This window comes from Pontibacter sp. HSC-36F09 (assembly GCF_024171605.1).
Classification (GTDB): domain Bacteria; phylum Bacteroidota; class Bacteroidia; order Cytophagales; family Hymenobacteraceae; genus Pontibacter.
In genome coordinates, this window is the sequence record NZ_JALKAA010000007.1 from 57,672 (window position 1) to 156,150 (window position 98,479).

General features: G+C 49.8%; 90 protein-coding genes (1 of these 90 running past the window's edge). 35 read left to right on the forward strand and 55 right to left on the reverse strand.

Annotated features, from left to right (window positions below):
* The 12 genes from L1278_RS17285 to cphA form a co-directional block, all read right to left on the reverse strand.
* Nucleotides 1–586, reverse strand: the 5' portion of a protein-coding gene (locus L1278_RS17285) for a cation diffusion facilitator family transporter (RefSeq protein ID WP_253406278.1). It extends 362 nt beyond the left edge of the window; only the first 586 of its 948 coding nucleotides appear in the window; its start codon is at nt 584–586; its stop codon lies beyond the left edge, outside the window.
* A 469-nt stretch (nt 587–1,055) separates the two neighbouring features.
* Complete coding sequence (locus L1278_RS17290) at nt 1,056–1,379, reverse strand: 2Fe-2S iron-sulfur cluster-binding protein (RefSeq protein ID WP_253406279.1); 324 nt, start codon at nt 1,377–1,379, stop codon at nt 1,056–1,058.
* Entirely contained in the window at nt 1,379–2,392 is a 1,014-nt protein-coding gene (locus L1278_RS17295) for an NAD(P)/FAD-dependent oxidoreductase (RefSeq protein ID WP_253406280.1), read from the reverse strand. The genes L1278_RS17290 and L1278_RS17295 overlap by 1 nt, the downstream gene beginning before the upstream one ends.
* Before the next feature lie 141 nt (nt 2,393–2,533).
* Complete coding sequence (locus L1278_RS17300) at nt 2,534–2,812, reverse strand: hypothetical protein (RefSeq protein ID WP_253406281.1); 279 nt, start codon at nt 2,810–2,812, stop codon at nt 2,534–2,536.
* A gap of 11 nt (nt 2,813–2,823) precedes the next feature.
* Entirely contained in the window at nt 2,824–3,114 is a 291-nt protein-coding gene (locus L1278_RS17305; protein ID WP_253406282.1) for a hypothetical protein, read from the reverse strand.
* 50 nt (nt 3,115–3,164) lie between these two features.
* Nucleotides 3,165–3,452, reverse strand: a complete 288-nt coding sequence (locus L1278_RS17310) for a hypothetical protein (protein ID WP_253406283.1) — start codon at nt 3,450–3,452, stop codon at nt 3,165–3,167.
* A gap of 43 nt (nt 3,453–3,495) precedes the next feature.
* On the reverse strand, nt 3,496–4,737 hold the full coding sequence (locus tag L1278_RS17315; protein ID WP_253406284.1) for a DUF4153 domain-containing protein: 1,242 nt from the start codon (nt 4,735–4,737) through the stop codon (nt 3,496–3,498).
* Between the two features lie 49 nt (nt 4,738–4,786).
* Nucleotides 4,787–5,125 (reverse strand): potassium transporter KefB, encoded by a 339-nt coding sequence (locus L1278_RS17320; protein WP_253406285.1) that lies wholly within the window; start codon nt 5,123–5,125, stop codon nt 4,787–4,789.
* Nucleotides 5,126–5,205: 80 nt separating this feature from the next.
* Nucleotides 5,206–5,514 (reverse strand): transcriptional regulator, encoded by a 309-nt coding sequence (locus L1278_RS17325; RefSeq protein ID WP_116544321.1) that lies wholly within the window; start codon nt 5,512–5,514, stop codon nt 5,206–5,208.
* Nucleotides 5,515–5,521: 7 nt separating this feature from the next.
* Nucleotides 5,522–6,145, reverse strand: coding sequence for a hypothetical protein (locus L1278_RS17330; protein ID WP_253406286.1), 624 nt, complete (start codon nt 6,143–6,145; stop codon nt 5,522–5,524).
* Between the two features lie 638 nt (nt 6,146–6,783).
* Entirely contained in the window at nt 6,784–7,749 is a 966-nt protein-coding gene (locus L1278_RS17335; protein WP_253406287.1) for an isoaspartyl peptidase/L-asparaginase family protein, read from the reverse strand.
* 127 nt (nt 7,750–7,876) lie between these two features.
* A complete protein-coding gene (cphA, locus tag L1278_RS17340) occupies nt 7,877–10,519 on the reverse strand; it encodes a cyanophycin synthetase (protein WP_253406288.1) in 2,643 nt (880 codons plus the stop codon).
* A gap of 339 nt (nt 10,520–10,858) precedes the next feature.
* On the opposite strand from cphA, the gene L1278_RS17345 reads away from it, so the two are divergent.
* A complete protein-coding gene (locus L1278_RS17345) occupies nt 10,859–11,746 on the forward strand; it encodes a hypothetical protein (RefSeq protein WP_253406289.1) in 888 nt (295 codons plus the stop codon).
* A gap of 50 nt (nt 11,747–11,796) precedes the next feature.
* Here the strand turns inward: L1278_RS17345 and L1278_RS17350 are convergent, their stop codons facing one another.
* Complete coding sequence (locus L1278_RS17350) at nt 11,797–12,144, reverse strand: STAS domain-containing protein (protein ID WP_253406290.1); 348 nt, start codon at nt 12,142–12,144, stop codon at nt 11,797–11,799.
* 485 nt (nt 12,145–12,629) lie between these two features.
* Here L1278_RS17350 and L1278_RS17355 point away from each other — a divergent pair, with 485 nt between their 5' ends.
* The 3 genes from L1278_RS17355 to glgP all read left to right on the forward strand — a co-directional run bounded on the left by L1278_RS17355 (nt 12,630) and on the right by glgP (nt 16,401).
* Nucleotides 12,630–13,286, forward strand: a complete 657-nt coding sequence (locus tag L1278_RS17355; RefSeq protein ID WP_253406291.1) for a response regulator transcription factor — start codon at nt 12,630–12,632, stop codon at nt 13,284–13,286.
* 152 nt (nt 13,287–13,438) lie between these two features.
* Nucleotides 13,439–14,308 (forward strand): pirin family protein, encoded by an 870-nt coding sequence (locus tag L1278_RS17360; RefSeq protein WP_253406292.1) that lies wholly within the window; start codon nt 13,439–13,441, stop codon nt 14,306–14,308.
* Nucleotides 14,309–14,754: 446 nt separating this feature from the next.
* Nucleotides 14,755–16,401 carry an alpha-glucan family phosphorylase gene (glgP, locus tag L1278_RS17365; RefSeq protein WP_253406293.1) on the forward strand — a complete coding sequence of 549 codons (1,647 nt, stop codon included), beginning with the start codon at nt 14,755–14,757 and terminating at the stop codon, nt 16,399–16,401.
* 100 nt (nt 16,402–16,501) lie between these two features.
* On the opposite strand, the gene L1278_RS17370 is transcribed toward glgP, so the two are convergent.
* The 5 genes from L1278_RS17370 to L1278_RS17385 all read right to left on the reverse strand — a co-directional run bounded on the left by L1278_RS17370 (nt 16,502) and on the right by L1278_RS17385 (nt 21,967).
* On the reverse strand, nt 16,502–18,154 hold the full coding sequence (locus L1278_RS17370; RefSeq protein ID WP_253406294.1) for a M28 family metallopeptidase: 1,653 nt from the start codon (nt 18,152–18,154) through the stop codon (nt 16,502–16,504).
* Nucleotides 18,155–18,235: 81 nt separating this feature from the next.
* Nucleotides 18,236–18,367: a hypothetical protein gene (locus L1278_RS19580; protein ID WP_256488707.1), complete on the reverse strand. Its 132-nt coding sequence runs from the start codon at nt 18,365–18,367 to the stop codon at nt 18,236–18,238.
* 16 nt (nt 18,368–18,383) lie between these two features.
* Nucleotides 18,384–19,016 (reverse strand): hypothetical protein, encoded by a 633-nt coding sequence (locus tag L1278_RS17375; protein ID WP_253406295.1) that lies wholly within the window; start codon nt 19,014–19,016, stop codon nt 18,384–18,386.
* Nucleotides 19,017–19,448: 432 nt separating this feature from the next.
* The gene (locus tag L1278_RS17380; protein ID WP_253406296.1) at nt 19,449–21,749 is read right to left on the reverse strand and encodes a nitric-oxide reductase large subunit; all 2,301 of its coding nucleotides are present in this window, start codon (nt 21,747–21,749) and stop codon (nt 19,449–19,451) included.
* A gap of 38 nt (nt 21,750–21,787) precedes the next feature.
* On the reverse strand, nt 21,788–21,967 hold the full coding sequence (locus tag L1278_RS17385; protein WP_253406297.1) for a hypothetical protein: 180 nt from the start codon (nt 21,965–21,967) through the stop codon (nt 21,788–21,790).
* Between the two features lie 175 nt (nt 21,968–22,142).
* On the opposite strand from L1278_RS17385, the gene L1278_RS17390 reads away from it, so the two are divergent.
* From L1278_RS17390 to L1278_RS17460, 15 genes are all read left to right on the forward strand, one after another.
* The gene (locus tag L1278_RS17390; protein WP_253406298.1) at nt 22,143–22,544 is read left to right on the forward strand and encodes a cupin domain-containing protein; all 402 of its coding nucleotides are present in this window, start codon (nt 22,143–22,145) and stop codon (nt 22,542–22,544) included.
* Between the two features lie 268 nt (nt 22,545–22,812).
* Nucleotides 22,813–23,295 carry a cytochrome c gene (locus L1278_RS17395; RefSeq protein ID WP_253406299.1) on the forward strand — a complete coding sequence of 161 codons (483 nt, stop codon included), beginning with the start codon at nt 22,813–22,815 and terminating at the stop codon, nt 23,293–23,295.
* Nucleotides 23,296–23,325: 30 nt separating this feature from the next.
* On the forward strand, nt 23,326–25,344 hold the full coding sequence (nosZ, locus tag L1278_RS17400; RefSeq protein ID WP_253406300.1) for a Sec-dependent nitrous-oxide reductase: 2,019 nt from the start codon (nt 23,326–23,328) through the stop codon (nt 25,342–25,344).
* Between the two features lie 90 nt (nt 25,345–25,434).
* Nucleotides 25,435–26,037, forward strand: a complete 603-nt coding sequence (locus tag L1278_RS17405; protein WP_253406301.1) for a hypothetical protein — start codon at nt 25,435–25,437, stop codon at nt 26,035–26,037.
* Nucleotides 26,034–26,501, forward strand: a complete 468-nt coding sequence (locus L1278_RS17410; protein WP_253406302.1) for a nitrous oxide reductase accessory protein NosL — start codon at nt 26,034–26,036, stop codon at nt 26,499–26,501. Before L1278_RS17405 ends, L1278_RS17410 begins: the two co-directional genes overlap by 4 nt.
* Entirely contained in the window at nt 26,485–27,783 is a 1,299-nt protein-coding gene (locus tag L1278_RS17415; protein WP_253406303.1) for a nitrous oxide reductase family maturation protein NosD, read from the forward strand. Before L1278_RS17410 ends, L1278_RS17415 begins: the two co-directional genes overlap by 17 nt.
* Nucleotides 27,746–28,453, forward strand: a complete 708-nt coding sequence (locus L1278_RS17420) for an ABC transporter ATP-binding protein (protein ID WP_253406304.1) — start codon at nt 27,746–27,748, stop codon at nt 28,451–28,453. The genes L1278_RS17415 and L1278_RS17420 overlap by 38 nt, the downstream gene beginning before the upstream one ends.
* 3 nt (nt 28,454–28,456) lie before the next feature.
* Nucleotides 28,457–29,224 carry an ABC transporter permease subunit gene (locus L1278_RS17425; RefSeq protein WP_253406305.1) on the forward strand — a complete coding sequence of 256 codons (768 nt, stop codon included), beginning with the start codon at nt 28,457–28,459 and terminating at the stop codon, nt 29,222–29,224.
* A gap of 296 nt (nt 29,225–29,520) precedes the next feature.
* A complete protein-coding gene (locus L1278_RS17430) occupies nt 29,521–30,066 on the forward strand; it encodes a cytochrome c (protein WP_253406306.1) in 546 nt (181 codons plus the stop codon).
* Between the two features lie 16 nt (nt 30,067–30,082).
* Nucleotides 30,083–32,125, forward strand: coding sequence for a Sec-dependent nitrous-oxide reductase (gene nosZ / locus L1278_RS17435; protein ID WP_253406307.1), 2,043 nt, complete (start codon nt 30,083–30,085; stop codon nt 32,123–32,125).
* Nucleotides 32,126–32,207: 82 nt separating this feature from the next.
* The gene (locus tag L1278_RS17440; protein ID WP_253406308.1) at nt 32,208–32,789 is read left to right on the forward strand and encodes a hypothetical protein; all 582 of its coding nucleotides are present in this window, start codon (nt 32,208–32,210) and stop codon (nt 32,787–32,789) included.
* 16 nt (nt 32,790–32,805) lie between these two features.
* Nucleotides 32,806–33,273, forward strand: coding sequence for a nitrous oxide reductase accessory protein NosL (locus L1278_RS17445; protein ID WP_253406309.1), 468 nt, complete (start codon nt 32,806–32,808; stop codon nt 33,271–33,273).
* Nucleotides 33,257–34,585, forward strand: a complete 1,329-nt coding sequence (locus L1278_RS17450) for a nitrous oxide reductase family maturation protein NosD (protein ID WP_253406310.1) — start codon at nt 33,257–33,259, stop codon at nt 34,583–34,585. The genes L1278_RS17445 and L1278_RS17450 overlap by 17 nt, the downstream gene beginning before the upstream one ends.
* Nucleotides 34,518–35,231, forward strand: coding sequence for an ABC transporter ATP-binding protein (locus L1278_RS17455; RefSeq protein WP_253406311.1), 714 nt, complete (start codon nt 34,518–34,520; stop codon nt 35,229–35,231). The genes L1278_RS17450 and L1278_RS17455 overlap by 68 nt, the downstream gene beginning before the upstream one ends.
* A 3-nt stretch (nt 35,232–35,234) precedes the next feature.
* Entirely contained in the window at nt 35,235–36,002 is a 768-nt protein-coding gene (locus L1278_RS17460) for an ABC transporter permease subunit (protein WP_253406312.1), read from the forward strand.
* Between the two features lie 84 nt (nt 36,003–36,086).
* On the opposite strand, the gene L1278_RS17465 is transcribed toward L1278_RS17460, so the two are convergent.
* The 4 genes from L1278_RS17465 to L1278_RS17480 form a co-directional block, all read right to left on the reverse strand.
* On the reverse strand, nt 36,087–36,317 hold the full coding sequence (locus tag L1278_RS17465) for a hypothetical protein (protein WP_253406313.1): 231 nt from the start codon (nt 36,315–36,317) through the stop codon (nt 36,087–36,089).
* A gap of 165 nt (nt 36,318–36,482) precedes the next feature.
* The gene (locus L1278_RS17470) at nt 36,483–36,932 is read right to left on the reverse strand and encodes a 6-carboxytetrahydropterin synthase (protein ID WP_253406314.1); all 450 of its coding nucleotides are present in this window, start codon (nt 36,930–36,932) and stop codon (nt 36,483–36,485) included.
* Between the two features lie 6 nt (nt 36,933–36,938).
* Nucleotides 36,939–38,744 carry a hypothetical protein gene (locus L1278_RS17475; RefSeq protein ID WP_253406315.1) on the reverse strand — a complete coding sequence of 602 codons (1,806 nt, stop codon included), beginning with the start codon at nt 38,742–38,744 and terminating at the stop codon, nt 36,939–36,941.
* 68 nt (nt 38,745–38,812) lie between these two features.
* Nucleotides 38,813–40,006, reverse strand: coding sequence for a proline dehydrogenase family protein (locus tag L1278_RS17480; protein WP_253406316.1), 1,194 nt, complete (start codon nt 40,004–40,006; stop codon nt 38,813–38,815).
* A gap of 375 nt (nt 40,007–40,381) precedes the next feature.
* Here L1278_RS17480 and L1278_RS17485 point away from each other — a divergent pair, with 375 nt between their 5' ends.
* From L1278_RS17485 to L1278_RS17495, 3 genes are all read left to right on the forward strand, one after another.
* Complete coding sequence (locus L1278_RS17485) at nt 40,382–41,029, forward strand: thioredoxin family protein (protein WP_253406317.1); 648 nt, start codon at nt 40,382–40,384, stop codon at nt 41,027–41,029.
* A 101-nt stretch (nt 41,030–41,130) separates the two neighbouring features.
* A complete protein-coding gene (locus L1278_RS17490; protein WP_253406318.1) occupies nt 41,131–41,571 on the forward strand; it encodes a hypothetical protein in 441 nt (146 codons plus the stop codon).
* A 3-nt stretch (nt 41,572–41,574) separates the two neighbouring features.
* Nucleotides 41,575–42,888, forward strand: a complete 1,314-nt coding sequence (locus L1278_RS17495; protein WP_253406319.1) for a hypothetical protein — start codon at nt 41,575–41,577, stop codon at nt 42,886–42,888.
* 114 nt (nt 42,889–43,002) lie between these two features.
* On the opposite strand, the gene L1278_RS17500 is transcribed toward L1278_RS17495, so the two are convergent.
* From L1278_RS17500 to L1278_RS17510, 3 genes are all read right to left on the reverse strand, one after another.
* A complete protein-coding gene (locus L1278_RS17500; RefSeq protein WP_253406320.1) occupies nt 43,003–44,421 on the reverse strand; it encodes a hypothetical protein in 1,419 nt (472 codons plus the stop codon).
* A gap of 79 nt (nt 44,422–44,500) precedes the next feature.
* Complete coding sequence (locus L1278_RS17505) at nt 44,501–45,547, reverse strand: hypothetical protein (RefSeq protein ID WP_253406321.1); 1,047 nt, start codon at nt 45,545–45,547, stop codon at nt 44,501–44,503.
* A gap of 252 nt (nt 45,548–45,799) precedes the next feature.
* The gene (locus L1278_RS17510) at nt 45,800–49,099 is read right to left on the reverse strand and encodes a vitamin B12-dependent ribonucleotide reductase (protein WP_253406322.1); all 3,300 of its coding nucleotides are present in this window, start codon (nt 49,097–49,099) and stop codon (nt 45,800–45,802) included.
* A 192-nt stretch (nt 49,100–49,291) separates the two neighbouring features.
* Here L1278_RS17510 and ric point away from each other — a divergent pair, with 192 nt between their 5' ends.
* From ric to hemA, 13 genes are all read left to right on the forward strand, one after another.
* Entirely contained in the window at nt 49,292–50,248 is a 957-nt protein-coding gene (gene ric, locus L1278_RS17515) for an iron-sulfur cluster repair di-iron protein (protein WP_253406323.1), read from the forward strand.
* Between the two features lie 157 nt (nt 50,249–50,405).
* Nucleotides 50,406–50,909 carry a hemerythrin domain-containing protein gene (locus L1278_RS17520; protein WP_253406324.1) on the forward strand — a complete coding sequence of 168 codons (504 nt, stop codon included), beginning with the start codon at nt 50,406–50,408 and terminating at the stop codon, nt 50,907–50,909.
* 2 nt (nt 50,910–50,911) lie between these two features.
* Nucleotides 50,912–51,730: a DUF2249 domain-containing protein gene (locus L1278_RS17525; protein WP_253406325.1), complete on the forward strand. Its 819-nt coding sequence runs from the start codon at nt 50,912–50,914 to the stop codon at nt 51,728–51,730.
* Between the two features lie 177 nt (nt 51,731–51,907).
* Entirely contained in the window at nt 51,908–53,236 is a 1,329-nt protein-coding gene (locus L1278_RS17530; RefSeq protein ID WP_253406326.1) for a hypothetical protein, read from the forward strand.
* A complete protein-coding gene (locus L1278_RS17535) occupies nt 53,196–53,516 on the forward strand; it encodes a metal-sulfur cluster assembly factor (RefSeq protein ID WP_253406327.1) in 321 nt (106 codons plus the stop codon). The genes L1278_RS17530 and L1278_RS17535 overlap by 41 nt, the downstream gene beginning before the upstream one ends.
* A gap of 30 nt (nt 53,517–53,546) precedes the next feature.
* Complete coding sequence (locus tag L1278_RS17540; RefSeq protein WP_253406328.1) at nt 53,547–54,020, forward strand: Rrf2 family transcriptional regulator; 474 nt, start codon at nt 53,547–53,549, stop codon at nt 54,018–54,020.
* A gap of 18 nt (nt 54,021–54,038) precedes the next feature.
* A complete protein-coding gene (nadA, locus tag L1278_RS17545) occupies nt 54,039–55,082 on the forward strand; it encodes a quinolinate synthase NadA (protein ID WP_253406329.1) in 1,044 nt (347 codons plus the stop codon).
* A gap of 6 nt (nt 55,083–55,088) precedes the next feature.
* Complete coding sequence (gene nadB, locus L1278_RS17550) at nt 55,089–56,699, forward strand: L-aspartate oxidase (protein ID WP_253406330.1); 1,611 nt, start codon at nt 55,089–55,091, stop codon at nt 56,697–56,699.
* A gap of 41 nt (nt 56,700–56,740) precedes the next feature.
* The gene (locus L1278_RS17555; RefSeq protein WP_253406331.1) at nt 56,741–58,285 is read left to right on the forward strand and encodes a PAS domain S-box protein; all 1,545 of its coding nucleotides are present in this window, start codon (nt 56,741–56,743) and stop codon (nt 58,283–58,285) included.
* Between the two features lie 6 nt (nt 58,286–58,291).
* Nucleotides 58,292–58,738 (forward strand): response regulator, encoded by a 447-nt coding sequence (locus L1278_RS17560; protein ID WP_253406332.1) that lies wholly within the window; start codon nt 58,292–58,294, stop codon nt 58,736–58,738.
* Nucleotides 58,739–58,858: 120 nt separating this feature from the next.
* Complete coding sequence (locus L1278_RS17565) at nt 58,859–60,091, forward strand: ATP-binding protein (protein ID WP_253406333.1); 1,233 nt, start codon at nt 58,859–58,861, stop codon at nt 60,089–60,091.
* Nucleotides 60,088–61,149 carry a response regulator gene (locus tag L1278_RS17570; protein ID WP_253406334.1) on the forward strand — a complete coding sequence of 354 codons (1,062 nt, stop codon included), beginning with the start codon at nt 60,088–60,090 and terminating at the stop codon, nt 61,147–61,149. Before L1278_RS17565 ends, L1278_RS17570 begins: the two co-directional genes overlap by 4 nt.
* 95 nt (nt 61,150–61,244) lie before the next feature.
* Entirely contained in the window at nt 61,245–62,507 is a 1,263-nt protein-coding gene (gene hemA / locus L1278_RS17575) for a glutamyl-tRNA reductase (protein ID WP_253406335.1), read from the forward strand.
* Nucleotides 62,508–62,721: 214 nt separating this feature from the next.
* Here hemA and L1278_RS17580 read toward each other — a convergent pair whose 3' ends face one another.
* The 30 genes from L1278_RS17580 to L1278_RS17730 all read right to left on the reverse strand — a co-directional run bounded on the left by L1278_RS17580 (nt 62,722) and on the right by L1278_RS17730 (nt 97,556).
* Nucleotides 62,722–63,336: a carboxypeptidase-like regulatory domain-containing protein gene (locus L1278_RS17580; protein WP_253406336.1), complete on the reverse strand. Its 615-nt coding sequence runs from the start codon at nt 63,334–63,336 to the stop codon at nt 62,722–62,724.
* A gap of 24 nt (nt 63,337–63,360) precedes the next feature.
* Nucleotides 63,361–64,206: a carboxypeptidase-like regulatory domain-containing protein gene (locus tag L1278_RS17585; protein WP_253406337.1), complete on the reverse strand. Its 846-nt coding sequence runs from the start codon at nt 64,204–64,206 to the stop codon at nt 63,361–63,363.
* 180 nt (nt 64,207–64,386) lie between these two features.
* Nucleotides 64,387–64,908 (reverse strand): GNAT family N-acetyltransferase, encoded by a 522-nt coding sequence (locus tag L1278_RS17590; protein WP_253406363.1) that lies wholly within the window; start codon nt 64,906–64,908, stop codon nt 64,387–64,389.
* A gap of 90 nt (nt 64,909–64,998) precedes the next feature.
* Nucleotides 64,999–65,802, reverse strand: coding sequence for an SMI1/KNR4 family protein (locus L1278_RS17595; RefSeq protein WP_253406338.1), 804 nt, complete (start codon nt 65,800–65,802; stop codon nt 64,999–65,001).
* 65 nt (nt 65,803–65,867) lie between these two features.
* Nucleotides 65,868–66,464: an SMI1/KNR4 family protein gene (locus L1278_RS17600; protein ID WP_253406339.1), complete on the reverse strand. Its 597-nt coding sequence runs from the start codon at nt 66,462–66,464 to the stop codon at nt 65,868–65,870.
* A gap of 75 nt (nt 66,465–66,539) precedes the next feature.
* A complete protein-coding gene (locus L1278_RS17605) occupies nt 66,540–66,851 on the reverse strand; it encodes a putative quinol monooxygenase (RefSeq protein ID WP_253406340.1) in 312 nt (103 codons plus the stop codon).
* A 303-nt stretch (nt 66,852–67,154) separates the two neighbouring features.
* Nucleotides 67,155–68,573 carry a SusD/RagB family nutrient-binding outer membrane lipoprotein gene (locus tag L1278_RS17610; protein WP_253406341.1) on the reverse strand — a complete coding sequence of 473 codons (1,419 nt, stop codon included), beginning with the start codon at nt 68,571–68,573 and terminating at the stop codon, nt 67,155–67,157.
* A 15-nt stretch (nt 68,574–68,588) separates the two neighbouring features.
* The gene (locus L1278_RS17615) at nt 68,589–71,711 is read right to left on the reverse strand and encodes a SusC/RagA family TonB-linked outer membrane protein (protein WP_253406342.1); all 3,123 of its coding nucleotides are present in this window, start codon (nt 71,709–71,711) and stop codon (nt 68,589–68,591) included.
* A gap of 673 nt (nt 71,712–72,384) precedes the next feature.
* Entirely contained in the window at nt 72,385–73,068 is a 684-nt protein-coding gene (locus tag L1278_RS17620) for a hypothetical protein (protein ID WP_253406343.1), read from the reverse strand.
* Nucleotides 73,069–73,335: 267 nt separating this feature from the next.
* Nucleotides 73,336–73,707, reverse strand: coding sequence for a hypothetical protein (locus tag L1278_RS17625; protein ID WP_253406344.1), 372 nt, complete (start codon nt 73,705–73,707; stop codon nt 73,336–73,338).
* A 108-nt stretch (nt 73,708–73,815) separates the two neighbouring features.
* Nucleotides 73,816–74,685 carry a hypothetical protein gene (locus L1278_RS17630; RefSeq protein ID WP_253406345.1) on the reverse strand — a complete coding sequence of 290 codons (870 nt, stop codon included), beginning with the start codon at nt 74,683–74,685 and terminating at the stop codon, nt 73,816–73,818.
* Between the two features lie 105 nt (nt 74,686–74,790).
* Nucleotides 74,791–75,012, reverse strand: a complete 222-nt coding sequence (locus L1278_RS17635) for a hypothetical protein (protein WP_253406346.1) — start codon at nt 75,010–75,012, stop codon at nt 74,791–74,793.
* A 9-nt stretch (nt 75,013–75,021) separates the two neighbouring features.
* Nucleotides 75,022–75,456 (reverse strand): ABC transporter substrate-binding protein, encoded by a 435-nt coding sequence (locus L1278_RS17640; RefSeq protein ID WP_253406347.1) that lies wholly within the window; start codon nt 75,454–75,456, stop codon nt 75,022–75,024.
* A gap of 102 nt (nt 75,457–75,558) precedes the next feature.
* The gene (locus tag L1278_RS17645; RefSeq protein ID WP_253406348.1) at nt 75,559–75,921 is read right to left on the reverse strand and encodes a DUF1622 domain-containing protein; all 363 of its coding nucleotides are present in this window, start codon (nt 75,919–75,921) and stop codon (nt 75,559–75,561) included.
* 8 nt (nt 75,922–75,929) lie between these two features.
* Nucleotides 75,930–76,703 carry an MBL fold metallo-hydrolase gene (locus tag L1278_RS17650; protein ID WP_253406349.1) on the reverse strand — a complete coding sequence of 258 codons (774 nt, stop codon included), beginning with the start codon at nt 76,701–76,703 and terminating at the stop codon, nt 75,930–75,932.
* Between the two features lie 83 nt (nt 76,704–76,786).
* Complete coding sequence (locus L1278_RS17655) at nt 76,787–78,157, reverse strand: amidohydrolase family protein (protein WP_253406350.1); 1,371 nt, start codon at nt 78,155–78,157, stop codon at nt 76,787–76,789.
* Nucleotides 78,158–78,339: 182 nt separating this feature from the next.
* Nucleotides 78,340–79,035 carry an ABC transporter ATP-binding protein gene (locus tag L1278_RS17660; protein WP_253406364.1) on the reverse strand — a complete coding sequence of 232 codons (696 nt, stop codon included), beginning with the start codon at nt 79,033–79,035 and terminating at the stop codon, nt 78,340–78,342.
* A gap of 57 nt (nt 79,036–79,092) precedes the next feature.
* Nucleotides 79,093–80,568, reverse strand: a complete 1,476-nt coding sequence (locus L1278_RS17665) for a DUF5687 family protein (protein WP_253406351.1) — start codon at nt 80,566–80,568, stop codon at nt 79,093–79,095.
* Nucleotides 80,569–80,648: 80 nt separating this feature from the next.
* The gene (locus tag L1278_RS17670) at nt 80,649–82,154 is read right to left on the reverse strand and encodes a protein kinase (protein ID WP_253406352.1); all 1,506 of its coding nucleotides are present in this window, start codon (nt 82,152–82,154) and stop codon (nt 80,649–80,651) included.
* Between the two features lie 198 nt (nt 82,155–82,352).
* Entirely contained in the window at nt 82,353–84,974 is a 2,622-nt protein-coding gene (locus L1278_RS17675; protein WP_253406353.1) for a T9SS type A sorting domain-containing protein, read from the reverse strand.
* A 605-nt stretch (nt 84,975–85,579) separates the two neighbouring features.
* Nucleotides 85,580–87,070, reverse strand: coding sequence for a T9SS type A sorting domain-containing protein (locus L1278_RS17680; protein ID WP_253406354.1), 1,491 nt, complete (start codon nt 87,068–87,070; stop codon nt 85,580–85,582).
* A 297-nt stretch (nt 87,071–87,367) separates the two neighbouring features.
* On the reverse strand, nt 87,368–88,432 hold the full coding sequence (locus tag L1278_RS17685; RefSeq protein WP_253406355.1) for a glycosyltransferase: 1,065 nt from the start codon (nt 88,430–88,432) through the stop codon (nt 87,368–87,370).
* Nucleotides 88,429–89,334, reverse strand: coding sequence for a glycosyltransferase (locus tag L1278_RS17690; RefSeq protein WP_253406356.1), 906 nt, complete (start codon nt 89,332–89,334; stop codon nt 88,429–88,431). Before L1278_RS17690 ends, L1278_RS17685 begins: the two co-directional genes overlap by 4 nt.
* Before the next feature lie 163 nt (nt 89,335–89,497).
* Entirely contained in the window at nt 89,498–90,562 is a 1,065-nt protein-coding gene (locus tag L1278_RS17695; protein WP_253406357.1) for a glycosyltransferase, read from the reverse strand.
* The gene (locus L1278_RS17700) at nt 90,559–91,485 is read right to left on the reverse strand and encodes a glycosyltransferase family 2 protein (RefSeq protein ID WP_253406358.1); all 927 of its coding nucleotides are present in this window, start codon (nt 91,483–91,485) and stop codon (nt 90,559–90,561) included. Before L1278_RS17700 ends, L1278_RS17695 begins: the two co-directional genes overlap by 4 nt.
* A gap of 7 nt (nt 91,486–91,492) precedes the next feature.
* A complete protein-coding gene (locus tag L1278_RS17705; protein ID WP_371927369.1) occupies nt 91,493–92,500 on the reverse strand; it encodes a polysaccharide deacetylase family protein in 1,008 nt (335 codons plus the stop codon).
* A 5-nt stretch (nt 92,501–92,505) separates the two neighbouring features.
* Nucleotides 92,506–94,125, reverse strand: coding sequence for a glycosyltransferase (locus L1278_RS19615; protein ID WP_305884445.1), 1,620 nt, complete (start codon nt 94,123–94,125; stop codon nt 92,506–92,508).
* Nucleotides 94,122–95,387, reverse strand: coding sequence for a glycosyltransferase family 2 protein (locus L1278_RS17720; protein WP_253406360.1), 1,266 nt, complete (start codon nt 95,385–95,387; stop codon nt 94,122–94,124). The genes L1278_RS19615 and L1278_RS17720 overlap by 4 nt, the downstream gene beginning before the upstream one ends.
* A gap of 10 nt (nt 95,388–95,397) precedes the next feature.
* The gene (locus L1278_RS17725) at nt 95,398–96,690 is read right to left on the reverse strand and encodes an ABC transporter ATP-binding protein (protein ID WP_253406361.1); all 1,293 of its coding nucleotides are present in this window, start codon (nt 96,688–96,690) and stop codon (nt 95,398–95,400) included.
* A gap of 11 nt (nt 96,691–96,701) precedes the next feature.
* Nucleotides 96,702–97,556, reverse strand: coding sequence for an ABC transporter permease (locus L1278_RS17730; RefSeq protein WP_253406362.1), 855 nt, complete (start codon nt 97,554–97,556; stop codon nt 96,702–96,704).
* Nucleotides 97,557–98,479: the final 923 nt, after the last annotated feature.

Here is a 98,479-nt window from a genome sequence, read left to right on the forward strand (position 1 = left end):
ATACCAATAAGGAAACAATGACACTAGCCAAAGGGTCTGCCCATGCCCAACCAAAAAACATAATGAGCAGAGCTGCTACGATGGCACCAACCGACCCAAGCATATCACTGATGACGTGCAGGTAAGCTCCCCGCATATTCAGATTGTCTTTCACATCGCTGCCGCGCATCATAATCCAGGCGACAAGCGCATTTACCATCAAGCCTATGAACGCAATGATGAGCATACCACCCGACGCAATTTCCGTTGGGTTTTGAAACCTTTCGATGGCTTCATAAATGATATACCCTGAAATCAGTATCAGTGTCGCTCCGTTAATAACGGCAGCTAAGATTTCGAAGCGTTTATAACCATAGGTTTTGCTATAGTCAGCTACCCTGCTACTGAATTTAAAAGCCATCAGCGCGATGAACAATGATGCCGCATCACTTAGCATATGTCCGGCATCTGCTAACAGAGCAAGGCTGTTGGTAAGCAATCCGCCAATAACCTCTATTACCATATAAGCCGAGATAATGACCAGGCTAATGGTTAAGGTCTTTTTATTGGCGCTATGCGAATGGCTATGTCCGTGGTCGTGTCCCATACTATTTCCTTTTAAATTGATGTCACAAATTTAGCCCAGGGGAGAGTGCAATTCTATTGCAAACTTTTTCCTTGAAGGCGAGTATCAGAGGCGCTATTACCACCATTATTTGATCGGCTTATCGGGTTAAGCAAGTAACCTGTCTCGGAAAGGTATGACGAAATTATCGTCTTCTGGGCAACCTCCTTTGCTTTACTTACATCGGCTGGTGTCAATGAGGTACTATCATAGATTCCGTCCCCAACCCCTGTAACGGTTTTTACTTGCTGTTTGAGTCCTTTTCAATATCAGCACTGCGCTGTGGCAATACTTCTGCTTTGAGTGTTTGATGCCCGTTTGTAGGGCAGTAGCTTATGCGGCGGCTTCGTAAATGCAAGTGCTAAGGTATAGCCAAACAAAAAGCCATACCCTTTACAGGTATGGCTTTCCGGTTTTTCAGGTATAAGGTATAGCGCTTAAGGTATAGCAGTTAGGCTTCCGGCATCAGGCGCACTACCAGGCCATCGAGTTCTGGGTTGACGCGCAGCTGGCAGGAGAGGCGGCTGGTTGCCGTGGCGTGGGGCAGCGTTTCAAGCATATAAGCCTCGTCATCGCCGGGCTCAGGCAGTTCGCCGCTTTTGAGCACTTCCACGTGGCAGGTAGCGCAGATGGCCATACCGCCGCAAATGGCAGGCACGTTCAGTTCGTTGGCCTTCATCACTTCCATCACCGAAAGTCCCATGTCCGTCGGAGCTTCCAGCGTCACGCGGCTGCCGTCCGGCAACTCTACGTGAATGTTGATCAGATCCTCCATTAGCTTAGCTCCTGTATGCCGTTTACAGTGGTATACTTTAGCACAAACTTCTTATCCGGGTAAATGATGTTGTAAGCACTCTGCGCCATCAATGCCGACTCGTGAAAACCGCACAAGATCAGCTTGAGTTTGCCCGGATAGGTGTTGATGTCGCCGATGGCGTATACGCCCGGTATATTGGTAGAGTAGTCTACGGTGTTTACCACAATGGCGCCCTTTTCCAGGTCCAGTCCCCAGTTCTCGAGCGGCCCCAGTTTTGGCACCAGTCCGAAAAGCGGAATGAAGTAGTCGGTCTCGATCTGATACTCGGTCTGGTTATCGATGAGCACAGTTACACCGTCCAGTTTGCCATTACCCTGCACTTGCGTCACGTTCGATTTCAGCAGCAATTTAATTTGTCCTTCCTCAGCCAGGGTCAGCACTTTCTCAGCCGATTCCGGCGCTCCCCTGAAGGTAGAGCCACGGTGTACGAGTGTAAGCTCTTCAGCCACACCAGCCAGGTAGATGGCCCAGTCCAGGGCAGAGTCGCCGCCGCCGGCTAGCACCACTTTCTTGCTGCGGAATAGCTCTGGGTCGCGCACCATGTACGTCACGCCTTTGCCTTCAAAGCTTTCAAGGCTATCGATGGCTGGTTTGCGGGGCTCAAATGAACCCAGTCCGCCGGCAATCGCCACTACTTTGCAGGCAATCTCGGTGCCCTCGGAAGTGCGCACAATGAATGAGCCGTCTTCCTGCTTGTCTAATTCCTCCACGCGCTCTCCCAACGTGAAGGTAGGGTGGAAAGGCTCAATCTGTTTCATCAGGTTGTCAACCAGCTCACCGGCCAGTATCGACGGGAAGCCAGGTATATCATAGATTGGTTTTTTAGGGTAGATCTCGGCCAACTGGCCACCTACCACCGGCAGGGCATCTATTACGTGGCAGCGCATTTTCAGTAGGCCTGCCTCAAACACTGCGAACAGTCCCACAGGTCCTGCGCCCACAATGCATATATCGGTTGTTATTCTGTCCATTTAAAATTGTCTTTTGATCAATCAATTTTCTACCGTAAAGATACGGCCATGTGTCAAGCATCCATAGCAATTTCTGTTATAAAATGGGGCGGCTCACAGCATCTGCCATAAACCGCCCCATTTCTAATACGCCAGATGTTATTACATAAGCGCTTTATCCAGCATATCACCGAGGTCGCTCACGCCTAGTGTGAACATAAACAAGACGATGGCCAGCATAATTTTAACCACCACAGGTATAGAGAAGTTCAGATGCCGCTTGAGGTAGTCATTCGTCGGAGGGAGATAGACAAGCGAAAGGAACAGGTATACGAGCCCGGGAACAGGGTGTACCAGCACCAGGTTCAGGACACCAACGGCTGCGACTACCAGGCCGAAAAACCAGCCGAGTAGGGGAAAAGTTAAGGTATGAGTTTTCATGATGCGACTGTTTAACTACCTGCAAACGGGGTTCCGAAAATACCGACAGCCAGCTCTGCCCAGATAAGGAATAAGACCAGCAGAATGATGCCAATGATGACGAGCCGGGATTCAGTGTTTTTGACTTTCCGAATCACCAGTTCCGCCATAAGTCCCGTGCCGAGCAGCAATATACCCATGACTACAAAGTCAAGCAGGTCCCAGTCTACCTCGTTTGTGAACTGCATGGCGATGAGGGGGATAAGCAGCAGGCCAACTACTGTGAGCACTATGCCGAAAAGTCTTTTGTTTTGCGTTACCATATCTGTTTTGTTTATGATGAAAATACTTTGTTTTTCTGAATTTTGAAATGTTAAAAGTCCATCAGCATCAGGTCGATCTTATCAAACAATTCAGCCACACCCAGTGCCGACCAGATGATAAAGATTCCCAGGATGACTTTAGCTGCCCATGGAATAGAGAAGCCTGTTGCCTCCCGCAGAATAGCGGTCATGGGAGGGAAGAAAGCGAACGACAGCAGGATAACGAACAGGCCATAGCCGGCGTCGTTGCCCCAGAAAGTATTGATGAACCCGATCGCCAGAAAGAGGAAGCCAAACAGCCAGCTGACCACACTCCCGATTTGCAATGTTTTTTCCATGATGTGTTTTTAGTTTTATGATGAAGAGAGATTTTACTACTTATTATTCGAACCCGAAAATCAGGGGAAAGAGGAATACGACCACAACGGTCCAGACGAAGTAGACCGGAATGTAGAGCACAATGGAACGCCCCACTTCTGTGATGGCAGCCTTTCGGTTAGCCGCTTTGAAGAGCATCACCGTCACGATGAGTAGGTGTACCAGCATGAGCACATTGCCGCCCATCACAGCCACTCTGTTTGGCGTGATACCCCACTCCGAAATGCGGAACGAAATAGCCGACAGTGCAATGCCATTCACGACCACTGTGATCACTGAGAGCATGAGCAAAACCCACACACCCGAAGCATTTCCCGACTTGTTAGAGCTCTCAGCCACCGAGAAGAAAATCAGCGCCATCACCCCGATCAGGAGTACGTTAAACAGCAGCAGGAATTCGCGGTCGTTGTAGGGGTCCTTGCCCGAGTAAATGATGGCCCCCAGGTAGATGATCAGCATCACCAGCACCAGCGGACTGAAGATTTTGGCAATAACCGGCGACACCTTGTTCACCAGTTGCGGGTTGTTCTGAGTCAAGTAGGCTGCGACGATGGGAACTGCCGGCAAACCAAAGGCCACAATGTATTCAAAGTAAAACTCCTCGATCCGAAGCCCGATCAGCGCGAATAAGCCAATCGTTATACCTGTCATCATGCCTCCGGCTATCACCAGCAGCGCCGACATCACAGCTAGGTCGCCGTTGAAGCGCAGGTAGCTAAGGCGCTTGTCGGCCAGGTGAAGTTCGTTGCCGGTATATGATACCCCCAGCAGCACCCATAGCAAAAGGGGCAAATGAATGCAGGCCAGCACCAGGGTGTCGCTCTGGTTATCAGGTAGTAGGTTGATGTAAACCAGGCAGACTGCTGTGATGCCGGCGATAAAAGCGATTCTGTTTGCCGGCAGGTTGTTTCGCCAGGCGAAGTAGGCCATCAGGGGCGGCAGCACAAAAAAGCTGAGGTTGCGCGGGTAGTAAAAGTCCTCGCTGATCGGGAAAATGGCGGGCAACTTAACGAGTATACCTGCCACCAGCGCAGCGATCACCACAAACAAAAATTCCCGGTTGAAGCGCCAGAAAACATCCTCCGCTTCGTAGTTCAGTCGTTCGTGCCAGAAGTCAGCCAGCGCAGTGTCATGTACCTGCGGGTAAATGCCGCTGAACTCCTGTTTGAAGCCTGCCTTGTTGGACCGGTACAGCTTCTCCAACTGCCCGGGATTGTCAAGATGCGATAGTATTTGCTCTTTCATGGGTCTATACTTGTAATGTTTTTTATCGGAATAAATGCAGTGAAATGGCCTAGTGCCACAGCGTGCCGGCCAAACCCAGCACAGAGCCAAGCCAAAGACCTACCACATAAATCAGCGCACTTAGCACCACCGCGATGCCCTTGTGTAGGCCAAGACTGCGGTGATAATGGAGGAGCATGCAGTTAATAAAGCCGCCGAGTGCACCGGCCATCGGCACGATGAGGAGTGGTCTCAGCATCCACAGCTTGCCCCAGGCCGGATCAGGATGCTGCACACCCGCCAGAAAGAGTGCGATCAGGGCTAATCCGAAGGCGGCGCCTGTCAGGGCGCGTCTGCCAGCCGCGGCAGGCTGCACAGGTTGGTTTTGATATTCGTTTTGCTGTACCATGTTATTGCTGTGTTATAGTTAGTAAGTGTTTTATTTGTTAATAAAGTACTTTGAGGTTCAAAGTGAAGAGACAAAAAAAATTAATCGCTCTGTCTGTTATTCAAAATCAGTTGCTCCAAGGCATCCAGGTGGCTTTTAAAAGCTTCCCGACCGGCATCCGTGGCCTGATAAGTGGTGTTGGGTTTACGGCCAACAAACTGTTTTTCTACTTGCAGGTACTTGGCTTCCTCCAGCGCCCGCAGGTGACTGGCCAGGTTGCCATCGGTCAGTTGCAGGGTTTCTTTCAGGGTATTGAAGTCCACCCTGTCGTCCACCAGCAGCACCGACATAATGCCCAGCCGTGCCTTGCTTTCGAAGGCTTTGTTTATATTTTCCAGATACTCTTTCACCGGTCTGCTAGCGTTCGTATTTAAAGTACACCAGCGCGCCATACACTATGTGCAACATACCAAAACCCACGGTCCAGAGCATCAATCCATAGCTGACAAACACACTGGCTACCAGGCCAAGAATAATTTCAATGATGCCCAGATAACGGATATCGCCTAAGGTATACTTGCTGCCATTGAGTAGTGCCAAACCATAAAAAACCAGCATGGCCGGTGCTACCAGGTATAAGATGCCATGGTAAAGCAGGACGCCACAGAACACACCACCAGCAGCCAAAGGTATAGCCAGGTTCAGGAGCAGACGCTTCGATTGGTTATCCCAGGTGCGCTGGTTCTTCTTGCGGGCATTGCGCGCCGTAAAGTAGGTGGCGGTGCTAAAAGCCAGTGCTAATACCCCAACCGCTACCACCAGCATAAAAAGAACGTTTTCACGACTGAAATTACTGGCCAGATCATCGTAATAATTGATGTTGTGCTGACTGAAGTACCATTTCACCACGGCCGCTCCCACCAGTGCCGACAAACCTGCAAATACGCCCGACAAACCACTTAGGGAGATAAAGCGGGAAGATCGATCCATAATGTTGCGGATCTCGTGCAGGGCTTCTAACTGGTCTTGCTGCTGGTTCATTTTAAAGTACTTTGAGTTTCAAAGTTAATACAGGTTTACGTAAAGTCAAGACATGAGGATAAATAAATTTGAAGAATTTAAAGAGAGTATGGAATTAGCCTAAACTTAGGAAAGAGCTTTCAGGTTTGAGAAAGCGAACTGCTAATACGAGCCTGCAGCTCTTTATGCTCTTCGGGACATCTATGTCCCGAAGTTTTCTGTTGGGGATGTACACATCCCCGTATGTAGGTTAAGGTTTGCAGGTATACGGGGAATAGGAAATCCCCTGCCGTTTGCTTTCGGATAGATAAATCCAAAAGAGCCCGTTGCCTGTTCTCTGTGTGCAGGTATACAGGGGCAAGGATGTCCCCGGCAAAAATGCTTCCGGACATAGATGTCCGGAAGAGCGTAATTTTATTAACTCTATGCGCGGGTCTGGAGACACGCAACAGTTGGGGGTAGGGGCCCTCAATTACGATTCGGATTGATAAATCCGATTCAGCTATACCTGCGAGAATCGGTTATACCTGAATTATTTTATACCTACTTAAAGCAGCTGAACCTAACCGAATCAGCTATACCTATCCCGAAACTAAAAAGCATTGGCCATATCCCAGGTATACAGCTAATGCCATGCAGGTATAGCCCGTCGTTCCAGACTATTTTTCCATCTCCTTTAGCTTAACAGGCTTCCTGAGTTTTTCAGACTCCCACAAGGCCACAAAGGGCTCTTCATCAGCGGCCCAGTAACCTCGCTTCATAAAGCCGGTGTTGAACCCAAAGGCTGCTTTACCGGTACTATCCATCGCCAGAATTCCGCGGTCACCCTCCAACTTATCGGCATGCAACTCGATGGCTTTGTCGGTAGCCGACTGCAACGAGTTGCCGGCATACTTCATCATGGCATATACCTCGTGCGCGAGCACACCGCGCATGATCGCTTCGCCCTCGCCGGTGCAGCTTACGGCGCATACTTCGTTGTTGGCGAAGGTACCCCCTCCGATGATCGGTGTATCCCCGACGCGGCCTTTCATCTGGTCAGTCAGGCCACCAGTGGAAGTAGCGGCTGCCAGGTTGCCGTTGATGTCCAGAGCAACAGCGCCTACTGTATCAGACATGGAGCCGGGCATTCTTTTCTTCTCGGCCTTTTCTTGCTGCTTGTCAAGCCAGGCCTCTCTTTTCTCAGGCGTCACGAAGTACTCCGGCCCTTTGAGTGGCAGGTTGTTGGCGAGGGCAAATTCCTCGGCGCCGGTACCTACCAATAGGCAGTGCTTGCATTTCTGAAGAATCACCTTCGCCAGACTGATCGGGTGCTGCACATAGCGCACACCGCCCACAGCCCCGACCCGAAGGGTATTGCCGTCCATAATAGCGGCGTCAAACTCCGTCTCTCCCCGTTGTGTCAGGCTTGCGCCCCGTGCGGCATTGAACACCGGGTTCTGCTCCATGCTGTTGACTGCCGCTTCCACAGCATCCAAGGCGCTGCCGCCTTTTTCCAGCACGTTGTACCCTTCTTTCAGAGCGTCTGCCAAACCTTCTCTGTATGCTTCTTCCTTTTCCTTGTCAAGCTCGCTGGGCTTCACTGTCTCCGCCCCGCCATGAATTGCAATCGCAAATTTTTTCATAGTTGTTCTTTTTAATTGGATCTCTGGTAATGTGAGGCGCTCTTTTCTGGTTTTATTTGTTCGTACTACAATGCTTCAGCGGCTGCCATCTGGTTCTAGAGGCAGCCGCTGAAGGGGAGAAACTGATTTAGAATGAATCCTGCTCGAGCGAGGAAATATGCCGGTGCTGAATGATGCGGAAACTCTCCACCATTTTTACAGAATCCGGAATGTCTTCCGAGAACAGGGCGATGAAGGAGCCCTCCGGGGCATATTCCATGGCATGGGCCAGGGCACGGCTTTCCTGGTTAATCTCCGTCAGTTTCATATCAGGCTTCACCGACATGATGCCCTGCTTGAGCAAGCCGTTGATCTCATCTCCGGTTCTACCGCGCAGGTCCTTGTCCTGCCGGATGATGATCTCATCGAAGGTTTCGGCTGCAATCCGTCCGATCTCGATGGTGTCCTCTTCCAGACGATCTCCCACACCCGCTATGATGCCAATCTTGTAGGAAGCGTGCACATTGTCGATAAAGTCAGCGATGGCCTCCATGCTCGCAATGTTGTGGGCATAGTCGATGAGCACTTCGTAACGGGGCAGCTGGAAGAGGTTCATGCGGCCTGGCGTGGTCTCCGCGGAAGGTATAAACGTGCGCAGGGCTGTTTTGAGCTCGGCTATCTCGAAGTGGTTGATATACCCGGTCAGCGCAGCTGCCAGCACGTTCTGGATGTTAAAGCGGGCCCGGCCCCCAAAGGTCAGCGGGATGTCGGCAACGCGGTCTACCCGTATCTTATAAGTGTTCTTGAAGATGGAAATATACCCGTTTTCGAGCACAGCGGCCAGTCCGCCTTTGCTAATGTGCTGCAGAATGCGTGGATTATTTTCATCCAGACTGAAGAAGGCCACCTTACAGGAAAGTCCGGTCGCCATTTCAAACACCAGGTCATCGTCCGCATTGAGCACGGCATAGCCATTCTGGCACACTGTGCGCGGGATCACCGCCTTCACCTCGGCCATTTCCTCTACCGTATTGATGTCCCCCAGACCCAGGTGGTCTGCCGACACGTTAGTGACGATACCGATGTCACACTGCCGGAAGGCCAGGCCTGAACGCAGCATGCCGCCCCGGGCACACTCCAGCACAGCATAGTTCACAGTTGGGTCCTTGAGCACAAACTCGCTGCTGTAAGATCCGGTGGTGTCGCCTTTGATGATCTTTTTATCCTGTATGTAGATGCCGTCGGTAGTAGTATACCCAACCTGGAAGCCTTTGAACTTGAGCATATGCGCTACCAGGCGGGTGGTGGTGGTTTTACCGTTGGTACCCGTAATAGCCACAATAGGTATACGGGTTGGGCTGCCGTGCGGGAAAAGCATGTTGATGATCGGCTCGGCCACGTTGCGGGGCAAACCTTCGGTCGGGGAGATGTGCATGCGCAGGCCGGGAGCGGCATTCACCTCGATTACAGAACCTCTTGTCTCGGGCAGCGGAATGGCGATGTCGGTCGTCATCACATCTATGCCGCACACGTCGAGTCCGATGATGCCGGCGATGCGCTCTGCCATGAGCACATTGTAAGGGTGTACAATATCTGTCACGTCAGTGGCCGTACCACCGGTGCTCAGGTTAGCCGTGCTTTTCAGGTATAACACTTCGCCGGCTGGCAACACCGATTGCAGCGTCAGTCCTTTGTCCTTGATCAGATTGCGGGTATGCTTGTCGACTTTGATGTGCGTGAGCGCCTTTTCATGTCCTATACCTCTTCTGGGGTCCTTGTTCACTTCCTTCACCAGCTGCTGTATGGTCGAGATGCCGTCGCCGGTAACCATAGCGGGCGTGCGTCTGGCGGCAGCAGTGAATTTGCCATTGATGACCAGCAGGCGGTAATCGTCGCCGGTGATGAACTGCTCCACCATCACTTTTTTGGAGTAACGCTGTGCCTCAATCAGGGCACGCATAGCTTCTTTCCAGGTATGGATGTTGATGGTAGCGCCCTTTCCCTGGTTTCCGTCCAGCGGTTTTATGACCACCGGGTAACCCAGTTCATCTATTGCGGTCTCCATTTCATCGGCGTCGATCACAATGCTGCCGTGCGGCACTGGTATACCTGCCTCCTCCAGTATCAGCTTGGTAGCGTTTTTGTTGCCGGCGTTCTCTACCGCAAAAAAGGAGGTTCGGGAAGTCATGGCCGCCTGTATGTGTTTTTGGTGGACGCCGTACCCCAACTGGATAAGCCCGCTGCGATGGTTGTTGATATACGGTATACCTCTGCTCACGGCTTCAGACACAATCGCCTCTGTGGTCGGACCAAAGTACTCGTCTTCTCTGATCTGGTGCAGTTTAACGATGTCCTGCAGGATACTGGGCTTTTTGCCCTTGGCCATCAGTTCGGCAATGCGCACTGCGGCATGGGCCGCATACTCACCGGCACGTTCCTGCTGATAGGAAAAAAGCACATAGTCCACGCCGGGTGCGGGACCGGCATAGCGCCTTCCGTAACCACTGTCCATGCCGGCCAGCGTCTGTAGCTCGAGTGCGATGTGCTGCACCACCTTGCTAAATGTAGTGCCTTCGCGCACGAGCTTGAAAAAGCCACCGGGTGTTCCTTTGGTAGAGCGATGCTCATACATACCCGGGAAAAGCTTTTCCAGCCGCTCCGGGAATTGAGGTACTTCATTGGTGAGAATATCCTGCAGGCTTTCCAGGTCAAGCTTCAGGACAATAATTTTAGGATGCTTGATGGACCAGTAGTTTGGTCCACGCATGATCCTCATTTCAAGTATTTTCATTGCTTTCAAGCTTCAGGTTAGAGCCTGTAAAAAACAGGTCGCAGGCCGCTAGGGCTATGCTTAAGATTTGTACGGATAAGGCAGCGATTGGGAGAACGTTAATGCAGCAAATAGAGCCTGATATACTTTAAAATGAGTAGTTCAGTCAGGAATGAGTAGTTCGCCAAAATAAAAGGTGGTTAGTACAGGCTCGCCTTCCGTATTTGTACGCCTTTTAGTAAAACGCCTAACCTAAGCCTGCCAATTTAAAAACCCCTGCCTCCTTGGATCGTTTAATAAGTGCATGTTTTGTATAAATCAATATTTAATAAATCATATAATACTATTTAATACAACGCTATGGCAAGAGATTATCAGGATGACTATGGTGGGGAAGGTTACCCGTCTCACCAGGAGAACCAGGGTTTTTTTGACCGGGTAGGCGATAAAATCAGCAGTGCCTGGGAGCGTATAAGGCGCGATGATGACGACCAGAGTCACAGCCGCAGTGCACATTACCCTTACTCAGGAGAAAGTGATCGCGGAGGCTACCGCTCTTCTGCTTACGGTTTGCGGGATTCCGGAAGCCATGAGCAGGACAGGGGTTATGGGCAATCCCAGCTGGGCAGGTATAGTCCGCAGCGTTCTGAAGGCAGCAATTATGGGGATACTTCCCGATCCGGACAGGGCTGGGCCAGCAGCGGTTACAGTGGCCGTATGTCTGATTACGGAAGCTCTTCGCAGCAGCGCGGGCAGTCACAGGACTATGGTTTTGCATCCTCGCAGGGGAGCGGTTATGGACGAAGCGGTTCCCCTTACGGAGCTGGCTCCAGCGGGGGTGAGTATGGTGCTTCGGGGCAGGCAGACTATGGCAGCACACAGCGCGGCTACGGCAGCTCGTCTGGCTACGGGGATTCATCAGCAGGCTACGGCAGAAGCTCTATGGGCTTTCCACGTGGTTCCGACTACGGAAGTGGCGGCTCGGGCTCTATGGGAGGCGGCTATTTCGGAAGCGGGGCAGGACCCTGGAGCGGTGGACCTTACGGCGACACTGGCACCGCAGGCTACAGAGCGGGCAGTGGCTCGCAGCGCAACGTGGGCGGCAGCTCGGGGTCGGGAACACAGGACAGTAGCAGCTCCATGGGTAGCACAGGTGGCTACAGTAGCTCTGACTATGATTATTCCCGCAGGGAGCAGCTGCGCCGGGGCCAGCCTGAACAAAGCTACGGCAGTGACTGGGATAGATAACACTCTTCAAATAAAAAATAAAAAAGGGATCGCTTGCAGCGGTCCCTTTTTTATTTGGCAATCATTTGCCTGGCGTCTTCTACAGTTTCTGCCGACTTGATCAGGCGGTCGAGGCCCAGGATCTCAAATACGTTCCGGATTTTAGGCGGCATGTTCACCATCACCAGATCCATCTCCTTTAAGTTGCAGGCCTGAAAGGCAGCCAGCAGCACACCAAGTCCGGCCGAAGAAATATAAGTCAGCTCACTGCATTCGATCAGCACAAAGCCCGACGAGGCAGCAATTGCCTCTTCCAATGCATTGTCGGCGTATACAGACGAACTGGCGTCAAGCTCTCCCTTGAATCGAAGCAATGCCCCTTTGCCAATCGTATCTGTCGTCACGCTAAAAGTTTTCATCTATCGTTGTTTTCTTCTCTTGATCAATCGCCGGCTTTTTGGGCCGTTCATATCCGCTCTATGAAGCGATCAGTTTGTGTTATTGCCTTTCATACGCAAAAATGCAACTCAGGCTGTCTCGCTTCAGGTGAGCATGCTTTCAAAGGTATAAGAAAAATCTTCCTTTCAATGCTATTCTTACCAGTCTGTGACCACTTGATGTTTAATTCCGATTATAATCGTAGTAAATACGTATACGATTCCGTAGTAAATACTGAATTTTTGCTATTGCATCTGTTTTAAGTGTCATGTAGGGCAGGCGCAATTGTACATTCAGTTATTTATGATGAAAATTGTTGGCAAAAGGGTAGTCTGGTTGAATAACCTTTAGGCCGGCTGCCTTCTATTCGATCTTCTTCATAGCATGCCCGGCTTTTTCTACTTTTCTTGACCATAAAACTGCTGGACGAAGAGGTTACTTGTGACCTTTGATTCAAACTTGAAAAATGATAAACCTTATAATCACGGATGACCACAAAATAGTACGCGATGGCTTGAAAGCACTGTTGAAAGACCATGGTGCAGTGCGTGTGGTTGGTGAAGCTGCCAGTGGTAGCGAATTGCTCGATCTGTTGCCTGAAGTAGAAGCTGATATTGTGCTGATGGACCTCAGTATGCCAGGAATGGACGGTTTTGATACGGCAACCCAAATCTTTGACCGGTACCCAGATCTGAAAGTGGTGGTGCTCTCGATGCTAAGCCACGAAAAATACGTGAACCAGATGATGGAGCTCGGTGCTTCAGGCTACATTCTGAAAAATGCGGGTAAAGACGAATTGCACTGTGCCCTTCAACTCATTGCGCAGGGTTGCCGCTACATCAGTCCGGAAGTGACGCTGGAACTGCTTCGTAAAATAAAGCAGCTGCCAATCGAGCGGCCCGCATCAAACGGAAATGAGGAGGAACACCGCGAGCTCTCTAAGCGTGAACTGGAGGTTCTTTCCCTGATCGGAGAGGGCTTTACTAATGCCGAGATTGCCGATAAGTTGTTTACAAGCAAACGTACTGTCGAAACCCACCGGCAAAACCTGCTCGACAAAACCAAAGCCCGTAATACGGCGGCGCTTATCAAATACGCCCTGCAGCGCAGGCTGATTTCCTGAGATTGAAAAAATTTCTGATGTAGCCTAAGCACTTCTTATCCTGGCGCTTTTGTCGGAAGGCGTGGCGTTTCGCAGCTAACTTCTGGGTATGGCAAAGTCCCCTGGCTTTGGTATCTTCGTATTTTGAAATGAAAATATTGCCCCAGAGCGCTATGCAACAGAATCGAACCGTCGCACGACTACTTTTCGCTGAAGAAACAGACATGGGCGACCTGCCGCTGCGACAGCCACTGCCCACCCGTCAGGTAGAGCAGTACGATCCTTTTCTGCTGTTGCACCATCTTACCACCACCATCCAACAGTCGGATTATCCCTATAAGCTTGGGGTAGATCCGCATCCACACCGTGGTTTTTCGCCAGTCACGTTTGTGTACCAGGGAGGCGTGCACCACCGCGACTCGCGTGGCAACGACAGTGTGGTGTGGGCCGGTGGCACGCAGTGGATGAATGCCGGACGGGGTATTATGCACAGCGAACGCCCTCCGCGTGAAATGCAGGAGCAGGGGGGAGTGCAGGAGATCGTGCAGCTGTGGGTGAATACCCCGGGCATGCTTAAGATGGAGCAGCCTGCTTATTTCGCCCTGCAATCCGAAGATACCCCTACGATCTCTGAAGACGAAGGGCGCGTACAGATTGCAGTGGTGGCAGGAGAATACAGCGGCACAAGAGGACCCGTCAAAACGCCGAGCCCTGTGATGGTGCTGCGTCTTACCTTACAGTCCGGTGGGCGTTGCTCTATACCTATACCTGCCTATCACAACGCCATGCTATACCTGCTGGATGGTCAGGTAACACTGGAAGGCTTTGGCCTGATTGAAGGCCTGCACCTGGCGCTCCTGAACCGAGATGGCGAAACCTGCACCATAACTGCCCGCCAAGACACGCGTCTGTTATTGCTTTCCGGAGAACCGCTGGACGAGCCACTGGCTATGCACGGGCCTTTTGTGATGAACACCCAAACCGAAGTGATGCAGGCCATGCGCGATTACCAGATGGGAAAGATGGGCATGTTGTTCGAATAAACGGAGATGAGTAAAGTTTACCAAAGAATTTTCACTGTCAGCTATATAACGGAACTCATCTGCCCGGAATATTGAACAGCGTGGCTTAAGAAAATGATGTTGGCAAAATAAACATGTATAACGCAGCCACAAAAAAGGCTCTCCTGATTGGGAGGGCCTTTTTTGTGGGGTAGATTTTGCTCCTGAGAAATAAACTGTATCACTTTGGCTGTGTTATAAGTATATTGTACTTAAGCTTTTTCGGGCATAAGGTCGGTTGCGACTCTTTTGATGATGCTGCATCACAGCGGCAATCGCTCGAAAACGGCATACAAGCAGTAGAATAGGTAATATTTTCAAATTTTGATGTATTATGCTGTTCGCTGCTTTCATTTTAGTACATAGCAGAGCCAGGGGCAAGTGCCACAGCAAATCTTTGTAGAAAAATAAACAAGTAGCATTTAATTATGACAGTATACAACAAGTGGTATCATCCTTACGAGATCAACGAGAAGTATCAGAAGCGCGTGGCCTACTTCAGCATGGAGTTCGGCATTCACCAGGCACTTAAGACCTATTCCGGGGGGTTGGGTTTCCTGGCTGGTTCGCACATGCGCAGTGCGCACGACCTGCGCCAGAACATGATCGGCATTGGTATACTCTGGAAATACGGCTACTACGACCAGACCCGCAACGACGACCAGACCATGCGGGTTCAGTTTCAGAAAAAGTACTATGCCTACCTGGAAGACTCCGGCATTATGGTGACGGTGAACGTGAACGGCCACCCCGTAAAAGTGAAAGCCCTGGTGCTGCGCCCCGAAGTATTTGGCACAGTGCCCATGTATTTTCTGACCACCAACATCCCCGAGAACGATCACCTGGCACGTACCATCACCTTTCATCTCTATGACAGGGAACCCTCGACCCGTATTGCACAGAGCATTGTGCTGGGTATAGCCGGTGCAAAAGTAGTAGAGGAACTGGGTGGTGCTGACATCTACCACATGAATGAGGGGCATGCCCTGCCGCTGGCTTTTTACCTGAACGAGAAATTCAGGAACGCAGACGATATGCGAAAACGCATCGTGTTTACGACCCACACTCCCGAGAAAGCCGGAAACGAAGTGCACGATATTCACCTGCTCAACAAAATGTCTTTCTTCAACAACACCTCACTGGAAGAGGCACGCCGCATGACAGGGATGCACGGCAATTTCTTTGACTATACCCTGGCTGCCTTACGGATTGCCAGAATTGCCAATGGCGTATCGCAACTGCATGGCCAGGTGGCGCGCGACATGTGGTACGAGAATGAAAATGTGTGCGAGATCAAGGCTATCACCAATGCACAGAACGCCCGTTTCTGGATGGACAACACCATGAGGCAGGCGCTGGAGCGCGACGATACCCAGGCCCTGGTGCAACGAAAGGCGGACATGAAACAGGACTTGTTCGAAATTGTGGCTGACCAGACCGGCAAACTTTTCCGGAAGGATGTGCTCACGGTGGTATGGGCCCGTCGCTTTGCCGCCTACAAGCGGGCTGACTTGCTGGTGCACGACATCGAGCGGTTTTTTGAGATGATTTCAAATAAGTCACAGCCTGTTCAAGTGATCTGGGCCGGTAAACCTTACCCATTCGACGAGGGCGCTGTGAGTGTGTTCAACAGCCTGGTCAACCTCTCTTACCAACAAAAAAACTTCGCTGTGCTGACTGGATATGAGATTGGCTTGTCCCGTAAACTGAAGCAGGGGGCTGACATTTGGCTGAACACACCGCGCCGTCCGCGCGAAGCCTCAGGAACCAGTGGCATGACAGCCGCCATGAACGGGGCCGTAAACCTTTCGGTGTTGGATGGGTGGTTGCCGGAGTTTGCCCGACACGGTGAAAACAGCTTTGTGCTGCCGGTAGTAGATACCAGTTTGGCTGATTCGATGCAGGATGAGATTGACCACAAGAACCTGATGCGCATACTGGAGAATGAGGTGATTCCGACGTACTACAACGACCGGGGTAAGTGGATGAATGTCGTGAAGCAGAGCATGCGCGATGTAATGCCTTTCTTTGACTCAGACCGCATGGCGCACCAGTACTACGAGCAGATGTATTAATGCGAATGATTTTCCTGACAAAGGAAATTATAACAAAAGCACAAACAAGAAGCGCTGTCCCTTCACAGGAACAGCGCTTCTTGTTTAGGTATGGCCTTGTTTAGTTGGCTTGTCTGCCGAAGCGGCTTCCGAAGAAATCGCCTTGCTTCCAGCTTGGCCGCTCAGTTGTATTCGCTACCTGGTAGCTGATCAGGAAATTGAGCTGTACATACTTTTTGCCGGCATCAAAATCGAAGGTGCTGGTGACTTCGTCCTGTGGCAGGTGGTAGTGCACCTTGCGCCACTGCTCCACCTGCTTGTTGAGGTTGTTCAGTCCGTCTTTAGTTTTGTTGCCATACTTGATGTGCAAGGCAGGTATACCCTGCATCACAAAGCTGTACTGGTCGCTTCGGATAAAGCGCATTTGCTCCGGCTCCGGGTCTTCCTCCACCGTCATACCCAGATGTCGCGCGGCATTGGCCACTTCATTTTCCAGCGTCGAGTGGTTCGCGCCCAGTCCCACCACCGACAAAAGAGGCGCGATGATGGTCGGCATATCGGTGTTGATGTTAGCTACGATCTGCTCTACCGGAACTGTTGGGTAGCGGGCGAAGTAGGCGGAGCCCAGCAGGCCCATTTCCTCGGCAGTTACCATCACGAGCAGCACGGAACGCTTCGGTTTTTCTTTCAGTCTGGAGTAGATCTTTCCGATCTCGAGCACACTGGCCACACCCGAGGCGTTGTCGTGCGCACCGTTGTAGATGGAGTCACCGTTTACGGGGCGGCCTATACCTACGTGGTCGAGGTGGGCGCTGTGTACCACATATTCGTCTTTCAACTGTGGGTCAGACCCGGTTATTTTGCCGATCACGTTGTGGCTTTCAAAGTCGTTGTAGTTGGAGGTATAGCTAGCGCGCAGGGTATGGTTGAGTGGGGTAGAAGCAGGCTTGCCTTGCTTCAGTTGCTCGCCGAGTTTGGCCATTTCTATACCTGTTCCTTTCAGAAGCTGTTCAAAAGTAGCGGCGTTGATGTTGGCCAAAACGCCGATCTTGTCAGACACATAGTTACGCGACACAGCTACTTTTCCGTTCGGATCCATGACGCTATACGTACCGCGCGCCAGGTTGGCAACGCCCGCCTTCGGGTTATCTGTAGCCACAATTACGCCTACGGCACCTTTTTCGGCAGCGATCTTCAGTACCGTCATCATGTCGCGGCTGTAGGCCGAAACGGTAGAAGGAAAGCTGGCAGGCGCACCACGCATCACCACCACGATCTTGCCGTTCACATCTATACCTGCATAGTCGTCGTAGCCCAGGTCAGGCGCGCTGATGCCGTAGCCGGCGAATACCAGCGGAGCTTCTATGCTCACCTTAGGCTCTTCAGCATGTGGGTATACCGAGAAGTCCTTGTTGTAGGTCAATTGTATTTCTGAGCCCATCGAGTCGGCTAGGCTCATGCTGGCCTCTTTGCCCGGAAATGACTGGCGCAGGCGTACGAGTTGCAAATAGGTGCCATTCTCGCCGCCGGGTTCTATACCTGCTTTTTGGTAATGCTCCACCACATAGTCCACCGCCATCTGGTAGCCTTCGGTGCCGGGCTTGCGACCCAGCAGACGATCATCAGCCAGGTATTGGATGTGGGCTTTAATATCGTTTGGCTTTACTTTTTTAAGCGATTTTTCAACCGGTTTGTCAAGCGCCAGCTTCTGGGCGGAGGCACTCCCTTGCAGCAAAAGACCACAGGAAAGGGCTAGAAAGAGAAAGCGTTTCATTCAGATTAGTTTGGTTTACTCACCAAATATAAGAGAAATGTAGGTATAGCGCCTAACCTATACCTCTTGCTCAGGTATAGGTTAGGCGCTGAGAACTATTTTTTGCGTGATTTCCTTCGCTCTGCCCACCGCAGGTATAAGGTCAGCGTTGTCAGCAAAGACAGGAAGAGCAGCAGGCTCAGGATTTTCATACCGCAGGATTTGCTGTTTCAAAGAAGGTATACGGTTCTTATCCGGCTTTCGCTCCTTTCTGATGCGCCAGGTAACTGGTTAATTTGTCCCACTGCAGCCCCTGAAATCCGGCCCAACCGCCTTCCGCGATCAGGGTGTTCAGCACGGAGCGTGCACCGGATTCCTCGCCCTGGTTGTTGATGTATTCATTCCTGCCAATTTCGGAGGCAATCAGTCTTGTGCCCTGCAGCTCCACCCGAAACGTACTGCTGGCTTCTTTGGTGAAAAAGTGCTTGGTAACTGCCTCCTCCTCAGCCGGCGGATTGGGCTTTTCGCTGGGATGCACCGCGAACTCCGCCAGGTTGTCCTCCTGACGGATACTGGAAACATTCACCCAGTTCTCTACATTGGAGGCAGGTAGCGTGATCTTCACGAAGTACCCGATCTGCGGTGTATCCGCCATCGTTTTCCGCCCTCTGTCATCGTACAGCTCGAAGGTAGAATTGATGCCTTCCAGCTTTGACCACAAATTTACGTTGAACAGCTTTCTCTTCGACTCTTCAAAAGCTGCCCGCGCACTGGCTACATCCGGGTAATCCTGTTCGTTCCGGTACTGCTTGTCCTTCGATTCCTCTCCCTTCAGGACCTTTACTTCTTCTTTTACTTTATCGACTATTTTCTTGATGCCCATGGTATTTAATTGAATGATTGAACTACGACACCTCCTCCACGTGCGGGGACGAAAGTGAGGGTAGGGACAAGGCCTCTTCTGCTCAGTCGGATTTATCAATCCGGTAGCCAACTGTCGGGTCTTCAGTCACACGTGCGCCTTTAACAGGTATACGAGGATTGGAAAATCACCTGCCGCTTACCTCAGGATTGATGAAACCCTCAGGGCCATTTTGTGTCACTACTCTTTAACTAAACCTGCCTATACCTTACGCACAAACGCGACCTACGGTATAGGCTATTCCTGCACTAATTGCCCTGTTTTATTCGAAGCCACAGGTATAGGTGACAAAAAACAAGCCCTTCCACCAAAGGCAGAAGGGCTTGCAGGGTAAGGGTTTAGGTATAATATGAGATGCTCGGAACGCTACCTTCAGGTATAGCGGAATGTAGTTTAAGATCGAGCTTGTTTCGCCGGAGTTTCCTTTTCAATCAGCGGTGTCACATCCTCGTCTTCTTCCAGAGACCAGCCGGTTTTCAGGCCGATGATGAACCAGGCCAAAGCCAGCACACCACCCGCAAAAATCGTGTCACCGATCACACGCAGCCAGCGCAGGACGTTCATCGTGTCGGTTTGCATGAACTCCATAGAGCGGGCATACCACAGGCCGTGCTCCACACTCGCCCAGGTCTGCATCAGACCGATTGGCAGCACACTTATCAGCACCATCAGGGCAAGGCCGATGTTGATAGACCAGAAAGCAAAGCTGATCACCCCGTCTTTCCAGCGACGTCGTTTCGAAAGTCCTTTGAGCACGAACAGCATCAGGCCAATGCCCAGCATACCGTATACCCCGAACAGCGCGGTGTGGGCGTGAACCGGAGTCGTGTTCAGCCCTTGCATATAGTAGAGCGCAATTGGCGGGTTAATAACGAAACCGAACACACCGGCGCCTATCAGGTTCCAGAAAGCCACCGCCACGAAAGAGTAGATCGGCCATTTGTAGGCTTTGATCCAGAGCGTGAGCTTGCTGATTTGCAGGTTGTGGTAAGCCTCGAAACCGATGAGTACCAGTGGCACCACTTCGAGTGCACTAAAGGTCGCACCCAAGGCCATTACTGCAGTAGGCGTGCCGCTGAAGTACAAGTGGTGGAACGTACCGATGATACCGCCGAACAGGAAGATAATGGTGGAGAATAGCACCGTAGACGTTGCCATTTTGGTATCAAGCAAGCCCATGCGCACGAACAGGAAGGCGATCACTACGGTGGCGAACACTTCGAAGAAACCTTCTACCCACAGGTGCACCACCCACCAGCGCCAGTACTCGGCAATAGCCAGATTGGTATGCTGCCCCCACATCAGGCCAGAGGCGTAGAAGATGGCAATGGCAGCAGATGAGATCAGGAACATACCCAGCAGGTGGCGTCCCTCTACATCGTTACGGAAGGCAGGCAGAATGGCACGTACCATCAGGCCCAACCACAGGAACAAGCCCACCAGCAGGAAGATCTGCCAGAAGCGGCCCAGGTCCACATATTCATAGCCTTGGTGACCGAACCAGAAGTTCTCAGCATAGCCCAGTTTCTGCATGATGCCATACCACTGACCAGCCAGCGAACCAGCCACAATGATGAGCAGGCAAACGAACAGGAAATTAACACCCAGCTTCTGGAATTTAGGTTCGTGACCCGACACGGCAGGAGCGATGTACAGACCAGTAGCCAGCCAGGAAGTAGCGATCCAGAAGATGGCCAGCTGCACGTGCCAGGTACGGGTGATGGAGTAGGGGAGGTACTCCGCCAGCGGGAAGCCATAGAGCGCTTGGCCTTCGACACCATAGTGCGCCGAGACAACACCGAGCGTCACCTGCACCAGAATCAAAGCAGTTACGATCCAGAAGTATTTCAGCGTCGCTTTCATGGAAGGCGTGGCCGTCAAGCCCAACAGGGGATCCTGCTTCGGCAGTTTGGAGTGGTCGATCTCCTCTTCGCGGTTAGAAGCATAGTAGTAAGCCAGCATCCCCACCCCCGCAATCAGGATGATAACCGAGAAACCGGTCCAGATGATGAGGTCGGAGCTGGGCTCGTTGGCCACCAGTTTCTCGGCAGGCCAGTTGTTGGTATAGGTGATCTTTTTGCCCGGACGCTCCGTTACGCAGGCCCATGAAGTCCAGAAGAAGAACGTGTTGAGCTTCTCCATACGCACCGGGTCTTCCACGGTGTTATCCTTCATGGCATAGGCGTCGCGGCGCTTGGCCAGCGCCGGATCGTTCATGAACAGGCCGGTGTAATGCTTGCCCACTTCTGCAATCGCCTCGGCACGCAGGTCCGTCACGGTCAGTATACCTGTCTCGGGGTCGTACGTGTTGGCGCGGATGTGCTTCTGCAGACGGGCTTCGAGCATGGCTTTTGTTTCTTCGTCCAGCTCGTCATACAGCCCGCCTTTTTCCTGCTGAGCCCAGTAATCCAGGAAGTACATGGCCTCCTTGTGCAGCCAGTCGGCACTCCAGTCAGGTGCAATGTAGGCGCCGTGTCCCCAGATTGATCCTAATTGTTGCCCGCCCGTCGACTGCCAGACATTCTGCCCGTCTTTAATATCATCTCCTGTAAACAGGATTTTCCCGGAAGTGGTGACCACCTTAACAGGTATAGGTGGAGCCTCTCTGTAAATCTCGATACCGTAGTATCCTAGAACGGCGAAGGAGCCGACTATTACGGCAATGAACCCCAGCCATAGGTTTCTGTATTTCATAAAGGGTAAAAATTTGAGTGGTTTATGTAGAGTTAAAATTAAAATTCAAGGACTGGGACTTCCATAGTCGCATTTTTTGATAGCTCTCCAGCGATGTAGGCTCCATCAGGTTTATACCCCACCATGTCCTGCCTGCTCAGCGGCTGCACCAGCACACTCATTATTATAGCAAGCCGTTTCATGGCATTCTCAATTCTTTTGTTTTCGAACTGCTGCAAAGGTCATACAGGGTTATAAGGAGAAAAATGACATAGGTCACTAATAAAAGAGACTAAGGTCTTCTATTGTTTTGCAGCTCAGTAATACCTTTGTACAAGTGTTACGGCTATGTTAAGTCCCTATACCTAGAGCGAGTTTATTTCTATATATAGTATTTTATATATACATTGAGATATGAATGAAACTGACAAGTCACAGCAATCCGGCAGCCCTCAGGACAGTGGGAAAGACAAAATTTTACTCACCACAGATCTTACAACCCTGGCGCACGAGCTGAAGGGGGAGGAGAACTGGCAGAAAATCGGGCGGGGGTCCAGGACGATCTTTAAGTCCGAAACATTGCGCATCGTGTTGAACGTGATGCAGGCGGGCTCTGAAATAAAACCGCACCAGGCACCGGGACCCATCAGTGTGCAGGTGGTTGAAGGCCGGATCAGATTCATCACAGAAGAGCAGTCGGTAGAGCTGGCAAAAGGGCAAATGCTAACTCTTCAGGCGCATGTGCGACACAGCGTCGAGGCCCTGGAAGAGGCAGCTTTTCTGCTGACCGTTTCTCCGCTTCCCTCCAGATCTTAACCAACTTGAGTATCAGTGTTAAAAGAATTCAAAGCTGCACGTGTATTTTTTATATACAGAAGCGAAAAAGATGACGAAGGTCACTATTAAAAGAGATAAAGGTCTTTTAATAAAAAACACGCTGATAATACCTTTGTATTGTAAATGAAAGCCAAATAGTACCCAGTAAAGAGGAGTTCAGCGCCTAAAAAAACATCAAAACAGGATCTGATCCTCACAGTGCAAAACAGTAAAAACCATGAAACCCAAAAAACAAAAAACAACAATCATGAAATCGATCAAATCCGCTGCTTTACTTTTCCTTGCTGCTCTGGTATTCTACAGCTGCTCATCTGACAACACCGCCACCACCGAAACAACACCGGAATCAGGTCTGGCACATCAGGCACCCGCAGCCCCAGTGGAAGATGACGGAAAAGGTATAGGCCCCATCACATCAGTTGAAGTAGGAGCAGACATAGACCAGGCTTTGGCTGCTGAGGGTAAATCTATTTTCGAAGGCAAGTGCTCTGCCTGCCACCAGTTGTCTGACCAGAAAATTGTAGGTCCTGGCTTGCTGGGCGTAACAGAAAAGCGCAAGCCGGAGTGGATCATGAACATGATCATCAACCCGGAGGAGATGACCAAGAAGGACCCTGCTGCTAAAAAACTGCTGGCTGAGCACTTAACGCAAATGACCAACCAGAACATTAACGAGACAGATGCCAGAGCTTTGCTTGAATTCCTGCGTCAGAACGACACAAATTCTTAATCAAAAAAAACAGCAAAAACCATAACCACGATGAAATCATTATTCACCACCATCAAAAAAGCGGCTCCTGCTGCGGCCTTTACGCTGGCACTGGCCGGCGGTGCGGTACTGCAGGGTTGCAGCAGCGGACCTGGCGAAGGTAGTGCCACGGCTGCAGGTGTTGCCTCAGACGCTGCGCAGGCAGTGTATGTAGCACCGGGCAAGCATGACGAGTACTACTCTTTCCTGTCTGGCGGTTTCAACGGACAGATGTCTGTGTACGGACTTCCTTCCGGCCGTCTGCTGAAGATCATCCCGGTGTTCACGCAGCACGGTGAGAACGGCTACGGCTACAACGAAGAGTCGAAAGCCATGCTCAACACTTCACACGGTTTCGTGCCTTGGGACGACCTGCACCACCCGAAACTGTCACGCACCAACGGTATGACAGACGGTCGCTGGTTGTTTGCAAACGGTAACAACACACCACGTGTGGCACGTGTCGACCTGTCTACTTTCGAGACTGTAGAGATCATGGAGATTCCGAACTCTGCCGGTAACCACTGCTCGCCATACCCAACTGACAACAACGAGTACGTGATTGCAGGTACACGCTTCTCTGTGCCACTCGACATGAAAGGCGGTACAGCTGACGTGAGCATGGACGAGTACAAGGACAAGTTCCGCGGCTCTATCTCCTTCATCAAAGTTGACCAGGAGAAAGGCGACATGGAGCTCGACTTCCAGATCCTTGTACCAGGCTTCGACTACGACCTGGCAAACGGTGGCAAAGGCCCGTCTTCTGACTGGGTGTTCTTCACCACTTATAACACAGAACGTGCAGGTTCATTGAAGGAGCTTGGTGCATCGCAGAACGACCGCGACTACCTGGCTGCTGTGAACTGGAAACTGGCTGCCAAGTATGCCGCAGAAGGCAAAGCGAAGGAAATGCCAGCCTACTACTACCACAACAAAATGGACAAGGATACACACATCGCCAAGTCTACTATCAAGAAGACAGTGCGCTACCTGCTTCCGGAAGATTGCCCGGGCATGATGTACCTGATCCCTGCGCCTAAGTCACCACACGGCATCGACGTGGACCCAAGCGGCGAGCACATGGTAGTGAGCGGTAAACTGGCTGCGACTATACCTGTATTCTCTTTCTCTAAAATGCAGAAGGCGATTGAAGACAAGGCTTTTGACGGTGAGATCAACGGTATCCCAGTGTTCAAATACGAGTCTGTGCTGAAAGCAGAAGTGCCGGAGCCAGGTCTTGGACCATTGCACACCGAGTTTGACGGAAAAGGCAACGCCTATACCTCTATGTTCGTGTCTTCTGAAGTAGTGAAATGGAAACTGAGCGACTTCACTGTAGTAGACAGAATGCCGGTTTACTACTCAGTTGGTCACTTGATGATCCCTGGTGGTGATACGCACACACCGGATGGCAAATACCTGGTAGCAATGAACAAGATCACCAAAGACCGCTACCTGCCAACTGGTCCTGAACTGTCGCACTCTGCTCAGTTGATCGATATCAGCGGCGAGAAAATGCGCATGCTCCTTGACTTCCCGACCGTAGCTGAACCGCACTACGCACAGGCCATCAAAGCTGAGAAAGTAGCACCTAACAGTGTGAAATTCTACGACCTGGCCAAGAACAAGCACCCACATGCGGTGAAGAAAGAGGCTGATGCCAGCGTGACCCGCGAAGGCAACGTAGTGAGAGTGAAAATGACGGCCATCCGTAGCCACATGACCCCGGACAACATCGAAGGTGTGCAGGTAGGCGACACCGTACTCTTCCACGTGACCAACCTCGAGCAGGACTGGGACGTACCGCACGGATTCGCGGTGATGGGCGCCAACACAGCCGAAACACTGATCATGCCGGGCGCTACGCAAACGCTGCGCTGGGTACCGAAGAAAGCCGGTGTGTTCCCATTCTACTGCACCGACTTCTGTTCTGCACTCCATCAGGAAATGCAAGGCTACATCAGAGTATCTCCTAAAGGCTCTCCTGTACCGATTTCCTTCTCAACAGGCAAAAAGAAGCCTGCCGCTTAACCTAAAGGTATAAGCCGGGCAATACAAAAGCGGAGGTTGCCCAAAGCAACCTCCGCTTAATTTTTAATTTTCACCTTAAAATAAACAAGGATGAAAGCTTACCTCAAAGTGCTGATGATGATAGCCTCGCTGTCTCTCGGTTTATTATTTCTCTTTCCGATGTGGAAGATCTACCTGCTGGCTCCCCAGTATCCCGAGGGACTGGAGATGCACATCTGGGTAAACAAAATTTCAGGTGATACGGACGGAGCTCTCCAGAACTTCAATATTCTAAACCACTACATTGGTATGGAGCCAATCCACGCCGACTCGTTCGCCGAACTCAAAATTATGCCTTATATCGTCATCTTCTTTATGGTGACAGGTATACTGGTAGCCCTGCTGGGCAAAAGAAAACTGGTGCTTTCCTGGGTTGTGCTGCTGATGATAAGCGGTGCCGTAGGTATAGCCGACTTCTACTTGTGGCTCAATAAATTCGGCACCAACCTCGACCCGACTGCCCCGATCAAGGTACCGGGTATGACATACGTGCCGCCGCTTCTCGGAAGCAAAACGCTGCTCAACTTCGACGCTCTGTCGCTGCCTGCATGGGGTAGCTTAGGTATAGGGCTGGCAATATTGCTGGGAGGTCTGGTATACTTCTTCAGCCGCAGCACGGTGCAAGTGAAAAGTGCAAAAAAAGTGATGGCATGAAATCTCTTAGCCTATACATGAGTTGCCTGGTGCTGTTGTTTGTGGTCCTGCTGGCAGGATGCCAGGTAAAGCCACAACCCATAGCCTACGGCGAGGTGAATTGCGCCCACTGCCAGATGACGGTGTCAGACAACAGGTATGGCGCTGAGATGATCAATGACAAAGGCAAACCGTTTTACTTCGACTCAGCCGAGTGTCTGGCCCTATACCTGGACCAGAACCCGGATCAGGCAGTAAAAGCGGCCTACGTGCTGGTAACAGATTTCACTAAACCCGGTGAACTGATGGTCGCCCGTAGTGCCAGTTTTATACAGAGCAAAGAGCTCCCAAGCCCGATGGGCATGTACCTGACGGCCGTGGCAGATGAAGCCACAGCTACCAAAATGCAACAGCAAGTAGGCGGTCGCCTGCTGAACTGGGAACAGGCCATGACAGCCGTTAAGAACAATGAAAAACCTGAGTAAATATCTAATAGTTTGCACCGCATATGCTTTGGTGTGCCTGCTGGGAAGCCCTGCTGCTTTCGGCGACACACTAAAGGTATGCACCACCTGCGAGTACCACTCCGTGAAAGAAGCCGTGCGCCAGGCGAAAGCCGGCGACATTGTGCTTGTGGATGGAGGCGTGTACAAGGAGTCAGGTATAGAAATCACCCAGCCCATCAGTCTGATCGGGCGCAACAACCCCGTAATCGATGGCCAGAACAGCGGCCAGATCATTACCATCAAATCTTCCAACGTAAAACTGGAAGGCTTTACAGTGCAAAACGTGGCCGTGAGCTACATGCGCGACGACGCTGCCATCCGGGTGGCAGACCGCCAAAACATCCAGATACTGAACAACACGGTGCTCAACACTTACTTTGGCATATACCTGCAAAACGCCGACAACAGCGTGGTAAAAGGCAATGTGGTAAAAGGGGAGAACACCGGAAAGATAGAATCATCGCTGGGCAATGCCATACACGTGTGGCGCACCGACGGTGCCGAGATTAGTAACAACAGGGTAGAGGGTCACCGCGACGGCATCTATTTTGAGTACGTCACAAACAGCCAGGTGCACGAAAACATCAGCGAGCGCAACAACCGCTATGGCCTGCACTTTATGTTCTCGGATGGCAACGTGTATACTCAAAATATTTTCCGGAAAAACGGAGCCGGTGTGGCAGTGATGTATACCCGTAATATCCGGATGGAGCACAACACCTTTGAAGATAATTGGGGCGCAGCCGCCTACGGACTGCTGCTGAAGGATATCTCGCAAAGTGTTATCCTAAACAACACATTCCGCAGAAACACCACCGGCATTTATATGGAAAGTTCCAGCCGGCTCGACATCAACAGCAACGATTTTGAGCGCAACGGTTGGGCCATACGCCTGCTGTCGAGCTGCATTCAGGATACCTTCCGGCTCAACAACTTTACCGGCAACTCCTTTGATGTGAGCACCAACGGCAGCCCCACCATGAACCTGTTCGAGGACAACTACTGGGACAAATACAGTGGCTACGACCTTGACAAAGACAAAACAGGGGATGTGCCCTACCGGCCGGTGAGTTTGTACTCTATGCTGGTAGAGCGGGTACCGCCTTCGGTGATGTTTATGCGCAGTTTTATGGTTGACCTGATGGATAGTATCGAACGGGTGCTGCCGAGTTTTATACCTGAGACACTGGTCGATGACCGACCTCAAATGAAGAAAATAGATCATGATAGCGATAGAAAACTTGTCCAAAACCTACGGTAAGCTGAAGGTGCTCGATAACCTGAGCGTGAACTTTGACGGCGGCCGTGTAGTATCGATTATTGGCCCGAATGGCGCGGGCAAAACCACCATGAGCAAGTGCATCCTGGGCATGGTGCTGCCCGACAGCGGCGACATTAAATTCAACGGGGAGAGCGTGCTAAAACATCACGCCTACCGCAGCCAGATCGGCTACATGCCACAGATCGGAAAGTACCCGGAGAACATGAAGATCCGGCAGGTGATCGAGATGGTGCGCGACATCCGCAAAGACGCCACCGTGATTGACGAAGAACTGATTGGCCTCTATGGCCTCCAAAATATATATGACAAAAGAATGGGCTCCCTGTCGGGCGGCACGAAGCAGAAAGTGAGTGCGGCACTGGCCTTCCTCTTCGACCCGCAGGTGCTTATTCTCGATGAGCCGACCGCCGGCCTCGACCCGATCTCGGCGGAAATACTCAAGTGTAAGATCCTGAAAGAGAAGAAAAAGGGCAAGCTCATCCTGATCACCTCGCACATCATGAGCGAAGTAGAGGAAGTGGCCGACGAGGTGATGTGCCTGATGGACGGCGCCGTGAAATTCCACGACACGATCTCCGGTATCAAGCAGAACACCAACGAGGAGCGCCTGAGCCGTGCCATTGCTAAAATTATGAATGAGGAGGACTAGACCATGAACAAGATCATCAAGTACGTACTGTATGACATTATCCGGAACAAGATCGTAGTGGCCTATACCTTGTTCCTGCTGTTGCTTTCCATTGGCCTTTTCAACTTGGGCAGTAGTCCGGAAAAGGGTCTGCTGAGTCTGCTCAACCTGGTGCTTCTGACCGTACCGCTGATCAGCATCGTCTTTGCCACCACCCACTTCTACAACTCCTACGAGTTCATGGAACTGCTCGTGTCGCAGCCGATAAAACGCAGCAAGATCTTTATGAGTGAGTTCCTGGGCGTAACCTTGTCCTTGTCAGCCGCGATCCTGATAGGTATAGGTATACCAGTAGTGCTGTTCGCGCCGGGCGCTACGGGCCTATACCTCGTGTTGACGGGCGTGTTCATCACCTTCATCTTCGTGGCCATGGCCTTCCTGGCCTCGGTCATCACGCGCGACAAAGCCAAAGGTATAGGTATAGCCCTGATGCTCTGGTTCTACTTCGCCCTGATCTACGACGGCATTGTGCTCTTCATCCTCTATTCTTTTGGAGACTACCCACTCGAGTACGCCACCCTGGCGCTGACGGCCCTGAATCCGGTGGACCTGGGCAGGGTGATGGTGCTGCTCAACCTGGACGTCTCGGCCATGATGGGCTACACGGGCGCGTTGTACAAGAGCATTTTCGGCAGCGGCTGGGGCGTGGGCATCGCCTTCCTGGTGCTCGTGCTTTGGGTAATGGTGCCACTGCTGCTCTCCAGAAGGGCCTTTACCAGAAGGGATTTGTAGCATGGGAAAAACCCCCTTTGCTACATCATAAAAATTGAAAGTGTTTGTGTGTTAAAGAGTGCAGGTCGAAAGGCCTGCGCTCTTTTGCGTTTTAGCCAAAGGCTTTTTCAAGTCTGGTTAGGGAGTTCTTCTATTTTAGAATTTTTGCCTCGGGTGTCAGGAAAAAGTATTAAAAAATCGAGTTCTGAAAAGTGCGGCAAGGGCATGGGAAACACCCCCAAAATAAACCGTAAACACTATAGTGCGTACACATTCGCAGTAATGCTTAACAGAAATCCAACTAAACCATCAAAACTATGACAAATCAGTCTTCTTCCCTAAAGAAATTACTTCGAGATCAATTGCCCGGATCTATCAGGTATGGCGTTGTGGCCCTTTTTTGTGGCTCTTTGCTTTTTAGTTGTTCATCAGGTGATAATGAAAAAAATGCAACTGAGTCTCAGGAGCAAACCGGGCTGGCACACCAGCAGGAGCAGGCCCCTGTAGAGGATGATGGCAAAGGTATAGGACCAGTTTCTTCTATAGAAGTAAGTGAGAACATTGATGATGCCCTGGCTGCTGAGGGTAAGACAATTTTTGAAGGGAAATGTTCTGCCTGCCACCAGCTAACCGACCAGAAAATTGTCGGCCCGGGCTTGTTGGGGGTAACAGAAAAGCGCAAGCCGGAATGGATCATGAACATGGTGATCAATCCGGAGGAAATGACCAAGAAAGACCCTACCGCCAAGAAACTATTGGCTGAGCACCTGACGCAAATGACCAACCAGAACATTAACGAGACGGACGCACGCGCTATACTGGAGTTCTTAAGACAAAATGACCTCCAGGCACAAGGAAAATAATTAAACCCTAAAGAACATGAAAGTACTTAACCGCAATTTAAAAAAGATAGCACCCAGGATCGGCGTCTTGTTTACGCTGATGGCGGGTGCGGTACTGCAGGGATGTGGAGGAGGGGAAGGAGGTCAGAAATCAGATGTAGTGGACTCTGAGGCCTCGGCTGCAGTTTATGTTCCACCTGGACAGCATGATGAATACTACTCTTTCCTTTCTGGAGGTTTCAACGGGCAGGTATCGGTATATGGCCTCCCTTCCGGCAGACTGCTCAAAGTGATCCCTGTTTTCTCGCAATTCGCTGAAAACGGCTACGGCTATAACGAGGAAACCAAACCAATGCTGATGACCTCTCACGGTTTCGTGCCCTGGGATGACCTGCACCACCCGAAACTGTCGCGCACTGATGGTACGGCGGATGGCAAGTTCCTGTATGTGAATGGCAACAACACACCGCGTGTGGCAAAAGTGGATCTGACTACTTTTGAGACCGTAGAGATCATGGAGATCCCGAACTCTGCCGGTAACCACTGCTCGCCATACCCAACCAACAATAACGAATACATTCTGGCAGGTACCCGCTTCTCAGTTCCCCTGGATCTGGAAAAAGGTGGCATGGGAGATGCAAGCCTGGAGGAGTATGAAGACAAGTTTAGGGGCTCTATCTCTTTCATCAAAACAAATGAAGAGGATGGCCACATGGAGCTGGACTTCCAGGTGCTGGTGCCCGGTTTTGACTATGACCTGGCAAACGGTGGTAAAGGACCTTCCGAAGACTGGGTGTTCTTTACGACTTACAACACAGAGCGGGCCCGCACTTTGAAAGAGCTCGGCGCCTCGCAGAACGACCGCGACTACCTGGCCGCCATCAACTGGAAACTGGCTGCCAAGTATGCCGCAGAGGGCAAGGCGCATGAAATGCCAGCCAACTATTACCATAACACGATGGACCATGGTTCGCACCAGGCTAAATCCAATGTTATAAAAAAGGTTCGGTACCTGCTGCCGGAAGAATGCCCGGGCATGATGTATCTGATACCGGCGCCTAAGTCGCCGCACGGCATTGACGTGGACCCAACTGGGGAGTACATGGTAGTGAATGGCAAGCTGGCTTCGTCCTTGCCAGTGTTCTCTTTCTCTAAAATGCAGAAGGCCATCGAGAACAAGGATTTTGACGGCGAGGTAAATGGTATTCCGGTATTCAAGTACGAGTCTGTATTGTATGGCGAAGTAAAAGAGCCGGGTCTGGGACCATTGCACACCGAGTTCGACAACAAAGGCAATGGCTACTCTACCATGTTCGTGTCGTCGGAAGTGGTGAAGTGGAATGTGAAAGACCTGAAGGTATTGGACAGAATACCGGTTTACTATTCGCCGGGCCACTTGATGATTCCGGGTGGAGATACTAAGGAGCCAAACGGCAAATATCTGGTGGTGATGAACAAGATCACCAAAGACCGCTACCTGCCGACCGGGCCAGAACTGGTGCATGCTGCCCAACTGATCGACATCAGCGGTGATAAAATGAGGCTGCTCCTCGACTTCCCGACCCTGGCAGAACCGCATTACGCGCAGGCGATCGAAGCAGATAAAGTGGCGCCGAACAGCGTCAAGTTCTTCAAGCTCGGTGAGAATACCCACCCGGATGCCGTGAAAAAAGAGTCTGACGTGAGTGTGACGCGCAACGGCAAGACGGTGAAAATTAACATGACTTCCATCCGAAGCCACTTTACCCCAGACAACATTGAAGGTGTGCAGGTGGGTGACACTGTACTCTTCCACGTGACCAACCTGGAGCAGGACTGGGACGTGCCGCATGGCTTCGCCGTGATGGGCGCCAACAACTCCGAGACGTTGATCATGCCGGGCGCCACACAGTCGCTACGTTGGGTGCCTAAACAGCCAGGCATATATCCTTTCTACTGTACGGACTTCTGTTCTGCCCTCCACCAGGAGATGCAGGGCTACGTGCGGGTGTCGCCAAGAGGATCTAACCCTGCTATCAAGTTCTCGACTGGCGAGAAGCGACCGGTACCGCCGGCCCAGGCAAGTGCAAATATTAAATAAGATTAGCTGATTGTGAAGGACAGCGGAGTTTGTTAAATCCAGGCTTCGCTGTCTTTTTATACCCTAAACTAAACGGAAAAAGATGCGCATATACCTGAGAATACTGATGGTCGTGGCAGCTTTGTCACTTGGTACACTGTTTCTCCTCCCGATGTGGAAGATATACCTGGAGGCGCCGCAATATCCCGAAGGGTTAGAGTTGCACATCTGGATAGACAAGCTGGGCGGCAGCTCGGACCACGTACTGCAGAATTTCAATATCCTGAATCACTACATCGGGATGGAGGCAATTCACCCCGAATCTTTTGCCGAGCTCAAGTATATGCCCTATATTGTCATTTTCTTTATGGTGACGGGTGTGATCGTGGGGCTGCTTGGCAGGAGGAATTTGGTGCTGTACTGGGTTATCCTGTTGGCTATAGCAGGCGCTGCCGGTATTGCCGACTTCTACTGGTGGTTGTACAAATTCGGAACCAACCTCGATCCCACTGCTCCGATCAAAGTACCAGGCATGACGTACATTCCGCCCTTGCTGGGCCATAAAGCACTACTCAATTTCAATGCGCTCTCGCTGCCCGCCTGGGGTAGCATAGGCATCTTCCTGGCTATCGTCATAGGCGGACTCGTATACCTATTAAGCAAGCGTAAAATCAATTCTACTTAACCCGAAAATCTTCGACATGTTACACAAACCCACCCTTTACACACTGAGCCTCCTACTCCTACTTTTTGGAACGGCGGGCTGCTCAGTGGAGCCAAAACCTGTGCCCTATGGTGAGGCCAATTGCACCCATTGCCAGATGACAGTGTCGGATAACCGGTATGGCGCTGAACTGGTGAACGACAAAGGAAAGGCTCTTTACTTCGACGCGGCCGAGTGCCTGGCGTCCTATACCCTGGAACAGGCTGAGATAAGCGACAAAGCGGCTTATCTGCTGGTAACAGACTTTGCTAACCCGAATACCCTGATTGAGGTGGACAAGGCGCATTTCCTGCAAAGCGCAGAGTTGCCAAGCCCCATGGGCATGTTCCTGTCCGCTGTGGCGGACGAGGCGACGGCCAACAAGATGCAACAGGAGTATGGAGGCCGCCTGCTGAACTGGGAGGAGGTTAAACAAGCCGTGAGGAATAATGAGAAACCCGAGTAAACATATTATAATCTGGACAGCATGCGCCTTTGTGCTGCTGCTGACGAGCCTGCAGGCTGTCGGCGGCACCTTAAAGGTGTGCACTACCTGCGAGTATCGTTCGGTGAAAGAGGCCGTCAGCAAAGCCAAAGCTGGCGATGTGGTGCTTGTGGACGGAGGCACGTACAAAGAGTCAGGTATAACGATCACCCAACCCATCCGTCTGATCGGGCAAAACAACCCGGTAATAGACGGCAATAACAGCGGCCAGATCATTACGGTGGCTTCTGACAACGTCACCATTCAGGGCTTCACGCTGCAAAACGTGGCCACCAGCTATACCCGCGATGATGCGGCTATCCGGGTCAAGCAGCAGAACAACATCCAGATACTGAACAATACTATCCTGAAGACCTACTTCGGGATATACCTGCAGTACGCAGACAGCATCGTCATCAAAGACAACGTGATAAAAGGGGAGAACCTGGGCAGGACGGAATCCTCGCTCGGCAATGCCATCCACCTGTACTACACCGACGACGTGCAGATCATCGGGAATGATGTGCAGGGCCACCGGGACGGCATCTACCTCGAGACAGTGAAGAACAGCAAGGTAGTACGTAACATCAGTCACCAGAACATGCGCTATGGTCTGCACTTTATGTTTTCAGATAACAACGTGTACACTCATAACACCTTCCAGAAAAACGGGGCCGGTGTGGCCGTGATGTATACCACCAACGTCCATATGGAGTATAACACCTTTGAGGACAACTGGGGCGCCGCCTCCTACGGACTACTCCTGAAAGAAATAAACAACAGCTTTATTCACAACAACATTTTCCGGCGCAACACCACCGGTATACACATGGAAAGCTCCAGCCGCCTGGATTTCAAAAACAATGTTTTCGAGCGTAACGGCTGGGCTATCAAATTGATGACCACGTGTATAGACGATACTTTCCGGTTGAACAACTTCACTGGTAATTCTTTTGACATCAGCACCAACGGGAATGCACAGCACAACTACTTTGAGCATAACTACTGGGACAAATACACGGGATACGACCTGGATAAAGACGGCATAGGCGATGTGCCCTACCGGCCGGTGAGCCTATACTCCATGCTGGTGGAGCAGGTGCCGCCTTCCATTATGTTCATGCGCAGCTTTATGGTAGACCTGCTGGACAACATGGAAAAAGTAATGCCAAGTATCATCCCCCAGACCCTGGTGGACGAAAAGCCCTTAATGAAGAAGATAGATCATGATAACAATAGAGAATTTGTACAAGTCCTACGGCAAACTGCAAGTGCTCCGTGGCGTGAGCGTTAAGCTCGAAGAAGGTAAAGTTATATCGATTATAGGCCCGAATGGCGCAGGCAAAACCACCATGAGCAAGTGCATCCTGGGCATGGTGCTGCCCGACAGTGGCGATATTAAAATTAACGGGGAGAGCGTGCTCAAAAAACACCTCTACCGCAGCCAGATCGGGTACATGCCCCAGATCGGCAAGTACCCGGAGAACATGAAGATCCGGCAGGTGATCGAGATGGTGCGCGACATCCGTAAAAAGGCCGCCGTGATCGACGAAGAACTGATTGGCCTCTATGGCCTCCAAAATATGTATGACAAAAGAATGGGCTCCCTGTCGGGCGGCACGAAGCAGAAAGTAAGCGCCGCGCTGGCCTTCCTCTTCGACCCGCAGATCCTGATTCTGGACGAACCAACTGCCGGCCTCGACCCGATCTCGGCCGAGATCCTGAAAGGTAAAATCCTGAAAGAGAAAAAGAAAGGAAAGCTGGTGCTCATCACCTCGCATGTGATGAGCGAGATTGAGGAAGTGGCCGACGAGATACTCTGCCTGGTAGACGGCAATGTGATGTTCTATGAAACTATTTCTGACCTGAAAGCACAAACGCAGGAAACACGCCTGAGCCGTGCGGTCGCTAAAATCATGAACGAAGGGAGGGTGATATAAGCCATGAACAAGATCATCAAGTACGTATTGTATGACATTTTGCGCAGCAAGATCGTTGTCGCTTATACCTTGTTCCTGCTGTTGCTCTCCATCGGCCTCTTCAACCTGGGCGGCAGCCCCGACAAAGGTTTGCTAAGCTTGCTGAACCTGGTGCTGCTGACTGTGCCACTGATCAGCATCGTCTTCGCCACCACCCACTTCTACAACTCCTACGAGTTCATGGAGCTTTTGGTCTCCCAGCCCATCCGCCGCAGCAAGATCTTTCTGAGCGAGTACCTGGGCGTGTCCCTTTCCCTGTCTGCCGCTTTTTTGATCGGGGTCGGTATACCGGTGCTCTTGTTCGCGCCCGGGGCCACTGGCCTCTACCTTGTGCTCACGGGCCTCTTCATCACCTTCATCTTCGTGGCCCTGGCTTTTCTGGCCTCGGTCATTACCAGGGATAAAGCCAAAGGTATAGGCATTGCGCTTATGCTCTGGTTCTACTTTGCCCTGATCTACGACGGCATCGTGCTCTTCATCCTTTACTCCTTTGGCGACTACCCGCTTGAGTACGCCACCCTGGCGCTGACGGCCCTCAACCCGGTGGATCTGGGCCGGGTGATGGTGCTGCTCAACCTGGACGTCTCGGCTATGATGGGCTACACGGGCGCGTTGTACAAGAGCATCTTTGGCAGCGCCTGGGGCGTGGGCATCGCCTTTCTGGTGCTCGTGCTTTGGGTAATGGTGCCACTGCTGCTCTCCAGAAGGGCCTTTATTAGGAGGGATCTTTAGGTCCGGTAGAAAAGCTAATCATCTGCTATACACCCAAAAAAAATCCCCGTCTTGCGAAAGGCGGGGATTTTTTTGGGTGTGATGTTATCGTCGAGTTGTATCGGTTGTATTCGACACAGTGTCTACTTCGAAAGCTGCTGTGTCGTCCTGCATGTCAAGTTGTGGGCTTACCTCTTCACCAGCTCCGATTTCTACGCTTTCATCTATTGTTTCGGCGTCGCGTGTATTGGCGTCATCGGCGGTGTCACGTGTGGTATTGTCAGAACTGCAGGAGAAGAAGAAAATACCAACAAAAATTATAAGTGTCTTTTTCATAGTCGTACGTATTGGTTTGAACTCTCTAAAACGAGTTTAAAGCGGCTTCGTTTCAAAGTATAGTGCTGACAACCAGCTACAACATGATGAGGAGACACAAAAAAACCACCCCGTTCATGACCTTAGCCAAGCGAACAGGGTGGTTTTTAAAGTAAGGATTCTTAGCTACGCGTTATCCGAGGCATACCACTCCGCAAAGGACTTCTCCGTTTCCCAAAGCTTGAGGCTATGCAACTCCACGTAATCCGGCAGCAAGTGCCTGAGCCGCTGTTTGAAATCGATCAGCATGTTCTCGCAGGTCGGCTGAAACGGCGTGAGCACCAGTTTGTGCTCCAGGTGTCGCAGTGCCTCTACCAATTCCAGCGGCGCGTCCTGACGGAGCAGCAAGGCATGGTCGATCGGGTCGATGAGGGTTTCCTGTACGATCTTCTTGAGATCCTTGAAATCCATCACCATACCGTCATTCGGATGCGTCTCGCTCATGATGGGAGTGCCAATGATGGTTACTTCCAGCCTGTAAGAATGCCCGTGAATGTTGCGGCAGCCACCCTTGTAGTTCTGGAGGGCGTGCGCGGCTTCAAATGAAAACAGGCGGGTTAATCGTATTCTACTCATATGCTGTTAGATCTTCTGATTCGCCAATTGCAGTTGGTCTTCTGCCTCCAATAATTCATCCAGCATCAGCACGCGCTTATCGAGTTGGTCCTTGAAAAGTGTCGGCACCAGTTCCTTGTAATAAGCTATACCTTGTTGCAGGTTTTGCCAGAAAATCTGCAGGTATTTTTCCTGCTTATCGGTCATGGTTTCCTGTAGTTCGGCCTTCTTGTTCTTCCAATATTGTACGTACATGTTCAGCTCGTTGATGAACACATGCGGACGATAGGTGTTGTTCAGCACGTTCACGCGACCGTAGATATGGTCGACCATTTCCTGCAGTTTAAAGATGTTGGAAAAGTAAGCCAGGTTTGGTCCCGGGCAAATGGCGACAGGGCGAGACGCAACAGCTTTGCGGGCTATACCTAACTTCACCAGTGCCGTGTTGGCCAATCCTTCGCAGAGGCACTCCTTCTCGAGCACTTTAGCTTCTCTTGCTTTGTATTCCGTTTCCGTTAGTCCCAATCCCTGCAGCTCCACCAGTTTGTTGCGCTGGTATTTGCGGGAGGCGGTGCAGATAGGTTCTTTGGTGAACTCGGTGTTGGATACCAGGTGCTTTTTTTCGCAAGGGCTGCCCGGTTTGCCACGCTCGATGCGGGCCAGCGTCAGCGCTTCGGAACTGGTGCCACGCAGCGAATTGAACGGTACACCAAGCGGCGAGATCGGACTCAGGTATAGGTCTTCTTTTTTCGCTCGGGCAAGCTTCTCCATGGTTTCGGCGTCAACGGTCGTGGCTTCGGGTACAAGCAGGAACGGCGTGCCCCATCCGGCGGCGTCCATGTCGTAGTGCTCCAACAAAAAGTTGTGCTCATCTGATGTGCCGATGCCGCCCTGTACGGTGATGTGCATGGTAGGCGCAGTTTCAGGTATAGCGTAGCCTTTGGTCGCGAGGCTGTTGCTGAACAAGGTATAGAGCTCGTCCTGCATCGCCTGCCGGTTTTGCTTGAACTCTTCCAGGATCGGGCCGAGCAAATAACCGTCCGTAGCGAATGCGTGACCACCGCAGTTCAGACCAGACTCAATGCGGAACTCCGATACCCAGATGCCTTTTTTGGCCAGTATCTTGCCCTGCACAAATGCCGAGCGGTAGTCGCTCACTTTAATCACCACTTGTTTTTGCAGGTAGCCGTTTTTGTCCGGGAAGAAGCACGGGAACTGTTCCAGGTAACTGTATAGGCGCATGTTCATACCTGCCGAAAAAATTACCGAAGCGTGCACCGTGCTTTTGGCAAAACCACGTAGCGCGGCCAGCGCGTCGGAGTACTCAGTTGGCAGGGGGTTGCCGTCTTTGTCGTAATTGGTTTTGTCGAGCTTGGTCATGATGTTCACATCAATGCTTCCGGGCACCACGGCCTGGCGCAACTCATCCTGCATGATTTTCTTCAGCTCCGGATTACTGGTCTGCAGCATTTTTCTGTACATCGCCTTCAGTGGTGCAGGGTCAGGAAGCAACAAAAAATACTTGGTCAGGCGCGACTCCGCATCAAAGGGCTCTTGTTTCAAAGCCTCTACCTGGAGTTTCACAATGCGGTCGGCCAGGTTCAGGTAAGCCGTTATGCGACGGGCACGGTAGTCTTCTTCCTTTTGCGTGATTGGCGTGAAGGGCTCCTGGTATACCTGACTGTAGTATTCACGCATCTGCTCGATCAGGGTATCGTCGCTGAGTGAGACAACCGATGAGATACCGTACTGCGCCACTTTCATAGGCGAGTCGATGGAGAAGGCCAGGCCCATTACCGGGATGTGGAAGGTGTGCGGTGTGTTTTTGATCATGAATGAAAATTCTGTATCAGTTTGATTTTTTTACTTTATATCCTTTCTGTCATTTGACTCAGAGAAGGTTACAACCCCCGCCGCTTCATTTCTGCTTCCAGCAAGCTCAATTCCCTACCCATTTGCCCGGCAATAGAGGTGTTTTCCTCCGCTCTCCTGATCATGTAAGGCAGGGTAGTGGCTACGTCGCCGTAAGGCAGGTATTTGGAGACGTTGAAGCCGGCACTTGCCAGATTGTAGGTCAGGTTGTCGCTCATACCGTAGAGTTGCGAGAAGTGTATGCGCTTCTGGTGATCGGCTATACCCTGGCGGTTGATCTGGTTGACGAGGTAGCGGGTGCTGGCCTCGTTGTGGGTAGCAGCGCAGAGCTCGACGCGGTGCAGGTTGTGCAGGCAAATGTCAATGGCTCCGTCAAAACTGCGGTCGGTGTCGGCTTTGATATGGAAGACCGGACTTGGATAACCATGCTCGGCGGCCCGTTCCTGCTCTTTTTCGATGTAAGCTCCGCGCACGATTTTTATACCCAGAATCACATCATACCCTTCGCTTCTTTTGAGCAAATCGGTTAGGTAGGCGATGCGGTCGGTGCGGTACATTTGCAGCGTATTGAACACCACGGCGCGACGCTCGTTGTAGCGCAGCATCATCTTTTCGGCCAGCTCATCCATGGGTTGCTGCAGCCAGCTTTCTTCCGCGTCGAGGTATACCGTTATGTTGGTTTCGTAAGCAGTCTTGCAGATCAGGTTCAGCCTGTTTTCGGTACGCTGGTAAGCGGCCTGTTCTTCTGTAGTCAGTGGTGCGCCTTCCTGCAGTTTCTGGAAAATATCGCGGGAGCCTAAACCTGTCAGCTTCACGCTGATGTAGGGAATTTCCCCTGTCACTTTTGCCAGCCGGATGTTGCGCATGATCTCGTCGAGCACGTGGTCAAATCCGGCTTCGTCTTCTTTGGCTTCGGCGGCGTAGTCGAGCACGGTGTGAACCCTTGCGTTGGCCATGCGGCGGATGGCGCGTTGGGCCTCCTGTGCTGTTTCGCCCCCGCAGAAGTGGCTGTAAATGGTACCTTTCACGAGGCCCTTGATCGGAAGCCCCAGCTTAAGTGCCCAGACCGAGGCCAGGCCGCCCAGCTTTACCAAAGTGGGTTTGCCCATCATCTTAAACAGGAAGTGGGCGAGTTTAAGCTCCTTGTCCGTTTTGTTGCTGAAAGCGATCTTCAGGTCGTTCGGGTCGAAAGTGCTGGTCGGTTGTATGGTTGTCGTACTCATGTATGTGGCTGTTCTTTGGATGAAAGTGTTTCTAATTCAGGTATAGCAGTTTATTAGGTCAGCAGGGTTTGGAGTTGGGGCATAGTCATTAGGGCAATATCCGCGACTATATTAAATGTCAACTGGGCATTGGGCCACCAAATAACCGATGCAGCATGGCAGGTAGATACGAGCTTGGATGAAGGCACAAGTTAGCCCTGTTCCTACACCCCGGAAATGAGGATAGTTAGTCTAAATAATGACATAGATCATTTTATGTGTATTTGTTTTTACAATTGAATTAAGGTTTGTTAAATATTGTATGTGAGTGACTTAAGTCATTTTATAGTGTGGTAGGTTTGGCTAGACTTGCAGTAAAATTAAACTACTCGTCATATGAACACCCCTGATATACTTACTCCAGAACTAATCAACCCGCTGACCTATCAAAGCTTCAAAAAACTGGTGGATACCCTTGTGGCCGAAAACCAGACGACAGGCCCGGAACAGACCGAAGAGCGCATCGCCTTCACCAAACTCAACCAACAGCGCATGAAGCGTGTGGAAAAGCAATTCAAAATGGATCCTGAATTGTTGGCGGCTCTGCAACAACCGCGCTCGGAGTGGCATTGGGTGGTACTGGTGGAGTCGTGGTGCGGGGATGGAGCGCAACAGCTGCCAGCATTGGCCGCTATCGCCGAGGCGGTTCCTACTATCGAACTGACCATTATCCTGCGAGACGAAAACCCGGCCTGGATGGACACCTGCCTCACCAACGGCAGCCGCGCTATACCTAAGCTGATCTGCCTGAACGCTGAAACGAACGAGCGCATCTTTACCTGGGGACCGCGACCGCTGGCGATACTTGAGCAGGTGCTGCAGTTTCGGGAGATAAATCAAGCCGCTACGAAAGAGGAGATACACACCTTGGTACACACTCTTTACGCCAAAGACCGCAGTCAGTCGCTACAGCAGGATTTGCTCAGGCTGGTGCAGCAGGCTATACCTGTGACAGGTGAAGGGCAGGAAGTCCTGTCCAGATAAACAGGTTTCGATACCTTTGAGCAGATAAGTTGATTTAGTGAGAAGTTGGGATGATGTGCTATATCTAAAATCCTTTCCAATAACCTTTAAAAAAACTTCAAATGAAACTAGTTATCATTGCGATTTTCCTGGCCAGTTTAACCTCCATGTGCGGCACTGAGCGTGACCTGGAAACAGAACATGCTGAAGTGATGCACGAAGAGCAGGTCCTGGCCCTGAACGGCACCGAACGCTGGAAAGCCGACGAGCCAACCAATCGCCACATGGCCCAGTTGCAGGGTATGGTGCAGGAGTTTAACCTGCAGGCCGAGAACAATTCTGCAGCAGCTTACAACGATCTGGGTACTTCAATGAAAGCGGAAATGCAGGAGCTCTTTAAAGACTGCCGCATGAAAGGCCCTTCCCACGACATGCTGCACGTATACCTGATGCCATTGGTGGAGGATGTAAATATGCTTGCTGAAAAAGATGAGCACGAGTCTGAAGCGGCCTTTGCGCGTGTAAGTGCGCGACTACAGGAATACAATCAGTACTTTGAGTAAACGATGACCGGAGTCAGTCAAAAGCCACAGCAGTTACCACGAACAGGACAGGATACCCTGGTGCGGGCACGCATCGCGCTGGGGTATTTTGCGTTGGTGGCAGTGCTGGGGCTTTTTTTGCGCTGGCTGATGGTGTCGCCTGTGGACGGCGTCAATTTTAAATATTTCCTGCATGCGCACTCGCATGTAGCGTTGTTGGGCTGGCTTTACTGCGCTTTTTTTGCTGCCTTGCTTTACATTTTTCCGGTGGCTACCTCTGCTGCGCGTAAGTCATTCCGACGGCAGTTTTTCCTGACGCAGGTATCGGTGCTGGGCATGCTGTTTACCTTTCCGGTGCAGGGCTATGCGCTGTTTTCCATCATTTTCTCGACGATGCACATTTTGCTCAGCTACTGGTTTGCCCGCAGCTACTGGAAGCATGTGCAACTTAACATCGACACCCGCACACACGCCACTTCCCTGAAGTACATCGGGGCGGCTTTGTTGTTTATGGTGGTATCATCTATCGGTCCTTGGGCCATGGGGCCAATTATGGCGAAGGGCACCATTGGCGGTGAACTCTACTACTCAGCCATCTATTTCTACCTGCATTTCCAGTACAACGGCTGGTTTACTTTTGCGGTGCTCGGGCTTCTGTTCTGGTTTCTGGAGCACCACCAGGTATACTTCAACCGAGGCTGGGCCATGCGGGCCTTCTGGTTACTCGCTTTATCTTGTCTGCCAGCCTATGCGCTCTCGGTGCTGTGGACCAAACCGGCGGACTGGGTATACGCCATCGGGTATTTGTCGGTGGCGATGCAACTGGCGGGTTTGCTATACCTGATAAAAGTGGTGCGGTGGGTATGGGCGGAAGCAGTGCTTTTGCTCATACCCTGGGTACGTATTTTGGTAGGAATGGCGCTGGTATTTTTCGTGCTGAAACTGGCTTTGCAAACTGCTTCTGCCTTTCCGTATATGGCCGATCTGGCTTATAAACTCCGTTACTTCATCATCGGCTATCTGCACCTGTCGCTACTCGGTTTTGTGTCGCTATTTGTGTTGGCTTTCCTGTTGCAGCAAGGCCTCTACCGGCTCGGCAGGTATAGCGGTATCGGGCTGACGCTTTTTCTGACCGGCTTCTTCGCCACGGAATTGATGCTGTTCGGGCAAGGCACTCTGCTCTGGCTCGGGCTGTCGGCTTTGCCGAGTTTCAACTGGCTGATGTTCTGGGCGAGTGTGCCTATGCCAGTGGGGTTGGGGTTGTTTTTTCTGGGGCAGCTGGGGTTAAAGGTGAGTGGGGTGGGGAGATTGTCTAAATCAGGATTTACAGGATTTTAGGATTGAGATATAAATTTGTTGCGTGGAATGTCTCTTAAAGAAAGCCACCCACTTTTTTAATGAATTTCATTCCTTATTGCTACTTTTGGCAAATGGCTGATAGCTATTAGTTTTCTATTCATATGTTGGAAATACAATTACCTCTCCCAATTGATTATGAATTGCATCTCTACATTTTTTTGCGAATTCTAGGTCGTTCTTCTCGAGAACAATTTTACAGACACCATATAAGTCACTCGTCCTAATTAGGCCAATTTTTTCTCTTTTAGCCCCTGATTTGCATTTGATTGTAAAGTCCAAAGTCCTTTCTTTAGGAGAAATAAGCCGTTGAGGATTACCAAATAATAATCCAAAAGCCTTTTCAATAACATCTTCCTTTTCAAAGTCTGCATTCAACCCATCCAAAAGCTGTCTGAATTTTGAAACATCAATATCCTTATTATCCTTTCCTTCACACTCTCCTATATATCTATACCCGTCTGGTGATAGAATAATTTGGTCTAATTCTAATTCTCCATCATCGTAATTTTCAGCGATATAGCCTAATATCCTTAATCCTTTTAAAACTGCTAATTCAAGTGGTTTACCTGTTTCATAAAGCAAACCTTTTAGACTCTCTTGTTCTTCAAGTACTTTATTCAATTCTATAAGGTCATTGTTTTTCTTCTCAATTTCTCTCTCAATTTTTTTTATGTACTTTTTTGTTTCGTTAGCATTCTCAAGAGCATATTCTTCTAAGCCAATCCATTCAGGTTTTGGGGTTTTTGGTTTCTCACTCTTAATCGATTTATCAATTGAAACCAATGAATTTGTTAAAATCTTACCAAGCCTAATTGCTTCATCAGCCCAATATTCTTCTTCTGTTTCTTCTTCATACTTCGTGAATTTACTGTCTTTGAAATCAAAGTATGGTAGAAAAACAACATGCCCATCTTTTATTTTAAGCGAAGCCCCTAGAATCCTATCTCCATTTTTAGTTGTAAAAATGCCTTTTAAATCCTTAGGTGACTTCAGGTATACTTCATAGCTAAATAAATCTTTAAAATGTTTGAATAGGTCGTTAACTAAATCTGACTTAGGTATTACATTTTTGCCTGTAGCAGAATGATATTCCATAAAGCTAAATGGCAAAAAATCGTAATTTGAAAAAGGTGAGACGTGGTGTGTTGTTTTTTGATTTCTACCTGTTCCACTTATGTCTTTTTTGCCTGTATAAATATAGAAATCATGCTTGGGGGGTAGAGTAATAAAAAGTGTCCTGCCTGTCTCAATAAAATGCAACAATTCCTTCTGCCAATGTTTTGAATGTTCTTTGATTAACGCAGAAGACTCCTTATTGTAAAGCTTTTTACCTTCATATTCTCCACTGCCCCAAAAACTATTTCCACTATCATAGGTAGAGTATTTAGTCGTTGATAAGTCCGGTGAAAATACCGCAATATCAGTGTCAGCGAGAGATGAAAAACTATCTAAACGGATGAAATCATCATCTTCACTTGGAAAGTCAAATCCTATACCCTTAACTTCTTTCATTTAGTTTTTTTTAAGTTGCAGTCAATGGTTGAGCTAAAAAGCAGTTAAATGCTTTTTAGCTGTTATTGGTGGAAGTATATTATCTATTAAGTGTTACAAGCATATCGTCTATCTTTCTTCTCAAAAATTTTGTTGGTTCATCTCCACTATCTCTAATATCAAGCATTTCACAAATATCCTTATTATCTAATATTACTATAAGTTTGCCAGCTTCTTTCAATGATCCTTTGGCGGTTTTTATTGCATTCTCATCTGCTCCGTTTCTAGCAATTATAAAGCTTATAGACCGCAGAGCAGTTAAATAAAGATACTTTTCCGTTGTTAGAATTTGCCCTTGTTTAATTTTGTCTGTATAATTTTTAAATTCAAAAACTATATACCTTGCATGAAAATCATTTGAAAGTTCAGCCCAAAAATTGTTTTGAAAGGAAATAATTCTACACAGTAAATCATATCTATTCAGCCCATCATCTGTGGTAAGCTGCTTTTCCCAAAGAGTTAAATCAGTTTTCTTATCAAAAAGATATTTAAGTATTTCTATGCATTTGTTTTCATATTTGGAAGCTTCGGTCTTTCCAGGTTTTATTTCATTTAGCTCTTTGCATAATTGTTTTCCTTTAGAAGGACGCTGTTGAGCTTTTATTGCTGTTTCGGAGAATATAGCATTAAAGATGATTGTTTCTTTGAAATTATTATCAACAATTGTAATATCATCTAAGGGTGCTCTCCAGGCTCTAGAAACAATATTTTGTAGATCATAGAATAGTTCAGCAAAGTCAATTGACAAGGCGAATAATTCCTTTATATCCCATACTGTCACACCCGTTTCACTATACAACTCCTGTTTAAGGCTTGGAGTAATTAGACTGGATACTATCAATACTAGCCTAATATTATCTCTGTCTTTAAAGGAAGATAATTTGTAACATGCAGTACGCAATAAATCAATTCTTGGGAATTTAGAATGGTAGAGTTTAGCCTCAATATAAAAGATTTCATTTTCAAATGTTGACAAAAAGTCAAATTGACTATTAGCCGGTTCTTCTACTTTAAACTTATTTCTCTTTAATATTTTACTTACTAAATTTTCAAAATCTTCATATAACGAGTTTTCTTCTTGTTTCATTATTGCTTAGTTTGCTCTTTATTTATATTATCACCAACTACTGTGTAAAAGTCTCTAGGGCGTTTATACCTCATATATGGAAAGGTACGTTTGTAAAGATTAGTGATTTTTCAATCTTACTAAGACCTACTAGTGGCATTCAAAGAAACTAATATAGCTCTTTTTATATAATGGCCCAGATAACTACCCTAAACAAAAAAAAACAGGAGCGCCTATACCCAGACGCTCCTGTTTCATTTCCACTAAACTCCCTTAACTACACCCCAAACTATTCCCACAGTTTAGGCATTTGTAGCAGGTGCCGGAGCGGATGGTGATGTGGCCGCAGACGTTGCAGATGGGGGCGTCGCCCATCATGCTGGCCAGCACTTGCTGAGTCTGCTCCATCAGCACGGTGCGGCTTTGGGTCACCAGAGTATAGCCATTGGTTTTCACATCGGTGGCCGGCTCGGGCTGGGCCGCTGGCGTGGCAACGGCAGGTATAGCCGGGGCGACTGGCGTGGCCGGTTCCAAGTTCTTCTCACTCGGCACATGCACGAGGTCTTCGCGCTTCAGGTACTCGTAGCCGAGGAGACGGAAGAGGTAGTCGAAGACCGAGGTGGCGGACTTGATGTTGGGATGCTCCACGCGGCCCGCCGGCTCGAAGCGGGTGAAGGTGAAGCGGTTCACGAACTCTTCCAGCGGCACACCATACTGCAGCCCCAGCGACACCGCAATAGCGAAACAATTGAGGATGGAGCGGAACGAAGCGCCTTCCTTGTACATGTCGATGAACACTTCGCCGAGCTCACCGTTCGGATACTCGCCCGTGCGGATGTACACGGTATGGCCGTCAATCTTGGCTTTCTGGGTGAAACCGGTGCGCTTGTCCGGCAGCTTGCGGCGCTCCACCATGTGGGCGAGTTGCTTGCGGAACGGCTCGTTGGCGGCGTCTTCTAGAATGGCTTTGGCCGCCTGCAACACTTGTTCGGCACTAATGCTGTTGTCGGTCTGCGGTAATTCCGTGTCTGGTGCTTTGTCGGTTTCAGCTTTTTGGCTACTCGACGAGAGCGGTTGCGAAAGCTTGCTGCCGTCACGGTAAATCGAACAAGCTTTCAGGCCCAGTTCCCAGGACAGGTGGTAGCAACGGGCCACTTCTTCGCGGGTGGTTTCGTTGGGCAGGTTGATGGTCTTGGAGATAGCCCCGGAAATGAACGGCTGCACGGCGGCCATCATCTGGATGTGTCCTTCGGGCTTGATGAAACGCTTGCCCTTGTGCCCGCAGCGGTTGGCGCAGTCAAACACCGGGTAGTGTTCTTCGCGCAGGTATGGGGCGCCTTCAGTAGTCATGGTGCCGCAGATATAGTCACTGGCTTCTTCTATCTGTTGGTAGGTATAGCCCAGCGCGCGCAACAGGTTGAAGTCAGGCAGGTTGTAGAGTTCGGGCACAAAACCAAGCCGCTGCAGACAAGCTTCTCCCAGATTGTACACACTGAACAGCGAGGCCACATCATAGGCTGTCAACAGGCCCGCTTCCAGCTGCTGGATTTCCTCTGGCGTGAAGCCGGCAGCAGCTAGTGACGTCTCGTTGATGTGAGGAGCGCCCTTGAACGTGGCGTGGCCTTTGGCGTAGTTCACGATGGCCTGCATTTCGGCTTCGGTATAGCCCAGTTTGCGCAGCGCGGCAGGTATAGACTGGTTGATGATCTTGAAATAACCGCCACCGGCCAGCTTCTTATACTTCACCAGCGCAAAGTCCGGCTCTACGCCCGTCGTGTCGCAGTCCATCAGCAAACCGATAGTGCCCGTCGGGGCGATAACCGTGGCTTGCGCGTTGCGGTAGCCGTGTTTCTGGCCCAGTTCCAAGGCTTCGTCCCACGCAGCGCAGGCGGCTTGGTGCAGGTAGTCGGGGCAAAGGGCAGGGTCGAGCGGCTGCGCAGGTATAGCCAAACCTTCGTAGGCTTCAGGCTGGTTGTGCGCAGCCGCACGATGGTTGCGGATGACGCGCAGCATGGCATCTGCGTTAGGCTTATACTTCGGAAAAGCCCCCAGTTCAGCGGCCATCTCGGCAGAAGTCGCATAGGAGGTACCCGTCATAATTGCGGTCAGCGCGGCGGCTACGGTGCGGGCTTCGTCGCTGTCGTAAGCCAGTCCCTGCACCATCAGCAAAGCGCCGAGGTTGGCATAGCCGAGCCCGATGGTACGGTAATCGTAGGAGCGTTGCGCCACTTCTTCGGAGGGGAACTGGGCCATCAGCACCGAAATTTCCAGCACCATCGTCCAGAGGCGGCAGGCGTGGCGGTAAGCGGCCACATCGAATGTCTGCGTGGAAGCATCAAAAAAGCGAATCAGGTTGAGCGAGGCGAGGTTGCAGGCTGTGTTGTCGAGGAACATGTATTCCGAGCAGGGATTCGAGGCGCGGATAGGTCCTTCATCGGGACAGGTATGCCATTCGTTAATAGTCGTGTCGAACTGCAGTCCCGGGTCGGCGCAGGACCAGGCCGCGTCGGCTATCTGGTCCCACAACTCGCTGGCAGGTATAGATTGCATCACCTTACCCGTAGAGCGGGCATGCAGGTGCCACGGTTCGTCGTTTTGTAAGGCCTTAAAGAAGGAGTTCGGTACACGCACCGAGTTGTTCGAGTTCTGGCCCGACACGGTGTGGTAGGCTTCCCCGTTGTAGTCCGAAGGGTAACCCGCCGCAATCAGGGCCGCCACTTTTTTCTCTTCTGCTTTTTTCCAGTTAGTGAATTCCACAATCTCGGGATGATCGAGGTCGAGGCACACCATTTTGGCCGCCCTTCTCGTCGTACCACCCGACTTAATCGCTCCTGCCGCACGGTCGCCAATTTTCAGGAAGGACATCAGGCCAGAAGAGCTGCCACCGCCGCCAAGCGCTTCGTCTTTGCCCCGGATGCTGGAGAAATTGGTGCCCACGCCAGAACCATACTTAAAGATGCGCGCTTCCTGCACCCACAGGTCCATGATACCGCCTTTGTTCACCAGGTCATCTTCCACCGCCAGTATAAAACAGGCATGCGGCTGCGGACGTTCGTAGGCCGAAGTCGATTCTTTCAGCTTCCCGGTTTTGGGGTCTACATAATAATGTCCCTGTGCTTTACCGGTTAATTTATAAGAGGAGTGGAGGCCCGTATTGAACCACTGCGGTGAGTTAGGCGCGGCATACTGTCCGAGGAGCATGTACACTAGTTCGTCGTAAAAAGCCTGCGCGTCTTCCTTGGTCTTAAAGTAGCCATTCCCTTCGCCCCAGCTTCTCCAGCAGTCGGCCAGACGATGCACCACCTGCTTCACCGATTTTTCTGCTCCCGTGCTGCCATCTGGCTGCGGAACACCCGCTTTGCGCAGGTACTTCTGGGCAAGTATATCAGTTGCAATTTGCGACCAGTTCGCGGGCACCTCCACGTCTTTTATCTCAGCCACGATGCCGCCGGAAGGGTCGCGGATAGTAGAGGACCTTTTTTCATAGTCATACAAGGTATAGGGGCTCTCACCCTGCCGAGTAAAAAAGCGATGGACCGGTAGGCCATCGCTTTTTGCGTGCTCTTTTTTCATAAAATAGTTGTTGGGTTAAAGGTATGATTCTCAGTTGCTTAACTTTCGCCAGAAGCTGCTGTAAATGGTTTGATAAATATATCAGAAAAATATTTAAGAAAAAAAGACCTTTTTATCTTTTATTTTGTTCTGCCTGTGTATACCTTTACATCGGCAATCATTTATAACAGAACAATTCAACAAAAAAACACCATGGAAACCATAGACAAATTAGACGTAACTGTACTGGAACCACGCATGAAGCACCCGACCATTTTCCAGTGGTTTGACAAATTGAATGGCGGCGAAGCTTTTGTGATTCACAACGACCACGACCCGAAGCCACTGTACTACCAGTTGCTGGGTGAGCGCGGTAATATCTTTAAGTGGGAATACCTGTTGCAGGGACCGGAAATATGGGAAGTGAAAATCTCGAAACTGACTCCTGAAGAAGGAGAGACAGTAGGTGAACTCGTAGCCAAAGACTACCGCAAGGCACAAGTGTTCAAGAAGTATGGCATCGACTTCTGTTGCAACGGTAAAAAATCATTGAAGCAGGCTTGCGAAGAAAAAGGTATCAGCCAGGAGCAACTGGAGTACGAACTCAACGCTATGCCAGAGAAAACTGCTGAGACCTCACGCGGAAACGAATACGACAAATGGGACCTGGGCTTCTTGGGCGACTACATCGTAAACATGCACCATAGCTATGTGCGCGAGGCTATACCTGCGCTGTACGAATATACTACCAAAGTAGCCCGTGTACACGGTACCCGTCACCCCGAAGTGATCGAAGTAGCCAAGCACTTTGTGAACGTAGCTAACGAGCTGGAATCTCACATGCCGAAAGAGGAGCGCGTGCTGTTCCCGTTCATCAAGCAGATGGAAGAGGCTAAGAAAAATGGCGTGAAGATGGACCGTCCGGCCTTCGGCAGCATCCAGAACCCAATCAACATGATGGAGATGGAGCACGAGTCAGCCGGTGGCGAAATGGAGGCTATCCGCAAGTTGACAGATGACTTCACTTTGCCAGCCGACGCCTGCGCCACGTATAGAGTAATGTTCTCGAAACTAGAAGAATTCGAGAACGACCTGCACCGCCACATCCACCTCGAGAACAACGTGCTGTTCCCGAAAGCGCTGGAGCTGGAGAAAGAAGTGCTGAAGTAACCCCACGGCCCTCTCTTAAAAACAGGGGAGGGAGCTCAAATAACGCCTTCGTTCCGAATGCTTTTGGGGACGAGAGCAAAGGGACAGAAACAAACCAACCTTCTCAACTCCCCCTCCTGATTTAGGAGGGGGTTGGGGGAGGTAAAACACCACAACTATGACAACTGCAACCAAACCACTGAAACGAGACAAAAGCCTGGTGCCGCTCTCCCGCGAACACCACTTCGGACTGCTGTTCTGCTGGAAACTGAAGCAAGGTATGGCCAACGGCACTTCTTTTGAGCTGATGCGCCAGTACACCGATTATTTCTGGAAAAACATTCTGAAAGCACACTGCCAGGAGGAGGAAGTGATCGTGAAAAGACTTTTGCCCAAAGATGATGTGAATTTTATCAGAATACATGAAGAGCACCAGCTGATCGAAGCCATCATCGGCCTGATCAATGAGCAAAAGAACCTGAATACCTCCCTGATAGCCACCTTGCAGCAAGACCTGACAGACCACATCCGCTGGGAAGAACGCGAGCTGTTCCCATACCTGCAGACGGTGGCCGACCCAGAGGAACTGGCTGACATCGGCCGGCTGCTGGAGCATGACCTAAAAGAACCGGTAGATGAGTTCGAGCCCGCTTTCTGGGAGAAAAAAGCAAAGGCCGCTTAACGATGGAACTGTCTGCCACCACCCGAATCTCAACTATACTGCGGGAGAACCCTGCAGCGATAGAGGCCATCGTATCGATCAACAAGCACTTTGAAAAGCTGCGGAACCCCGTGCTGCGCAAGGTGCTGGCTTCGCGTGTGACCATCGCCGATGCTGCCCGCATTGGCAAGTGCCGGGTGGAGGATTTCTATGAAAAACTTGAACCGCTGGGCTTCAGCGTCGCTTCAAAACCAACCCACAGCAAAAGGGCTATACCTATGGAAAACGATGTTTTGGAAAGACCCGACTTTATGGCGAATCTAAAGCAGGAGGACACCGTTGTGCTGGATGTGCGCGACACCATCGCCAAAGGAGACGATCCTTTTCTGCAGATCATGGATGCGGTGAACAAGCTTAGTCCCGAACAGGTGCTTTGCATAGTCAACACCTTCGAGCCTATTCCGCTGATCGCTATCATCCGCCCCAAAGGCTTCGAGTACTATACCGAAACGTTGGGGCCCAACCTGGTGAAGACATACTTTAAGAAACAAAGCGCTGGGGAAGAGGTAAAAGTAAATTCAACTGGTATCGAGGAAAACTTCGATGAACTGTTGGCCAGGTATAGCGGCAAGCTGCAGCAAATAGACGTGCGCCAGATGGAAATGCCACAACCGATGGTATCTATACTTGGTGCACTGGAAACGCTGCCGAAGGACGAGGCGCTGTATGTGCATCACCGTAAAGTTCCACAGTTCCTGCTGCCACAATTGACAGAGCGGGGATTTAAGGTGAGCATCAAAGAAGTTGGGCCGAATGAGGTATATTTGTTGATATACAGGTAGCCACCATTCTGCACCAATGCTGTCAATTTAAGTGATTTTTGTCATTTCGATCACCGGGAGAAATTTGGATATTGTGAACAGTAATTAATGTTTTCAGATCTCTCATTGCATTCGAGATGACAATGAAAGAAGTGAAACTAGTCAGAGCTAAAAACCAACAATTCAACAACCATACGCATGAGCGCTGCAACTGTATCTAATTCACCCTCCAAATGGCTTGTGCTGCCGCACTATGCCTTCGCGGCGGTGTCTTTTGTGGTGCTGTGCCTGCTGCTGGTCTTCTCAACCGATGCCTTTGGCGGGCATTATTTCCACCCTAAACTACTCACCCTCACACACGTAGCGGCGCTGGGTTGGGCGACCATGATCATCTTCGGCTCCGTTTATCAGCTGCTGCCGGTGGTGCTGGATGTGCGGCTTTACAGTGAGAAGCTAGGATCCTGGGCCTTTGCCTTGCTATCGACTGGTACGATACTGCTCACCATTTCCTTCTGGAATTTCTGGGTAGGCACCACTATGCATATAGCGGCCTGTTTGCTCTTTATATCCTTTTTACTCTTTGCTTATAACGTAGTGCAAACTGCCCGACAAGTGAAAAAATGGGGGATAGAGGCCGACTTTATGGTAACCTCCGTGGTCTGGCTCGTGGCGACTGGGCTGGTAGGCGTGCTGATGGTTTTCAACTTTCAATATCCTTTTCTGCCACAGGACCATGTGCATTATCTGCAACTGCACGCGCACATAGGTATGGCGGGCTGGTTCCTGCTCCTGATCGTAGGCGTAGGCTCCAAACTGATCCCGATGTTCCTGCTGGCGCACCCCGAAGATACCCGTAGTCTGAACTGGAGTTATTACCTGATCAACGGTGGACTCGTGCTTTTTGCGGCAGACCATCTGTTTCTGCACACCGGTTTCTATGCACTCTATGCGCTTATGGTTGTAGCAGGTATAGCCTGCTTCCTTTACTTCCTGTACCTGGCCAAATGCCTCGGCAAACGGCCCGACCTGGACTTAGGTATGAAACAGACATTTGTGGCCCTGACGCTGCTGATCCTGCCCATCGTGCTCGTATTTGTAGTGACGTTGCAATTCGGACTGCCGCAACGCCTGCTGTCGGCGCTATACCTGGTGTATGGACTTTCCATCTTCTTCGGCTTCGTGTCGGCGCTGATATTGGGGCAGACATTTAAAACGCTTCCCTTCATCGTCTGGATGCACAGTTACGAAGATTATGTGGGCCGTTTCAAAACACCTATGCCGAAGGACATGTATAGCGTAACATTGCTGCGCTGGCAAAATATCGCCTACATTGTCGGGCTGGTGGGATTACTGGCTGGCGTGTTGTTGGCCGAGCAAACTGTTATTTTGGTGGGGGCAGTGGTCCTGAGTATTGCGGCGGTGCTGTATGCCGGCAACGTGTTTAAAGTGCTGCTGCACAAGGTGAAAGATTTAAAACCATTTGGATATGAAAACGCAGGAACAGGAGCTCGTCAACGAAGCGTATGAAGCGCTCAAGTATATCATCGACCCGGAGATCGGCATAAACATTGTCGACCTGGGGCTGGTATACAAAGTGACCCTGAAGGAAGAGGAGGAGAAGCTGCATGTAGAATTGACGCTCACTACGCCGGGCTGCCCCATGAGTGGTACCATCACGACAGCGGCCAGGCAAATGCTGGACAAGCGCTTCCCGAACCTGGATATTGAAGTAGAACTGGTATGGCTTCCGCCGTGGACGCCGGATATGATAAGTGAGGAAGGCATGCGACAATTAGGAAATACCTGATAGATTTGCGTTCCGTTTTAATATAAGGTTATGCTTTCGAAAACAACAGAATATGCCCTGCGATCCATCGTATACATTGCGATGGCTGATGAAGAAGGCAAGCGCGTGGGCATAAAAGAGATAGCCAACGAACTGGAACTGCCCACCCATTTTATAGGCAAGATCCTGCAAGACATGGTGCGCAAAGGCGTCATCGCCTCCATCAAAGGCCCGCATGGCGGTTTCTTTCTGCACCGGCCCGCCAGCGAAATAAGTTTATTGGAAGTCATAAACATTATAGACGGACTCGAAGCCTTTAGAAAATGTGGCATGGGCATGAAACAGTGCTCCGACACACACCCTTGTCCCCTGCACGATGAAATCAAGGTATACCGCAACCACCTGTTGCAGGTGTTCCGCGAGAAAACGATACAGAGCTTGGTGGACGATGTGAAAACCGGCAAATATTTCATTAAAAACCAACCCGAAGAAGTGCTGAACGGCCAAGCCCGCGGCATCGCTTAAACAACCCTGAAACATACAATGACAGCGACCCTGACACAGGGTGCCTTCTCTGAAAAATTCAGAGCCATGCACCCTTTTGCCCAAACCGAAGAGATTACCGCCCTGCAGGAGGTGGTAGAGGAGATCAGAGAACTGAAGCGCGAGAAGAACGCGGTGATCTTGTCGCACTTCTACATGTCGCCTGAGTTGCAGGTGCACCACAACGACGGAGGTATAGCCGACTTTGTGGGCGACTCGCTCGGGCTAAGTGTTGCCGCCAAGAGCGTGGAGGCCGACAATATCATTTTCTGTGGTGTGAAGTTCATGGCTGAAACCGCCAAGATACTGAACCCGGCCAAGCAGGTTTTGTTGCCAAGTTTTGAGGCAGGCTGTTCCCTGGCCGAAAGTATAACAGGTGCCGATGTGCGCAAACTCAAAGCGCAGTACCCGGGTGTGCCGGTGGTGGCCTACATCAACACCTACGCCGAAACCAAAGCCGAAGCCGACATCTGCTGCACCTCCCGCAACGCTATGGACATTGCCCGTTCTTTTGACTCCGACCGCCTGATTTTCCTGCCAGACCTGTTCATGGGCCGCAACCTGCAGACCCGCATCAAAGCTGAGACAGGCAAGGAACTGATTCTGTGGGAAGGCAAGTGCGAGGTGCACGAGCAGTTCACGCCGCAGCGTATCAACGGGCTCAAACTGATGTACCCCGAGGCGCAGGTACTCGTGCACTGGGAAGTGCCGGACGATACCGTAGCCGATGCCCTGACCGGTGCCGGTGGAGTAGTAGGCAGCACCTCTGACATTCTTCGTTTTGTGGGTGAAAGCAAGTCACGGCAGTTCATACTGGGTTCGGAGTGCGACCTGGGTGCGACTTTGCGTGGTATGTATCCGGAGAAGGAATTCATCGTGCCTTGCATCAAGTGTCCGCACATGAAACAGATCACGATACAACGTACGCTGCAGGCCTTGCGGGCCATCGGCACCGAGGAGGAGCGCATGTATACCGTGGATTTAGACCTGGACATTCGCCAGCGGGCTTTGCTGCCTATCGAGCGCATGTTGAAATTTACCTAATTGAAAATGAAGGCGCCGGATTTTGATTTCGTGGTGTTAGGCAGTGGCATTGCAGGGCTTACGTTTGCCTTGCAGGCCGCTGCCCATGGCCGCGTGCTGGTGCTCTGCAAAGCTAACTTCTCCGAAACCAACACTGCCTACGCGCAGGGAGGTATAGCCGCCGTCCTTGATCCAACCGACTCTTTCGAGCAGCACGTGCATGATACACTGGAGGCCGGTGCCGGACTCTGTGACGAGGTAGCTGTGCGTTACATGGTGCAAGAGGCGCCGGCTGCTATCCGCTGGCTGCAAGGTATAGCCGTAGGTTTCGACAAGGCAGCATCAGGCGATATGGCCCTTGGGCTGGAAGGTGGCCACAGCCATCACCGCGTTGTGCATGTAAAAGACCATACGGGCCGCAGCGTGCAGCAAGCGCTGGGAAAAGCGGTGCGGCGTCACCCCAACATCTTCGTGCAGGAACATCAGATGGGTATAGAACTACTCACCGATACCAGCAGTACAGGTACGTTTTGCTATGGCGTACAGGTGCTGGATCTGCACACACAGGAGGTGCGGTCTATACCTGCACAAGCGGTGGTGCTGGCCACTGGCGGCTCCGGTCAGGTATACCAATATACCACCAACCCAGGTATAGCCACCGGCGACGGACTGGCCATGGCTGCCCGTGCGGGAGCCGATATCCAGCACATGGAGTTCTTCCAGTTTCACCCGACTGCTTTATATCAACCCAACGGCGAAGTTTTCCTGATCAGCGAGGCGCTGCGGGGAGCGGGAGCGGAGCTGGTTTTGCCGGACGGCAGCCGCTTCATGCACCTGTATCATCCGCTGGGTTCTTTGGCCCCCCGCGACATTGTTGCCCGCGCCGTACTCACCGAAATGCAGCGCCACCAAAGTCCCTGCCTATACCTGGATGTGCGCCATTTACCTGCCGGCAAGGTTCGCGAAAACTTTCCTTCTATTTATCATAAGTGTACCACTATTGGCATTGATATCGAGAAGGAGCTTATACCTATTGTTTCGGCGGCGCATTACCAGTGCGGTGGCGTGAAAACAAATCTGAGTGGGCTGACGTCCATTGAGCGGCTTTATGCGATAGGAGAAGTGGCTTGCACGGGCGTGCATGGTGCAAACCGGTTGGCCAGTAACTCGCTGCTGGAAGGAGTGGTATTTGCCCAGCGTGCGGCAGATCAAATCGCGCGTTCAACTTCTGACCAGCTGGAGGCCATGCCTGACCTGGACTCAGGTATAGACAGTGTAGGTACGATGTGGCTAGGTATGCAGGCAGAGCTAACGCGTAAACGGGCAGAACTGCAGAAACTGCTCTGGGAGCAGGCCGGTATTGTACGCTCCGTAAAAGGGCTGTTGCACTGCCAGGCTCAGATCGAATCCTTGCAGCGGAAGGTGAAAGGTATAGCCGACCTGACAGGTATACAGCAGGAAGTTCAAGAACTGCAAAATCTGCTTACTGTTGCCGAACTCATAACCAAAGCCGCCCTGGCCAGGCGAGAAAGTATTGGAGGACATTTTATTACGGAAACACTTCCTGACAAGCGAAGTAGCCAGGATAACAAGGTTTTAGTGGATATTCCTGAAACAGGTATACGTGCTCTTTTTTGAGAATAGGGTCGTACTGCTTATATTTAGGAAAATAAACACACTTGGAAGAGTACGAAAATTCATCTAATCAGCTTTTAGACAATGCGTCTCGACTGAAAGCCATCATCGAAACGGCGATCGATGGCATCATCACCATCGACCGCAGAGGCATTGTAGAAACTGTTAACCCGGCAGCGGCGCATATTTTTGGCTATCAGCCGGAGGAGATTATCGGTAATAACGTGAGCATGCTCATGCCGGAGCCCGACCATAGCCTGCACGATAAGTACCTCGACAACTACCACCGCACGGGGGTAGGGCAGATCATCGGCAAGGGTCGCGAAGTGCTGGGCAAAAAGAAAAACGGCACCGTATTTCCGTTCCTGCTCAGCATCAGCGAGGTGAACCTGCACGACAAGCAGATCTTTACGGGCATCATCCACGACATCACTGATCTCAAAAAAACGGAGGTCGCGCTGCGCGAAAGCGAAAGCCGGATCAACTCCATCATCCAGACCGCTGTGGATGGTATCATCACCATCGACATGCGCGGTGTCATCGAGATGATCAATCCCTCCGCCTGTAAGCTGTTCGGTTATGGCGAATCAGAGGTGATTGGCCGGAAGATTAACATGCTCATGCCAGAGCCTGATAAGAGCCTGCATGATAACTACATGCACCACTACCACGAGACCGGCGAGAAGCGCATCATCGGTATAGGTCGCGAGGTAACTGGCCTCAAAAAAGACGGTACCATTTTCCCGCTATTCCTGAGCATCAGCGAAGTGAAGCTGGCCGACCGCAAGGTATACACCGGATTCATACACGACATTACCCGCCAGAAAATAACCGAAGAGCGCCTGCGCCGCTATGCCGCCGAACTAGAAAGAAGCAACCGCGAGCTGCAGGATTTTGCCTACGTGTCATCGCACGACCTGCAGGAGCCCCTGCGCAAGATCCAGGCCTTCGGCGACCGCCTCAAGCTAAAAGAGTACGAGAACCTGAGCGAGCAGGGCAAGGACTATGTGGACCGCATGCTCAACGCGGCCGTTCGGATGCAGAACCTGATCAACGACCTGCTCACCTTTTCCAGAGTTACTGCCAAATCCAAGCCGTTCGTAGATACAGACCTGAACCAGATTGTACGCGACGTGATATCGGACCTGGAAATTGCCATCGAAAACGCCCATGCCAAAGTGGAGGTGGGGGAACTACCTGTCATACAGGCGGAGCCTACTCAGTTGCGCCAGTTGTTGCAGAACCTGATCAGCAATGCCATCAAGTTCCGCAGAGACGATATTGCCCCTGTGGTAAGGGTATACGCCAAAGAAGTACAGCTGAAAGCCCACATGACCTCCACCCCGGGCGACGAGCTGGTGGAACTGCATGTGGAAGACAACGGGATCGGCTTCGAGGAGAAGTACCTGGACCGGATCTTCAACATCTTCCAGCGACTGGAAGGGCAGAAGTACGAAGGCTCCGGTATAGGGCTGGCCATTTGCCGTAAAATCGCGATCCGACATGGAGGCGATATTACAGCCAGAAGTAAACCGGGGGAGGGTACGCATTTTATTGTTACTTTAGCAAAAACTCACCTGCAGGAATAATTATCTATGAAATCAAACAGATCTATTGTGATACTGATAGCCGACGACGACGCCGAAGACCGCATGCTCATAAAAGAAGCGCTGGACGAAAACCGACTGAGCAATGCGATACAGTTTGTAGAAAACGGCGAAGAGCTGATGGACTACCTGCACAACCGCGGCCGGTTCACCGATAAGGAGAAATACCAGACACCCGGCCTTATTCTGCTCGATCTGAACATGCCGAAAAAAGACGGTCGCGAGGCGCTGAAGGAAATAAAAGCCGACGAACACCTGCGCGTGCTGCCCGTGGTGGTACTCACGACCTCCAAGGCCGAAGAGGACATTCTGCGCACCTACGATCTGGGCGTGAGCTCTTTCATCACCAAGCCGGTCACTTTCAGCTCGCTCGTTGACGTGATGCGCACCCTGAGCAAGTACTGGTTTGAAATTGTAGAACTGCCCAAACCGTAGGTTTGAGTGCTGAGTTATACCTATTTTGTCATTTCGACCAACGGGAGAATTCTGGATAATTAAGTTCTTAACTCAATACTCTGCACCCGCGACAAAACCCCAAACTCCCAAACTCAATATATGCTTGACAGAATACGTGTTTTGCTGGTGGATGATGATGAGGATGATTTCATCATTGCGCGGGATATTATGGACGATATACCCGGGCGCAACTATGTGCTCGAGTGGGCGCCTTCCTTTAGCAAAGCAATTGACATTATCAGGGAGCAGAGGCATCATGTATACCTGGTCGATTTCAGGCTGGGGGCGCATGATGGGCTGGAATTGATTGAGCAGGCGGTAAACGAAGGTATAGCAGCACCGTTTATTCTGCTGACAGGCCAGAGCGACCGCGAAACCGACGAGAAAGCTATGCGGGTCGGAGCGCAGGATTACCTGGTGAAGGGTACTTTCAATCCTTACGATCTGGAGCGCTCGATCAGGTATAGCATTGAACACGCCAAGAGCCTGACCGAAATTCAGAAGCTGAACACCGAACTGGAGCAGCGTGTTGAGGAGCGTACACAGGAACTGGCAGCAGCAATACAAAACCTGGAGAAGGCAAACCGGACGCTAAAAAAGGCGCAGACTGAAATATACAAGGCACTGCAGAAGGAGAAGGAACTGCACGAACTCAAGTCGCGCTTCGTGACCATTGCCTCGCATGAGTTTCGCACGCCGCTCAGCACGGTTCTTTCCTCAGCATCGCTTATCACCAAGTATAAAACTGCCGAAGACGATGAAAAGCGCCTGAAACACGTGGGCCGGATCAAATCGGCGGTGCATAACCTGACCAATATCCTGAACGACTTCCTCTCGATCAGCAGGATGGAGGAGGGGAAGATCAACAACGTACCAAGTACCTTTGATCTGCAGGGTTTCTCGGCAGAAGTGGTCGACGAAATGCAGGGCTTCCTGAAAGAGGGGCAGCGCATTGACTACCGGCACGAAGGCACGCAGCAGACGGTATACCTGGACAAGCAGCTCATGCGCAACGTCATGATCAACCTGCTCTCCAATGGCAGCAAATACTCAGGAGAGGATAGTACGATCTGGTTTACGACCTCTATACTAAGGGATGTCGTGATGCTGGAAGTGCGGGACGAGGGGATCGGTATACCTGACGAAGACAAAACGCACTTGTTTACGCCTTTCTTCAGAGCGCAGAACGTTACCAACATACAGGGAACGGGTCTGGGGCTGAACATCGTTAAAAAATATGTAGAAATAATGGGTGGCGAGTTGTGCTATGAAAGCCAACTGGGCCACGGCACCACCTTCACCATCACTTTGCCATATACCGCACAGATATGAAAAAGATATTACTGATTGAAGATAATCAGGAGATACGGGAGAACACAGCTGAGATCCTGTCACTGGCCAACTACCAGGTAATTGAGGCACCTAACGGCAGACTGGGCGTTGACCTGGCTAAAAAAGAACACCCGGACCTGATCATCTGCGATATCATGATGCCCCAGCTCGATGGCTACGGCGTGCTGCACATGCTCAGCAAATACCCCGAAACGGCGAGTATTCCCTTCGTATTTCTGACTGCCAAATCAGAAAAAGAAGACTTCCGCAAAGGCATGAACCTGGGCGCAGACGATTACCTGACAAAGCCCTTCGATGATGTGGAGTTGCTGGATGTGGTGGAGATGCGCCTGAAGAAAAATGAGATCATGAAGGCTGAGTTTCAGCGCAACGTGCAGGGCCTCGACAACTTTATACAGGAGGCAAAAGGGTATGAGGAGCTCAACAAACTGATCTCCGAAAACCGTCGTGTGACGGTGTTCCGCAAAAAACAGCATTTGTTCTCGGAAGGCAATTATCCTAGCAACTTGTATTTCCTGAATAAGGGCAAGATCAAGACCTACAAATCGAACGAAGAAGGCCGTGAGTACATCACCTGCCTCTACAAAGACGGTGATTTTATCGGCTACCTCGATTTGCTGGAAGAGAAGGCCTACCGCGAGTCGGCGATGGCGCTGGAGGACTCCGAGGTATACATCATTCCGCGCGAGGACTTCTATACCTTGCTCTACCAGAACCGCGACGTAGCAGGCAAGTTCATCAAGATCCTGTCCGATAACCTGGCCGACCGGGAAGAGCGCCTGCTGAAACTGGCCTACAACTCGGTGCGCAAGCGTGTAGCGGAAGCGTTGCTGTTCGTGGAAAGGCAGTACAAGGAGGACCCGAACTACAAGTCAGAAGTATCGATCACGCGCGAGGATCTGGCCAGTATTGTGGGAGCCTCCAAAGAGACGGTTATCCGCACCCTGGCTGATTTTAAAGACGAGCACCTGATCGACACCCGCGGCAGCAAGATCACGATTCTGAATGCGCAGAAACTGGAGCGGATGCGGAATTAGTGGAAACATTGACATTTCTTCTGCCTGAAAGTGACGAAAGTCATACTTTCCGAACCCAGGTTTTAAGAAATTTGCATTGTATCTGAGAGAAAGACATGCAAAACCAGTTTAAAGCCCTTACATTATCTTACAAGCAAGCACCTATCGCCATTCGTGAAGCCGTATCGCTGAACGAGATCGGCTGTCGTAATCTGCTCGATAAGATACGCGAGTTTACCAGTGCGCAGGATGTGATGGTGCTTTCTACCTGTAACCGTACAGAGGTATACTACGCCGCTGCACAGGACCTTTCCCGCGAAATCATCAAACTGATTGCGATTGAGAAGGGCTTTATCGCAACAAAAGAAATTTCAACTTATTTCCAGCACATCACCGATCACCAGCAGGCAGTGCAGCACTTATTTTATGTGTCGCTCGGACTGGAGTCGCAGGTGGTGGGCGATATGCAGATACTGAATCAGGTGAAAAAAGCCTACCAGTGGGCAGCCGATGCCGATATGGCCGGTCCTTTTCTGCACAGGCTGATGCATACCATTTTCTATACCAACAAGCAGGTATTTAACCAGACCGCCTTTTTTGACGGTGCTGCTTCGGTATCGTATGCCACGGTGGAGTTGGTAGAGGAACTGACCAGAGGTATGGTTGATCCGCGTGTATTGATGATCGGGGTAGGGGAGATCGGTGCCAACGTGTGCGACAACTTCGGCAAGTCGAAGATCAGCAACGTGACCATCGCCAACCGCACGCATCATAAGGCGCTTGAACTGGCGCAGAAAACCAATGCGCGTGCTATTTACTGGGAGAACGTTTGGGAAGAAATGGCGAATGCAGATGTGGTGATCTCGTCTGTGCCAGGCGACTGCTTCTTTATCGGACAGGCTGATGTAGCACAGTTAGGTGAAAATGCACCACAGTTTTTTGTGGACCTTTCCATGCCGCGCAGCATCGATGCTGCCATTGAAGCCTTGCCAAACGCCAAGGTATACAACGTAGACAATATTCGTAACCGTGCCACGGAGGCGCTGACCATGCGTATGGCCGCTATACCTCAGGTGAAGGAAATCATTGCGGAAGCCATGGTTGAATTCAACGCATGGACCCGCGAGATGGCGATGTCGCCGGCCCTGCAGCAGTTCAAGAGTCGCCTGGAGGAAATCCGTCAGCAGGAGCTGGCCCGCTATACCAAAAAGCTGGGCGATGAGCAGAAAGAACTCGTGGAGGCCATCACCAAAAACATCCTCAACAAGATCGTGAAACTACCAGCCCTGGAGCTGAAGGCTGCCTGCCAGCGTGGTGAGTCTGAGGCGCTGCTCGAAGGTCTGAGCGCGCTCTTCAACCTGGATAAGCAGGAAGCCTAGGCTATACCTGAAATGCCGTCAATAAAAGTAATTGCTCTTTGGGACATCTATGTCCCGAAGCTAACTGTTGGGGATGTCCACATCCCCGTATGCTGGTAAACGCGGACTTGGATGCCCACAGCAGATGGGGGTAGTGCCCTCTATAAGATCCGGACAAAGGTGTCCAAATCAGCTTTCCTTAAATTGAGGGTATTGGGGTTATACCTGACAAGGCTTAATAATACTTGATCGGGATTGAGAAAACCTTCAGAATGTCGGGCACTTTAAACCGCGCTTCCCGCTGATCTTGCTGTATTTTCTGACCATATCGAAAGTTGGCGTCCGCATTCATGGCGGGCATTTCCGTAATCGATTTGTAAACGAAGGGCGGAGGTATAACGGGGAGTTGATCTTTAGGGTCTTCAGGGAGTCTGGTGCGAAGAACGGCTTGTCTCAGATCATATTCCGTTGCCCAAGGCATCACATCTACTGTGGGCAACTTATTCTCTTTTCTTTCGAGCACAATTTTTAGCGTCAGCTGGTTTTCGCTAGTCTCCGCAGGTATAGCCAGGTATAGCTTCTCGTAACCGAGGGCCCCGAATACCACCGTATCGCCTGCCACAACCGGCATCGAAAAATAACCGCTTTTGCGTGTATATGTCCCTCTTGTGGTGCCCGGCACATACACGGCCACGCCTTCCAGAGCCGTGACGCTATCGCTTGCATACACCATACCTGAGAACTGAATCACCTGTTTAGCTATAGGCCGACTGTGCTGTCCCAGCGTTGCTGTGCTAACCAGGAGTAACAACAGAAAAGTAGCAACGGAGAGAACCAGGTTTCTTTTCATAGTGCGCAGGTATAGCCGGAACCGTTATTGCCTCACCGTGACATAAGCCGCCAACCGGCCACCTACACCTTTTTCCCAGTCGCCCAGGCTGGCTTTTCGGGAGTAGAAGCTGCCACCGAGCGCAGCGCCGTAAGTGAAAATGTATTTCTCGTGCTTGCTGTAATCGGGCAGGTACTCTATACCTAAAAAGAAATCCTCGTCTACCACCAGGCCATACTGCTCAAGCGGAACCGTGACCCAGCCCTGCGTAAGCGGCAGCCGCCTGATGATGCTCTTCTCGACCAATCGCTCACCCGGCATACCTGCTGTGTTCTTATACAGATTAATGCGGAAGGTAGCGGAATCGAGTTTGATGCTGCGCAGGTATACCGTGGCAGACAGAATTTCGGAAGTTTTGTTGTTGAGGTTGATAAACTTGCCCAGTTCCGAGATGTCCTCTGAGTGAACAGTTTCAGCAGAACCATAAAGAAATGGATTGCGAGAAGTGGTGCCGATTTTTTTGATCTTAGACGCTTTGCTGCTGATGACAACTTCGCGCAATGCGGTGGTTTTTTCGGTGAGCTCGAAGTGGGTGCTGTGGTCGGAGAGGATAGAAGAAACTGGCAGCGAAAGCTCGTTGTACCCAATGGCTGAGAAAGTAAGCGTGTCCTGCCGGTTTTCTTCTTTCAGGTTGATTTTAAAGCTGCCGTCCGGCCTGGTTGCCGTCCCTATGTTCTTCTTTTTGACGCCGATGTTGACGTAAGGTATAGCCTCCTGCTGTGCTGCGCTCTGAACGGTACCGCTTATCTGAAAGCCTTGTCCAAAGGTGATGCTGGTTGTGAGCAGCAAGATAAAAGTGATAAGCAGTCGGGTCAGTTTGTTTTCTGGCATTGTGTGAATCTCCTGATGGTTTTAGCTAGTTGATCCCTGTTTAGGCATAGCTGTTATCTGGAAGATTCAATTTTTGTAACATAGGTTGCAAGTGCCATGGCAAATCTCGCAACAATGGATTGGTGATCGGTTTCTTGCTGCTGAGCAGCAATGCTTTAACAAATATCTGGTGTAGGTGTTTTAAAAGAACTCTTTTGGGTATTTTACTTCTCCGCTTATACCTGCCAGACCATTTTCGACAAGTTCCACAGCCATAGCGTTTGCATCAGGAACCTCGAAAGGAAAGGTTATTCCGAAAGTGGATGCTCGTTTGTAGCCGAAACGGGGATAGTAGTTTTCGTGGCCTACCAAAATAAATGAGGTATAGCCTAAGCTTTTGGCGACTTTGTGCGCCTGTTCAATCAGCATGGCACCTATACCTTGGTGCTGGTAGGCAGGCAGTACCGCCACTGGCGCCAACGAGAGTGACTCAAACAGCTGTTGTTTGTTTTTGATTTCAAGCTTAGTCAGCAAGATGTGGCCAACTACTTTCACTCCCTTCACCGCCACCAGCGAAAGCTTAGGTATAAAAGAATTTGATTTGCGAAGGCGTTCCGCCAGAAACTGCTCCTTATGATCGCTCATTTTCAAATCACGGAAAGCCTGCTCTATTAATAAAAATACAGAGGGATAGTCTGTGGGATTCTCCTGTCGAATGTGGATGGTAGGTAGTTTATACCTTGTCGTACTTGCAACGGGTTTGCCTGATAAGGTGTGCGAGGCGGAGCTGAAGCATATATGTTCTTTTATATTTCAGACAAACTCACTCAAAGGTCTTATGGCTATAGAACTTTCTCTTAGTTTAGCTAAAGCCCTTTTTTCAGTTTCTTCATTTGAAAAGCTAATCAATAAACTACTTTTTGCAACTTCAGGAAACCTTGTAGCTTCACCATTTGCCAGTTGTTTCAGTTCATTATACCTATCATCATCTCTTCTCACAAATCCTTTAGGTACTAAGTTTGGACTGAGCCACATCCATTGTCCATTTATATTACTTCGATATATCGGGTAGCCTTGTTCGTAAGAGTTAGGGGCTTCAAATTCGACACCTAAACTTTGCTCTATATCTTTAGCAACTTTCTCAATTGATTCATTGGTTTCTATCACAAACTCTCCATCAGTTTTAACAACTAACTTAGACAAATATTCAGCGAAGGAATCTGCTACTATGGATTGAATCTCACTATCTGGCGCAATCAAAGCAATTTGCGGATTTAACCTGTCTTGTCTGTAATCAAGGCACATAAACAAATGCCCGTCGTCATCAAATGGAACAAGTCCGTCTAATTTGAAACTTACCCAGTCATTATATTCAGACCAATCGACATCGGTCAAGGAAGGATAATGTGGTCCGATACCATAAATGAGAGTATGTTCAAACCCTGGTAGCGTTTTTCTAATATAACCGCCATTTTGTGTTTTTAACAGTTCGATATATTCATTTGGCAGTTTGTACCCGATTTTCTTCTCTGCATCTTCAAGTAACTCAGCTGTCAATGGTGGTTGAATATAAGGCAAGTAGAGAGGCTTTTCCCAGATTGATTCCAATTCATTCATTATTTGCCAATTGAATATAACGACTAGTATAAAATACGTGCAAGCCATCGGTCGTGGCATGTTTTTTATACCTTGTTATGTGGTGATTTTTCTTGGGTTTTATGCGTTTCTGTCCAATCTTTTAGGTGTGAGTCAAACTCTTTGAACATATCCTCAAAATTGGTTGCATATTCTTCTGTTTCTTCAAACTCATCCTCATGAGTAAGGGTAACAATCGGATAGTCGTTTTCCGCAGATCCTTTGTTTGCATTAAATGCTACAACTCCGTAATCAGATAAACGGGCAAAAGGCAGGTAATTTCTCTCTACCAGGTTCCAGTAGTATTCTTCTATTTCTTCCTTTGTATTGCTAACTAATTTTTCTGGGATATTAGGAAAGAATGATACTCCATATTCCCCTAATTGAAGTTCAAGGAAATGTCGGTGTTGGAGAAACATTTTGTAAGTTGAGGGAAGTTTATGTCCAAAGTAGTCCTCAAGTTCTTTGATTTCTTTATCCGTAACCGTTGAATTGATTGGCTTCCAGTATACAGAATCCTCAAACTCACCCATTTTTTCTGCGTCAAGCATTACCTGAGGCACTTCTTTCTCTGGTGCGAAGAGGCCTCCGATTTCCTGCATGAAGGCGAAATATTTATCAACAACCACTTTAATCTTATTCATTTCTATTATTCAAAATACCACATAACTACTGTGTAAACATCACTATGTCGTATATCCGCCATATAGGCGAACAATTTATACCAACCCCGCTCCACCCAACACTTCCAGTTCCTGGCCTTTCTCGGGTCTGCCAGCCAGCAGGGGCATGGCTTGTGCGATGAGCTCTTTCGCACCGGGCACCTGAAGGGAGTTGTCGTGGTCTTCTTTGCTGTCCCAAACCTCGGTTACCCATACGGCATCAGATCCGGTGCTTTCCTGGCTTACCAGGTATAGCCGACACCCTTTTGCTGTTGAAACCAGCTTAGAAGCTTCCAGGAGAATCCGGGCAAGTTGTGCGCCATTACCGGCTGTCGCTTCTAGTTTTCCATGCAGACCGTATTTGCTCATAAGTCAGGTATAAAAGTGTAAGGTATGTTACTGCTATACCTATCAAGTGAGTGATATAGCTACTAAATATAGAAATTATCTATGTATTTGTTATTCCATAGCATTATAAGTGGCTACTAAAATCATACTATCGGCAAACATGCTTCATTTTATTCCTGCATATCATAGTCATTCATGGATTGCTTGTTGACAAACATAAAAAAACAGCAGCCGATCCACCCCGGTCAGCTGCTGCTTTTTTTACTATTAAAGTCAGAAAGTCCGATTTACTACTAAACCCTCAAACTCCTAAATTCACTAACTCTACTGGTCCCACCACAGTGGCTCTGACAAGACAGGTGAATCCGGGGTATTTGGGTTCTTGCTGGTCTCACCCTGCGGATATGCCAGTCTGCGGATGTAAGTAGGCAGCGCCGCATTGGCAGGCAGCGTGAAGCTGGCATATTGGTAATCGTAGCGTCTGGCATCGTTCCAGGCTTCCGGGTTGAGGTACGTCACCACATACTTCTCCTTGAAAATCAGGTCGAGGGTCAGGTTGGCGGCTCCCACACCTACCACGGGGTTGCTCAGGTAAGCTTCCCGCTCTGCCACCGGTACTTCAAGCTTGTCCATGTTGGCGCGTATACCTTCCAGATAAGCGTTATAGGCGCGCTGCCTATCACCTGCACGGAAAGCCGCTTCCGCTTCAACGAACTTCATCTCGGCATAGGAGACAATGGTAAGTGGAGACGCTTCGCCAGTTAAAGGGGAGTTGCGCGAGATGTATACCTCGTCCTTCACCGTGTTGTTGGCCGGGCCCACGTTGCCTACGCCGTTCGGAGTGCCTACGTAAGTACCAGTCACCGTTGGGTCCGTGATACGGGATATGCGGGGGTCCACTACGCCATAGGTGGTACCATTGAGGTGGTTTACCAGCTGCTCCGAAAGCCAGCCACCCAATATAAGGGAGGCATTGCTTCGCGCTACTTCAGCCCAGGGATTCCGGAGCGCGAACACGGCCATCTCGGCATCGTCGGCATTGGACTTGTATGAGTTCTCTACTGCGCTCAGCACAGCAGCGGGGTCATAGGATGGTTGCTTGCTCACTTTGTTGAGTAATCTGGCTTTTAAGGCGTACGCTGTCTTGATCCACGCATCCTTGTCGCCGCCATGGATCAGGTCGTTGGCATCGTCGAGCACTACCTTAGAATCGGTTTTCTGGAGTTCGGCTATACCTTCGTCAAGCAGGCGCAATTCCTCGGCATTCAGCTCTTCCTCTGTATCAAAACCAGGGGTCAGGGTGCTGTTGACGAAGCCCTCTGAATACGGCGCATCGCCCCAGAGGTCTGTCACCAGGCTCAGGTGATAGGACATCAGGATGTTGGCCACGCCCACATAGTCCGAGGCGCCTTCCTCTATACCTTTCTGCCTCATGTCGTAGATGTCGGCCATAGCCAGGTATAGCGCATCCCAGGTGCCGGTATAATCTGTTACCTGGTAGGTGTCGGTGCCACTGCCGGCCGTGGGGCTGGCCACATACTGCACAAAGAAAGAGGTGGTAGCGGCTACCCGCTGGCTGTTCAGGCCGGTCTTGTGGGTAGTAGTGGAGAGCAGCGCACTGAGTGGCGCAACAGGAACCAGGTTCGGGTTATCATTCAGATCAAAGTAGTCTTCACAGCTTTGTAAACCCATCGCAGCCCCTAGCATTGTAAAGGCGAGTGCGTATCTAACTATCTTTTTCATAATGTTTCTCTCTTTTTAGAACCCAAGGTTCAGGGTGAACAGGTAGCTTCTCACGGCCGGGTAAGTAAAACCAGCGAACCCGTCTACGTTGCTGCCGCTCGGGTTGGAGCTGTTTTCCGGGTCAAATCCTGAATAGTCAGTGGACAGCCACAGGTTGTTGCCAGTCAAGGAGACGGAGGCATTGCGAATGAAGATATCCTCAAACCACTGGCCAGGCAGGGCGTAACTGAGTGTCAGCGAGCGCAGGCGCACCCACGTGGCATCCTCCACAAACTCCTCTGATACGCCCCGGTGGAAGCGGCGGTAGAAACCATCTCCGTAGTTGACTCCATCCGGACCCACGCCCTGGCCCAGCCATACTTGCTTGGTGTTTGGGGTACCGTCAGCCAGCACACCTTCAAATACCTTGGTCTCGTTGCGGTTCTCTGTATAGTCGGCAATGCCGAAGGCGGAGAAGAAGTTGCCCATCTGGTTGTATTTCTCGTGGCCCACGCGGGCATCCAGCAATGCTGTCAGACTCAGACCTTTGTAAGTGAAGGTGTTGGTGAAGCCTCCGATCCAGTCTGGCTGTGAGTTGCCCACAATTTTCTGCTTGGAGAGCGGCGCACGTACCGGAAAGCCATCCGGGCCAATCAGCAAAGGCCTGTCTTCGTCAATAAACAGCGGATCTTCCTCTTCTCCGGGGCCGTAGTAGCGCTGCCAGCTGGAACCGTAAATGTTTCCGTAAGGTTGCCCAGGTATCAGCTTCATGGAGACGGTAGAGCTCAGGTAACCAAACTGGGAGGCGTAAGGAATCTCCTCCAGCCCTTCGCGTATGCTCAGGATTTTGTTGCGGTTGGCTGAGAAAATCACCTTGGTATCCCAGCTGAAGTCATTTGACCTGACAGGGGTCGCATTCAATACGATCTCTATACCTTTATTGCGCATTTTCCCCGAGTTCACGGCGGCCCGCACGAAGCCCGTAGAGGCTGCCACATTAATCGGCAGGATCTGGTCTTTGCTCAGCGAGTAGTAGTAGGTGAAGTCGAAGCCCAGTCGGTTGTCCAGAAACGCCATTTCCAGGCCTGCCTCAAAGGTGTTCGTGAATTCGGGTTTAAGATTTGGATTACCAAGCAGCTCGCTACGTGTATAGCCGGTGAAGCCCGTAGGGAACCCCAGGTAAGGGGAGAAACCGGATGAAGTAGAGTAGCGGGGCGCATCCTTGCCAATCTGGGCGTAGGATAGGCGCAGCTTGCTTTGGTTGATGAAGGCCGGCAATTCAAAATGCTCCGAGAACACGTAGCTCAAACTGGCAGACGGATAGAAGAAGGAATTGTTAGACTTGCTTAGCGTTGAGGTGATATCGTTTCGTCCTGTCAGCGTCAGGAAAAGGAAGTCGCGGTAATCGATGGACGCCTCCCCGAAAACACCCATCAGTCTATACCCCGACTGGTCATCTCTTGGTGTGAGTGCCCGTGCGTTCCGCAGGTCAAAAAAGTCGAACACGGTCAGCTCATCGCCCTCCACCCCAAAGCTTCTCACCTGTTCATCGTAGAGCTCGTGGCCCAGGCGGAACGTTGCATTGAAGTTCTCTCCAAAGCCAGTTGTCGCGGTGGCGATGAAGTTGGAGTTGATGGAGCGGAATTTGGTGGTATACTCATATACGAAGCCCAGCCCGTTGTCTTCCAGCACCCGTTCATCGGCAAAGCCGCGTTCCCCTGGTGCGGTGCGGGTCCGGTCGTCGGTATAGCTGTCCAACCCGATACGGTAGCTCAGGTCCAGCCATTTGAGAGGGGTATAGCCCAAGTGCACACTGCCGATAAAACGGTTCACGTCGTCTTCCATCTTGTTGGTGGCGGCTGCATAAATGGCGTTATCGTTGCCGTAACTCTGCATGGTGCCATCCGGCTTTTTGTAATCCTCCACGTCCCAGCGTGGCGACCAGTAGCTGAGCATCTCATTGAATCGGTCAGCGTTGTAACGCATACCTCCTGATTTAGAGAAGTTGAAGTTGGCGCCTGTCCGTACTTTGTCGCTCAGCTTTACATCGGTGTTCAGACGGGCAGAGAAGTTTTCGAAATCCGTGAAAGGCAGCACGCCCTCATGTTTCAGGTGGGAGAGGGAAGAGAGGTAGGTGATGGTCTCGTTGCCACCTGAGAAAGACAGTGAGTTCCGGAACTGGTGGCCCATCTCATAAGCATCCTCAAAGTGTTTGTAGAGTTTTTCGGGGTGTGTCGGGTCGAGTTTCCGTGCCTCTTCCACTGTGGGTCCCCATGATGGCCAAAAGCTGGTGGGGTCGTATACACCGGTATAGCCCTGGGTATAGGTTTCCTGTGTCTTTGGAAATTTGTTCACTTCCTCTATACCAGCCGTGCTAGTCAAACTCACACGCAAGGCACCAGCCTCGCCTCTTTTCGTGGTGATGACCACCACCCCGTTTGCACCTCGGAGTCCGTAGAGCGCTGTGGCCGCGCCGCCCTTCAGCACGTTAATGCTCGCGATATCGTCCGGGTTGATATCTGCCAGGCGGTTGCTCATGCCCCGGAGTTCCGCGCCCGCCCCGAAGGTGGAGGTGGAGTTGTCCATCAGTACGCCGTCAATGACGAAGAGCGGCTGGTTGTTGCGAGTAGGGTCAATGGAGTTGATGCCCCTGATCTGGATGCTGGTACCCTGACCTGGTGCACCACCCGTACTGGAAATGGTAGCACCGGCCACCTTGCCCTGCATAGCATTGAGCACGTTGGGCTGGCGGTGCTGCGTCAGTTCCTCCGCCTGTACCGACTGTGCGGCATACCCCAGCGCCTTTTTCTCGCGGGTGATACCCAGCGCCGTTACCATCACCTCGCCAAGCTCCTGCGCATCGAGATTCAGTGTCACATTAACAGTAGCCTGACTGCCCACCGGCACTTCTCTTGTCTGGTAGCCCAGAAAGCGAAAAACCAGGATAGCATTGTTGTCGGGTACCTGTAGCTGGTAGTTGCCCTCAGCGTCGGTTGGTGTACCGGTAGTGGTGCCTTTTATGGTCACGCTGACCCCGGGCAGGCCCTGTCCTGTGTCAGAGGCGGTTACCCGTCCGCTAACCTGCCGCTGCTGTGCCCAGGCACCTGAGGTGCCAAGCACAAATAGCATGAATAAAATGAATGTAAAGGTGTTCTTCATAATGATCTCATTTAGTGAATCATAGAATTTATTTAAAGCGCATTGACAATCAGGTATTCAGTCTCTTGGGTAGCTTAAGAGCATACGCAGCTTGCTTACCTTGCACTGTAAGGTATAGCAAACCAAGACGTATGCCTGCTGTTGTTAAAATGTGGTGGAATGTCACCAAGCATAAGCGAGCGTCTGGTTAGCTATAGCGGACTATTGAAGTATATAAAAAAAAATTTGTCTTATATACGTAGAGTCTGCAGAAATGGGAGGTTTTGGACCACAAAATATGCAGCTAACTGCAAGGTTTATCCTAGATCCGATAAATTTTGGCAGCTACGTGGGTTAGCCGGCAATCGGTATAAGCTATAGAAGTACATATTTGTACAGTACCAATTTGTAAACCCTGCTATTGCCGTAGAAGAGGATAGCGGTGATATCTACTTTGGTACTACAAACAGATAGCCAGCTTCCTGCAGCGTTTCGTATAAAGGGCATGGAAGTCATTATTATCGCATGCGTGCTTATCCTTTATGGCGTGGGTTACTTTGTGTACTACATGTATGGCAGGGATAGAAATAAGAAGCGCAGCAAGAAGTTATACGATCACCTATGGCCATAAAAAAACAGGCCGCCCCATGGTTAGGGCAGCCTGTTCTGCATATTGGTGGTTTTGAGAATTTGCTTATACGTGTGCTTTCTTTTGCAGGGCGGTAACCTGATCGGTCAGTTCCGCCACCAGGTTCATCTCTGTTTGTAGCTCACGCTTGATCTTGATCTCGCGCTCACGGGCATTCTTCTTAAACTCGGCGAACTCGCGATCGATATTGTCAAACTCTTTCTTCTTCTGGTCAGTCACCTTCTTGCTGCTCTTGAACTGGGTGTACACTATGCCCAGCGCAATAAGGAGCAGGGCAATAATGGCCGTATTGATGATCACATAAATTTGCTTGTGAATCGGAATGCCCAGCACATGCAGGTTGTTCACTGCATCTTCACTCTGCTGCACGGCAGCTTCTTTTTGAGCGTTGTCAAGCTTCAGGGCTTCAATTTCTTTTTCCTGCTCGGTAATTCGGGCCTGCGCTGTCTCCAGATCCTGACGGGTTGCGTTCAGCTCCTTCACTTGCTTTTGCTCCACATCTTTGATCGTGGCCTGCACACTTTGCCAGAATGAGTTAAGTAAGGCGACATTCACCACTTTATACTCTCTGCTGCCTTCCATGTAGGAGTTGGACTTGCTTTTGAGATCGTTAAACTGCCCGGTCAAAGGAGTGGCAGACTTGTTCTCATTTTTAGCCGTTCCCTGTGCCTGCACTGCTGGTGCTGCTGTGGTCAGCACAATCAATAAGGAAAGAAAGAATGCTTTCATGTTTTTTGGAATAATGGTAAAAGTTGAATTGCGGTAAATATAAAAATAATATTTTTTTAAGAAAGTCGAATGGCTGATTTTATGCTGTAAATCCAAAAACCTTTTTACACTAACTTCAAAAGTTTATCTTTTATTGCCAAAACGCTCTCAAAAAGCTCGGACCAGTTGCACGGTCGGTCGTGCACGTGTGCTGGCTTTTCATGCAGGGTTAACACGCATAATTCTGTTAAAGTTCTGAGTGTTAGATGTAATAGTCTGATAAAGAGACTACCACACCACTGCCAGCGTAAAGGCCAGCACGATAATCGGGAAGATAAAATGCTGGTAAATGCTTGCCAGGCGGCTTTCAGTGTTATGCTTCTTGCGCTTGACAAACCGCAAAATAGAAGTGCCGATCAGGGAGGTGATCATGACATAAGTGAAAATAAAGATTTTGTCTGAAATAGTGGCGAACTCCATTTCCGGCTTGTAGGCTGAGAAGTACAGCGCAATGGAAGCGAGCAGCGACGTAACCTGTATTGCCTCCAGTGTTTCGAAGCGGAGCAGGGGTATAAACACAGAAAAATAAGTGATGATCAGGATGACGAGCAGTGGGGTGAAGACCTTCAGAAAGAAATCGATGCGCGCCCTGGAGAGCACATAGGTATAGTTGAATTTATAAAAAGGGATGGTGTGGCGTGATAGCTCAAAGGTGTTGACAGAACTGATAATGTCATGATCGAATCCTACATAATGGGCATTGTAATTTCAGCCTTTCACCTCAAATGTTGTGTCGCGGGAGGCGGGGTGGGAGGGCTGCACCAGAAAAGGCTTCAGAGCGATGGCCGGCTGAAACGAAATAGAAAAACGTTGTCTGTCAAACGGGTATTTGCGCAGGTCAGGTTCAAAAATAAACTTGCCGGATATTTTGTACAGGTAGTAATACAAATCCATATCGCCGGGTACATTACGCTGACGCACCAGGTTAATATCTAGGAGGTAGTCGTGGCTTGTTTCACTGCGGGCAGCATTTGTGAAGTCCAGCTGGTCAACCGAAAAACGTGCTGCTGAGGTCACCTCCAGGTAAAAAGAAGCGTAGAAGCTCCCCTCAATATCGCTTATCCGGTTGATCTGTACCAGGTCCATGTGGGTATAGAGGACAGGTATGGTGCGCAGAGTATCGTCCAGGGACATATACTGCCTTGGCGCCAGAATATGCTGCGACGCATAAGGTGGTTTCCAGGCGAGCAGCACATCTCCGGCAATGGCTCTTTCAGGCGTGAAGTACCAGTCATCGAACCAGCCTCTGTAGATGCGCCCACCTCCCATATACTGCTGCATTCCCTGGTTTATGCGCTCTCTGATAGGTATATCGGCACTGTCAGCCGCGGTTGAAGATCGGGCAGCCTCCACCAGTATGCCGATGCTGTCAGCAAGGCGGGCTCCAAAACTGAGTTGCAATTCCAGAGTCTGCCCATACCTGATCTCTTTTTGAAAAGTCGGAATCTGTTCCTGCAGCCGCAGGTTTAAGGTACCCGGTATAACTACCACGTTGAGGTCGTATAACTCGCCTGCCTGCTGCCCATTGGTTTGGGAAGCCACAAAACCCAGGTCGCCCAAAGCTGTATAGATGGGCATGGTGAGGCCATTCTTCCGGAGTTCCTGGACAAGATATGAGGTAATCCCGCTTTCGAAAGAGAGCACCAGAAAATCAGCGGCACCGGAGCGGAGTATCTGGCTAAGCTAGTCGATGTCGGCAGCGGTATAGCGGTGGTCTCCCGCAAACCACTGCTCATGCACAAGCGCCTTATTCGGGTTCAGGCTCACTACTTCCTGCATTTTACCGAAAATCGCGATCGAGTATAAATCTGCTGCTTTGCCAACAAATGCCGGGCGATCGTAGTCTGCAAGCAGTTCCCCAAACACAGTAGCCAGGTCTACAATACTTCGTTCCGCTGTATACATTGTGGGGTACTAGCTGAAAAGTGGAGTAAGGGCAAAACCGCCAACGAAAGGAATACGCGCCGGCCCAATTAGCTCCGAGATAGCTTTGGAACGGGTGGAACTCCAGCAACCCACATAGCCGATGAGGTGTTTGTCGTGCATGGTTTCGCGAACTACCTGGCGGGCCGTTTTAGAGCTGCCCTTATCATCCAGGTATTTTACCCGCAGTTCGCGCCCCTGCACACCGCCCTGCCGGTTTATCTGCTCCAGCTTTTTGCTAATGATGAGTTTCACGACATCCGTATCGCCCGGCGTAAGTTCGATCGTGTTGAGAATCACGCCAATGGTATAATGCCCGCGCAGCCGGTTGTAGCTTGTAAAATGTTGAAATACCAGGTACAGCACCAATAAGAGCCCTGCTATCAGTACGATTGTTTGTTTAGTAGAAAGGAGCTTTGTGCGCATGCACAGCAATGAGAAATCCGAGACAGGTATAGCAGCAGGTATGGCATGGTGCGGACCATGATGCGGTGTGTATAGTTATATACGGTTTTATCAGTTAGAATGCTAACGCGGTTGTTCGGCTTCAGGCTTTCTGGGTTGCCAGGGGAAACGCCCTTCGAGTTCTACCTGTAGCGACAGGCTCAGGAAGGTACGAATCAGCACGACCAGGCCAAGTGTGAGCACACGTTCCAGGGATGGCTCTGTGACCACAGTGGCAATGATGTCGGCGGCAACGAGTATTTCCAGTCCCAGCAGAATTGCTTTGCCGAGTTCGTGGCGCAACACAATGTACGAGCGGTGGGAATTGTGGCGGAGCGGAAAAATAAAGCGGAAAAGCGCAATGGCAGCCCCGATCGCTATGATCAGGACTCCAATTGCTTCGATGGCACGGGCAGTGTATTCTATGTACAGCCGAAAGTCGTGCATGTGGGGTGTTACTTTTTGTCGGTTTCCGGGTACCAGTTGCGCAGGCGTACGTCTATCTTTTTATCTCCCTCATTTACCTTTCGCTTAAAGGCTTCCACATCGCTCAGTCCGTCCTGACCCCGGTAGTGATATGGGTATACGATGGCTGGCTTAAACTCGAGCACCGCCGAAGCAGCCTGGTCGATGTCCATGGTATAAGGTAGGTTCATACAAACGAAGGCCACATCGATGTTGCGCAGAGCACGCATCTCCGGAATGTCTTCTGTGTCGCCTGACAGGTATACGGTTTTGTCAGCAAATTCCAGCACATAGCCGTTGCCTCGTCCTTTGGGGTGGCGGGAGTCTTCGGTTTCGGGAAGATTGTACATGGGCAGTACCGCAATGGAAATACCCATTTGCTCGGTATGGTCATTGTTGCCGAGCACCACCACTCGCTTTTTGAAGTTTTCGGGCAGCTTATCGGCTACAGCCTGCGGCACTACAAAGGTTGCTTTATCCGTGTTGATCGCCTGCAGCGTTTTCAGATCGAGGTGGTCTGGGTGAATGTCGGTGATCAGAATCAGGTCGGGTGCGGCTATACCTTTAAATACTTCCGCACCGCCGTACGGATCAACGTAAATCGTTTTCCCGTCCCAAGTGAGAGCCAGCGTACCATGCAGCACGGGCTGTATCGTTAGTGGTCCTTTTTTAGTCTCAATTAGGTCGGTGCCCTTTGTTTGCTGGGCTTGCGCTGACAGCATCAGCAACAGGCCTGCCAGCATCAGTATGGATTTCAATTTCATAGGTTTACGGTTAATGTGATTAGGTTTTTTCAAAGTATCGGATTTCTAACAGGTCAGGTGGTATTTGGTTATAAAGCCTTCGTTTATTTTGCTTTCTCCAGTTTCTTCAGCTCCAGTTTGATGTAGGCTTCTGGCAGATAGGTATGGCCGATCACTATACCTGCTATACGCTGTGTTTGGGAGATATCGTTGAGCGGATTGCCATTGAGCAGCAACATATCTGCCGCGGCCCCCACTTTCAACACGCCCATATCATCACGTTTGAAGTATTTGCCCACATTGACAGTTCCTGTACGGAGGGCCTCGTACGGGCTCAGACCTGCTGTGACCAGGTATGCGAGTTCCTGATGTGTGGAGACGCCGGGCACGTTGAATACCTGCGGGGCGTCGCAGCCAAGTAACAGTCCCACCCCGTTGTCTTGGCAGGCTTTGATCAGCTTCCGGCGGAGGTCCACATACCTGCTCATGGCCTCGGCGTCATAGCGCGGATCGGCCATCAGTTTTTGCTTGGCGGCAATCCAGTTCTGTACCGTTTTGGGACTCATGTACCGCATTTCGGGTTTGCTGCCTAAGGTTTCAGGTGACTCAGCCGGCGACATCCAGCGCTCGGCGAGTGCCTGCGTGGGCACTACCCAGATGTTCTTTTCGCGCAAAGCGGTCATCAGCTTAGGTATACGGGTGGTGTCTGCCTGGTCTGCAATGTACATGGCAAAGAGTCCGGCCTCCTGCTCAGGTATAGCCTCCAGTCCCGGCACCAGACTTTCGATGAAACCGTCCATGTGGTCGATGGACGCGTAGCCCGCCTCAATGGCGCGCCAGACGCCAACCTCGTAAGATACGTGGCCGGCAAAGGGCATTTTCTCTTGGTTGGCCGTGCTGGCGATGGCGGCAAAGGTTTCAGTAGTGAGTCCCGGGTGCAGTTTCAGGAATTCGTAGCCCGCCTGCTTTTGCTGCCTGACCATCTCGGCACCTGCCTCTGGGGTTTTAACGCTGTTGCCGTTTAACGATGGGCCGGAGGTATAGAAACGGGGACCAACCAACTCACCTGATTGCAATTTGCTCCGCAGCTCCAGGTGGCGCGGGTGCCCCAGCATACCCCGGATTGTGGTGATACCGTGGAGCGTGAACAACTGCAGCACTTCTTTCATCGGTTCCAGGTCATCGACAGGAGGGACGTGCGCGTGCATTTCGGCCAGACCGGGCATCAGGTATTTCCCTTTGCCATCCACAATCAGCGCATTCTTGCTGTACTTAACTTTCCCGTTGTTGCCGATGGCCGTTATCTTGCCGTCTTTCACGACAACCGTCTGGTTCTCGATCACCTGTTCTTTGTCCATCGGGATGAGGTTCACAGCGCGAAACACCACCACCCGATCGCGGGAGTTAACAGGCTGCTGTGCCAGCGCAGGGTATAGGCTCAGGTAGAGAAAAAGAAGGATAAGGTATGCTTTCATGGAAGAGGATCGCTTAGGTATACCTGGTTAGTTAAACTAAAACTTAACTGCGTTATACTACTGTAAGCTTAAACGTAAAGTTTTCTATTAGGTCGATAAGTGGCCGGAGCAGCTTGTGTTAAAAAGTAAAAGCCACCAGAAACTAAACTGGTGGCTTTTATACCTGAGGTGATGGGGTATAGCTATACTGTGAAATAGGCCTCTAATGCCTGCAGTGTGTCTACGGTCGTTTGCATATCCTGCACGATCTGGCCTTTCTCCAGAATAACAATGCGCTCGCATACCTCGGTGACGTGGTTGAGGTCGTGACTGGAGATAAGCATGGTCATGCCGTGGCGCTCATGCAGGCTGCGCAGCAGGTTTTTGAGCCTGATCTGGGAGCTAGGGTCTAGGTTGGCAAAGGGCTCGTCCAGTATCAGGAGCTCGGGGTGGGAAAGTGCGGCAGCAGCTATACCTACCTTTTTCTGATTTCCCTTCGAAAAGTCGCGGATGTACTTGCGCTGCTGTAGAATCTCGCCGTTAAAAAAATCGACAAAGGGCTGCAGACGCTCCTGTATGTCGCCATTGGACAGGCCATGCAGGTCGCCGATAAACTTAAAGTACTCTTCCGGCGTCAGGTAGTCTATCAGGAAGCCCTCGTCGAGGTGAGAGCCGGTATAGTATTTCCAGGCATCGGTGTGTGCCACTGGTATACCCTTCGAGGTCACGACTCCGTCCGTAGGGCGCACCAGGTCCAGCAGCATCCGGAACAGGGTGGTTTTGCCTGCCCCGTTGTTTCCCACTAAACCAATGGTCTCGCCGGGCGCCACGTGTAGCGCCTGTATGTTCACGACTGTGGTGTCGCTGTATGCTTTTACAAGATCTTTTACTTCAATCATCATATTCATTTCTTTTCAGGTATAGCTGAGCTTTTCGTCTTCAGGTAGTCGGGTTGATTAGTGCTGTCTGTAACCGGCAGCCAGGGTATACTTTCTTTCTTCGAATCGTTTGGCCATCATGCGAAGCAGCTGGCGATGGAAAACGATTCCCAACGCACCAGTAAAGGCAAGAGCGAAAATGCCCCACTGCGGTATGTCCATAAAAGAGAAAGGCAGGAAGATAGCAACCGGTCCCAGCACCATAGGCAGCATCATCACAAACTTAGAGGCTCCTACGCCTTGCCAGTTAAAGGCGGAACCATTGCTCAGGTCGAGCCGCTCTTTGTTTAGCGCCGCAAAGTATAGCACGACAATCGAGTTCACGCCGATGTTAAACACGCAGCTGGCCAGGTTGATGAGGAGTACTTTCGTACCGAACAATGCATAAGGGAGTGTGAGAACGGTCACCAGCAGGATAGAAGGCACAAACATGAGGTATTTTGCTTTCACATATTGGTAAGTCGAAATTGGTCTGGTGAGCAGGGCGTCGTAATGGGCGCTTTGCCAGGCCGGCACAAACTGGCCGTAGTTGAACATCGGGGCGCCCGTCACGAAAATACCTACAAAGATGAGCATGCCCCAGCCTTCCAGATATACCTTGTTAGTATAGAAAATAAGACCGTAAAATAGAAGGAAGGCCGATATCATTACCATGGACTTCGGTCGTTTGTGGCGCCAGATCAGCTTCAATTCCAGGGCGATCAGCTTTCCGGTATCCCCAAATTTGTTCAGAAAAGCCATGTCGTTCCCTTCTACCGTGGTGACTCTCTTGACGTAGATCTCCTCCGGATAAAGGTGCTGCATCAGAAACCGGTAGTTAAGCAGGTATACCCCCACCAGTCCTAGCAAAGGCAGGATAATGAGCCATGGTTGCTGCAGTAAGGCACCAAATGCCACCATGGAAACCTGACGCAGTGAGAGCACCTGTAGGTAGTCGAGCAGCATGAGGCCACCGACTACCAGTGCAAGCAGTAGCGTTATTTTCGGGTTGGAGGTTAGCTGCCGTTTAAAATAGATCAGAATGAAATTGTTGATGAACGTGAGCAGCAGGAGGGAGGCCAGCCAGACCAGCGCTATACCTACGCCGTGAGCTGGCACCACCGCACGCAGCATGAATGGCACAAATACCAGCAGCAAGAGCAGATTAAACACGCTGGGTATAGAGCGCAGCAGCACGAAGTGCACAAGCTTGTTCCGCTTTACAGGTAGGTGCAGGAAAGGCTGAATGGCCAGCACCGGTAAGTCTTGCAGCATAAAGCGCGAAACGAGGTCAATTAAAAAATAAAAGAGCAGGAAGCTGTTAAAAGAGGCAACAGGATCTTGGTCCGGGTAAACCTCGGCAAGTATTTTATCGCTAAAAAAGCCGAGCCCAATAAAGATGAGCGCAAAATAGATGATGAAGAACCCGAGTATAAACTTCACTACCAGGCTTTTTTCATAAGCCGGCGACCGGCGGGCCTGCATCCATTGCAGGTTGAGGAGAGTTCCAAACATAAGGCACAGAATATATTGCTTTTTAAATATTGAAAATTATCTTTAAAAAGCCAAAAACTGTGGATTATTAAAACATTAAATTATTGAACAGCGATAATACTCACGTTGATCTCATCTATTGCGCCCTTTTCCTCTGGGTCGTAGATGATCTTGTCAATGACAATACTATTGCCCTCTTCTGTGCTTAAGAGAATGTCAATAAACTCACTGACACCAAAGCTTCCCAATGGAGCGTCGTGCATGCGGGCATAAATGATGGCATCCGGAGAGAAGTATTTTTTGATGGAAGTTCGCCATCGGTCACGTACCTCCAGCGGTATTTCCTGGTTAAGCAAGCCGTTCAGGTAACCCTCCAGACTAGTTGGCTGAGGGTAGGCGGGCCGTACTGGGCGTGACGAAGCGGGTTGTTTGGTAGCCGGAGAAACTTGTGCTTTCGGCGTACCAGCCTGAGCCGGATTAGTTTTTGGCGGCTGGCTGGGCTGCTTTTTGGTTGGCGTGTCCGGTTTCACCGCTTCCGTTGTGTTGTCGGTTACTACTGGTGTACTATCAGCTACAGTCGAATCAGGAATGGCGGGTATAACTGGTAGATTGGTGCTTACATCGGTATCTGCAGCCAGTTTCTTACTGGGTTTATTCCATACTAAAAAATAATACGCGGCGCCCAGCGCAACTATTAGCAGCAGGAAAAGAATGGTAGGCCATAGCCAGGTCCTTCTTTTGTATACGATCGACTCTGCCGTCACATTTCCAAAAGTGCCGTAAGATTTCCATTTGCCGTATTCCAGATAATAGTTGGCCTCTTCAACGAGCATCTGTGCCGAGGGTCTTTTCTCAGGGTCGGGATGCAGGCAGGCACGCACCAGGTTGCTTAGTATACGGGAATATGGATCAGGAACAATGGGAATCTCTGCCCCCTGGCTTAGGCTCAAACCACCGTTTCCCAGCCAAGGCGTTTCGCCGGTGCACAACTCGTACAGGCTCACGCCAAGTGCAAATATATCACTCCCAGCTGAGTGCTTCGGGTGGGACCCAAATAGTTCCGGTGCGGCATAGTCAGTGCTCTGGGCCAGCGGCGTACCGGTAGCTCGATGCAGGAGGGTGCGCAACTGGCTGCTAAAGGCCGGTACAGCCAAAAGGTAATTTCCCTGAGCATCTAGTATAATATTGGACGGGTTGATCTGTCGGTGAGGCAAAGGGGGCTGTCTGGTGTGCAGGTATTCCAGAGCACTGCCCACCTGGGAAATCAGTCGGGTAATTTCCCTCTCTGGTAGCGGTGCAACCTGCGACAAGGTATGCTGTGTCTGCAGCGGTGCGATATCAAAAGGAATACCTTGGTGTACGCCGAAATGAGAAGGTATAAGCAGATGGGGGTGTTGTAATAAAGCCCGCTCTTCTTGTTCCCGTTGCAGCAGTTCCAGGCTATGGTGATCAAGTCGAATATGAGGTGCATACAGCTGCAGCGTTACCGGAGCCCCTTCTGCCGTCCAGTCTTCTGCCTTCCAGACCTCTTCAACTCTCCCCGAACTTAGTTGTTCTTTCAGTAAGTAATGCGTTGCAAAAATGCCGTTTGTTTCCGGTATGCTCATAGAACCCAATGTATTCACATGGGGTAATACGGGAATGAGGGGATTAGGTGGTAGAATGAATGAGAGATGATAATGTAAACAAACGAAATCAATTCAAAAGCGATAGAAAACAAATATGAGTTATCTATTACAGATCTCTATAATAAAAGCGAGAGGGCAGTTGTATAGCTGCCCTCCCGCTTTATGTGTTTACAATAATTACCTGTCCAGTATAAGCTTTAGTGTTTTTGTAGTGCTGTTACTTTGCAATTTTATAAAATACAGCCCTTTAGGAAGAGGAGTGCCATCTATTTCAAGCCTGTTTAATTCACCTGCAACAGTGCTTCCTTCTTGTAAGTTGCCTAACAGCATGCCTTTGACGTCAAATAAAGCGATGGAATAATCTCCTCCTTCTTGGAGTGTGAAGTTAAGCATTGCTTTCTGAGTGAATGGGTTTGGATATACCCTGAAAACGTCAGTCCGAAATTCGGCCATCTCTAAGTTGAGCGAAGAACTTCCTGCAAAGCTTGAAGCTACAATTTGAAATGTTATTGTCAATGGCGTGCCGGCGGTGCCAGTGCCGTTGGCGCCCGTGTAGGGGGTGGCCCGGAGGGTATAGGTGCCGGTGGCCGGCGGGTTCCAGTTGCCGTAGTAGTAGTTGCCGTTACCATTGTCGCCGAACAGGGCGTAGGGCACTTTGTTGTCGGTGTAGGTCCTGCTCTGGGTGCCCGAGAGCTCGAGCCTGACGCTGCCCACCGTGCCCGGTGAGGTGTTGGCCCGGATGTTGACCTTGCTGCTCGGCAGCGAGGCCAGGCTGATCACCGCCCCGTCCTCAATCGTCAGCACGTCCCGCTCGTTGTTGGCGTTCACCAACGTGAAATTACTTACCTGCTGTTGGCTTGAGATAGCCGTGAAGGTGGCCGTCACGGCCCTTGCGCGGTCCATGGTCAGGGTAAGCGGGTTTTGCGTGCCCGCCGCGTCCCCGCTCCAGCCGGCGAAGGCGAAGCCCTGTTGCGGGGTGGCCGTCAGCGTCACCTGGGTGCCGGCCGCGTAGGCGCTCTGGTCCGGGCTCTTGACGACTGCGCCGCCGCCCACCGTGCTCACCGACAGGGCGTACTGCGTGCCCGGTGCCTGGCTGTCGACCACGGTGAAGGTGATGGTCATCGGCGTGCCGGCGGTGCCAGTGCCGTTGGCGCCCGTGTAGGGGGTGGCCCGGAGGGTATAGGTGCCGGTGGCCGGCGGGTTCCAGTTGCCGTAGTAGTAGTTGCCGTTACCATTGTCGCCGAACAGGGCGTAGGGCACTTTGTTGTCGGTGTAGGTCCTGCTCTGGGTGCCCGAGAGCTCGAGCCTGACGCTGCCCACCGTGCCCGGTGAGGTGTTGGCCCGGATGTTGACCTTGCTGCTCGGCAGCGAGGCCAGGCTGATCACCGCCCCGTCCTCAATCGTCAGCACGTCCCGCTCGTTGTTGGCGTTCACCAACGTGAAATTACTTACCTGCTGTTGGCTTGAGATAGCCGTGAAGGTGGCCGTCACGGCCCTTGCGCGGTCCATGGTCAGGGTAAGCGGGTTTTGCGTGCCCGCCGCGTCCCCGCTCCAGCCGGCGAAGGCGAAGCCCTGTTGCGGGGTGGCCGTCAGCGTCACCTGGGTGCTGGCCGCGTAGGCGCTCTGCTCCGGGCTCTTGGTGACTGCGCCGCCGCCCACCGTGCTCACCGCTAAAGCATACTGCGTGGAGGGAGTCTCAGCTGTGTTGAAACTCCAGACTGTCGACCAGTCACTTGTTCCGGAAGCATTCGAAGCCCGGACTTTCCAGTAATAAGTAGTGCTGTTACTCAGACTGCTGATCGAAGCTGAAGTGCCCTGAATGTTCGACTGATTATAGATCGTGCTTGAAAAATTGGAAGTAGTAGAGACTTGCGCCTGATAAGAGTTAGCTTCTTGCGAAACTTCCCAGCTTATTACTACAGGAATACTTTGGTTAGATGCATTATTGGCCGGTGAAGCTAGTACAGGGGCAGTCGGTACTGTAGTTGTAATCTGATCGCTTGCCAGAACGCCAACTACACTAGAACTGCTAGTCGCCATCACTACGACATCCGATGTGTAATTGGCTTTACTGCTGGTAGCGTCATTATAAATGCCACTCATTAGTGTCATCTCGGTACTGAAATTGATACTAGAAGTGGGTGATTCCTTGTATAGGATGTTCCCACCACTATTAGAAGAAGTATAAATCACCTTCACTTTGCCGATCGACTCATTCAGGATCACGATAGGGCGTGTACCTCTCTCAGCAACGCCATATAAATTATCCCATGAACCATTTGGTCGACGCACAAGCAGCGCTATTTCAGGGTATCCTCTGGTGCCATACTCAGTCTTCACAGCACAGTACAGGGTGCCATCACTGGCTATGGCAATATTCAAGTGGTCATCTGCCATCCCATTCCCCACATTCTGAGCTGATTGCGAAGCTGGTACTTCATCATCAAACCAACTACCAGGCGCGGCCCCATCCTGATGCATTTTAAACCCGAATCTGTTTGTATTCTGATTTGACCATAGCACTCCAATTTTACCGGGCATGGCGATTACAGCGCATATGTCATCGTCGTCCACACCTGTGGCAATTGTGATAGGTGCACTCCAGTTGTTGTATGGTGCATCGCTCCATCGCACATTAATGTTACTGACTCCTGCAGATGCCAGCCACATTCTGCCTGTTCCGTCTATATCAATTGTAGCAGTTTCAACACCCTGATCCATTGTAAGGCCAACGGTGGAAGTTCTTTTAGACCAAAGCTTATAGGTTTCCTGCGTGTAATCATACTCTACAGAAGCCATTTGTGAAGAAGCTCCCTGATACAGTAAGATATGAGTTACATCTCCTGCTACCTTACAGTCTGCCTTGGAACTAGTGCGTGTTGTAAGCCTGAGTATATTAGTCCAACTTGTACCGTCGAGTCGCCATAAATATGTGCCGCTGGAATTAGGAAATACTGCCCACCATTTTCCGTTGTGTTTCCATGGCTTAGATTGAGGCTTTTCACCCGTACTAGCTGTGGTAGACTCAGGCTTGAGGTTTTGAATCGAGCTGAAACCTGTTGAATTTTGAGCAGTAGTCTGAAAGCTTAGGAAAGCTGTAAGAAATACAATAAAGGTAAATTTAATATTCATTTTCATAGGATAATATAATAGAACATGTATTTTGGAGGGGTAAAAAGCCTGAGTAACTACTGAGATAAAAATATAAACTAACTATTAATAAATATAATATTAGTTAAACAGGCGTTTATATTTATGACTAAATGGAAATAAAGTTGTGTTTGAGGAGTGGTTTTTAGTCGGTAAAACTCATTTTTGAGTATATGTACTGAGTTGAGTGCAGCTTTCTACAGAAAACACTTAGGATAGTGTTTTAGAACAGTAGTAAAAGAGCGGTAGGCTATTTACCTTTCCTGAATTACTTTCAGGGCTCTTACAGATTTGCTGGTCTGTAACCTAACCATGTAAAGACCACGGGCTACGTCTTTTAAGTCAACGGTGTTGAGTTCACCGGCAAGTGCTCTTCCTTGGCTAAGCCTAGCAATACGAGCACCCTTGCTATCAAAAAGAAGGAGTTCATACTCGTCTTCCTCTTGTAGCGTGAAATAGATAGTGGTTTTAACGATGAAGGGATTAGGGTATACAACAAAGGACCTGAAGGATGACTCGGGATCTGGACATTTGACTAAGGATGGTGTACCATTACTTATAAGTACCCCGTGTGCATGAGTTTTGTTGGATGCTAAAATCGCAACCTCTGACTTGAAAGGGGTTTTACTACTGGTAACATTATCAAATTTTCCGCCCATCAGTGTCGTTGTGGGTCCGAAGTTTATATTATCAAGCGAAGTAGATCTATATAGAACATCTCCTCCATCCTCGACTGAAGAGAAAATAACCATGAGCCTGTTTAGTGTTTCATCAAGAAGTGCAACCGGACGTGTTCCAAACTCTGAGATACTATGCAAGTTATCCCACTTTCCGGAAGGGCGCCGAACCAGCAGAGCAATAGTAGGGTAGCCAGGCATATTGTAGCTCGTTTTGACAGCACAGTATAAAGTGCCATCGCTTGCCACTGCAAAGTTGATATGGTCATCGGCCATACCCTTGCCGACATCGAGCGCTGAACGGGAGACAGGTAATTCATCTGCAGACCATTCGGTAGGAGAAGCACCATCCTGATGTGTTCTAAACCCAAATCTTTTAGTGTTTTGATTTGACCAGAAAACACCCACTTTCCCGGGCAAGGAAACGACTCCTGCTATATCATCATTTTTCACCCCTGAAGCGAGGGTAATAGGGGAACTCCAGGTGGTATAAGGAGCATCGCTCCAACGCACGTTTATTTTTTTTACAGCATCAGAGGCCAGCCACATTCTACCTTTGTTATCAATGTCGATAGTTGCAGTCTCTACTCCATTGTCAAGTTTAATATCAACCGTTGTGGGTCTTTTGGACCAGCGTTTATAGGTATTTTGCGACTCTACATACTCTATCGATACTAGAAAAGCTTTATTGTTTAAAGATTTGGTTGAGTCCTCCGCTTCTGAGACTATGTTGGTGAGTGGGGTTACCTCTTCAAACAGCAGTACATGTACTATCGCATCTTCCACCTTGCAATCTGCTTTAGTCACTGTGCTCGATGAAAGAGTCATTACGCGGGTCCAACTGTCATTATCGAGTCGCCATAAATGGGTGCCACTGGTGTCGGGCAGTACAGCCCATTGCGTGCAGGCATAGGTCCATAATTTAGACTGGGGTTTCTCACCTGTGTTTTTGGTTATAGCAAGCTTGGCCAGTCGATCAACTGAACGCAAACCTTGCATTTCCTGCGCAGACAATGCTATAGAAAAGAAGGATGTATATATAAATAACGCAGTAATAAATTTATTCATAGAATCCCTGATAAGGCCACAACCAAAAGAGGATAAGTAGTTTAAACAGACTTATCCTACCACGCAAGATTATATTTACACTCAGTTGCCTTTAAAATATGCAGCTGTCATGCCAAGTCTCAAAATATTCAGTTCAGTGCCGTGTGGGCCTATGTGCTGAGCAGAAGTATACCAATACTATGTATATGCTAATTATGATAATAAGTTGTACTAAGAGGCTATTAAATTTATGATATAGGATATTCTTAGATAACCATATATAAACTCTGTGTGTAAATGCATGCGTTAGCTATGCAGTTAAATAATAGTTTGCATATCGGACAGTATATTAGAATGCTGCTCTCGCTCTTCTTTTTGGAAGGATTCCCCATAGAATTTTTGAATTCTGTTAAAGTTGAGTTTCATATATTTATAATTTTTGAAACTGGAGAGCTTAGTTCTGAGTGAAACTAATTTGATGGCATTGAGCTTCGCCGCCTCTGAATTAGCTGGCAGAAATACCTCAGCCGCTAGAAGCGGAAGGGACTTGATGAGATAAGACACTACTATACGCATACACATTACCCGAAAAGCGAGTCCGCTACGGACTCCCATATTTACATGAATGCGATAGGGCATAATCACCTCAAAGCACTTGGCCCCTTCCGAAATGAATCGAATAAAATAGTCCCATTCTAGGCGCGCCGCAGGCATGAAATGTTTAAACTTAAGTTCGTCTTCGTACCAGATGGTATATCCTGCCATAGCGATGGCATAACAAATTTCGTAGTCACCGCCTGCCGTTAGTTTGCCAGCCATCCGATCAGTAAGCAGTGGCTTAAATCCTGCTTTCAAGAGCATATCATAGGCTGATTTTCGTATTACACAACCTGCACCATACACAAACTGTCTGTTCACCGGTCCTGATGTTTTTGCTTGGGGGCCATTTGCGAAAAAACCATGGCCGATCGCCCATTGGGGTGGAGGAGACTCAAATACAAGCTCTCCGTTTCCTCCCAGCACCCCTATTTCCGGGTGTGACGTCATAAGATAGAATGCCCTACTTATGTAACCAGGGCTCAACCAGTTATCATCGTCACAGAATAAGACAAAATCATAGTTTGAATGGGTAAGAGCAAGTTCGCGTGCATAGGTTAGGCCCTGCCTTGGCTGATGGAACAGGTGTAATCGGGTCGGCTGACCCTGTTTCTCCCATTCCTCAAGTACTACTTCGGAGGTGTTGTCAGTAGAGGCATTGTCAACTACTAGTACCTCCCAGTTCAGACTGAGGCTGATGTGCTGGATGGCAATGTGGCGGATCGTTTCGGGGATAAGCTTCGCCCCATTGTAAGTGCAAATCACAATCGAAATACCTAACCTCATATCCTGCTGAGTTTTAATGTAAAGTAAAGTTTCACTGCCATCAGGTAAATAAGGGGGCTGGTGTGAAACCGCAGTGCGTTCTTGATGTGCGACTCAACCAATTGCTTGTTGTGCAGGCTGTGCCACAGCCGAGCTGCTATATTAAGTGCATAAGTAGCGTAGTGTTTTTTTGAATTTCGGAGTATGGAATCCTTCTGATGTTCTGGTAAGTGGTTTTGAATGAGTAACATGGCCTTGTAAAGGTCCTCCAAGTGCTCCCCTTTCAAAAACTTACTATTGGTGATAGAAGCAGTGTGCTGCCTGTGTTCCGCCAGTGTAAGCGGCGTATAGGCCGTCGGGTAATGACGTGCTATCCGTACCCACATCTCCCAATCCTCTCCGTAGTTTACGCCATAAAAAGCCCCTAGCTGCTCGTACACTTCTCTGCGCACTGTCATGGCAGCATACTGAATCAACTGTTTTTCCCCGATCCTCGCCAGCCAGTTTGACAATAGGCCATCCTGTTTCATTTCAGCATTCTTTTGCGACACGACCTGACTACGTTCGTTAATACTGCAATAGCCGCTAAAGGCAGCACCTGCTGAAGGGAATCGCTCAAAGAGCTGTTCTATTCTGGAATAGTAGCCTGGTCTGACCTTATCATCCCCATGCAATAGATGTACAAGCTTTCCTTTTGAGCGGTTGATGCAGGTTTCAAAGTTCCGGAGACTCCCGACATTCTGTATTTGTCTGAAATATCGGATACGTCCCTGACCAACCTCAGCGACCAGCTTTTCAATATCTGCGTCAGTGCTGGCATCATCTACTACCTCAATCTGCATTTCCACTTCAGGTATACCATGTGCCAGTACGCTATTTAAAGTGTCCTCCAGGTAGATAGCACAGTTATATACCGGTATCATCACTGACCAGGTAGGTCTGTGGAATATACCTTGAAGTGGTGCGATTTTGGGAGGAGAAGAAGGTATGCTAAGCATTAAATAGAACAGTCAAATTAATATAAGTAGTCTTTATTTATTTAATAGTAATACGATGTATAATTAAATTTAATAAGATGAAATGTAATTATTTTAGCTGTCTAGCCGTTTGGCTTTTACCGAACCTTAAAACGGTTATACACCTGAGTTTGCTTTTGAGTAATGATTTGATGCTACCTGCAAGGCTGATTATCGGCTCTACTCTTATTCGAAACCATACCTGACTATGGAGGGAAAGGTGTTGGGCCAGAGCCTTGATGATGAACTCCCGCTTATACCTGGCAGCCAGTTTTACGCTTTCTGCCTCCAGATTAGGATTGTATTTCTTTAAAATACACTGTGTTATATAGTCTAGCTCCCTTATGCAGCTTATCCATAGACCCAGATTCTGCTCTGCGATGAGTGGCTCGAAGTTATGCCTGTAGCACTGAATAAAACTGCTAGGGATTGTATAATAGCTGCCTGCAAAATAGCGTAGATTGCGCAGTACCTGCTGCTGCTGCGCCGATTCATATTCTTCCTTCTTTAGTACCTGATGTAGGCTCTGGTCAGTTACCCTATAGTCTAGCAATACTTCGGGCAGGTTGTAGAATCTGTACTTACGGGTGAGTTGCCAAAAGAGCTCAAAGTCTTCAGAGTAATCAGCAGCATATAGCCCTACTTCCTGCACGGCTTCTTTACGGTACATGACTGTGGGGTGGTAAAGCCAGCAAATGAAAGTTAGGTTGTAGTAAATGTGCTCACTCCTCATCTTATCCTGCCTGATAAAGCGTCCGTCTTCTCCCACCACCTTGACCATGGATGAAACAAGGGCGCAATCCGGATTGTCCAACATGAAGGTATACTGCACCTGTAGCCTGTTCGGGTAACTGTTGTCATCAGCGTCCATTCTAGCTATAAGGCTGGTTCTGGCCAGGCCTATACCTTTGTTCAGGGTAGCGGAGATGCCCATATTCACTTCGTTCAGGTATAGCCTGATGCGGGAATCATCATAGGAATGTATAATGGCCACACTGTTATCGGTTGAGCCATCGTCGATGATGATGAACTCAAATTCCTCGAATGTTTGCCCAAGTATACTGTCGATAGCTTCTGCCAGAAACTTCCCTGCATTGTATACCGGCATTAGGACCGTTAGCTTTGGCACCATCATCGGACAAGCGATTTTAAACTTTTCTTGATGGCAACTTTCACTTTCAAAGGAAACGTGACCGTTGTAAAATATAGACGGGGATAACGGTAAGGTATAAGCGCTCTCTTTAGCAGGTGTGATGTCGCGCTCTCTTCTTGTTGCGACTCCTGCAGATAGTCTTCCAGCCACTCCAGGAAATAGCGGCGGACCTTGTGGTAATGACCATCAGATTTTACTTTCTGTACAATAGAGCCGGTGCGCTGCCGGTATTTATTCTGGCAATCGGACGAGATGTATACTTTCTCCTGCAGATATATCTTATGAAGGAAAGCCTGGTCTTCATATAACTGAAACTCCTTCGTGAACGATTCTTCAAAACCTCTGGCCCAGACAATGGCTTCTTTAGTCAGCATAAGGCCTGAGGGACATGGTGCAGCGCCTGTGTGAAGTGGGTACAGGTATGAGGTGAGTTCCCCCGGTGCGTAAGCCCTGTCCTGGGGTGCGCCAACAGGAGTAGGAATGTCTTGCTGATATGAGTTCTCCCAGCTATACCAATAGAAGGAAGCCTCTGCCACCATGGCTATTCCTTTTTCTTTTCGAAATAAGGCAACTTGTCGTGACAGTTTTTGGGGAAGCCAGACATCATCGGCATCCAGGAAAGCGATCAGCTCACCTCGTGCATGTTCTATACCTGTGTTGCGGCTTGCACTCAGGCCTCTGTTAATATGCCCCGGATGCTCGTGATAGAAAACCTTGCCGGGGTAGAGTGCTGCATACACCTGTGCCATAGCGGTACTTTGATCAGTTGAGCCGTCATCTACAAGTATCAGTTCCCAATACATGTAATCCTGCTGCAGGACACTATCGATGGCCTCGCCTAAGAACTTCTCTTCATTGAGGAAAGCTGTGATTACTGAGACAAGAGGAGTAGGGCTTGTATGCATAGCTGTATTAAGTTAATGCCCATTCCAGGAGCGTTTTTGTAAATTCCGTTCCTGTCATATTGCTCACCTGGAATCGGCCTATGCGGTGCTGGTGCGTTTGCCTGTTGATCGTTCTGCCTTCTGTGGTAAATGCAGCATCAAAAGAAGCCGCTTCCGCCGCCTGTAAGGTAGCCGCATTGTAATGCCCATAGGGGTAAGCCATTAATGAAATGCGATAGCCGGTCAGTTCCTGAAGTAGATCTCTGTTAGCTGCCATTTCATCTTTCTGAAAGTCGAAGCTATGATGCCCCAAAGCAGGATGCGTCTTGGTATGCCCCCCTATGTCAAAGAGCTCTTGCTTTGCTAGTTCGGCAAGCTGGCCTGTAGACATACTTTTGTAGGTAGGCCGGTGTGCTACTTCTGATTTTGTCCAGTCACGGACCTGTTGCAGCAGTTCCTCGATTTCGCTGTCTGGAAGCACCCGCATTGCCGCCCACAATGCCAGAAACAGTTCGCTGCGCCGGGTGGTAGGTGAGGTATGGGATGCCTTCCAGTGCATGTGGTGGTGCTGGAGGCTTTCCGACATTTCAGCTTCGTGACCCAGGTCTGTTTTTATTAGCACTCCCTTTACTTCCATGGCAAATGTAGCAGGCAGATGAGCTGAGTAAAGTATAAGGTTTTCCAGTTCATCCCACCAAAACTCCCGCTCTGTTCCCAAGTTGCAGGAGGTCACAAAGAAGGTAGCCGGCAACCGGTGTTTCTCTAGTAGTGGCTTCGCCGTTTCATAGTTGTCGATGTAACCGTCGTCAAATGATAATGCGATCAAGCGTTTCCGGCGTCTTTTTTCTTTTGCCCTGGCCGCAAGCTCATGCAGGGGTACGACCTCACCTGTCTGACTTAATACCTGTAGTTGTTCCTCAAAATTTTGGGGGCTGACAGCGAGGTTCCAGATATCCTTTCCCGGTGCTGCTATACGGTGGTACATCAGCACAAGCGCTTTTGGCTCTAGGTAACTATTTATTAAGTGACGAATCATAGGCGCTACAACTTTTGGGCTTTTACTGTCACAATCACCTGGTAATGCGGATCATGAAAGTTAAGCTTGGACGGCGGAACCTCCTGCTGGCCCATGCCATACAGAAAAGCAGAGGCCGTCAGTACATTGCCAAAAGTGCCAACTGTGACCTGGCTCTCCGGGAATGTTTCGTCCATGACTTTGCGCATCGCTTTGTCTGTAAAAGCCCAGTACCAGGTATTCTTCCATTCGCCATGGTCGATCGGGGTGATACCCGGTACGGTCAAAAGCAAGACGCCCCCCGACTTCAGGATCCGGTGGCAGGTTCGGAGTGCGGCTTTAAAGTCGTATATCAGATGCAGGGTCTGGGTGAGGATGATGCAGTCAAACATACTGTCAGGTATGTGTGGAGCATCGCTTATGTCGCCAATATAGGTCGCGGCTTTGTTGGTAGAGTCCACGTGCAGTATATCGCTTTTGGTGACCTGCTTTCCTCCAAACTGCAAGGTATAGGCATTGTCGCCTATCTCCAGCACACTGCCTTTTATATGCAGCGATTCGCTGCGAAGGAAACTCTCGATATAATGACGGTCTACGGGACCTCCACGATCATAGCCAAATTCTTTGCTAAAAGGTATGATTCTGTCAAAGTCTCCCAATGCCACTGCTCCCGGAGCAGGAACATGGTTGTTGTACAGCCCCATATTGTGCAGCATTCTGAGTGTGAAGGCAGGCGCGTATTTTTTAACTTGAGCTCTGAACATGGCCGTATTTCTTTTAAGGATGTATTTATAATAGAGAGGACGTCTGTGCAGCTTTAGGAGCTGAAGGTTTTCTGCGGAAACATCGCCCTTGGTTTGACGGACGCTTTTCCATAATTCTGAGCAGTAGTAGTTTCGCCATACTTCCTGTCCCCGTAGGTAAGCCTTCTGCTCATTTTCAGACCTCAGTTCTTTTTTCTGACGATCTAATACTCCCAGTACGCCGCCCAGCATAGCCGGAATGTTGTTTGACATATTTGCGGTGTGAATGCGATAGGCCGCTATCTTGTTCTGGTGATGGAATACAGGGTATTTTCTGGTTATCTTCAGGTATAGATCATAGTCTTCGCAGTTCCGCAGCATGGTATCATACTGAAATTCCGAAAATACCCATTTACGGAAGAGTACGGTCGAGATCATGCCAATATAATTACCCTGGAGTAAGTGTAAGTAATGGTCTGTTCTGACCTCTAATGTCTCCTCTTTCACCAAGCCTTCCTCCACGTACACTTTATGGTGGGCTCCTGACACAAAGGCAAGCTGCTTATTCCGGAGCAGGTACGACAAATTGGTCGTTATGGCGCCCGGCAGGAGCCAGTCGTCTGCATCCAGAAAAAGCAGGTAGTCACCGGAAGCACTTTTTATACCCGTGTTACGAGCTGAAGACAGCCCTTGGTTAGGCTGGTATACATATTTGACAGCACGAAAGGTGCCTGCTATCTCCCTCGTGTAGTCAGTAGATCCGTCGTTCACCACCACTACCTCTACAGCAGGATAGTCTTGGGTGAGCGCACTCTTGATTGCACCGGCCAAAAAGTGTCCCTGGTTGTAACACGGAATTACAACGGACACCAAAGGGTTTAGCTGAGAACCTGCCTTGCTCATACCTTCTGCCTGGAATGCTGCCTGTTCTTGAAATAATAATTCAGTCCTGACAAAACACCGAGTATCTCTACAAACAATGTTTTGTGACGATAGCGATAGTTGGGGAATCCTGATTTTAAGAGTTTTGCATACTGCTTGGGCAATCGCCAGAACAGGTGCCTCATATAGCCAGCCTTATGTTGCCGTTGCTGAATCATGGCGGCGGCGGCATGCCCCCGCATGTAGTAGAAAATCTGTTTTTTCAGACCCTCGATCTCCCTACGGTGCTTATGAAAAGCGACAGCCCTCGGGTTATAATGTATAGTATAGCCTCTTATCAGAATCCTATACCACATTTCAGAGTCGCCACTACAGCCGGCAGCCCCTACATCCAGAAGCTCATCAAAATACCCTACTTGCTCAAATATTGCCTTTCGGAAAGCCATGCTTGCCCCGGCCCCGATAACCCAGACCGGCGGACCCTGCGATAGTGTATGCTGAATAAAATCGGGCGTATAGTAGATGTCTGTGTAGCCCCGGTTAAAACTCCAGTGCTTTTCAAATATAAACTGAGCTTCGGTTTTTAATTCAGTTGCGATTACCAAGCCTGTCATAGCTGCTATACCTGAATCCTGAAAGGTTTTCCATACCTGGTATGCCCACAAGGGATGGACTGTAACATCATCGTCTATGTAGGCGACGACCGGAGCTTGAGCTTCTCTTGCGCCCGTGTTTCTGGCGATATCAAGCCCAGGACGCGGCTCCTTTATATAAGATACTCCCCCGAACTGCTTTACAACCTCAGATGAGGCATTATTTGAGGGCGCATTGTCAACTACAATGATCTCTTGCGGGTGACAGGACAGGCTCAAAAGCATGCGCAGACAGTTCTGCAGTTGAGCGGGCCTGTCACGAGTGCAAATAACAGCTGCAATTGGCACCCTGTCAGGTATAGCATCCTGTGAAACCGGAGGAAACAGGTTGTTCAGCCAAATTTCCAAAGCGTGAAAATCCTTTTGAGAAATCCACTCTTTCCAGGCAACTGGAGACATCTTACCTTGATGCTCATAATATGCTATGGCAGGCGAAATCGTCTCAATCAATCTGTCGTGGTAGCTTGTCTCTGTTAAGTATAGCTGCGGAGTTATAAAAACATGTCCCAAAGCCTTATCATGCCACCAAAAAACAAGGTAATTGCCTTGGTTATGGGTAGTCAGAGAAGGGACTGACAATCCTTTGTGCAGGTAGATGTGGCTGATCTGATGGGGTAAATGGTGGCGCATAGGGTATAATTTAAATGCTGTCCTGCGGAATCGAGAGCATTGCCTGCTTCAGTTGGATAGGAAACTGAGGGCGCACGGCGCCCCACCACTTGCCATACCACTGAATATTTTCACGGTAATCCTCCAGCTCAAACCTGAGGCACTCTTCGTGGTAGTAAAGCGAAATAGAGGTATCGCGCACGATGATGATAGAAACGTAATAGGAGCCGTCATTGAGAAAATTGCCAGGTATCGTGCACTCTCCCTCAACAAGGCCTTTGGCGCAGGTAACAGCAGGGGAGGGGAGGTCAAAAACACATTCGCCGCTGGCTGTGAACAGGTGGAGACCAATATTCAGGACAGTTTCCTCTTGCATATTCCAGAATTGAACCCTGACTGTAAGTGGTGTACGAATATCAAGTGGAGCATCCGGAGATGCAAGCTGTGGCTCGAGCTCTACAGACCGAATACGCACAAGGTCATTTCCGGGGGCTTCATCCTGTGTATGCCATACCTGCAGGAGGTGGGCGTCCTGGGTGCTGGTCAGGTACTTGTTTACTATGGCGGCCGAAGGACCGAATGCCTGCATTTGGCCTTGGTGTAACCAAACTGCTTTGTCACACAGGTTTTTGATGGCCTGCATGCTATGACTCACAAAAAGTATGGTTCTGCTTTCTGCCTGTGATACTTCCCGCATTTTGCCCAGGCATTTTTTCTGAAAATCAGCATCTCCTACGGCCAGCACTTCATCCACTATCAGAATATCTGGCTCTAGATGGGCTGCTACAGCAAAGGCCAGCCGCACATACATACCTGAGGAATAACGCTTGACAGGTGTGTCAATGAATTGCTCTACCCCCGAAAAAGCGATGATCTCATCAAATTTTCGCTGGATATCATGCTTGCTCATACCTAGTATATACCCACTGATGTAGATGTTCTCTCTGCCTGTTAGCTCTTGGTGGAATCCTGTGCCCACTTCCAGCAGACTGCTGATCTTGCCCTTGCCTCTTACCGTGCCATGGGTTGGGCGCACAATGCGGGAGATAATCTTGAGCAGGGTAGACTTTCCAGATCCGTTTTTGCCAATAATACCAATGGTTTCGCCATGCTTTACCTTCAGGTTGATGTTCTGCAATGCCACGATCGTTTCAGGTGAGGTGTCTTGTTTATTCCCTTGGGTGATCTGGAAAAAAGGATCTTCTTTTCTGAGAACGTTGGCGGTCCACCAGCGCTGCAGGTCCTGTTTGAACGAGCCGGTGCCGATCACGCCAAGGCGATACATCTTATACAGGTTCTCTATCTCTATGATGGTCTCAGACATGTGGCGAGGCTTTAGACAACATCAATTAATTTATCACCCTGCTTATTGAACAGCAACATGGATCCCGTGAGGAGCACTACTATAAAGCCCAGACTATAAAAGAAATGAACTACAGTGATGGTGCCTTCACCTAGAATAGACAGTCGAAACAGTTCAAATACTGGAGTGATTGGGTTCAACTCCACGACCCAGCGTGTGTTCTCTGGCACAGCAGATAGTGGGTAGATAACTGGCGTTACGAACATAAGTAGTCGGGTACCGAGCGTCACCAGGTTCGACATGTCGCGGTACTTGGCTGTTAGGATGGAGAATAATAATCCCATACCTAGACTGATGGCGGCAGTAAGCAGAATAGCCATAGGGAAAGCCAAAAACCAGAGACCCGTTTGTAGCTGTAAATCGGTAGTAATACTATAATATATAATAATAGCCAACAACATAAAAAATTGCATGCCAAAGCGCAGCAGTTGGGTGCCTATGACTGATATAGGCATAATGATACGAGGGAAATATACTTTGCTAAAAACCTGAACATTTTCCTTGAACGTACTAGCTGTACCGATGAAGCTGTCACTAAGGAAATTCCAAAGCACAATGCCAGAAGCATAAAATAGTACAGGAGGTAAAGCACCAGTGGAGATATCTGCGATCTTATGAAAGACCACCACAAAGGTGATCAATGTAAGTATGGGCTGAAATAAGATCCAGATAGGCCCTAGTACAGTCTGCTGGTAGTTTAATATAAAGTTCCGCCTAACTAAACCTACAAGCAGGTGGCGATAAGACCAAAGCTCCTGCAGGCTATGATTCCAAACGCTTGTCTTGCTACTTATTTCCCATTCCCATACTCTGGTAGCTATAGGCATATTTCAAAATTTTATAATAATATAACTATTATTACTCCTAATTGCCTAAAATGTTCTGGTCAGATATAACAAATCACAGCATGTGAACTACTTGTTTTGGTTGACTTCGTCTTGTTTTGTCACTGATATACGTCTGCCATTGCAAAATTTCTAATCTTTTTAATTCAATTAATTCCCATGTGCAGCTTCCAAGATCAGGAGGAGTGATTTTAGTATTTATATTTAAATTCTAAAAGGCCCTTATACTAAAATGGAATTTATGTTCGTTTTGTCCTAATTCATCTAGTGTTATGAAATTAGATATGATTTGTATCAAAATCATAGATTCATTTTTTCCAATCAACTACCTCAAAAATCCGCTAGCCATATCTTATTCAATTCATTGATTTAGTTATCGATATAAGCCGATATTGATCTATGTAGAAAATTTTATAATTGAAAAATTATAAATTAAAACAAAGCTAAAGAAGCAATATCATATATTGAATACTAAATAGTTACACATTTTATTGTATTTAAGTCATTTTAAATATGAAATATAATGATAAATAGAGCTATTTGAGAAACAGGGTTTTCATTTCTGGAATTAAGTCGTTTACATTTGCCATTCGCTATTAACGAAAATATTCAAAATTAAGGAGGAGTGTTTTCGTTAAAAGATCAGCCAAAAAGGATGTGAATCTTTAAAACTAATTTGTGTATGATTAGACTTTTAAGTTTCGGTAACTGATTATTACCGCTTTTAAAATTTTGTTAAATATGCCGAAAATGCTGACTGCTAGTGTTTTATAGGCGAAATTAAATAGCAGTAAAAGTACAATATCAATTAATTAAATTTTCAACTTTAGCCAAACAAGATGAAATTGAGATTTCGTAACCTAATGCTGCCGGTAATGGCCGGCGCAATTGCCTTTTCGTGTGAC

Coding starts and splice junctions, on each gene's coding strand:
- L1278_RS17290 (WP_253406279.1), bottom strand. CDS start 1,379: ATGGAGGATCTGATCAACATTCACGTAGAGTTGCCGGACGGCAGCCGC.
- L1278_RS17295 (WP_253406280.1), bottom strand. CDS start 2,392: ATGGACAGAATAACAACCGATATATGCATTGTGGGCGCAGGACCTGTG.
- L1278_RS17300 (WP_253406281.1), bottom strand. CDS start 2,812: ATGAAAACTCATACCTTAACTTTTCCCCTACTCGGCTGGTTTTTCGGC.
- L1278_RS17305 (WP_253406282.1), bottom strand. CDS start 3,114: ATGGTAACGCAAAACAAAAGACTTTTCGGCATAGTGCTCACAGTAGTT.
- L1278_RS17310 (WP_253406283.1), bottom strand. CDS start 3,452: ATGGAAAAAACATTGCAAATCGGGAGTGTGGTCAGCTGGCTGTTTGGC.
- L1278_RS17315 (WP_253406284.1), bottom strand. CDS start 4,737: ATGAAAGAGCAAATACTATCGCATCTTGACAATCCCGGGCAGTTGGAG.
- L1278_RS17320 (WP_253406285.1), bottom strand. CDS start 5,125: ATGGTACAGCAAAACGAATATCAAAACCAACCTGTGCAGCCTGCCGCG.
- L1278_RS17330 (WP_253406286.1), bottom strand. CDS start 6,145: ATGAACCAGCAGCAAGACCAGTTAGAAGCCCTGCACGAGATCCGCAAC.
- L1278_RS17335 (WP_253406287.1), bottom strand. CDS start 7,749: ATGAAAAAATTTGCGATTGCAATTCATGGCGGGGCGGAGACAGTGAAG.
- cphA (WP_253406288.1), bottom strand. CDS start 10,519: ATGAAAATACTTGAAATGAGGATCATGCGTGGACCAAACTACTGGTCC.
- L1278_RS17345 (WP_253406289.1), top strand. CDS start 10,859: ATGGCAAGAGATTATCAGGATGACTATGGTGGGGAAGGTTACCCGTCT.
- L1278_RS17350 (WP_253406290.1), bottom strand. CDS start 12,144: ATGAAAACTTTTAGCGTGACGACAGATACGATTGGCAAAGGGGCATTG.
- L1278_RS17355 (WP_253406291.1), top strand. CDS start 12,630: ATGATAAACCTTATAATCACGGATGACCACAAAATAGTACGCGATGGC.
- L1278_RS17360 (WP_253406292.1), top strand. CDS start 13,439: ATGCAACAGAATCGAACCGTCGCACGACTACTTTTCGCTGAAGAAACA.
- glgP (WP_253406293.1), top strand. CDS start 14,755: ATGACAGTATACAACAAGTGGTATCATCCTTACGAGATCAACGAGAAG.
- L1278_RS17370 (WP_253406294.1), bottom strand. CDS start 18,154: ATGAAACGCTTTCTCTTTCTAGCCCTTTCCTGTGGTCTTTTGCTGCAA.
- L1278_RS17375 (WP_253406295.1), bottom strand. CDS start 19,016: ATGGGCATCAAGAAAATAGTCGATAAAGTAAAAGAAGAAGTAAAGGTC.
- L1278_RS17380 (WP_253406296.1), bottom strand. CDS start 21,749: ATGAAATACAGAAACCTATGGCTGGGGTTCATTGCCGTAATAGTCGGC.
- L1278_RS17390 (WP_253406298.1), top strand. CDS start 22,143: ATGAATGAAACTGACAAGTCACAGCAATCCGGCAGCCCTCAGGACAGT.
- L1278_RS17395 (WP_253406299.1), top strand. CDS start 22,813: ATGAAATCGATCAAATCCGCTGCTTTACTTTTCCTTGCTGCTCTGGTA.
- nosZ (WP_253406300.1), top strand. CDS start 23,326: ATGAAATCATTATTCACCACCATCAAAAAAGCGGCTCCTGCTGCGGCC.
- L1278_RS17405 (WP_253406301.1), top strand. CDS start 25,435: ATGAAAGCTTACCTCAAAGTGCTGATGATGATAGCCTCGCTGTCTCTC.
- L1278_RS17410 (WP_253406302.1), top strand. CDS start 26,034: ATGAAATCTCTTAGCCTATACATGAGTTGCCTGGTGCTGTTGTTTGTG.
- L1278_RS17415 (WP_253406303.1), top strand. CDS start 26,485: ATGAAAAACCTGAGTAAATATCTAATAGTTTGCACCGCATATGCTTTG.
- L1278_RS17420 (WP_253406304.1), top strand. CDS start 27,746: ATGATAGCGATAGAAAACTTGTCCAAAACCTACGGTAAGCTGAAGGTG.
- L1278_RS17425 (WP_253406305.1), top strand. CDS start 28,457: ATGAACAAGATCATCAAGTACGTACTGTATGACATTATCCGGAACAAG.
- L1278_RS17430 (WP_253406306.1), top strand. CDS start 29,521: ATGACAAATCAGTCTTCTTCCCTAAAGAAATTACTTCGAGATCAATTG.
- nosZ (WP_253406307.1), top strand. CDS start 30,083: ATGAAAGTACTTAACCGCAATTTAAAAAAGATAGCACCCAGGATCGGC.
- L1278_RS17440 (WP_253406308.1), top strand. CDS start 32,208: ATGCGCATATACCTGAGAATACTGATGGTCGTGGCAGCTTTGTCACTT.
- L1278_RS17445 (WP_253406309.1), top strand. CDS start 32,806: ATGTTACACAAACCCACCCTTTACACACTGAGCCTCCTACTCCTACTT.
- L1278_RS17450 (WP_253406310.1), top strand. CDS start 33,257: ATGAGAAACCCGAGTAAACATATTATAATCTGGACAGCATGCGCCTTT.
- L1278_RS17455 (WP_253406311.1), top strand. CDS start 34,518: ATGATAACAATAGAGAATTTGTACAAGTCCTACGGCAAACTGCAAGTG.
- L1278_RS17460 (WP_253406312.1), top strand. CDS start 35,235: ATGAACAAGATCATCAAGTACGTATTGTATGACATTTTGCGCAGCAAG.
- L1278_RS17465 (WP_253406313.1), bottom strand. CDS start 36,317: ATGAAAAAGACACTTATAATTTTTGTTGGTATTTTCTTCTTCTCCTGC.
- L1278_RS17470 (WP_253406314.1), bottom strand. CDS start 36,932: ATGAGTAGAATACGATTAACCCGCCTGTTTTCATTTGAAGCCGCGCAC.
- L1278_RS17475 (WP_253406315.1), bottom strand. CDS start 38,744: ATGATCAAAAACACACCGCACACCTTCCACATCCCGGTAATGGGCCTG.
- L1278_RS17480 (WP_253406316.1), bottom strand. CDS start 40,006: ATGAGTACGACAACCATACAACCGACCAGCACTTTCGACCCGAACGAC.
- L1278_RS17485 (WP_253406317.1), top strand. CDS start 40,382: ATGAACACCCCTGATATACTTACTCCAGAACTAATCAACCCGCTGACC.
- L1278_RS17490 (WP_253406318.1), top strand. CDS start 41,131: ATGAAACTAGTTATCATTGCGATTTTCCTGGCCAGTTTAACCTCCATG.
- L1278_RS17495 (WP_253406319.1), top strand. CDS start 41,575: ATGACCGGAGTCAGTCAAAAGCCACAGCAGTTACCACGAACAGGACAG.
- L1278_RS17500 (WP_253406320.1), bottom strand. CDS start 44,421: ATGAAAGAAGTTAAGGGTATAGGATTTGACTTTCCAAGTGAAGATGAT.
- L1278_RS17505 (WP_253406321.1), bottom strand. CDS start 45,547: ATGAAACAAGAAGAAAACTCGTTATATGAAGATTTTGAAAATTTAGTA.
- L1278_RS17510 (WP_253406322.1), bottom strand. CDS start 49,099: ATGAAAAAAGAGCACGCAAAAAGCGATGGCCTACCGGTCCATCGCTTT.
- ric (WP_253406323.1), top strand. CDS start 49,292: ATGGAAACCATAGACAAATTAGACGTAACTGTACTGGAACCACGCATG.
- L1278_RS17520 (WP_253406324.1), top strand. CDS start 50,406: ATGACAACTGCAACCAAACCACTGAAACGAGACAAAAGCCTGGTGCCG.
- L1278_RS17525 (WP_253406325.1), top strand. CDS start 50,912: ATGGAACTGTCTGCCACCACCCGAATCTCAACTATACTGCGGGAGAAC.
- L1278_RS17530 (WP_253406326.1), top strand. CDS start 51,908: ATGAGCGCTGCAACTGTATCTAATTCACCCTCCAAATGGCTTGTGCTG.
- L1278_RS17535 (WP_253406327.1), top strand. CDS start 53,196: ATGAAAACGCAGGAACAGGAGCTCGTCAACGAAGCGTATGAAGCGCTC.
- L1278_RS17540 (WP_253406328.1), top strand. CDS start 53,547: ATGCTTTCGAAAACAACAGAATATGCCCTGCGATCCATCGTATACATT.
- nadA (WP_253406329.1), top strand. CDS start 54,039: ATGACAGCGACCCTGACACAGGGTGCCTTCTCTGAAAAATTCAGAGCC.
- nadB (WP_253406330.1), top strand. CDS start 55,089: ATGAAGGCGCCGGATTTTGATTTCGTGGTGTTAGGCAGTGGCATTGCA.
- L1278_RS17560 (WP_253406332.1), top strand. CDS start 58,292: ATGAAATCAAACAGATCTATTGTGATACTGATAGCCGACGACGACGCC.
- L1278_RS17565 (WP_253406333.1), top strand. CDS start 58,859: ATGCTTGACAGAATACGTGTTTTGCTGGTGGATGATGATGAGGATGAT.
- L1278_RS17570 (WP_253406334.1), top strand. CDS start 60,088: ATGAAAAAGATATTACTGATTGAAGATAATCAGGAGATACGGGAGAAC.
- hemA (WP_253406335.1), top strand. CDS start 61,245: ATGCAAAACCAGTTTAAAGCCCTTACATTATCTTACAAGCAAGCACCT.
- L1278_RS17580 (WP_253406336.1), bottom strand. CDS start 63,336: ATGAAAAGAAACCTGGTTCTCTCCGTTGCTACTTTTCTGTTGTTACTC.
- L1278_RS17585 (WP_253406337.1), bottom strand. CDS start 64,206: ATGCCAGAAAACAAACTGACCCGACTGCTTATCACTTTTATCTTGCTG.
- L1278_RS17595 (WP_253406338.1), bottom strand. CDS start 65,802: ATGAATGAATTGGAATCAATCTGGGAAAAGCCTCTCTACTTGCCTTAT.
- L1278_RS17600 (WP_253406339.1), bottom strand. CDS start 66,464: ATGAATAAGATTAAAGTGGTTGTTGATAAATATTTCGCCTTCATGCAG.
- L1278_RS17605 (WP_253406340.1), bottom strand. CDS start 66,851: ATGAGCAAATACGGTCTGCATGGAAAACTAGAAGCGACAGCCGGTAAT.
- L1278_RS17610 (WP_253406341.1), bottom strand. CDS start 68,573: ATGAAAAAGATAGTTAGATACGCACTCGCCTTTACAATGCTAGGGGCT.
- L1278_RS17615 (WP_253406342.1), bottom strand. CDS start 71,711: ATGAAGAACACCTTTACATTCATTTTATTCATGCTATTTGTGCTTGGC.
- L1278_RS17620 (WP_253406343.1), bottom strand. CDS start 73,068: ATGAAAGCATTCTTTCTTTCCTTATTGATTGTGCTGACCACAGCAGCA.
- L1278_RS17630 (WP_253406345.1), bottom strand. CDS start 74,685: ATGCCCATCTATACAGCTTTGGGCGACCTGGGTTTTGTGGCTTCCCAA.
- L1278_RS17635 (WP_253406346.1), bottom strand. CDS start 75,012: ATGTATACAGCGGAACGAAGTATTGTAGACCTGGCTACTGTGTTTGGG.
- L1278_RS17640 (WP_253406347.1), bottom strand. CDS start 75,456: ATGCGCACAAAGCTCCTTTCTACTAAACAAACAATCGTACTGATAGCA.
- L1278_RS17645 (WP_253406348.1), bottom strand. CDS start 75,921: ATGCACGACTTTCGGCTGTACATAGAATACACTGCCCGTGCCATCGAA.
- L1278_RS17650 (WP_253406349.1), bottom strand. CDS start 76,703: ATGAAATTGAAATCCATACTGATGCTGGCAGGCCTGTTGCTGATGCTG.
- L1278_RS17655 (WP_253406350.1), bottom strand. CDS start 78,157: ATGAAAGCATACCTTATCCTTCTTTTTCTCTACCTGAGCCTATACCCT.
- L1278_RS17660 (WP_253406364.1), bottom strand. CDS start 79,035: ATGATTGAAGTAAAAGATCTTGTAAAAGCATACAGCGACACCACAGTC.
- L1278_RS17665 (WP_253406351.1), bottom strand. CDS start 80,568: ATGTTTGGAACTCTCCTCAACCTGCAATGGATGCAGGCCCGCCGGTCG.
- L1278_RS17670 (WP_253406352.1), bottom strand. CDS start 82,154: ATGAGCATACCGGAAACAAACGGCATTTTTGCAACGCATTACTTACTG.
- L1278_RS17675 (WP_253406353.1), bottom strand. CDS start 84,974: ATGGCTTCTGTAGAGTATGATTACACGCAGGAAACCTATAAGCTTTGG.
- L1278_RS17680 (WP_253406354.1), bottom strand. CDS start 87,070: ATGAATAAATTTATTACTGCGTTATTTATATATACATCCTTCTTTTCT.
- L1278_RS17685 (WP_253406355.1), bottom strand. CDS start 88,432: ATGAGGTTAGGTATTTCGATTGTGATTTGCACTTACAATGGGGCGAAG.
- L1278_RS17690 (WP_253406356.1), bottom strand. CDS start 89,334: ATGATACCGGTATATAACTGTGCTATCTACCTGGAGGACACTTTAAAT.
- L1278_RS17695 (WP_253406357.1), bottom strand. CDS start 90,562: ATGATGGTGCCAAAGCTAACGGTCCTAATGCCGGTATACAATGCAGGG.
- L1278_RS17700 (WP_253406358.1), bottom strand. CDS start 91,485: ATGCATACAAGCCCTACTCCTCTTGTCTCAGTAATCACAGCTTTCCTC.
- L1278_RS17705 (WP_371927369.1), bottom strand. CDS start 92,500: ATGATTCGTCACTTAATAAATAGTTACCTAGAGCCAAAAGCGCTTGTG.
- L1278_RS19615 (WP_305884445.1), bottom strand. CDS start 94,125: ATGAGCAAGGCAGGTTCTCAGCTAAACCCTTTGGTGTCCGTTGTAATT.
- L1278_RS17720 (WP_253406360.1), bottom strand. CDS start 95,387: ATGCGCCACCATTTACCCCATCAGATCAGCCACATCTACCTGCACAAA.
- L1278_RS17725 (WP_253406361.1), bottom strand. CDS start 96,690: ATGTCTGAGACCATCATAGAGATAGAGAACCTGTATAAGATGTATCGC.
- L1278_RS17730 (WP_253406362.1), bottom strand. CDS start 97,556: ATGCCTATAGCTACCAGAGTATGGGAATGGGAAATAAGTAGCAAGACA.